Annotated in this window: 98 protein-coding genes (2 of these 98 cut by a window edge); 48 read left to right on the forward strand and 50 right to left on the reverse strand. The window is 71.7% G+C overall.

Features of this window, described 5'->3' with window-relative positions:
• The 8 genes from AN215_RS03985 to AN215_RS04020 all read right to left on the reverse strand — a co-directional run.
• On the reverse strand, positions 1–485 hold the 5' portion of the coding sequence (locus tag AN215_RS03985; protein WP_070010188.1) for an acyl-CoA dehydrogenase family protein. The gene continues 730 nt to the left of window position 1, outside the view; 485 of the gene's 1,215 nt are visible here — the first part of the coding sequence; its start codon is at positions 483–485; its stop codon lies beyond the left edge, outside the window.
• 1 nt (position 486) lies between these two features.
• On the reverse strand, positions 487–1,023 hold the full coding sequence (locus AN215_RS03990) for a MaoC family dehydratase (protein ID WP_070010364.1): 537 nt from the start codon (positions 1,021–1,023) through the stop codon (positions 487–489).
• A 5-nt stretch (positions 1,024–1,028) separates the two neighbouring features.
• Positions 1,029–2,015 (reverse strand): HpcH/HpaI aldolase/citrate lyase family protein, encoded by a 987-nt coding sequence (locus tag AN215_RS03995; RefSeq protein WP_070010187.1) that lies wholly within the window; start codon positions 2,013–2,015, stop codon positions 1,029–1,031.
• Entirely contained in the window at positions 2,012–4,033 is a 2,022-nt protein-coding gene (locus AN215_RS04000) for a protein meaA (RefSeq protein WP_070010186.1), read from the reverse strand. Before AN215_RS04000 ends, AN215_RS03995 begins: the two co-directional genes overlap by 4 nt.
• On the reverse strand, positions 4,026–5,393 hold the full coding sequence (gene ccrA / locus AN215_RS04005) for a crotonyl-CoA carboxylase/reductase (protein ID WP_070010185.1): 1,368 nt from the start codon (positions 5,391–5,393) through the stop codon (positions 4,026–4,028). Before ccrA ends, AN215_RS04000 begins: the two co-directional genes overlap by 8 nt.
• Positions 5,394–6,054: 661 nt before the next feature.
• Entirely contained in the window at positions 6,055–7,602 is a 1,548-nt protein-coding gene (locus AN215_RS04010) for a class I adenylate-forming enzyme family protein (protein WP_070010184.1), read from the reverse strand.
• 179 nt (positions 7,603–7,781) lie between these two features.
• On the reverse strand, positions 7,782–8,576 hold the full coding sequence (locus AN215_RS04015; protein ID WP_216093814.1) for a TetR family transcriptional regulator: 795 nt from the start codon (positions 8,574–8,576) through the stop codon (positions 7,782–7,784).
• Positions 8,577–8,673: 97 nt separating this feature from the next.
• Positions 8,674–10,458 (reverse strand): 3-hydroxyacyl-CoA dehydrogenase family protein, encoded by a 1,785-nt coding sequence (locus AN215_RS04020; RefSeq protein ID WP_070010182.1) that lies wholly within the window; start codon positions 10,456–10,458, stop codon positions 8,674–8,676.
• A gap of 383 nt (positions 10,459–10,841) precedes the next feature.
• Between AN215_RS04020 and AN215_RS04025 the strand changes: the two genes are divergently transcribed.
• Positions 10,842–11,474 carry a HEAT repeat domain-containing protein gene (locus tag AN215_RS04025; RefSeq protein ID WP_070010181.1) on the forward strand — a complete coding sequence of 211 codons (633 nt, stop codon included), beginning with the start codon at positions 10,842–10,844 and terminating at the stop codon, positions 11,472–11,474.
• On the opposite strand, the gene AN215_RS04030 is transcribed toward AN215_RS04025, so the two are convergent.
• Positions 11,452–12,048: a GNAT family N-acetyltransferase gene (locus tag AN215_RS04030; protein ID WP_245694215.1), complete on the reverse strand. Its 597-nt coding sequence runs from the start codon at positions 12,046–12,048 to the stop codon at positions 11,452–11,454. The two genes, AN215_RS04025 and AN215_RS04030, sit on opposite strands and share 23 nt — an antisense overlap.
• Positions 12,049–12,210: 162 nt before the next feature.
• Here AN215_RS04030 and AN215_RS04035 point away from each other — a divergent pair, with 162 nt between their 5' ends.
• A complete protein-coding gene (locus AN215_RS04035; RefSeq protein ID WP_070010179.1) occupies positions 12,211–12,720 on the forward strand; it encodes a pyridoxamine 5'-phosphate oxidase family protein in 510 nt (169 codons plus the stop codon).
• An 81-nt stretch (positions 12,721–12,801) separates the two neighbouring features.
• Here AN215_RS04035 and AN215_RS04040 read toward each other — a convergent pair whose 3' ends face one another.
• Positions 12,802–13,860 (reverse strand): Rv2578c family radical SAM protein, encoded by a 1,059-nt coding sequence (locus tag AN215_RS04040; protein ID WP_070010178.1) that lies wholly within the window; start codon positions 13,858–13,860, stop codon positions 12,802–12,804.
• Between the two features lie 156 nt (positions 13,861–14,016).
• Here AN215_RS04040 and AN215_RS04045 point away from each other — a divergent pair, with 156 nt between their 5' ends.
• From AN215_RS04045 to AN215_RS04075, 7 genes are all read left to right on the forward strand, one after another.
• Positions 14,017–14,457: an SRPBCC family protein gene (locus AN215_RS04045; protein WP_070010177.1), complete on the forward strand. Its 441-nt coding sequence runs from the start codon at positions 14,017–14,019 to the stop codon at positions 14,455–14,457.
• A gap of 269 nt (positions 14,458–14,726) precedes the next feature.
• Positions 14,727–17,285, forward strand: a complete 2,559-nt coding sequence (locus tag AN215_RS04050; protein WP_079122673.1) for an MFS transporter — start codon at positions 14,727–14,729, stop codon at positions 17,283–17,285.
• Positions 17,286–17,509: 224 nt separating this feature from the next.
• Complete coding sequence (locus AN215_RS04055) at positions 17,510–18,343, forward strand: M55 family metallopeptidase (RefSeq protein WP_070010176.1); 834 nt, start codon at positions 17,510–17,512, stop codon at positions 18,341–18,343.
• A complete protein-coding gene (locus AN215_RS04060; RefSeq protein WP_070010175.1) occupies positions 18,336–19,664 on the forward strand; it encodes a M20/M25/M40 family metallo-hydrolase in 1,329 nt (442 codons plus the stop codon). The genes AN215_RS04055 and AN215_RS04060 overlap by 8 nt, the downstream gene beginning before the upstream one ends.
• 55 nt (positions 19,665–19,719) lie before the next feature.
• A complete protein-coding gene (locus tag AN215_RS04065) occupies positions 19,720–21,744 on the forward strand; it encodes a S9 family peptidase (protein ID WP_070010174.1) in 2,025 nt (674 codons plus the stop codon).
• Complete coding sequence (locus AN215_RS04070; RefSeq protein WP_079122674.1) at positions 21,741–22,757, forward strand: S66 peptidase family protein; 1,017 nt, start codon at positions 21,741–21,743, stop codon at positions 22,755–22,757. The genes AN215_RS04065 and AN215_RS04070 overlap by 4 nt, the downstream gene beginning before the upstream one ends.
• Positions 22,754–23,293, forward strand: coding sequence for a DinB family protein (locus AN215_RS04075; RefSeq protein ID WP_245694216.1), 540 nt, complete (start codon positions 22,754–22,756; stop codon positions 23,291–23,293). The genes AN215_RS04070 and AN215_RS04075 overlap by 4 nt, the downstream gene beginning before the upstream one ends.
• 181 nt (positions 23,294–23,474) lie before the next feature.
• Here AN215_RS04075 and AN215_RS04080 read toward each other — a convergent pair whose 3' ends face one another.
• Positions 23,475–24,425, reverse strand: coding sequence for an aminoglycoside phosphotransferase family protein (locus AN215_RS04080; protein ID WP_070010360.1), 951 nt, complete (start codon positions 24,423–24,425; stop codon positions 23,475–23,477).
• A 203-nt stretch (positions 24,426–24,628) separates the two neighbouring features.
• On the opposite strand from AN215_RS04080, the gene AN215_RS04085 reads away from it, so the two are divergent.
• The 6 genes from AN215_RS04085 (at position 24,629) to AN215_RS04110 (ending at position 32,042) form a co-directional block, all read left to right on the forward strand.
• Positions 24,629–26,737, forward strand: coding sequence for a DUF5107 domain-containing protein (locus tag AN215_RS04085; protein ID WP_070010359.1), 2,109 nt, complete (start codon positions 24,629–24,631; stop codon positions 26,735–26,737).
• 234 nt (positions 26,738–26,971) lie between these two features.
• A complete protein-coding gene (locus AN215_RS04090) occupies positions 26,972–27,733 on the forward strand; it encodes a DeoR/GlpR family DNA-binding transcription regulator (RefSeq protein WP_070010172.1) in 762 nt (253 codons plus the stop codon).
• A 97-nt stretch (positions 27,734–27,830) separates the two neighbouring features.
• Positions 27,831–29,192 carry an ABC transporter substrate-binding protein gene (locus AN215_RS04095; protein WP_070010171.1) on the forward strand — a complete coding sequence of 454 codons (1,362 nt, stop codon included), beginning with the start codon at positions 27,831–27,833 and terminating at the stop codon, positions 29,190–29,192.
• Positions 29,189–30,157 (forward strand): carbohydrate ABC transporter permease, encoded by a 969-nt coding sequence (locus AN215_RS04100; protein ID WP_070010170.1) that lies wholly within the window; start codon positions 29,189–29,191, stop codon positions 30,155–30,157. Before AN215_RS04095 ends, AN215_RS04100 begins: the two co-directional genes overlap by 4 nt.
• Positions 30,154–31,056, forward strand: a complete 903-nt coding sequence (locus AN215_RS04105) for a carbohydrate ABC transporter permease (RefSeq protein ID WP_070010169.1) — start codon at positions 30,154–30,156, stop codon at positions 31,054–31,056. Before AN215_RS04100 ends, AN215_RS04105 begins: the two co-directional genes overlap by 4 nt.
• Positions 31,053–32,042, forward strand: coding sequence for a zinc-dependent alcohol dehydrogenase family protein (locus tag AN215_RS04110; protein ID WP_070010168.1), 990 nt, complete (start codon positions 31,053–31,055; stop codon positions 32,040–32,042). The genes AN215_RS04105 and AN215_RS04110 overlap by 4 nt, the downstream gene beginning before the upstream one ends.
• Before the next feature lie 344 nt (positions 32,043–32,386).
• Here AN215_RS04110 and AN215_RS04115 read toward each other — a convergent pair whose 3' ends face one another.
• From AN215_RS04115 to AN215_RS04135, 5 genes are all read right to left on the reverse strand, one after another.
• Positions 32,387–32,743, reverse strand: coding sequence for a VOC family protein (locus AN215_RS04115; RefSeq protein WP_070010167.1), 357 nt, complete (start codon positions 32,741–32,743; stop codon positions 32,387–32,389).
• Between the two features lie 33 nt (positions 32,744–32,776).
• Positions 32,777–33,646 carry a methyltransferase domain-containing protein gene (locus AN215_RS04120; protein WP_079122677.1) on the reverse strand — a complete coding sequence of 290 codons (870 nt, stop codon included), beginning with the start codon at positions 33,644–33,646 and terminating at the stop codon, positions 32,777–32,779.
• A gap of 118 nt (positions 33,647–33,764) precedes the next feature.
• On the reverse strand, positions 33,765–35,279 hold the full coding sequence (locus tag AN215_RS04125) for a bifunctional phosphatase PAP2/diacylglycerol kinase family protein (protein WP_070010358.1): 1,515 nt from the start codon (positions 35,277–35,279) through the stop codon (positions 33,765–33,767).
• A 512-nt stretch (positions 35,280–35,791) separates the two neighbouring features.
• Positions 35,792–36,190 carry a DUF2795 domain-containing protein gene (locus tag AN215_RS04130; RefSeq protein ID WP_070010357.1) on the reverse strand — a complete coding sequence of 133 codons (399 nt, stop codon included), beginning with the start codon at positions 36,188–36,190 and terminating at the stop codon, positions 35,792–35,794.
• Between the two features lie 4 nt (positions 36,191–36,194).
• Positions 36,195–37,403, reverse strand: a complete 1,209-nt coding sequence (locus AN215_RS04135) for a baeRF2 domain-containing protein (protein WP_070010165.1) — start codon at positions 37,401–37,403, stop codon at positions 36,195–36,197.
• Positions 37,404–37,558: 155 nt separating this feature from the next.
• Here AN215_RS04135 and AN215_RS04140 point away from each other — a divergent pair, with 155 nt between their 5' ends.
• Positions 37,559–37,780: a DUF6158 family protein gene (locus AN215_RS04140; RefSeq protein WP_070010164.1), complete on the forward strand. Its 222-nt coding sequence runs from the start codon at positions 37,559–37,561 to the stop codon at positions 37,778–37,780.
• 117 nt (positions 37,781–37,897) lie between these two features.
• Here the strand turns inward: AN215_RS04140 and AN215_RS04145 are convergent, their stop codons facing one another.
• Positions 37,898–39,775 (reverse strand): thiamine pyrophosphate-requiring protein, encoded by a 1,878-nt coding sequence (locus AN215_RS04145; protein WP_070010163.1) that lies wholly within the window; start codon positions 39,773–39,775, stop codon positions 37,898–37,900.
• A 281-nt stretch (positions 39,776–40,056) separates the two neighbouring features.
• Here AN215_RS04145 and AN215_RS04150 point away from each other — a divergent pair, with 281 nt between their 5' ends.
• The 4 genes from AN215_RS04150 (at position 40,057) to AN215_RS04165 (ending at position 44,332) form a co-directional block, all read left to right on the forward strand.
• The gene (locus tag AN215_RS04150) at positions 40,057–40,890 is read left to right on the forward strand and encodes a SigB/SigF/SigG family RNA polymerase sigma factor (protein WP_070010356.1); all 834 of its coding nucleotides are present in this window, start codon (positions 40,057–40,059) and stop codon (positions 40,888–40,890) included.
• Between the two features lie 265 nt (positions 40,891–41,155).
• On the forward strand, positions 41,156–41,746 hold the full coding sequence (locus AN215_RS04155; protein WP_070010162.1) for a GAF domain-containing protein: 591 nt from the start codon (positions 41,156–41,158) through the stop codon (positions 41,744–41,746).
• A 190-nt stretch (positions 41,747–41,936) separates the two neighbouring features.
• Complete coding sequence (locus tag AN215_RS04160; RefSeq protein ID WP_070010161.1) at positions 41,937–43,064, forward strand: aminotransferase class I/II-fold pyridoxal phosphate-dependent enzyme; 1,128 nt, start codon at positions 41,937–41,939, stop codon at positions 43,062–43,064.
• Positions 43,061–44,332, forward strand: coding sequence for an MBL fold metallo-hydrolase (locus AN215_RS04165; protein ID WP_070010160.1), 1,272 nt, complete (start codon positions 43,061–43,063; stop codon positions 44,330–44,332). The genes AN215_RS04160 and AN215_RS04165 overlap by 4 nt, the downstream gene beginning before the upstream one ends.
• A 50-nt stretch (positions 44,333–44,382) precedes the next feature.
• Here the strand turns inward: AN215_RS04165 and AN215_RS04170 are convergent, their stop codons facing one another.
• Together AN215_RS04170 and AN215_RS04175 are read right to left on the reverse strand one after the other, a co-directional pair.
• The gene (locus AN215_RS04170) at positions 44,383–45,027 is read right to left on the reverse strand and encodes a DedA family protein (protein ID WP_070010355.1); all 645 of its coding nucleotides are present in this window, start codon (positions 45,025–45,027) and stop codon (positions 44,383–44,385) included.
• A 32-nt stretch (positions 45,028–45,059) separates the two neighbouring features.
• Positions 45,060–45,833 carry an MBL fold metallo-hydrolase gene (locus AN215_RS04175; RefSeq protein WP_070010159.1) on the reverse strand — a complete coding sequence of 258 codons (774 nt, stop codon included), beginning with the start codon at positions 45,831–45,833 and terminating at the stop codon, positions 45,060–45,062.
• Between the two features lie 364 nt (positions 45,834–46,197).
• Here AN215_RS04175 and AN215_RS04180 point away from each other — a divergent pair, with 364 nt between their 5' ends.
• The gene (locus AN215_RS04180) at positions 46,198–48,408 is read left to right on the forward strand and encodes a phage holin family protein (RefSeq protein WP_070010158.1); all 2,211 of its coding nucleotides are present in this window, start codon (positions 46,198–46,200) and stop codon (positions 48,406–48,408) included.
• Between the two features lie 17 nt (positions 48,409–48,425).
• Here AN215_RS04180 and AN215_RS04185 read toward each other — a convergent pair whose 3' ends face one another.
• The 8 genes from AN215_RS04185 to AN215_RS04220 form a co-directional block, all read right to left on the reverse strand.
• Entirely contained in the window at positions 48,426–49,532 is a 1,107-nt protein-coding gene (locus tag AN215_RS04185; RefSeq protein WP_079122679.1) for a fatty acid desaturase family protein, read from the reverse strand.
• Between the two features lie 158 nt (positions 49,533–49,690).
• Positions 49,691–49,960, reverse strand: a complete 270-nt coding sequence (locus AN215_RS04190; protein WP_070010156.1) for a YrhK family protein — start codon at positions 49,958–49,960, stop codon at positions 49,691–49,693.
• Between the two features lie 139 nt (positions 49,961–50,099).
• On the reverse strand, positions 50,100–51,146 hold the full coding sequence (locus AN215_RS04195) for a PHP domain-containing protein (protein ID WP_070010155.1): 1,047 nt from the start codon (positions 51,144–51,146) through the stop codon (positions 50,100–50,102).
• A 211-nt stretch (positions 51,147–51,357) separates the two neighbouring features.
• Complete coding sequence (locus tag AN215_RS04200; RefSeq protein WP_070010354.1) at positions 51,358–52,377, reverse strand: glycoside hydrolase family 130 protein; 1,020 nt, start codon at positions 52,375–52,377, stop codon at positions 51,358–51,360.
• A gap of 76 nt (positions 52,378–52,453) precedes the next feature.
• Complete coding sequence (locus tag AN215_RS04205; protein ID WP_070010353.1) at positions 52,454–53,260, reverse strand: carbohydrate ABC transporter permease; 807 nt, start codon at positions 53,258–53,260, stop codon at positions 52,454–52,456.
• 42 nt (positions 53,261–53,302) lie between these two features.
• Positions 53,303–54,280, reverse strand: coding sequence for a carbohydrate ABC transporter permease (locus AN215_RS04210; RefSeq protein ID WP_070010154.1), 978 nt, complete (start codon positions 54,278–54,280; stop codon positions 53,303–53,305).
• A 17-nt stretch (positions 54,281–54,297) separates the two neighbouring features.
• Positions 54,298–55,584: an extracellular solute-binding protein gene (locus tag AN215_RS04215; protein ID WP_070010153.1), complete on the reverse strand. Its 1,287-nt coding sequence runs from the start codon at positions 55,582–55,584 to the stop codon at positions 54,298–54,300.
• Positions 55,581–56,729, reverse strand: a complete 1,149-nt coding sequence (locus AN215_RS04220) for a LacI family DNA-binding transcriptional regulator (RefSeq protein ID WP_070010152.1) — start codon at positions 56,727–56,729, stop codon at positions 55,581–55,583. Before AN215_RS04220 ends, AN215_RS04215 begins: the two co-directional genes overlap by 4 nt.
• 230 nt (positions 56,730–56,959) lie before the next feature.
• On the opposite strand from AN215_RS04220, the gene AN215_RS04225 reads away from it, so the two are divergent.
• Positions 56,960–57,265 (forward strand): 4a-hydroxytetrahydrobiopterin dehydratase, encoded by a 306-nt coding sequence (locus tag AN215_RS04225; protein ID WP_070010151.1) that lies wholly within the window; start codon positions 56,960–56,962, stop codon positions 57,263–57,265.
• 55 nt (positions 57,266–57,320) lie between these two features.
• Here AN215_RS04225 and AN215_RS04230 read toward each other — a convergent pair whose 3' ends face one another.
• From AN215_RS04230 to AN215_RS04245, 4 genes are all read right to left on the reverse strand, one after another.
• On the reverse strand, positions 57,321–57,968 hold the full coding sequence (locus AN215_RS04230) for a dihydrofolate reductase family protein (protein WP_070010150.1): 648 nt from the start codon (positions 57,966–57,968) through the stop codon (positions 57,321–57,323).
• Between the two features lie 275 nt (positions 57,969–58,243).
• A complete protein-coding gene (locus tag AN215_RS04235) occupies positions 58,244–59,446 on the reverse strand; it encodes a S1 family peptidase (RefSeq protein WP_070010149.1) in 1,203 nt (400 codons plus the stop codon).
• 321 nt (positions 59,447–59,767) lie between these two features.
• Complete coding sequence (locus AN215_RS04240; protein ID WP_070010148.1) at positions 59,768–60,412, reverse strand: fasciclin domain-containing protein; 645 nt, start codon at positions 60,410–60,412, stop codon at positions 59,768–59,770.
• A 104-nt stretch (positions 60,413–60,516) separates the two neighbouring features.
• The gene (locus tag AN215_RS04245) at positions 60,517–62,100 is read right to left on the reverse strand and encodes a molybdopterin-dependent oxidoreductase (RefSeq protein WP_070031109.1); all 1,584 of its coding nucleotides are present in this window, start codon (positions 62,098–62,100) and stop codon (positions 60,517–60,519) included.
• Positions 62,101–62,389: 289 nt separating this feature from the next.
• Here AN215_RS04245 and AN215_RS30025 point away from each other — a divergent pair, with 289 nt between their 5' ends.
• The 5 genes from AN215_RS30025 (at position 62,390) to AN215_RS04270 (ending at position 67,926) form a co-directional block, all read left to right on the forward strand.
• Positions 62,390–63,745: an NAD(P)/FAD-dependent oxidoreductase gene (locus AN215_RS30025; RefSeq protein ID WP_079122682.1), complete on the forward strand. Its 1,356-nt coding sequence runs from the start codon at positions 62,390–62,392 to the stop codon at positions 63,743–63,745.
• 71 nt (positions 63,746–63,816) lie between these two features.
• Positions 63,817–64,515 (forward strand): DUF1365 domain-containing protein, encoded by a 699-nt coding sequence (locus tag AN215_RS30030; RefSeq protein WP_245694218.1) that lies wholly within the window; start codon positions 63,817–63,819, stop codon positions 64,513–64,515.
• Between the two features lie 8 nt (positions 64,516–64,523).
• A complete protein-coding gene (locus tag AN215_RS04260; RefSeq protein WP_070010351.1) occupies positions 64,524–65,801 on the forward strand; it encodes an SAM-dependent methyltransferase in 1,278 nt (425 codons plus the stop codon).
• Between the two features lie 44 nt (positions 65,802–65,845).
• Entirely contained in the window at positions 65,846–67,096 is a 1,251-nt protein-coding gene (locus tag AN215_RS04265; RefSeq protein ID WP_079122779.1) for an SAM-dependent methyltransferase, read from the forward strand.
• The gene (locus AN215_RS04270) at positions 67,093–67,926 is read left to right on the forward strand and encodes a DUF1295 domain-containing protein (RefSeq protein ID WP_070010145.1); all 834 of its coding nucleotides are present in this window, start codon (positions 67,093–67,095) and stop codon (positions 67,924–67,926) included. The genes AN215_RS04265 and AN215_RS04270 overlap by 4 nt, the downstream gene beginning before the upstream one ends.
• Positions 67,927–68,045: 119 nt before the next feature.
• On the opposite strand, the gene AN215_RS04275 is transcribed toward AN215_RS04270, so the two are convergent.
• The 4 genes from AN215_RS04275 to AN215_RS04290 all read right to left on the reverse strand — a co-directional run bounded on the left by AN215_RS04275 (position 68,046) and on the right by AN215_RS04290 (position 72,510).
• Positions 68,046–68,840 carry an anti-sigma factor gene (locus AN215_RS04275; RefSeq protein ID WP_070031110.1) on the reverse strand — a complete coding sequence of 265 codons (795 nt, stop codon included), beginning with the start codon at positions 68,838–68,840 and terminating at the stop codon, positions 68,046–68,048.
• On the reverse strand, positions 68,837–69,424 hold the full coding sequence (locus AN215_RS04280; protein WP_070031111.1) for a sigma-70 family RNA polymerase sigma factor: 588 nt from the start codon (positions 69,422–69,424) through the stop codon (positions 68,837–68,839). The genes AN215_RS04275 and AN215_RS04280 overlap by 4 nt, the downstream gene beginning before the upstream one ends.
• 310 nt (positions 69,425–69,734) lie before the next feature.
• The gene (locus AN215_RS04285) at positions 69,735–70,571 is read right to left on the reverse strand and encodes an aldo/keto reductase (RefSeq protein WP_070010143.1); all 837 of its coding nucleotides are present in this window, start codon (positions 70,569–70,571) and stop codon (positions 69,735–69,737) included.
• 112 nt (positions 70,572–70,683) lie between these two features.
• Positions 70,684–72,510, reverse strand: coding sequence for an AMP-dependent synthetase/ligase (locus tag AN215_RS04290; RefSeq protein WP_070010142.1), 1,827 nt, complete (start codon positions 72,508–72,510; stop codon positions 70,684–70,686).
• A 302-nt stretch (positions 72,511–72,812) separates the two neighbouring features.
• Between AN215_RS04290 and AN215_RS04295 the strand changes: the two genes are divergently transcribed.
• Entirely contained in the window at positions 72,813–73,856 is a 1,044-nt protein-coding gene (locus AN215_RS04295; RefSeq protein ID WP_079122684.1) for a bile acid:sodium symporter family protein, read from the forward strand.
• Here the strand turns inward: AN215_RS04295 and AN215_RS04300 are convergent.
• The 9 genes from AN215_RS04300 to AN215_RS04335 form a co-directional block, all read right to left on the reverse strand.
• Positions 73,844–75,709 carry an exo-alpha-sialidase gene (locus AN215_RS04300; RefSeq protein WP_070010141.1) on the reverse strand — a complete coding sequence of 622 codons (1,866 nt, stop codon included), beginning with the start codon at positions 75,707–75,709 and terminating at the stop codon, positions 73,844–73,846. The two genes, AN215_RS04295 and AN215_RS04300, sit on opposite strands and share 13 nt — an antisense overlap.
• 290 nt (positions 75,710–75,999) lie before the next feature.
• Positions 76,000–76,872 carry a formate dehydrogenase accessory sulfurtransferase FdhD gene (gene fdhD / locus AN215_RS04305; RefSeq protein WP_070010140.1) on the reverse strand — a complete coding sequence of 291 codons (873 nt, stop codon included), beginning with the start codon at positions 76,870–76,872 and terminating at the stop codon, positions 76,000–76,002.
• A gap of 87 nt (positions 76,873–76,959) precedes the next feature.
• Positions 76,960–77,832, reverse strand: a complete 873-nt coding sequence (locus AN215_RS04310; RefSeq protein WP_070010139.1) for a 2Fe-2S iron-sulfur cluster-binding protein — start codon at positions 77,830–77,832, stop codon at positions 76,960–76,962.
• A complete protein-coding gene (locus AN215_RS04315; RefSeq protein WP_070010138.1) occupies positions 77,829–79,802 on the reverse strand; it encodes an NAD(P)H-dependent oxidoreductase subunit E in 1,974 nt (657 codons plus the stop codon). Before AN215_RS04315 ends, AN215_RS04310 begins: the two co-directional genes overlap by 4 nt.
• An 8-nt stretch (positions 79,803–79,810) precedes the next feature.
• A complete protein-coding gene (locus AN215_RS04320) occupies positions 79,811–81,760 on the reverse strand; it encodes a molybdopterin oxidoreductase family protein (protein WP_070010137.1) in 1,950 nt (649 codons plus the stop codon).
• The gene (locus AN215_RS04325; protein ID WP_070010136.1) at positions 81,757–82,734 is read right to left on the reverse strand and encodes a 2-dehydropantoate 2-reductase; all 978 of its coding nucleotides are present in this window, start codon (positions 82,732–82,734) and stop codon (positions 81,757–81,759) included. The genes AN215_RS04320 and AN215_RS04325 overlap by 4 nt, the downstream gene beginning before the upstream one ends.
• 158 nt (positions 82,735–82,892) lie before the next feature.
• Entirely contained in the window at positions 82,893–83,060 is a 168-nt protein-coding gene (locus AN215_RS29715; RefSeq protein WP_171904116.1) for an MFS transporter small subunit, read from the reverse strand.
• On the reverse strand, positions 83,057–84,469 hold the full coding sequence (locus AN215_RS04330; RefSeq protein ID WP_070010135.1) for an L-lactate MFS transporter: 1,413 nt from the start codon (positions 84,467–84,469) through the stop codon (positions 83,057–83,059). The genes AN215_RS29715 and AN215_RS04330 overlap by 4 nt, the downstream gene beginning before the upstream one ends.
• A gap of 162 nt (positions 84,470–84,631) precedes the next feature.
• A complete protein-coding gene (locus tag AN215_RS04335; RefSeq protein WP_070010134.1) occupies positions 84,632–85,330 on the reverse strand; it encodes a class I SAM-dependent methyltransferase in 699 nt (232 codons plus the stop codon).
• A gap of 245 nt (positions 85,331–85,575) precedes the next feature.
• On the opposite strand from AN215_RS04335, the gene AN215_RS04340 reads away from it, so the two are divergent.
• The 7 genes from AN215_RS04340 (at position 85,576) to AN215_RS04370 (ending at position 94,381) form a co-directional block, all read left to right on the forward strand.
• Complete coding sequence (locus AN215_RS04340) at positions 85,576–86,253, forward strand: GntR family transcriptional regulator (protein ID WP_070010133.1); 678 nt, start codon at positions 85,576–85,578, stop codon at positions 86,251–86,253.
• A gap of 666 nt (positions 86,254–86,919) precedes the next feature.
• Positions 86,920–88,101 carry an ROK family transcriptional regulator gene (locus tag AN215_RS04345; protein ID WP_070010132.1) on the forward strand — a complete coding sequence of 394 codons (1,182 nt, stop codon included), beginning with the start codon at positions 86,920–86,922 and terminating at the stop codon, positions 88,099–88,101.
• 199 nt (positions 88,102–88,300) lie between these two features.
• Positions 88,301–89,854, forward strand: coding sequence for a sugar ABC transporter ATP-binding protein (locus tag AN215_RS04350; RefSeq protein ID WP_070010131.1), 1,554 nt, complete (start codon positions 88,301–88,303; stop codon positions 89,852–89,854).
• 65 nt (positions 89,855–89,919) lie between these two features.
• Complete coding sequence (locus tag AN215_RS04355; RefSeq protein WP_245694290.1) at positions 89,920–90,861, forward strand: ABC transporter permease; 942 nt, start codon at positions 89,920–89,922, stop codon at positions 90,859–90,861.
• A complete protein-coding gene (locus AN215_RS04360; protein WP_070010130.1) occupies positions 90,858–91,940 on the forward strand; it encodes a substrate-binding domain-containing protein in 1,083 nt (360 codons plus the stop codon). Before AN215_RS04355 ends, AN215_RS04360 begins: the two co-directional genes overlap by 4 nt.
• A gap of 199 nt (positions 91,941–92,139) precedes the next feature.
• Positions 92,140–93,348 carry a Gfo/Idh/MocA family protein gene (locus tag AN215_RS04365; protein ID WP_070010129.1) on the forward strand — a complete coding sequence of 403 codons (1,209 nt, stop codon included), beginning with the start codon at positions 92,140–92,142 and terminating at the stop codon, positions 93,346–93,348.
• A gap of 34 nt (positions 93,349–93,382) precedes the next feature.
• The gene (locus AN215_RS04370; RefSeq protein WP_070010128.1) at positions 93,383–94,381 is read left to right on the forward strand and encodes a sugar phosphate isomerase/epimerase family protein; all 999 of its coding nucleotides are present in this window, start codon (positions 93,383–93,385) and stop codon (positions 94,379–94,381) included.
• Positions 94,382–94,506: 125 nt separating this feature from the next.
• Here the strand turns inward: AN215_RS04370 and AN215_RS04375 are convergent, their stop codons facing one another.
• On the reverse strand, positions 94,507–95,055 hold the full coding sequence (locus AN215_RS04375) for a flavoprotein (protein WP_070010348.1): 549 nt from the start codon (positions 95,053–95,055) through the stop codon (positions 94,507–94,509).
• 408 nt (positions 95,056–95,463) lie between these two features.
• On the opposite strand from AN215_RS04375, the gene AN215_RS04380 reads away from it, so the two are divergent.
• Positions 95,464–96,234 (forward strand): D-Ala-D-Ala carboxypeptidase family metallohydrolase, encoded by a 771-nt coding sequence (locus AN215_RS04380; RefSeq protein WP_070010127.1) that lies wholly within the window; start codon positions 95,464–95,466, stop codon positions 96,232–96,234.
• A gap of 196 nt (positions 96,235–96,430) precedes the next feature.
• On the opposite strand, the gene AN215_RS04385 is transcribed toward AN215_RS04380, so the two are convergent.
• Together AN215_RS04385 and AN215_RS04390 are read right to left on the reverse strand one after the other, a co-directional pair.
• Positions 96,431–96,790, reverse strand: a complete 360-nt coding sequence (locus AN215_RS04385; protein WP_070010126.1) for a hypothetical protein — start codon at positions 96,788–96,790, stop codon at positions 96,431–96,433.
• A complete protein-coding gene (locus AN215_RS04390) occupies positions 96,790–97,362 on the reverse strand; it encodes a DUF6232 family protein (RefSeq protein ID WP_245694219.1) in 573 nt (190 codons plus the stop codon). The genes AN215_RS04385 and AN215_RS04390 overlap by 1 nt, the downstream gene beginning before the upstream one ends.
• 691 nt (positions 97,363–98,053) lie before the next feature.
• Between AN215_RS04390 and AN215_RS29480 the strand changes: the two genes are divergently transcribed.
• From AN215_RS29480 to AN215_RS04400, 3 genes are all read left to right on the forward strand, one after another.
• On the forward strand, positions 98,054–98,302 hold the full coding sequence (locus AN215_RS29480) for a hypothetical protein (protein WP_070036214.1): 249 nt from the start codon (positions 98,054–98,056) through the stop codon (positions 98,300–98,302).
• Positions 98,303–98,677: 375 nt separating this feature from the next.
• Positions 98,678–101,119 carry a PQQ-dependent sugar dehydrogenase gene (locus AN215_RS04395; protein WP_070010347.1) on the forward strand — a complete coding sequence of 814 codons (2,442 nt, stop codon included), beginning with the start codon at positions 98,678–98,680 and terminating at the stop codon, positions 101,117–101,119.
• A gap of 23 nt (positions 101,120–101,142) precedes the next feature.
• Positions 101,143–102,531, forward strand: coding sequence for a ThuA domain-containing protein (locus AN215_RS04400; RefSeq protein ID WP_070010124.1), 1,389 nt, complete (start codon positions 101,143–101,145; stop codon positions 102,529–102,531).
• 80 nt (positions 102,532–102,611) lie between these two features.
• Here the strand turns inward: AN215_RS04400 and AN215_RS29720 are convergent, their stop codons facing one another.
• Positions 102,612–102,764, reverse strand: coding sequence for a hypothetical protein (locus AN215_RS29720; RefSeq protein WP_171904126.1), 153 nt, complete (start codon positions 102,762–102,764; stop codon positions 102,612–102,614).
• A 238-nt stretch (positions 102,765–103,002) separates the two neighbouring features.
• Here AN215_RS29720 and AN215_RS04405 point away from each other — a divergent pair, with 238 nt between their 5' ends.
• The 8 genes from AN215_RS04405 to AN215_RS04440 all read left to right on the forward strand — a co-directional run bounded on the left by AN215_RS04405 (position 103,003) and on the right by AN215_RS04440 (position 112,617).
• The gene (locus tag AN215_RS04405; RefSeq protein WP_070010123.1) at positions 103,003–104,217 is read left to right on the forward strand and encodes an inositol-3-phosphate synthase; all 1,215 of its coding nucleotides are present in this window, start codon (positions 103,003–103,005) and stop codon (positions 104,215–104,217) included.
• A gap of 806 nt (positions 104,218–105,023) precedes the next feature.
• Positions 105,024–106,010, forward strand: coding sequence for an SCO3242 family prenyltransferase (locus AN215_RS04410; RefSeq protein WP_070031125.1), 987 nt, complete (start codon positions 105,024–105,026; stop codon positions 106,008–106,010).
• The gene (locus AN215_RS04415) at positions 106,007–106,933 is read left to right on the forward strand and encodes a sugar phosphate isomerase/epimerase family protein (RefSeq protein ID WP_070031112.1); all 927 of its coding nucleotides are present in this window, start codon (positions 106,007–106,009) and stop codon (positions 106,931–106,933) included. Before AN215_RS04410 ends, AN215_RS04415 begins: the two co-directional genes overlap by 4 nt.
• The gene (locus AN215_RS04420) at positions 106,927–107,775 is read left to right on the forward strand and encodes an EboA domain-containing protein (protein WP_070010121.1); all 849 of its coding nucleotides are present in this window, start codon (positions 106,927–106,929) and stop codon (positions 107,773–107,775) included. Before AN215_RS04415 ends, AN215_RS04420 begins: the two co-directional genes overlap by 7 nt.
• A complete protein-coding gene (locus tag AN215_RS04425; RefSeq protein WP_070010120.1) occupies positions 107,775–108,632 on the forward strand; it encodes a TatD family hydrolase in 858 nt (285 codons plus the stop codon). Before AN215_RS04420 ends, AN215_RS04425 begins: the two co-directional genes overlap by 1 nt.
• Before the next feature lie 15 nt (positions 108,633–108,647).
• Complete coding sequence (gene eboE / locus AN215_RS04430) at positions 108,648–109,826, forward strand: metabolite traffic protein EboE (protein ID WP_070010119.1); 1,179 nt, start codon at positions 108,648–108,650, stop codon at positions 109,824–109,826.
• Positions 109,827–110,227: 401 nt separating this feature from the next.
• Positions 110,228–111,598: an alkaline phosphatase family protein gene (locus AN215_RS04435; protein ID WP_070010346.1), complete on the forward strand. Its 1,371-nt coding sequence runs from the start codon at positions 110,228–110,230 to the stop codon at positions 111,596–111,598.
• Complete coding sequence (locus AN215_RS04440) at positions 111,595–112,617, forward strand: sugar phosphate isomerase/epimerase family protein (protein WP_070031113.1); 1,023 nt, start codon at positions 111,595–111,597, stop codon at positions 112,615–112,617. Before AN215_RS04435 ends, AN215_RS04440 begins: the two co-directional genes overlap by 4 nt.
• A 79-nt stretch (positions 112,618–112,696) precedes the next feature.
• Here AN215_RS04440 and AN215_RS04445 read toward each other — a convergent pair whose 3' ends face one another.
• Entirely contained in the window at positions 112,697–113,536 is an 840-nt protein-coding gene (locus AN215_RS04445) for an aldo/keto reductase (RefSeq protein ID WP_070010117.1), read from the reverse strand.
• Positions 113,537–113,682: 146 nt separating this feature from the next.
• Between AN215_RS04445 and AN215_RS04450 the strand changes: the two genes are divergently transcribed.
• On the forward strand, positions 113,683–114,216 hold the full coding sequence (locus AN215_RS04450; protein WP_079122687.1) for a GNAT family N-acetyltransferase: 534 nt from the start codon (positions 113,683–113,685) through the stop codon (positions 114,214–114,216).
• Between the two features lie 132 nt (positions 114,217–114,348).
• Here AN215_RS04450 and AN215_RS04455 read toward each other — a convergent pair whose 3' ends face one another.
• Positions 114,349–115,343, reverse strand: the 3' portion of a protein-coding gene (locus tag AN215_RS04455) for an OFA family MFS transporter (protein WP_070010115.1). It continues 388 nt past the right edge of the window; the window shows 995 of its 1,383 coding nt (coding positions 389–1,383); its start codon lies off the right edge, out of view — the gene reads right to left on this strand; the stop codon is at positions 114,349–114,351.

The following is a 115,343-nucleotide window of genomic DNA, read 5'->3' on the forward strand; positions in this document are numbered from 1 at the left end:
ATCTTCTGGCCGTTCAGCACGAAGCCGCCGCCGTCCCCGCCCTCGCGTACGCCCTTGGACGAGATGGCCGAGACGTCCGAGCCGAGGCCCGGCTCCGACATGGAGAACGCGCCCCGCACCTCGCCCGTGGCCATCCGCGGCAGGAAGTGGTCCTTCTGCTCCTGCGTGCCGTGCTGCTTGAGCATGTACGCCACGATGAAGTGGGTGTTGATGATGCCCGAGACGCTCATCCAGCCCCGGGCGATCTCCTCGACGCACAGCGCGTAGGTGAGCAGGGACTCACCGAGACCGCCGTACTCCTCGGGGATCATCAGCCCGAACAGCCCCAGTTCCTTGAGGCCTTCGACTATCTCCGTCGGGTATTCGTCGCGGTGCTCCAGCTCCGTGGCGACCGGGAGGATCTCCTTGTCGACGAAGCTGCGGACGGTGGAGAGGATCTCCTGCTGGATCTCGGTGAGACCTTCGGTCTGTGCGAGCCGTCCCATCTCACTTTCCTCCCTTGGCCACGCCTTGCGAGGGGGCCTCACGCAGTTCGGGGCGGCCGGGCTGCTCTCCGCCGCGCTCCTTGACGTACGCCTCCGTGGGGACCATGACCTTGCGGCGGAAGACGCACACGAGCGTGCCGTCCTGCTTGTACCCCTTGGTCTCGACGTGCACGATCCCGCGGTCGCTCTTCGACTTCGAGGGGATCTTGTCGAGGACGGTCGTCTCGCCGTAGAGGGTGTCGCCGTGGAAGGTCGGCGCGACGTGCTTGAGCGACTCGATCTCCAGGTTGGCGATGGCCTTCCCCGAGACGTCCGGCACGGACATGCCCAGCAGCAGCGAGTAGATGTAGTTGCCGACGACGACGTTCTTGCCGAAGTCGGTCGTCCGCTCCGCGTAGTTGGTGTCCATGTGGAGCGGGTGGTGGTTCATCGTGAGCAGACAGAACAGGTGGTCGTCGTACTCGGTGACGGTCTTGCCGGGCCAGTGCCTGTAGACGTCCCCGACGGTGAACTCTTCGTAGGTGCGGCCGAATTGCATGTCGCTCACGCCTCCGGTGCTTCGAAGGACTTCGTACGCTTCATGCCGGCGGCCCGGCCCTTGCCCGAGATGACCAGGGCCATCTTGCGGCTGGCCTCGTCGATCATCTCGTCGCCGAGCATCGCCGAGCCCTTCTTGCCGCCCTGCTCGGACGTGAAGTACTCGTACGCGTCCAGGATCATCTCCGCGTGGTCGTAGTCCTCCTGCGAGGGCGAGAAGATCTCGTTGGAGGCCTCGACCTGGCCCGGGTGCAGCACCCACTTGCCGTCGTAGCCGAGAGCGGCGGCACGGCCGGCGACCTCGCGGAAGCCGTCGACGTTCTTGATCATCAGGTAGGGGCCGTCGATGGCCTGGAGGTCGTGCGTGCGGGCGGCCATCAGGATGCGCATGAGGATGTAGTGGTAGGCGTCCGCCGGGTAGCCGGGCGGCTGTTCGCCCACGACGAGGGACTTCATGTTGATGGACGCCATGAAGTCCGCCGGCCCGAAGACGATGGTCTCCATCCGCGGCGAGGCGGCGGCGATCTCGTCGACGTTCACCAGGCCCTTGGCGTTCTCGATCTGTGCCTCGATGCCGATGCGGCCCACCTCGAAGCCCATCGTCGTCTCGATCTGCGTCAGCAGCATGTCCAGGGCGTGGACCTGCTGGGCGTCCTGCACCTTCGGCAGCATGATGCAGTCGAGGTTCTGCCCGGCGCCCTCGACGACGGTGATCACGTCCCGGTAGGTCCAGTGCGTGGTCCAGTCGTTGACGCGCACGACCCGTGTCTTGCCGCTCCAGTCGCCTTCGTTGAGGAACTTCACGATGGTGTGCCGGGCGTCGGGCTTGGCGAGCGGCGCACACGCGTCCTCCAGGTCGAGGAAGACCTGGTCCGCGGGGAGGCCCTGGGCCTTCTCCAGGAAGCGCGGGTTGCTTCCGGGCACCGCCATGCAGGAGCGCCGAGGGCGCAGACGGCGGGATGCCTGGCCGGTGTCCGGCGACGGGGCTGTCATGCGGGGACCTCCAGGGGGTCGAGCTTGTTCGCTGTGCGGATTTCGTTGACGATACGGCCGATGATCTCCGTGATGCCGAAGTCCTTCGGCGTGAAGACCGCCGCGACTCCGGCCTCGCGCAGCGCGGCGGCGTCGGCCGAGGGGATGATGCCCCCGACGACGACCGGGAGATCGTCCGCGCCCGAGCGCCGCAGCCGCTCCAGCACGTCCGGCACCAGCTCCGCGTGCGAGCCGGAGAGGATGGACAGGCCGACGCAGTGCACGTCCTCGGCGACGGCGGCCGAGGAGATCTGTTCGGGCGTGAGCCGGATGCCCTGGTAGATCACCTCGAAGCCCGCGTCACGCGCCCGTACGGCGATCTGTTCCGCTCCGTTGCTGTGCCCGTCCAGGCCGGGCTTGCCCACCAGCAGGCGGAGCTTGCCGACGCCGAGATCACTGGCGGTCAGCTCCACCCGGCGGCGTACGTCGGCGAGCGTGGAGCCCTCCTCGGCGCGAACCGCCACGGGCGCGCTGCTGACGCCGGTGGGCGCGCGGAACTCGCCGAACACCTCACGCAGGGCGCCGGCCCACTCCCCGGTGGTGACGCCCGCACGGGCGCACTCCAGCGTCGCCTCCATGAGGTTCGCGTCGGTGGCGGCGGCGTCCTTGAGCCGCCGGAGCGCGTCGAGGGCGGACGCGTCCGGCGCCTCGTCGCGCGTGGCACGCCAGCGCCCGACGGCCTCGGCGACCTGTGCCTCGGTCGACGGGTCGACGGTGTGGATCGCCGTGTCCAGGTCGGCGGTGAGCGGGTTCGGCTCGGTCGACTCGTAGCAGTTGACGCCGACGATCTTCTCCTCGCCCGACTCGATGCGGCCGCGCCGCTCGGCGTGCGAGGAGACCAACTCCGACTTCAGATAGCCCGATTCGACGGCCGCCATGGCGCCGCCCAGCTTCTCGATGTGCTCCATCTCGGCGAAGGACGCCTCGACGAGTTCGCTCACCTTCGCCTCGACGACGTGTGAGCCGGCGAAGAGGTCGTCGTACTCCAGCAGGTCGCTCTCCAGGGCGAGGACTTGCTGGATGCGCAGCGACCACTGCTGGTCCCAGGGGCGCGGCAGGCCCAACGCCTCGTTCCAGGCGGGCAGTTGGACGGCGCGGGCACGGGCGTCCTTGGAGAGGGTGACGGCCAGCATCTCCAGCACGATCCGCTGGATGTTGTTCTCCGGCTGAGCCTCGGTCAGGCCCAGGGAGTTGACCTGCACGCCGTACCGGAAGCGGCGCTGCTTGGGGTTCTCGATGCCGTAGCGCTCATGAGTGACGCGGTCCCAGATGCGGGTGAAGGCCCGCATCTTGCACATCTCCTCGACGAAGCGGACGCCCGCGTTGACGAAGAAGGAGATCCGCGCCACCACGTCGCCCATCCGCTCCTGCGGCACCTGCCCCGAGTCGCGTACGGCGTCCAGCACCGCGGTCGCCGTGCTCATCGCGTACGCGATCTCCTGCACCGGCGTGGCACCGGCCTCCTGGAGGTGGTAGCTGCAGATGTTGATCGGGTTCCACTTAGGGATGTGGCTGACCGTGTAGGCGATCATGTCCGTCGTCAGACGGAGCGACGGCACCGGCGGGAAGACGTGCGTACCCCGCGAGAGGTACTCCTTCACGATGTCGTTCTGCGTCGTCCCCTGGAGCTTGGAGATGTCGGCGCCGTGCTCCTCGGCGACGACCTGGTACAGCGCCAGCAGCCACATGGCGGTGGCGTTGATCGTCATCGAGGTGTTCATCTGCTCCAGCGGGATGCCCTCGAACAGCCGCCGCATGTCGGACACATGGGAGACCGGCACGCCGACCCGGCCGACCTCGCCACGTGCGAGGACGTGGTCGGGGTCGTAACCGGTCTGCGTCGGCAGGTCGAAGGCGACCGAGAGCCCGGTCTGGCCCTTGGCCAGGTTGCGCCGGTAGAGCTCGTTGGACGCTTCGGCGGTGGAGTGACCCGCGTACGTGCGCATCAGCCACGGCCGGTCCTTTTCCCGCTCAGGCATGCTTGGCCCGCGCGCCGTCGGCGTCCGCGTCCCTGAACAGGTTGATCGAGCCGAGATGCCTGGCGCGCTTCTCCTCGTCGCGGACGCCCAGGCCCTCCTCGGGAGCGAGCGCGAGCACGCCCACCTTGCCCTGATGGAGGTTGCGCTGCACGTCGTGGGCCGCCTGGCCCGTCTCCTCCAGGTTGTACGTACGGGAGAGAGTCGGGTGGATCTTGCCCTTGGCGATGAGCCGGTTGGCCTCCCACGCCTCGCGGTAGTTGGCGAAGTGCGAGCCGACGATGCTCTTCAGCGACATCCACAGGTAGCGGTTGTCGTAGGTGTGCTGATAGCCCGAGGTCGAGGCGCAGGTGACGATGGTGCCGCCCTTGCGCGTGACGTACACGCTGGCGCCGAAGGTCTCGCGCCCCGGGTGCTCGAAGACGATGTCGACGTCCTCGCCGCCGGTCAGTTCGCGGATGCGCTTGCCGAAGCGCTTCCACTCCCTGGGGTCCTGGTTGTGCTCGTCCTTCCAGAACTTGTAGCCCTCGGCGTTGCGGTCGATGATCGCCTCGGCGCCCATGCGGCGGCAGATGTCCGCCTTCTGGTCGCTGGAGACCACACAGATCGGGTTGGCGCCGCCGGCGAGCGCGAACTGCGTCGCGTACGAGCCGAGTCCGCCGCTCGCGCCCCAGATGAGGACGTTGTCGCCCTGCTTCATCCCGGCGCCGTTGCGGGAGACGAGCTGCCGGTAGGCGGTGGAGTTGACCAGGCCGGGGGCGGCGGCCTCCTCCCAGCTGAGGTGGTCCGGCTTCGGCATCAGCTGGTTCGACTTGACCAGTGCGATCTCCGCGAGACCGCCGAAGTTGGTCTCGAAGCCCCAGATGCGCTGCTCCGGGTCGAGCATCGTGTCGTTGTGGCCGTCGGCCGCCTCCAGCTCGACGGAGAGGCAGTGCGCGACCACTTCGTCGCCCGGCTTCCAGGAGTTCACGCCGGCGCCCGTACGCAGCACGACACCGGCCAGGTCGGAGCCGATGACGTGGTACGGCAGGTCGTGGCGCTTGGCCAGCGGGGAGAGGCGTCCGTAGCGCTCCAGGAACGCGAACGTGGACACGGGCTCGAAGAGTGAGGTCCACACCGAGTTGTAGTTGACGGAGGAGGCCATCACGGCCACCAGCGCCTCACCGGGCCCCAGTTCGGGCACCGGCACCTCGTCGAGGTGCAGGGACTTGCGGGGGTCCTTCTCCCGGGACGGGAGGCCGTCGAACATCTCGGCCTCGTCCTTGTGGACTGTCACCGCGCGGTAGGACTCCGGGAGAGAGAGGTTCGCGAAGTCTTCGGCGGTCGCGTCGGACGCGAGGATCGCGTCGAGGATCTTGTTCACGGTAATGCCTCCGGCGAAGCGCTGTGGAAGGAGACGCTCTGAGGGTCGTCGGGTATGAGGCAGAGCCGTCGGTTCGGCGGGTGATGCTGCTGGGGCGCTGGTGAGCGCGGTCGCCTGGTGACGCAGGCGTCCGGGCACGGACGGGTGTGGTGCCGCTGGGACAGCGCCCGGACACCGACCAAGGTATGACACCCAGTGCCAGGACACAAGACACTGCGTGCCAAGGATTTCTCAAATGTTTCGAGGGTGCGCACGCATGAGCGCGGTCCGCTACGCGCTGTGCTGTCACCGGCGCCCCGGGCTCCGCCCACCCCCGGGGGGCTCCGCCCGGCTGTCCCTGGGTTCCGCCGGTGCTCGCCTGCGGGCTCCGGCCCGCATTGGTGCCGGGCTCCGGCTCGCATCGGCCCCGGGCTCCGCGTGCAATGGCGCCGGGCGCCGCCCGTGCTCGTCTGCCGGGTTCGCCGGGCGCGTCGGTCTCGGGCTGTCCCGGGGCCCGGCCGGGCACCGCCTCCGCCCCGCCCGGCCCGGGGCCGGCGCCGGCCCCGGGCCGGGCGCGTGGCCGCTCCGTGCGCCGTCGGCACGCGCGCCTGCGCGAACTCGTATGCCGGACGGGAGCGTTGGCGGTTGCGCCCCTGGCGCTCTCGTCCCGCCGGATGCCGTGCTACGGCCTGCCCGCCGCCGTCTCCTGCAGGTCGTGGTGCGAGGTCTTGCCGCTCGCCGTGAGCGGCAACGAGTCGAGGAAGTGGATGCGGCTGGGCAGCTTGTACGCGGCGATCCGCTCCCGCAGGAACGCCGTCAGGCCGTCCGCCGTGAGCTCGCTCCCCTGTCGCAGCACGACGAAGGCCACCGGCACCTGGCCCTCCTCGGAGTCGGCGGCGGCGACGACCGCCGAGTGGGCGACGTCCGGGTGTTCGTCGATGGCCGACTCGACCTCTCCGGGGGTGATCTTGGACGTGCGCCGCACGATCAGGTCCTTGATGCGGTCGCGGAACCACCAGACCCCGTCGTCGTCCTGCGAGCCCATGTCCCCGGTGCGCAGCCATCCGTCCGTGAGGGAGCGCCGGGTGAGCTCTTCGTCGTCCCAGTAACCGCTCATCACCATCGGGCCCCGCACGAGCAGTTCGCCGGTCTCCTCGTCCGTGCGCAGCTGTGCACCGCCGACGGGCGTGCCGATGCGGCCGCCCCGGCCGGTCCCGGGGTCGCGCTCGACGGTGAGCCAGATCGCCTCGGTCAGGCCGTAGCCCACGCCGATCGGCAGCCCCGTGAGGGCTGTGAAGTCGCGCTGGAGCGCGCCGGGTACGGCCTCGCCGCCCGTGTAGACGCCGCGCAGCGAGGAGAACCATTCGCGCTCCGCCCGCGGCTCCCGCGCGAGCTGGGCCAGGACGTCGACGTGGGTGCAGATCAGGGTGGGGCGGTCGGCGAGCAGGCCCGAGACGTAGTCGTCCAGGTCGAAGCCGTCGTGAAGGACGGCCTTTCCGCCGGCCAGGAGGGTGCTCAGTGTCTCGATGAACCCGCTGACGTGGACCAGTGGATCGCACACCTGCACGACGTCGTCGGCCCCGATGCCGCCCATGGCCTCGGAGGTGCTGGTGAGCATGGCCAGGGCGGAGCGGTGGCTGTGCACGACGGCCTTCGGTTCGCCGCCCGAGCCGGAGGTGAAGAAGAGCGCGGCGGGCATGTCCGGCCCGGGCGGCGGCGGTGCGCCACCGGGGCGGGAGGCGAGCAGCGGGGCGAACGGCTCGTAGCGGCCGCCTGCCCCGCCGGACCCGCCTGTCCCGCCGGACCCGCCTGTCCCGCCGGATCCCCTGTGCGCGCCGCGCCCCGTGACCAGGACGCGGACGCCTGCCAGGACCGTCGGGTCCACGCCGTCGAGCCGGTCCGTCCGGCTCTCGTCGACGATCAGCCAGCGGGGGCGTGAGTGCCTCAGTGCCCGCTCGACCTCGGGCGGCGCGTAGCGCGTGTTCAGAGGTGCGGCGACGGCGCCCGAACGGAAGCAGGCCAGGTACGTCAGGACCGCCTCGGGGCAGGTCGGCAGCATGAACGCCACCCGCTCGCCCGCCAGTTGGTCCATCTCCGCGGCCAGAGCGCCGGTCGCGGCGGCGACGTCCCCGTACGTCCAGTGCCGTCCGTCGTGTACCAGTGCCGTCGGCTCGGGCGGGTGGGGTTCGAGCATGCGGCTGAGCCGCGGCGTGGTGGCATCGTGGGGCATGACGACCTCCTCGGGCCTCTTCCGGGCCGGTCACGCCTTCCGGCTTCCCCGCTCACGCCTGATATGCGGGGAAATCGCCGAATTGCGCCGAGTAAGGAGGTTTCCACTGTGCGTCGTGGCCGTACATGTGGGGCTGCCTTGCCGGGGAGACGGGGCTCTCCGTCGAGCACCGCCGGGGCTCAGTCGTCCCTGAGCGCCTGCTCGATCGTGCGCATGATCTCGCCGATGGGTGTGTCCGTGCGGGCGACGGTGACCAGCACCTCGTCCTCCCTGGTGGTCCCGGCGCCTCCGTTGCCGCCCGCGGCGACCCCGGCAGGTTCCGGCGCCGCGAGCCGGTTCGCCCCGAAGCCCGTACCGAAGGTCCTGCGTACGATTGCGAACGCGTGGTCCAACTGCGCCTCCACGTCGCCGACTCCGCCGCTGCGCAGCCAGCGCCGCAGCACATGGTTGTGCGCCGTGACGACGGCGGAGGCGGCCACCTCCGCCAGCAGCGGGTCGTCGTCGCCGTCGCGGTGAGCCGCCTCGTCGAAGTGGCCCAGCAGATAGCGCGTGAAGAGCCGCTCGTACCGTGCGACGGAGGCGATCTCGCGCTCGCGCAGCGCCGGCACGTCACGGGTCAGCTTGTAGCGCTCGACGCTGCCCTTCGGGGACGCCGCGTACATCCGCATGACTTCCTTGATGCCCCGGCACACGGTGTCGAGAGGGTTCTCGTGGGACGGCGCGGCCTCCAGCACCGCCTGTGCCCGCACCAGCGTGTCGTCGTGGTCGGGGAAGATCGCCTCTTCCTTGGCGCGGAAGTGCCGGAAGAAGGTGCGGCGGGCCACACCGGCCGTCGCCGCGATCTCGTCGACCGTCGTGGCCTCGTAACCCTTCGTCGCGAAGAGCTCCATGGCCGCCGCCGCCAACTCGCGGCGCATCCTGAGGCGCTGGGAGGATGCGGCTGGCGAACGGGACGGCTTCGCGGAGTCTGACATGCGGGGAACGTTACATGCCGTGACGGGCTCGGGGGGCGGGCCGCCGCCCGACGGCTCAAGCAGCCCGCCCCACCGGTTGTCCCGCTTCACAGAAGCGTCACCGCGCTGCGTACTCGCGGAAGCCCCGTCCCGTCTTGCGGCCCAGGCATCCGGCCGCGACCAGGTGTTCCAGCAGCGGCGCCGGTGCCAGACCCGGATCGCGGAACTCCCGGTGCAGCACCTGCTCGATGGCGAGCGAGACGTCCAGTCCGACCACGTCCAGCAGTTCGAACGGCCCCATCGGGTAGCCGCCGCCGAGCCGCATCGCGGCGTCGATGTCGTCGAGCGAGGCGTAGTGCTGCTCGACCATCTTCACGGCGTTGTTGAGGTACGGGAACAGCAGCGCGTTCACGATGAAGCCCGCACGGTCGCCGCAGTCCACGGGGTGCTTGCGGATCGCCCCGCACACCTCGCGCACCGTCGCGTGTGCCTCGTCGCCGGTCAGGACCGTACGCACGACCTCGACGAGCTTCATCGCCGGCGCCGGGTTGAAGAAGTGCATTCCGATCACGTCCTGCGGACGCGACGTGGCCCGGGCACAGGCCACCACCGGGAGGGAACTGGTGGTCGTGGCCAGCACGGCTCCGGGCTTGCACACCTTGTCGAGGGTCCCGAAGAGCTCCCGTTTGACCGCGAGGTCCTCCGCGACGGCCTCGACGGCCAGGTCGACGCCGGACAGCGCGTCCAGCGAACCGGCCGGCGTGACGCGGGCGAGTGCCGCGTCGCGGTCCTGCTCGCTCATCCGGCCCTTCTTCACGGCCCGTTCGAAGGACTTGGCGATACGGGCCTTGGCGGCCTCCGCCTTCTCCTCACTGCGTGCCGCGAGGACCGTGTCGTATCCGGCCTTGGCGAAGACCTCGGCGATGCCGCTGGCCATCGTGCCCGAACCGGCGACCCCGACGGCGGACACCGGTCGGCCCGGCGTACGGGCGCTGCCGCCGTCCGGGGTCCCGGAGTCGGCGACGGTGACGGAGGAACCCGGCGCCTCGTAGGAGTAGAAGCCGCGGCCGGCCTTCTGGCCCGTCAGTCCCGCGTCGCTCAGCTGCCGGAGGATGGGCGCGGGGGCGTGCAGACGGTCGTGGGAGTCGGCGTACATGGCGTCGAGCACGGTGCGTGCCGTGTCGATCCCGATGAGGTCCAGCAGCGCCAGCGGGCCCATCGGGAGGCCGCATCCCAGGCGCATGGCGCTGTCGATGTCCTCGCGGCTGGCGTAGCGCGACTCGTACATCGCCGCGGCCTGGTTGAGGTAGCCGAACAGCAGCCCGTCGGCGACGAACCCGGGCCGGTCGCCGACCGCGACGGGCTCCTTGCCCAGCTCCCGTGCCAGTTCGGTCACGGCGTTGACGGCCTCCGGTGACGTGAGCACCGAGGAGACGACCTCGACGAGCTTCATCGCCGGCGCGGGGTGGAAGAAGTGCAGGCCCAGCACGCGTTCGGGGCGGTCGGAATCGGCCGCGAGGCGGGTGACGGAGAGCGCGTTGGTGCCCGTGGCCAGGATCGTGCCGGGCTTCACGACGGTGTCGAGCGCGGCGAACACCTGACACTTGGTGTCGTAGTCCTCCGGCACCACCTCGATGACGAGGTCCGCCTCGGCGGCGGCCTCCAGGTCGCTGAAGGTGCGGAAGCGGGCGAGTGCGCCGCGCCGCTCGTCCTCCGTCATCCGCTCGCGCTCCACGGCGCGCGCGGTGGAGGCCTCGAAGGCGGCGGTGGCGTGGCGTGCCGCGGCGTCGCTGATGTCGACGCCGATGACTTCGCGGCCCGCGCGGGCGAGCACGTCGGCGATGCCGGTGCCCATCGTGCCGAGGCCGATGACGGCGATGGTGTGCAGAGGCGGACGGTCCATCACGGGACTCCTCTGTGTGACGACTGACGATGAGGGTGTGCCGTGCCGCGCGCAGGGCTGGGAGCCGGGCGCGGCGACGGGCGGGAAATGAGGAATCGGAAAGGCGAGGAAGCAGGGAGGAAGCCGGGAGGAGAGACGGAAGGCCGACCCTGTCCCGGGGCCGTTCCGTACTGGGCGGTGCAGCCCGGGCGGAGCCGCGGCGATACGTGCGCCACGGGCCCGGACCCCCGCCGAACCGACTTCACTCTCAGGCGGCTGCGTCACCAGGCCGCCTGAGCGGGGGTGCCGCTCTGACGAGCAGCTTAACTCGTGGGTAACCAATGCGCCAGGGGTATGGCACTTCCAGGGCTGTGGGACGGAGCACGTGGGGGAGGGAGCGGGAAGTGGGCGACGCATTCCGATCGTTGACGGATCGCGTACGGGCCGAGGCGGACCCGGCCGAGTACGAGCGGCTGGTCGCACTCGCCAGGGAGGACACTCCCGCGGCGCGGGACGAGCTGGCGTCCGTGCTGGCGGAGAGCCAACGCCCTTTGTGGGCGAGGGAAGTGGCGGCGTTCGCCCTCGGCAGCGCGGGGGACAGGCGCAGCTTCGAGACGTTGATCTTCATGCTGAACTACCGCGATCCCGTGCGCTGCGCCACTGCCGCCCACGCTCTGGCACGCCTGCGCGACCCCCGTACGGCGCGTGCCGCCGCGGCCCTCGCGACGAACGAACTGCGCACCGGCTACGCGCTCCACGCGGTGCGGCTGCTCACGGCCTTACGGGCGCCGGAGTCCGTCCCCACCCTGATCTCCGTGCTGCAGCGGCTGCTGATGGGGCCGGTGCACTACTGGCCCATCGCGGAGGCGTGCGTGCAGGGCCTGGGCGCGCTGGGCGACCGACGTGCGGTCGCGGTGCTGGGCGCGGCCGCCGAGCACCACCGGCTGTCGCCGTTCGCGAAGGCGGCGCTCGCGCGGATCCCGGCGCAGCAGGGGAGAGCCCGCAGAAGACCGGTCAGACCGAACCGCTGTCCGTGAGCGGCGGTGCCGGTGGCGGCTGGCGCGGGGCGAGCGGCCGCGCGTAGTGCACGAGCGGGATGAGCGTCCCGTTGCCGTCGACGTCGAAGGTGTCCTGCGTGCCGTCAGTGGTGAAGCCGGCGAGTTCGTAGAAGCGGCGGGCGCGGGCGTTGCCCTCGATCGTCCACAACACGACGCGTGTGAAACCCAGTTGGGCGGCGCGTTCCAGGCAGGCCGTCGTCAGGGCCCGGCCGATGCCCGTGCCGAGCAGGCCCGGGCGCACGTAGATCGCGTAGAGCTCCGCGACGTCGGCCGTGCGCGGCCCGGCGTTCGTGTGCGCCCCGCCCGGCCGGTCCGGACCGAGTGCCGCCCAGCCCGTGACGGTGCCGTCGCCGTCTTCCGTGACGAGGTTGACGACCACGTCGTCGGGGGATCGGGCGGCGAACATCTCACGCCGGCGGGCGGCGTCCTCCGCCACGGACATCGCATCGAGGAACGTGCGTGGCAGCAGATCCGCGTACGCCGACTGCCAGGCCCGCACCCGCAGTTCGGCGACGGCGTCGATGTCCGCCTCGGTCATCTCCCTTACCCGCATGAACGGATGCTGGCAGAGCGGAGCTCGCATCACGAGGGGTTTTCCCGGGGGCCTCGCGGGGGCGGACGCGTGCGGTCGTCCGTCGGGGGCCGCGCACATCCGCGGCGCGCGGGGGGCGCAATCCGGACGGTAGATGTCGGGAATCGGCGCCAGCATGGACGTATGACAGAGAGCTGGGCGGCCTTCCGTGCCGCCGAACCCGAGTTCGCCGACCTCGTACGGGCCCGGTTCGGGGCCTTTCAGCACCACGTGCTCGCCACGCTGCGACCCGACGGCTCGCCCCGCCTGACCGGCCTGGAGGGTGACTTCCGCGGCGACGAGCTGTGGCTCGGCATGATGATCGGCTCCCGCAAGGCCCTCGACCTCCGCCGCGACCCCCGTTTCTCCATGTATGCGAACCCCGGCACGGGTACCGGCATGAGCGGCGGCGACGTCCGCGTCTCGGGGCGCGCGGTCGAGGTGACCGCTCCGGAGGAGTTCGCGCGCTACGCGTCGGGCGCGGCGGAGGGCGAGGTGCCCGAGCGCTTCCACCTGTTCCGGGCCGAACTCTCGGAGGTCGTACGGATCACCATCGAGGACCCGTACATCGTCTTCCAGGTCTGGCACCCGGGCCGCCCCCTGCGCACGATCCGCCGCCTGGACGAGGACAGCACGGTCCACGAGGACGAGTGAACGGCCGCTCCCAGGAGTTACCGGCCGCGGGCGGCGTGAACCACAGCCGTCGTGAACCGCTGCCGCCGCCCTCACCTCCCGCTAGAGCAGCGTGAGCTGCGTGCAGTGCGGGGCGTCGGGCTCCTCCTCCTGCGCCGTGCCGGTCCCGGGCGCTCTGTCCGGGTGCACCTCGATGCGGCGGTGGGTGCCCGGTGAGGCCGGGCCGATGCCGTACTCGTCGGCCAGTTCGTGGACCTGCCGGGTGATGCGGCGCTGATACCACTTCGGGGCGTACGCGCCGTCCGCGTACAGCCCTTCGTAGTGGCGCACCAGGCCGGGGTGGTGCTTCGCGAGCCACTGCATGTACCACTCGCGTGCGCCCGGCCGCAGGTGCAGGGCGAGCGGGGTGACGGAGGTGGCTCCGGCGGCGGCTATCGCCCGCACCGTGGTGCGCAGTTGGGCCGGCGAGTCGCTCAGGAACGGGATGACGGGTGCCATGAGCACGCCGCAGGGGATGCCCTGGCTGCTCAGGGTGCGTACGACGTCGAGGCGGCGTTCCGGCGCGGGGGTGCCCGGCTCGACGGTGCGCCACAGCTCCTCGTCGGTGAATCCCACGGACACCGAGATCCCGACGTCCGTGACGGCTGCCGCCGAACGCAGCAGGTCGAGGTCGCGCAGGATGAGCGTCCCCTTGGTGAGGATCGAGAAAGGGTTGGTGTAGTCGCGCAGCGCCGTGAGGATGCCGGGCATCAAGCGGTACCGGCCTTCCGCGCGCTGGTAGCAGTCGACGTTGGTGCCCATCGCGATGTGCTGGCCGCGCCAGCGGCTCGACCCGAGCTCGCGGCGGAGCAGTTCGGGGGCGTTCACCTTGACGACTATCTGGGAGTCGAAGCCCGCTCCCGTGTCGAGGTCGAGATAGCGGTGCGTACCGCGCGCGAAGCAGTAGACGCAGGCGTGCGAACAACCCCGGTACGGGTTGACCGTCCATTCGAACGGCATGCGGGAGGCGCCCGGCACGCGGTTCACGATCGATCGCGCGCGCACCTCGTGGAAGGTGATGCCCGAGAACTCGGGGGTGTTGAACGTGCGCGTGACCACATCGGTGCCGAAGAGGGCGGGATTCACCGCCGACCCGTCGCCGCTCAGATTCTCCCAGCGCATGGACCCTCCTCGTGCCTCGTGCTGTTCGTACGCAGAGAATAGAACATCTGTTCCCACGCGCTGTGTCAAGCTGATTTGGGCCCGGGTCCGCGGGGTGATTGGGTTGCCTGGCCCCCGCGGGGGCGCAACGGAAGTGCCGAGGAGCAGGAGGAGCAAATGGCTCAGGTCGAGGCGAGCACTCATCGCGAGATCGCCGCGGAGCCCGAGGCGGTGCGCAGGGCGCTCGCCGACTACAGCGAGACCCGGCCGAAGCTGCTGCCCGGCCACTACAGCGAGTACGAGGTGCGCGAGGGCGGCAAGGGTGCCGGCACCGTCGTGCACTGGAAGATCCAGGCCACCAGCAAGCGGGTCCGTGACTGCCTGATCGACGTCTCGGAGTCGGCCGGCGGAGACCTGATCGAGAGCGACCGCAACTCCTCGATGGTCACGACCTGGAACGTCGCGCCTGCCGGCGAAGGCGCCCGGGTCACCGTGAAGACGACCTGGAAGGGCGCGGGCGGCATCGGCGGCTTCTTCGAGCGGACCTTCGCACCCAAGGGGCTGGCCCGTATCTACGACGAGGTGCTGGCCAAACTCGCCGCCGAGACGGAGAAGTAGGAGCCGTAAGCGGTAAGACACGGATGGGCGGCCCCAGGGCTGCTCACCGGAACGAGTGGTTTTCGCGACGGGGCGGGTCGCGGGCAGCGGCGCCCGTCCCGCCGTCACCCGTCGTCAAAGCCGCAGTTGAGGGCCCGACAGGCGCCCTGGGCAACCGACTTGGCGCTGCGCCGGGCTACCGGTGCCGCCTGGTGTCTGACTTGCTCGCCCTTGTCGCGTAATGCGAGAAATGCTCCCCGACGACGGGTGGACGCGATCAGGGGAGTGCGATGAGCGGGACGGCTCTGGGGCGCTCGCACCCTTCCCCTGCGCCTGGGGGTGCCTCCCCCGGGGCCTTCGGCCCGCGCGAAACCCCTGTGCCCGCGTTCGTCGAAGTGAGCCTGGAGATCCCGGGCACTGGCACTGGCACTGGCACTGGCACTGGCATCGGCGCCGGAGCGCCGGACGAGCCGGGGACCGGGTCCGAGTTCTCCGCGGCCGTGCCGCCGCCGCACCCGGACGGAGCCGCAGGGCTCAGCCCGCGCCGCGTACGGCTGGTCTTCCTCGGACTGATGCTCGCGCTGCTTCTGGCCGCGCTCGAACAGACCATCGTCGCCACGGCGTTGCCCGAGATCGTCGGCGAACTGCACGGCCTGGACCGTATGTCGTGGGCCGTGACCTCCTATCTCCTCGCCGCCACCATCGGCCTGCCCGTCTACGGAAAGCTCGGCGACCTCTTCGGCCGCAAAGGGATCTTCCTCTTCGCCATCGCGGTCTTCGTCGCCGGATCGGCGCTCGCGGGCTGGTCGCGCACGATGACCGAACTGATCGCCTACCGGGCGCTGCAGGGCGTCGGCGCCGGCGGAGTCATGATCGGGGTGCAGGCGATCATCGCGGATGTCGTGCCGCCCCGCGAACGCGGCCGCTACATGGGGATGATCGGCGCCGCGTTCGGCCTGGCGTCCGTGGCCGGGCCGCTGCTCGGCGGCTGGTTCACCGACGAACTCTCCTGGCGCTGGTGCTTCTACATCAACGTGCCCTTCGGCCTCGTCACGCTGCTCGTCACCGCGCTGGTGCTGAAGCTGCCCCGCCCGCAGGGCCGTCCGAAGCTGGACGTGCCCGGGACCGTCCTGCTCGGCGCCTTCTCCACCTGCCTGGTGCTGCTGACGAGCTGGGGCGGAACCGAGTACGAGTGGGACGACACGGTGATCCTCGGGCTGGCCGCCGGCGGCGCACTGAGCATCGTGCTCTTCCTCGCCGTCGAACGCCTGGTGAGCGAACCCGTCCTTCCGCTGCGCCTCTTCCGCGACTCCGTCTTCAACGTCACCGGCGTCGTCGGAGTGGCCCTCGGCATCGCGTTGTTCGGCGCCGCGAGCTATCTTCCCGGCTTCCTGCAGATGGTCGACGGCGTGACCGCCACGGAGTCCGGTCTGCTGATGCTGCCCATGATGGGCGGCGTCGTGCTCTCCTCAACCCTCTCGGGGCAGCTCATCTCCCGTACGGGCCGCTACCGGATCTTCCCCGTGCTGGGCTGCGCCCTCTCCGCCGTGGGCATGTGGCTGCTCTCGCGGCTGGAGGCCGGCACGTCCCGTACGGACTACAGCATCTGGATGGGCGTCTTCGGCCTCGGGATCGGGCTCGTGCTGCCGGTGCTGATCCTCGCCGTGCAGAACTCCGTACCGGTCCGCGACCTCGGTGCGGCGACCAGTGCCAACAACTACTTCCGTCAGATCGGCGGCAGCGTCGGCGCCGCCGTCTTCGGCACGGTCTTCATCCAGCGGCTCACCGATTCCCTCGCGGACAGGCTCCCGCAGGACGTGCCGCGGGGGCTGCCCGACCCGTCGTCGCTGACCCCGCAGGCGGTGCACGCGCTGCCCGGCCCGCTGCGTGAGATCTACGTACAGGCCTACGCCGACGCCATGCCGCGCATCTTCCTCTACCTGGTCCCGGTGCTCGTACTCGGGCTGCTCTTCAGCTTCTTCCTCAAGGAGAAACCGCTCGTGACCGAGAACGCCCCCGTGCCCGAGGCACGCACTCCCGCGCCCGCACACCCCCTCGCGCCCGAAGCCGCGGCAAGTGCCCCGCACGTGACGGGAGTTCCCGTGTGCGGGACCGTGCGCCACAGCGACGGCAGCAGTGTGCCGCGCGCCGCCCTCACGCTCATCGACACGTACGGAAAGCAGGTCGGGCGCGGCGCGACGGCGGAGGACGGCCGGTACGCCCTGAGCACTCCCGCCACCGGCTCGTACGTCCTGATCGCGGCGGCGAGCGGTCACCGTCCGCAGGCCGTCAGCGTCACCGTGGCGGAACGCCCCGTGGAGCTGGACGTGGTGCTGGGCGGCGCCGGACGGCTCACGGGCTGCGTGCTCACCCCGGACGCGCAGCCCGTACGGGAGGCGTCGGTGACCCTCACCGACGCGCGCGGGGAGGTCGTGGCCGCCACCCGCAGCGGCGCGGAGGGCAACTACGTACTGGACGAGCTGGTGGACGGCGAGTACACGCTCGCGGCGAGCGCACCGGCGTACCGTCCCGCGGCGCTGCCGGTCTCCGTGCAGGCCGCACGCGAGACCAGGCAGGACATCGAACTCGCGGGCGGTGCGATGCTGCGCGGCACCGTACGGGCAGCCGGCGGACGGCCCGTGGAGGACGCCCGCGTGACGCTGCTGGACGCCGCGGGCAACGTCGTCGACACGGCGACGACCCGCGCCGACGGTGTCTTCCGCTTCGTCGACCTGGCCGCCGGCGAGTACACCGTCATCGCGGCCGGGTATCCGCCGGTCGCCACCGTGCTCCAGATCGCGGGCGGCGGGCGCGCGGAGCGCGATCTGCAACTGGGGCACGAGAACTGACGGTTCGCCGACGGCCGACGGCCGACGGCCGACAGCAGACGGCGACGGGGCGGCCCCGGCCCGTCCCGGGTTGACGCGAGCGTGTCGCGCCGAGGCCCGTCCGGCGCCCGCAGAGCCGTGAAATGCCTGGTCGGCGGGGGATGCCGGGGAACTCCAGTGGTAGAGACCACAGGAGTTATCCACAAGGGTGTCACCGGGTATGCGTACCGCGTAACGTTCCGGACATGAAGATCCTCATCAGCGCCGACATGGAAGGCGCCACCGGCGTGACATGGCCCGGCGACGTGCTGCCTGGCACCGCCCAATGGGAGCGCTGCCGTCCGATGTTCACCTCGGACGTCAACGCCGCGGTCACCGGATTCTTCGAGGGCGGCGCCGATGAGGTGCTCATCAACGAGGCGCACTGGTCGATGCGCAATCTCCTGCTCGAACAGCTCGACGACCGGGCGCAGATGCTCACCGGCCGGCACAAGTCGCTCAGCATGGTCGAGGGCGTGCAGCACGGCGATGTGGACGGCATCGCCTTCGTCGGCTATCACACGGGCGCCGGCACCGAAGGCGTCCTCGCGCACACCTATCTGGCCAACTCCATCACGGGCGTGTGGGCTGACGGGGTCCGCGCCAGCGAGGGCCTGCTCAACGCCCTCGTCGTCGAGGAGTACGGGGTGCCGGTCGTGCTGGTCACGGGCGACGACCGCACGCTTGAGGACGCGAAGGGCTATGCCCCGGACGCGTTCGGCGTCGCCGTGAAGGACTACGTCTCGCGTTACGCGGCGGTCTGCCGCACACCGGGCCGCACGGCGGCGGACATCAAGGAGGCAGCCCGCAAGGCCACCGCTCTGGCCGTGCGTGCGGACCCGTCACAGCCTCAGGAACACACGGTGGAGCTGGAGTTCGACGCGGAGCACCTGGCAGGCGCCGCGACCGTCGTGCCGGGCGTGGAGCGCACCGGGGAGCGCCGCGTCGCCTACACCTCCCCGGGCATGTACGAGGGAATCCGCACGTTCAAGGCGGTCACGACCATCGTGTCGGCCGCCGTGGAGGAGCAGTATGGCTGAGCACATCGACCGGACGGCGCTGGACGAGGCGGTGACCTTCACCTCGGAGCTCATCCGCATCGACACCACGAACCGCGGTGGAGGCGAGGGTTCCGAGCGCGCCGCGGCCGAGTATGTCGCCGAACGTCTCTCTTCCGTGGGCATCGAGCCGCAGATGCTGGAGAAGGCACCGGGGCGTACGAACGTGGTGGCCAGGATTCCCGGCAGCGATCCGGGTGCCGACGCGCTGCTCGTGCACGGCCATCTCGACGTGGTGCCCGCCGAGCCCGCCGACTGGAGCGTCCACCCCTTCTCGGGCGAGATCCGCGACGGAGTGGTCTGGGGCCGCGGCGCCATCGACATGAAGAACGCCGACGCCATGGTGCTGGCCGTCGTACGCGCCTGGTCGAGAGCAGGCGTGCGGCCGCGCCGCGACATCGTGCTGGCCTTCACCGCCGACGAGGAGGACAGCGCCGAATACGGCTCGGACTACCTGGCGGAGCAGCACCCCGGACTCTTCGAAGGCTGCACCGAAGGCATCAGCGAGTCCGGGGCCTTCACCTTCCACGCGGGGAACGGGCTCCGGCTGTATCCGGTCGCCGCGGGGGAGCGCGGCACGGCCTGGCTCAAGCTCACCGCACGCGGCCGGGCGGGGCACGGCTCGAAGGTCAACCGGTCGAACGCGGTGAGCAGGCTCGCCGCCGCCGTCGCCCGCATCGGAGAGCACGAATGGCCGCTGCGGCTGACGCCGACCGTGCGTGCCGCCCTGAAGGAACTGGCGGCGGTGCACGGTCTGCCCGAGCCGGACCTGGAGGCCCCGGGGTTCGACGCCGACAAGCTGCTCGTCGAACTGGGGCAGGCCGCCTCCCTGGTGGAGCCCACCGTGCGCAACAGCGCCAACCCGACCATGCTCGACGCCGGTTACAAGGTGAACGTCGTCCCCGGCAGCGCCACCGCCTTCGTCGACGGGCGGATGCTTCCCGGCGGCGAGGAGGAGTTCCACCGCACTCTGGACGAGCTCACCGGGCCGCACGTGGACTGGGAGTTCCACCACCGTGAGGTCCCCCTGCAGGCGCCCGTGGACTCGGCGTCGTACGGCGTGCTGCGTGAGGCGCTGGAGCACTTCGACCCGGACGCCCATGTGGTGCCGTTCTGCATGTCCGGCGGCACCGACGCCAAGCAGTTCTCCCGGCTGGGCATCACGGGATACGGCTTCACTCCGCTGATCCTCCCCGAGGGCTTCGACTACTGGGCGCTCTTCCACGGGGTGGACGAGCGGGTTCCGGTGGACGCCCTGCACTTCGGCACCCGCGTCCTCGACCGCGCCCTGCTCGTTCTCTGACCGCGTCGGCACGGCTCCTCACCCGCACCCCCGCCCCCACGGAGGTTCACAGCACATGGCGAAGACCATCGCGCCTTACGGCAGTTGGCCGTCCCCCATCGACGCCGCCCTCGTCGCGTCGCACAACGGGCGTCCGGAGTATCTCGGCGCCGTCGGCGAGGAGATGTGGTGGACCGAGCCCCGCCCAGCGGAGGGCGGCCGCCGCGCCCTCATGCGGCTGACGGCCGACGGCGGCGAGGCGCAGTCCGTGCTGTCCCCGCCGTGGAACGTACGCAACCGTGTCATCGAGTACGGCGGGCTGCCGTGGGCCGGCACTCCCCGCACCGGGGGCGGACCGCTGATCGTCTTCACCCACTTCGCGGACCAGCGGCTGTACGCGTACGAGCCGGACAGCCCCGTGCAGGCACCGAGGCCGCTCACACCCGTGGCGGACGTGATCGCGGGCGGGCTGCGCTGGTGCGATCCCGTCGTGGTGCCGGAGGGCCCCGCCGGGCCCGAAGTGTGGTGCGTCCTGGAGGAGTTCACCGGCGAGGGGCCCACCGACCTGCGGCGCGTCATCGCGGCCGTGCCGCTCGACGGCTCGGCGGCCGGCGACCGCGGTCTCGTACGCGAACTGACCGATGACGCAAGCCGGTTCGTGACCGGGCCGCGGATCTCCCCCGACGGCGGCCGCGCCGCCTGGCTCGCCTGGGACCACCCGGCGATGCCCTGGGACGGCACCCTGGTGAAGACGGCCCGGATCACCGCGGACGGCTCGTTCGAAGGCGTACGGACCGTCGCGGGCGGGCCGGAGGAGTCCGTGGCGCAGGTCGAATGGGGGCCCGACGGAGCCCTGTTGCTCTGCTCGGACGGTTCGGGCTGGTGGAACCTGCAGCGGCTCGATCTCGACGCGCCCGTCTCCGGGCCTTCCGGCAGAGGCGCCCTGTGCCCGCGCGAGGAGGAGTTCGCCGCGGGGCTCTGGCGGATCGGGCAGAAGTGGTTCGAGCCGCTGGAGGGCGGCCTGATCGCGACGCTGCACGGGCGCGGCTCCATGCGGCTGGGCGTCCTCGACCCGGAGAGCGGCGAACTCGCCGACGCCACCGGCCCGTGGACGGAGTGGGCGGCCCTTGCGACGGCGGGCAGCCGGGTCGTCGGCGTGGCCGCCGGGCCGCACAGCTCCTACGAGGTCGTGGAACTGGACACGCGCACCGGCCACAGCAGGGTCGTCGCAGCGCACCACAAGGACGCCGTCGACCCGGCGTACTATCCGCAGCCGCGTGAACGCACCTTCACCGGTCCCGACGGCCGTGACATCCACGCCCAGGTCTACCCTCCGCACCACCCCGGACACGAGGCGCCCGCAGGCGAGTTGCCGCCCTACGTGGTCTGGGCTCACGGCGGTCCGACGGGCCGGGCACCGCTCGTACTGGACCTGGAGATCGCCTACTTCACCTCACGCGGCATCGGCGTCGTCGAGGTGAACTACGGCGGTTCGACGGGCTACGGGCGCGCCTACCGCAACCGGCTGCGCGAGCAGTGGGGCATCGTCGACGTCGAGGACTGCGCGGCCGTCGCACGCAGTCTGGCCGCCGAGGGCGAGGCCGACCCGGCGCGGCTCGCCGTGCGCGGCGGCAGCGCCGGCGGCTGGACGAGCGCCGCCTCCCTCACCTCACCCGCCACCGAAGGCCTGTACGCGTGCGGGACGATCAGCTATCCCATCCTCGACCTGGCGGGATGGGCCACCGGAGAGACCCACGACTTCGAGTCGCAGTATCTGGAGTCCCTGGTCGGCCCGTTGGAGCACTTCCCGGACCGCTACCGCGACCGTTCCCCGCTCCACCACGCGGACCGGGTCACCGTGCCCTTCCTCCTGCTTCAGGGTCTGGACGACGTGATCTGCCCGCCCGTGCAGTGCGAACGGTTCGTGGAGCACGTGGACGGCAGCCGCGTCCCGTACGCGTATCTCACCTTCGAGGGCGAGGGCCACGGCTTCCGCCGCGCGGAGACGATCATCCGCACCGTCGAGGCCGAACTCTCCCTGTACGTACAGACCTTTGACATCGCACGCGACGACGTACCAGTGCTGGAGCTGAACCGATGAGCAGCGACGCCCCGGCGCCCGCCACCGAAGCATCCGCCGCCGTCTCTGCGCCCGGGCCCGCCCCCGTGCCCGCGACCGGGCCCGCGGCGGCGCTCACCAGGCCGCGCCGTCTGCGGCCCGGCGACCGTGTCGGCGTCGTCGCCCCCAGCGGGCCTGTCCCGCGGGAGCGGCTGGAGGCGGGAGTGGCGGTGCTGCGCGAGTGGGGCCTGGAGCCCGTCGTCGGAGCGCATGTGCTGGAGCCGCACCCGACCCTCGGGCACCTGTCGAGCGCGGACGAGCACCGGGCCCGCGACTTGGAGGACGCCTGGTGCGACCCGTCCGTCGCGGGAGTCGTCCCGGCGCGGGGCGGCTACGGCATGCAGCGCGTCCTCGACCTGCTCGACTGGGACAGGATGCGCGCGGCGGGCCCGAAGGTGTTCGTCGGGTACAGCGACCTCACCGTCCTGCACGAGGCCTTCGCGCAGCGCGTCGGCCTCGCCACGCTGCACGGCCCGATGGCGGCCACGGCCTCGTTCCTCGACGACGAGGCGACGCGCGATCACCTGCGCCGGTCGCTCTTCACACCCGAGAGCGTCCTGCGGATCGGTCCCGGCGACGGGGCGCGCACCCTCGTCCCGGGGCGCGCCCACGGTGTCACCCTCGGCGGGAACCTCAGCCTCCTCGCGGCCGAGCGCGGTACTCCCGGCGCCAGGCCCTGTGCCGCGGGCGGCATCCTGCTGCTGGAGGACATAGACCAGCCGCCCTACAGCATCGACCGGCTGCTCACGCAACTGCTGCGCTCGGGCTGGTTCGACGGCGTCGCCGGTATCGCCCTGGGTTCCTGGACGGCGTGCGGCGAGCCCGAAGAGGTCGGCGTGGTGCTGCGCGAGAGGCTCGAACCGCTGGGCGTGCCGGTCGTCGAGGACCTCTGCTTCGGGCACGGCCCCTCGACGCCCACCCTCCCGCTCGGCGTCCCCGCCGTGCTGGACGCCGACGCCCGTACCCTCACCTACGACGAACCGGGACTGCTGTGACCGCCATCGAAGCCTCCATCCCGCCGCTGCCGCCGGGCGAGCCGGACCCGTCCGTCTCCGACCCGCACGCGCTGCTGCGCGGCTATCTCGACTACTACCGCGACACCCTCCTGCGGAAGACCGACGGCCTTTCGGAGGAGGACCTCCGGGGCAGCCGCGTGCCTTCGGGCTGGTCGCCTCTCGAGCTGGTGCGGCACCTGACCTACGTCGAACGCCGCTGGCTGTCCTGGGGGTTCGAGGCGGAGCGTGTTCCGGACCCGTGGGGCGACAGGGGCGGCGACGACAGGTGGCGTGTCCCCGACGGCATGTCCAGCGCCGACGTCATCGACGCCTTCCGCGCACAGTGCGACCGCTCCCGCGAGATCGTCCGCGACGCGCGGCTGGACGCACACGCACGCCTCGGCGGCCGCTTCCCCACGGAGGACGAGGCTCCTTCGCTGGCGTGGATCCTCTTCCATCTCCTGCAGGAGTACGCGCGGCACGTGGGCCAGCTCGATGTGGCGCGTGAGCTGGCGGACGGCGCGACGGGGGAGTGACACGGCACGGCCGGAGGTCGAACGGACCTGCGTCCGGGCCCTGTCCGGGCCTCTCTTCGGGCCTTGCCTTGTCCGGACGCGTGTTTCGGGACCCGTGTCCGCACCCATATGAGGACCCCTGTCCGCACCCTCGGGTCCGGGCGGTTCCTGGGCGGTTCCCGGGCGGTTCCCGGCGGACCCGTCAGAGCTCCGCGAGGTCCGCCACCGTCCGTACCTGCCCCGACAGCCGCACGCTGCCGGACAGGTCGCCGCTCCCGTCGACCCACCACAGCAGGAATTCCACGAGGCGGGCCACGGCCCAGGCGCGTACGCGCGTCACATCCTCACCGAGAGCGTCGGCCACGAGGGCGGTGCGCCGGGTGAGCACCCGGTGCGGATCGGGATGTGCGAACGGGTCGTCGACCTGCTGGATCAGCGGCCAGGGGTCGAAGGCCGGATCCCCGTGCATCGGCTTGGTGTCGATCGCCAGCCACGGCTCGCGCTCGGCGGCCAGCAGGTTGCCCGGGTTGAAGTCGCCGTGGAGGACGGTCTCCCGCCGGGCGGTGAGCGGGAGTTCTCGCAGCAGCTCCGCCCCGAGCACGAATAGACCCGTGTCCACGCCTGCGGGCCACTCGTGACCCGCCACGCGTTCCTCGGCCTGCTGCGCCCAGTCTGCCGACACCGCTGACAGCCGCTCCACCGACGGCACTTCGCCTTCGCTGCCCGCGTCCCACAGCTGCCGCAGCACGCGCGCACCCGTCAGAAGCCGTTCCTCGGCCGGGATCGCGCCGGCCTGGCGCAGCTCGGTGCCCGGCTCGCACCGCTCCAGCAGCAGCGCGTAACGCTCCGCGTCGTGCTCATGGACGAGCACCGAACCGCGGCCCGCCCACAGCCTCATCACCTCGCCCTCCGGCCGTGCCTCCCGGTGCGGCCATGTCACCTTCAGCACCGCGCGCGTGCCGTCCGCCCGCAGCGCCGGAGCGACCCACGAGCAGCTCCCACCGTGGTACGGGGCGCCGAGCCGCAGTTCCCAGCGGTCGCGGAACTCCTCGACCAGCGTGGGCAGTCGCTCCAGCCACTCGCGTCCGCTCGCGGTGCGCCGCATGTCGTTCAGCACGGGGAGTGAGGGCGGGAAGAGCGAAGGGTCGGTCACCGTACGTTCGTACCACGGCCGTCCGTCCCCGGGCCGCCTCATTTCCCGCCGCCGGCCGCTCCCCGTCCATGGCCGGGCGGCCGGAGCCGGAACGGGGCTCCGCGCCTGGTCGTGCGGCCTGTTCAAGGCGCAGTACAGCGTGTTCCATGGTCATCAGGGGTCCCGGCAAGGCGGCGGCGCCCACGGAGAGGATCGAGGCGACCGTGCCTGCGACGCTGCGACGCACCACCGTCAACCTGCCCGCCGCTCCCGTCGGCCCTGAGAACCCGCTGCCCGCGCTGGCGCCGCTGGACGAGATGCACACCGTCGACGAGCGCCAACGGGCCGAGCTGCCGCCCGACATGGCGCGTCAGGTCGGCTACGCCCCGCTGCGGTCCGTGCTTCCGGTCCCCGTACTCGACGGGTACACGCGCGAGCGCACCCCCGCCGGCCTCGACGCCCTCGTTCTGGAGAACGACCGGCTGCGGGCGACCGTGCTGCCGGGCTTCGGCGGCCGAGTCCACTCCCTCCACCACAAGCCCACCGGGCGCGAACTGCTCTACACCAACCCCGTGCTGCAGCCCGCCGACTTCGCCCTCAACGGCGCGTGGTTCTCCGGGGGAATCGAGTGGAACATCGGCGCGACCGGCCACACCACGCTGTCCGTCGCCCCCGTCCACGCCGCCCGGGTGCCCGCTCCCGACGGCGGGGACATGCTGCGGCTGTGGGAGTGGGAACGGCTGCGCGACACCCCGTTCCAGGTGGACCTGTGGCTTCCGGAAGGGTCAGACTTCCTCCACGTGGGCGTCCGCATCCGCAATCCGCACGACCGCACGGTGCCCGTGTACTGGTGGTCGAACATCGCCGTGCCGGAGCAGGAAGGCACCCGCGTACTCGTACCGGCGGACGAGACATGGTATTTCGCCTACGAGCGCCGCCTGCGCCGCATCCCCGTGCCCGAGTGGGACGGGGTGGACCGCTCGTACGCGCTGCGCGGCGAGTTCCCCGCCGACTACTTCTACGAGGTGCCCCGCGAGGAGAGGAAGTGGATCGCCTCTCTCGACGAGCGGGGCACGGGCCTCGTCCAGACCTCCACGGACCTGCTGCGCGGCCGGAAGCTGTTCGTATGGGGCCACGGGCCCGGCGGGCGGCGCTGGCAGCAGTGGCTGACCGAGCCCGGAACCGGCGGCTACGCCGAGATCCAGGCAGGGCTGGCACGCACGCAGCTGGAGCACGTCCCGCTGGAGGCGGGCGGGGAGTTCGCGTGGCTGGAGGCGTACGGACCGCTCTCGGCGAACCCGTCCACCGTTCACGGCGGCGACTGGGGCGCCGCCCGCCGGCACGCCGCGGCACGGCTGGAGGAGGCCCTGCCACGTGCCGGGGTGGCCGCGGCGTTCGAGACCTGGAGACCCCACGCGGACACCGAGCCGGACACCGAGCCGGACGGCGGACCCGGGGCCGCGACGGAAGGCGCTCCTCGCACCCGGCTGCTGGCCACCGGCTCCGGCTGGGGCGCTCTCGAAGTGGCCCGAGGCGGCCACGAGTTGCCCGGTACGCCCTTTCCGCGGGAGACCCTCGGAGAGCAGCAGCGACCCTGGATGGAACTGCTCACGCAGGGCCGCTTCCTCGACGACGCCGCCGGGTCCCGCGCCGGCTCGGGCGCCTCCGGCACCTCCGGCTCGTCCCGCACCGCCGGTACCCCCGCCGGCGGCACCCCGACCGCGTCCCGTGCCGCCCTGACCTCGTCCCCGCCCGGCCCGACCCTCGTCTCCGACGCCTGGCGCGACCAGCTGGAGTGCGCGCCCTCGGGGCCGCGCACCGACTACCACCTGGGCGTCGCCCAGTGGCACGCCGGCGACCGCGCGCAGGCCGTACGCAGCTGGGAGCGCTCCGCCGCGGCGGTGCCCACACCCTGGTCGCTGCGGTGTCTGGCCTTCGCCGACGCGCACGACGCCGCCACCGGCCTGCACCCCGAACGTGCCGCGGACCGCTACCTGGCCGCCCTCGACCTGGCGTCGGCCGCCGGGGGACCGGCGGCGGCCGCGCTCGTACGGGAGGCCGTTCCCGTGCTGCTCGCCGCCGGCCGCCCCGCGGCCGCTGCCGGGGCCCTGGACGGACTGCCCTCGGCGTACGCGAGGCGCGGCCGCTTCCAGCTCCTGCGTGCACAGGTGCTGCTGGCACAGGGCGAAAAGGCTGCGGCACGGGCGCTCTTCGACGCCGGGTTCGACGTGGACGATCTGCGGGAGGGCGACGAAGTGCTCGGGGAGACCTGGGCGGCGATCAGCAGGGAGCCGCTGCCCGCTCGGTACGACTTCCGGATGCGCCCGGCCTGACAAGCCGGGCCCGGAACGGGCACCGGCCGACCCGGAAACAGACACCGGCGCCCGCCCCCGGAGCCGTTCCGTCCCAGGGAACAGTGCCCCGGTGCCCGCACGTGAACGGGCAGATACGGTCACGATCCAGCCCGTATTTGGCCTGGTCCTCGCCTTCCACGAGCTGTACAACTCTCCACACGAGCCCGAACGGGCAGATCCGTGTCCGTACGGAGAGGGAAGGGAGCGCCGCCCATGAGCGCGGAGGAACGTCAGCGGGAGATCGTCGGGGCCGCCCGGCGAAGCGGGTCCGTGGACGTCGCCGAGCTCGCCGCCGAACTGGGGGTGGCGAAGGAGACGGTCCGCCGTGATCTGCGCGTACTCGAGTCGCACGGGCTGCTGCGCCGCACCCACGGCGGCGCGTATCCCGTGGAGAGCGCCGGCTTCGAGACGACGCTCGCGTTCCGCACGACCATGCACGTTCCGGAGAAGCGCCGCATCGCCGCCGCCGCGGTCGAACACCTCGGTGAGGCGGAGACGGTCTTCATCGACGAGGGCTTCACGCCGCAGCTCATCGCCGAGGCCCTGCCCCGTGACCGTCCGCTGACCGTCGTGACGGCCTCCCTGGCCGCGGCGGGTGCGCTGGCCACGGCCGAGGAGATCACCGTGCTGCTGCTCGGCGGACGCGTGCGGGGCGGCACGCTTGCCACCGTCGATCACTGGACGACGAAGATGCTCGCCGGGTTCGTCATCGATCTGGCCTTCGTCGGGGCCAACGGCATCTCCCGTGAACACGGCCTCACCACCCCCGATCCGGCTGTCAGCGAGGTCAAGGCGCAGGCGCTGCGCGCCTCCCGGCGGCGGATCTTCGCGGGCATGCACACGAAGTTCGGTGCGGTGAGCTTCTGCCGGTTCGCGGAGGTCGGTGACTTCCAGACGATCGTCACCTCCACGGGCCTGCCCGCCTCCGAGGCCCACCGGTACTCGCTTCGCGGACCGCAGGTGATCCGGGCTTGACGGCCCGCACGCACCCTGCCCTTCCCGGTTCCTCCGACAACCGACCACACCGCGCATCCCACGCCCGTTTCGCCCCCTTATGACCAGGAGACCGCTCATGCGCACCCGCAGCCGCCGCAGGACACGCGCAGTGATAGGAGTCGCCACGGCCAACGTGCTGCTGGCCGCCTGTGCCGGCGCCGGCAGCCTCGCCACCGGCGGCGACACCATCAATGTGCTGATGGTGAACAACCCGCAGATGGTCGAGCTGCAGAAGCTGACCGCCAAGCACTTCACGAAGAAGACCGGCATCAAGGTCAACTTCACGACGCTGCCGGAGAACGACGTCCGCGACAAGATCGGACAGGACTTCGCCAATCAGGCCGGCCAGTACGACGTCGCCACGATCAGCAACTACGAGGCGCCGATCTACGCCAGGAACGAGTGGCTCAAGCCGCTCGACGGCTACCTGAAGAAGGACAAGGACTTCGACCAGAAGGACATCCTTCCGCCCATCCGGGAGTCCCTGAAGGGCGAGGACGGCAAGACCTACGCTGAGCCCTTCTACGGCGAGTCCTCCTTCCTGATGTACCGCAAGGACGTCTTCGAGAAGAAGGGCCTGAAGATGCCCGCCAAGCCGACCTGGCCGCAGGTCGCGAAGCTCGCCGCCGAGGCCGACGGCGCGGAGAAGGGCATGAGCGGCATCTGCCTGCGCGGACTGCCCGGCTGGGGCGAGGTGATCGCACCGCTCACGACCGTCGTCAACACCTTCGGCGGCACCTGGTTCGACAAGAACTACAAGGCGAAGCTGACCGACCCGGCCTTCGTGAAGGCCACCAAGTTCTACGTCGGCCTGGTGCGCAAGCACGGCCAGTCCGGCGCCACCCAGTCCGGCTTCGCCGAGTGCCTGAACAACATGACGCAGGGCAAGTCCGCCATGTGGTACGACGCGACGTCCGGCGCCGGGTCCCTCGAAGCGGAGAAGTCCCCCGTCAAGGGCAAGATCGGCTACGCGCCCGCGCCGACCGTGAAGACCAAGTCCTCCGGCTGGCTCTACAGCTGGGCCTGGGGCCTGCAGAAGTCCTCACGCAACCAGGACAAGGCCTGGAAGTTCATCTCCTGGGCCTCCAGCAAGGAGTACGAGCACCTGGTCGGCAAGGAGTTCGGCTGGGCCAACGTCCCTGCGGGCAAGCGCACTTCGACGTACGGCATCCCGGAGTACAAGAAGACGGCCGGCGCCTTCGGTGAGACGACCCGCAAGGCGATCACCGAAGCCGACCCGCGGGACCCGGGTGTGCAGCAACGGCCCACCATCGGCATCCAGTTCGTGGACATCCCGGAGTTCTCCGACCTGGGCACCAAGGTCTCCCAGGAGATCAGCGCGGCCATCGCCGGACGCCAGTCCGTCGAGACGGCCCTGAAGAAGTCGCAGCAGCTGGCCGTGGAGATCTCCGAGGAGTACGAGGGGCGAGGACAGTGACCGACACGACGACCACCACGACCACACCACCCGGTGCCCCCACCGGCCGCACCGGAACGCCCGCATCGCCGGCGAAACCCCCCGCCCGGCTCCGCGCCTGGGTCACGCGCGCACCGCTGCTGCCGGCGCTGATCTTCCTGATCATCGTCACCCAGCTGCCGATGGTGGCCACGCTGGTGATCTCGGTCTTCGACTGGAACGCGCTGTACCCGGAGGCCCGTTCCTTCGCCGGACTCGCCAACTACGCCGAGGTGCTCAGCGATCCCGAGCTGCGCAAGTCCGTGTTCACGACGATCATCCTCACGGCCACCGTCGTGCTCGTCAGCCTCGTGCTGGGCATGCTCCTCGCGTTGCTGCTCGACCGCCGCTTCAAGGGCCGAGCCGCCGTCCGGACGATGCTGATCGCGCCGTTCCTGCTGGTGCCGGTGGCCGCGGCGCTGCTGTGGAAGCACGTGCTCTACAACCCCGAGTACGGGCTCTTCAACGGTCTGCTGCACGCCGTCTTCGGCGACGACGCCGCCCAGCCCGACTGGGTCGCCGAGATGCCGCTCGGCGCGGTCGAGGCGTCACTGGTGTGGCAGTGGACGCCGTTCATGATGCTCATCCTGCTGGCCGGCCTGCAGAGCCGCCCCATGGAGGCCGTCGAGGCCGCGTGGATCGACGGGGCGAGCGCATGGCAGGTCTTCCGCTACATCACGCTGCCCCACCTGCGCCGCTATCTCGAACTGGGCGCCCTGCTCGGCACCGTCTACATCGTGCAGAACTTCGACGCCGTCTTCACCATCACCTCCGGCGGGCTCGGCACCGCCAACCTGCCGTACACGATCTACCAGACCTTCTACCAGGGCCACGAGTACGGAGTGGCCTCGGCGGCCGGCGTGCTGGTCGTGATCGGTTCCATCATCATCGCCACCTTCGCACTGCGGGTGGTCTCGTCCCTCTTCCGCGAGGAGGCCCGGTCATGAGCGCCGCCACGTCCGCATCGCCCGCCGCGAAGACGAACGCCGCCCCGAGCACAGCCCCGAACACCGCCCCCAAGAGCGTGCGCCGCAGGAACGCGGGACTGGGCCTGATCGCCTGGCTCGTCGGCATCCTCTTCGTACTGCCCGTGCTGTGGATGGTTCTGACCTCGCTGCACTCCGAGGCCGACGCCGCCACCAACCCGCCGTCGCTGGCGGCGCCGCTCACCCTCGACGGCTACCGCGAGTTCTTCGGCGCCGGGGGAGGACCGAGCCCCTGGTTCTCACTGGCCAACTCCGTGACGGCGTCGGTGGTCTCCACCGTGTTCGTGCTGCTGCTGGCGCTGCCCGCCGCGTACGCGCTGTCCATCCGGCCCGTGAAGAAGTGGACCGACGTCCTGTTCTTCTTCCTCTCCACGAAGATGCTCCCGGTCGTCGCGGGCCTGCTGCCGATCTACCTGTTCGCGAAGAACTCCGGCATGCTGGACAACATCTGGCTGCTGGTCATCCTCTACACCTCCATGAACCTGCCGATCGCGGTGTGGATGATGCAGTCCTTCCTCGCCGAGATCCCCACCGCGCTGATCGAGGCCGCTCAGATCGACGGGGCGCGCCTGCCGGTGATCCTCACCCGCGTCGTCGCCCCGATCGCGATGCCCGGCATCGCCGCGACCTCGCTGATCTGCTTCATATTCAGCTGGAACGAGATGCTCTTCGCCCGGGTCCTGACGGGAGTGATCGCACAGACCGCGCCTGTCTTCCTGACCGGATTCATCACCAGCCAGGGCCTGTTCCTGGCGAAGGTGTGCGCCGCGTCGCTCGTGATCTCCCTGCCGGTGCTCGCGGCAGGGTTCGCCGCCCAGGACAAGCTGGTCCAGGGCCTGTCTCTAGGAGCCGTGAAATGAAGGCAGCTCTCGTCGAGTCCGTGGGCAAGGTCGGACTCACCACCGTCCCCGATCCGACGCCCGGTCCGCGCCAGGTCGTCGTGCAGGTGGCGGCGTGCGGGCTGTGCGGCACCGATCTGCACATCCGGCAGGGCGAGTTCGCCCCGTCGTTGCCGCTCGTTCCCGGCCACGAGTTCGCCGGTGAGGTCGTCGGCACCGGCAGCGAGGTGAGCGAACTGGCCGTCGGCGACCGCGTGGCCGTCGACCCTTCCCTGTACTGCTACGAGTGCCGCTACTGCCGCACCGGGCACAACAACCTGTGCGAACGCTGGGCGGCCATCGGCGTCACCACCGCCGGCGGCGCCGCCGAGTACGCCGTCGCGCCCGTGGCCAACTGCGTCAAGCTGCCCGACCACGTACGCACCCAGGACGCCGCCCTCATCGAGCCGCTGTCCTGTGCCGTACGCGGCTACGACGTCCTCAGCAGCCAACTCGGCGCCCACGTACTGATCTACGGCTCCGGCACCATGGGCCTGATGATGCTGGAGCTCGCCAAGCGGACGGGCGCCGCCAGCGTCGACGTGCTCGACCTCAACGAGGAGCGGCTGGCCACCGCGAGGCGGCTGGGCTGCTCCGCCGCGGCCGCGGACGCCGACGAACTGGACCGCCCCCAGGGCTGGGACCTCGTCGTCGACGCCACGGGCAACGCCGCGGCGATCCAGGACGGTCTCGGCCGCGTCGCCAAGGCCGGAACATTCCTCCAGTTCGGGGTCTCCGACTACGCGACGACCGCCACCATCGAGCCGTACAAGATCTACAATCAGGAGATCACCATCACCGGCTCCATGGCCGTCCTGCACAGCTACGAGCGGGCCGCCGAACTGTTCGCGGGCGGCGTGCTGGACCCGGAGATCTTCATCTCCGACCGGCTGCCGCTCGACGAGTACCCGGACGCGCTGGACCGCTTCGCGGCGGGCAAGGGGCGGAAGATCGTCGTGGTGCCGTGACCTTGCCGGTCCGGCGCCGCGCCGAAGTCGGCCTCCTCCGGGCCTCGTGGCCCGGGAGTGCGCCCCTCGCTGGGCGGGGCCCCGACGGAGCGGCGCCCCGGTCGCGGCGCGTTGCTCCGCTTCGACGGGAGCGTTGGCCCCTCGCTGACCGGGTCTCGCCGGGCCCGGCCCTGGGTGTCGAGGCCGGCAGGCCGGGGCGCGGCTCCGGTTGCGACAGGCTTTCGCCGACGCGACGATGCGGGTGACACCCGGACAGCCACGGCGAGTTCGGCCATGACGGCGAGGTCCCGGCGGCGCCGGGACGGCCCGGGCGGCCGCGGCGTCCGGTCAGGTGCCGACGGCGGTCAGCCGTCCGCCCCCTGCCGGTCGACGTACTCGAAGACACTGCCGTCAGGGTGGCGGGCGATGACGCTGCGCCCGATCGGGGTCTCCTTCGGACCGGCGACGATCTGGGCACCCACCGCCTCCAGGTCGGCGACGGCTTCGGCAACGTCCTTCACGGCGAGCGTCGCCGCGATCTTCCGCAGGATCTCCAGATGCTCCGACGGGCCGCTCATCAGGAAGAAGGGCCCCACGGCCGCGACCTGCACCGGCCCTTGCGTGAAACGCACCGCCTCGGTGCTCGCCAGGCGCTCGTACGCCGGAACTGCGGCGTCCAGATCGTCGACGCAGACGCGCAGTGAAGTCCCCAGAATGTCCATGCCCCGCACCCTAGTTGGGCGGCTCGGCGCACGTCAGGCCCGGCACAGGATCTCCCCGTGCGGCACCGCGAACCAGGCGTCCTCCCGCGCGCCCCACTCCAGCCAGGCGTCCGCCGCCGCCCGCAACTGCTCGCGGGTGGCGTGCCCGCCGTCCACGGCGGACGCGGCGAAAGACGAGGCGAGCGTGCGCTCCGCCCACGACTCGCTCCACCACGCCCGGTCCTCCGCGCTGGCAAAGCACCACGTCGTCGACGACGCGGTGACGTCCCGCAGACCCGCCTCACGCGCCCAGGCGTGCAGCCGCCGTCCCGCGTCCGGCTCACCGCCGTTGGCGCGCGCCACCCGCCGGTACAGCTCCAGCCATCCGGTGAGCCCGTCGACCGCGGGATACCAGAACATCGCGGCATAGTCGGCGTCGCGGGCGGCGACGACGCCACCCGGCGCGCACACACGGCGCATCTCCCGCAGTGCCCGCACCGGATCGCCGACGTGCTGCAGCACCTGATGGGCGTGTACGGCGTCGAACGCGCCGTCCGGGTACTCCAGGGCGTGCACGTCGCCGGTCCCGAACGTCACATTGTCCAGGCCCCGGCCGGCCGCAGTCTCCCGTGCCTGCGCCAGTACGCCCGTTGCCGGGTCGAGAGCGGTGACGTGTCCGTCCGGTACGAGCGCGGCCAGGTCGGCCGTGATGGTGCCGGGCCCGCATCCGATGTCCAGCACCCGCGCGGCGGGCTTCAGTTCGTCCAGCAGATACCCGGCCGAGTTGGCCGCCGTACGCCAGGTGTGCGAACGCAGCACCGCCTCGTGGTGCCCGTGCGTGTACGTCGCGGTCTCCGCGTGACGCGTCCCGTCCGTCGCGGCGCGCGCCGCCCGCCCGGGTTCTCCAGCTCGCCCATCGGCCATGTCCGCAGGGTATGGCGTCCCCGGGGGAGGGGGAGACCGGTGACCGCCATGCGGACGGGCGCCACTCGTCGCCACCCGGACAGGGCGGATCAGACGCGCTCACCCGTGCCGGGTGACCTCACACGTCCAGCGGGCGGTACACGACCAGCGCCTCGTGCTGCTTGTCGAGCAGCAACCGCCGCGGGGCGGGCGCCACTTCGCCGTCGTACGACAGATGCGTGTCCGGTGGGATGTCGGTGATCATCAGGCGGCGCAGCCGGGTCGTGCTGTGCAGCGGCGAGCGGTCCACGGCGCTGGTGAGGGCAGCTATGAACAGTCGCGTACGGGACCAGCGGCCCGCTTTGACGATGCGGACGTCGAGCATGCCGTCGGCGAGGTCGTGCCGCCGTACCGGCGCCATGCCCACCTTGTAGGCGCAGTTGCCGGCGAAGAGCAGCCACAGGTCGCGTTCCTTGCCGCCCAGCCCGGCCTCCACCGGTCCGCTCGTACGCAGGACCTGCAGCGCCGCCAGAACCCCGGCGGGCCAGGGGCCGACGCGGTGGGCCCAGCGTTCGCGGATGCGGACCAGTTCCGGGTAGGCGCCGAGGCTGAAGGTGTTGAGGAAGTACCCCGTCTCCTGCGGTACTTCGGCATCCGGACGCCCGGCGGCCCGTGCCTCCGGCCCCGGCTGCGGTGTGAAGCGCCCCACGTCCACGGCGACGGCGTCACCGGACTGCACGGCGCGGCACGTGTCGGCGAACTCCTCGATGCCCAGGTCGAAGGCGAAGTGGTTGTGCGTGCCGCCCGGCAGGACGGCCAGCGGGACACCGGCCCGTACGGCGCTGGACGCGGCGGCGTTCACGGTGCCGTCACCGCCGCAGACACCGAGGGCGCCGCCCAGCTCGGCGGCCCGCTGGGCGGCCTCCTCCAGCGCGCCGGGCAGACCGCCGGACTTCGGGTCGCAGGGGATGATCTCCGCCTTGGGCAGCATGTTCCGCACGACGGCCAGCGCGGCCGGTTCCTCGGGCTCCGCGAGCCCGGTCAGCTCGGCCGCCGCGCCGGAGTCGTCCATGCGGGACCCGGACGTGGAGTTGGCGACCAGCACCAGCCCCGACCCCTCCGGCATGGCGGGCGCGTGCGCCAACGGGCGGCCCGGGGAGGGCAGTTGGGAACGGGTGGGCGCGATGCCCCGGACGGCGAAGGCCGAGCCGACGCCGAGCGCCGCACCGACGAGGACGTCGCTGGGGTAGTGGACGCCGGTGAAGACACGGGAGAAGGCGACCGCCGCCGCGAGCGGCGCGACCGCGGCCCCCCAGCGGGGCGACTCCAGGGCCACGCCTGTGACGAAGGCGGCTGCGGACGCGGCATGACCCGACGGGAAGGACGTGGTCACCGGCTGGCGGTGCAGCTGCCTGATGAGCGGCACACCGTCCAGCAGCGGCCGGTCCCGCCGCACCGAGCGCTTGCCCAGGGTGTTGACCGTCGCCGAGGCGACAGCCAGAGACGCGAGGCCGCGTGCCGCGCTTCTGCGGGCGCGCGGGGTGTTCGACAGCGCTATGGCGCCCGCCACGGCGAACCACAGCCGGCCGTGGTTCGCGCTCCGGCTCAGGCGGGGCAGCACCCGCTCCGGGCCCGGCCAGTCGCGGGTGGCCACCAGCTCGAAGATGCGGCGGTCCGCCGAGGACCAGGCACGGGACGCAGGCCATTGGCGCCAGGACGCCTTGGCGCCCGCCGGTTCCGAGCCTCCCAGCCGCCGGAAGTGCGGCGCCCGGAACACCGCCGGGAGCTCTGCCGGGATGTGAGCCCGCAACCGGGCCGGCAACGGGGCCGTCCGTCCCGGGCGGGCGCCCCTCACCGGCTTGGCCGGACCGGACGGTGCCTGGAGGCGCTGACGGCGGAGGGTGCGGAGACTCTGCCCCACGCGGGTGGTGAACGTTGCCATGGAGCTTTGCCTTCTCTGACCGGGTTGTCGGTAAACCTTCGCCGTCCGTGACCACGGCCGTAACTGTGCCCGTGGCCCCCGCGCGTGCCCCTGCCCCGATGTGAGGCTCGGCACCCGCCCGCAAGAAGGCAGCCCGCAAGGAGGCCGGCCCGTCACCCGCAAGAAGCGGCTGCCACCCGGTCATCCCGGACGGCAGCCGCTCCGCTCGGACGCGGAACACCGCGTCACGCCTGGGGCTTCCGCCCCAGCGCGGCCATCACCTCCTGCACGTTCCCGTACGTGTCACCGCCCTTGGGCAGCTCCCGTACGGTCTCCACCAGGGAGTCCGGCGCGTACCGGTCCAGCAGCACGCGCTTGAGCCCTTCACGGTCCGATGGGAACGCGCCGCGGCCGAGGTGCCGGGCGAGGTCGGAGCGCAGAGCCTCGTCCTCCGCCTCCTCCCGGCCGGCCGCGCCCAGCACCGGAACCGGCCGCTCGGTGACCTCCGGGTCGTCGTCGGCGCCCGGCTCGGGGTCGTCCCACTCCTCGGCCCGCGTGGGGTGCCCGGACCGGATGCGGCCCTGCATCTCCCGCTTGGCCTCGTCGTCCCGGTGGACGTTCAATCGGTCGCTGCCGCGTTGCATGTTGTCAGCCACCGGCTCCACCTCCTTCCGGTGCTCCTCCGTGCGGCCAGCGCAGCAGGGCGCCGAGTCCGCCGTCGGGCAGGTCCGGTGGTACTCCTTCGGGGGCGGCGGAGTCCCGTACGCACAGCACGTCGGCGCCCGTCGCCGCCACGGAACGCATCAGCGCGTCGTCCGCGCGCGCCGATGACGGCTCCGTCGCGCCCAGGTACTGGGTTTCGCTGCGGCGCACCGCGACCTGGCCCGGTTCGCCGCCCACCCAGACCTCGCGGCGCAGATCCGCGCCCGAGGGCCGTACGAGCAGCACCCCGATGCGGTGCTCGCGCGCCGCCTCGACCAGTGCCGGTACGCCCTCGGCGGCGTCGATGCCGCCGTCCTCGCCCGGGGCGCGTCCTGCCTGGAAGCGCTCCAGCGCCTTGGCGACACGCTGCCGTGCGTAGTCCGAGCGCGCGTGCGCGACCTCTTCCGCCAGCAGCCGGCGGCCGCCCGCGGTGTTGGTGGCCGGCCCCTCGGCGGCGGCGTCGGCCCGTACGCCGTGCTCGGCCTGGACGGTGCGTTCGCGCAAGTCGGGCGGTAGACGGTCGTGGACGGCGTTCCGCTCCCGGGCGTCCCCGGCCAGTACGAGCACTTCCGCGCCGCACTTCTCCCAGCGGACACGCAGGTCCTCGGCGATCTCCGCCGCGTTCTGCTCCCAGGTGTTCTCGACCGCCGTCTGGAAGTGCCGCTCCGACCAGTCGCCCGTCGGTGTGCGGTGCACGGGCCAGTCACTGCCGGTGACGCGGCCCGCGGTCTCCGTGCCGAGGGGGCCCTTCAGCTCGAATTCGGCGCCCTTGCGGTCGATGTAGGCCACGAGACAGAGAGGGTCGCTGTCGGCGAGTTCGAGGAGCGGCCCCATACGGGGAAGCGCCTGCCAGGCGACGAGAGGGCCCCCGCCGGGCGGCGGAAGCGTCAGTTCCGTCTCCAGTACGACCTCACCGTGCGTGGCGAAGACCGCGTGACCCGGCGGTTCCTGCCCCCGGGGCAGCGATACGAGCCTGTCGTACACGGCACGGCACGTGGCGTCGTCGGCCCCTTCGTCCTTGAGCTGTTCGCTCGCCGACTTGGCGCCCAGCTTCTGACGGGCGGCGGCGTCCTCGGAGGCCGTCGTGGTGTCGAAGTAGACCGACGCCCAAGGGCCCTGGCGCTCGAAGAGCGGACCGAGGAATCCGAGTTCCATTGATTCCCTCCTTGGATTGCCGAGGCCGGGTACCCGTACGGTCGCGGGACACACGAGGAATCCCGGCGCCGCGCCGGAGTCCTGGCAGGCCGGCGGCAGAGCGGCACGCGCACGGCGCTCACACGGAGCACGCAACGACACCGAGAGGGAGCCCCATGGGAATCGACCCCCGCAAGCTGTCAGACGCGGACCTCCTGAAGGAACTGGAGACCATTCACCGCACCCGGCACGACACGCTGCTGCACGCTCCAGAGGACGCGCTCTCCGCGCACAGCGTCCGGATGACGGAGCTGGAGGCCGAGTACCTGCGGCGGCACCCGGAGCGCCCGGTCACGCCGGGCCGCACACGGGAGGGCGCCCGCGCCCGGAACGCATGAAGAGGTGACGGGCGGGTGTGCGGGGGCCCTGGTCGGCGGCCCGCACACCCGTCCGACGCCCGGTTCCGCGCCACGGGACGCGGGCCTGACGTCTGTGCGGCGTACGGGCGGAGCCGGTCAGCCGTCGGTGTTCCGCTTGGTGCCGTCGCCCTCGTCTCCCTCGTGGCTCCTGTCGCGCTCGTTCCGCTCGTCCGCCGCCGGATGGGGCCTGCCGCCCGGCAGGAACTCCTGCAGCTTCGCCTTGAAGCCCTGCTTGACCACCGACCTGCGGGCGCTGTCGCCCTTGACGATCGACGCCGCCGTCGCCTCGATCTGGTCCCAGTCGGCGTGCGGCGGGATCGGCGGCACGGACGGGTCGGTCATGAACTCGACGACGGCGGGGCCGCCCGATTCCAGGGCCTGGCGCCAGGCGTCCTCCACCTCCTCCGGCCTCTCGGCCCTGATGCCGGTCATGCCGAGCGAGCGGGCGAAGGCGGCGTAGGAGACGTCCGGCAGGGACTGCGACGGCACGAACTGCGGTGACCCGCTCATGGCGCGCATCTCCCACGTCACCTGGTTGAGATCGCCGTTGTTCCACACACCGATCACGAACCGCGGATCCTCCCAGGACATCCGGTACTTGGCGATCGTGATCAGCTCGGCGAGCCCGTTCATCTGCATCGCACCGTCGCCGACCAGCGCGACGACGGGCCGGTCCGGATGGGCGAACTTCGCGCCGATCGCGTACGGAACGGCGCATCCCATCGTCGCCAGCGTCCCCGACAGCGAGCCGCGCATGCTGCCGCGCATGGTCAGGTGCCGTGCGTACCAGTTGGTCGCGGAACCGGAGTCGGCGGTGACGACGGCGTCGTCGGGGAGCAGCGGATCGAGGCAGTGCGCGACGTACTCCGGGTTGACCGGGTCCGCGCTCACCTGGGCGCGGCGCCGCATCACTTCCTTCCAGCGGTCGACGGAGGCCATCAACTCCTCCTGCCACTCGGTCCCTTCGTCCTTCTGCCGGAGCTTGGGCAGCAGCCTCCGCAGAGTGGCGCCGGCGTCGCCGATGAGGTTCACCTCGTACGGGTAGCGCATCCCGGCCATGTGCGGGTCCAGGTCGATCTGGACGGCGCGGGCCTTGCCGAAGGGCGGCAGGAATTGGCTGTAGGGCAGGCTCGACCCGATGGTGAGGAAGGTGTCGCAGTCCCGCATCATCTCGTAGCTGGGACGGCTGCCGAGCAGTCCGATGGGACCCGTGACGTACGGCAGGGTGTCGGGGAGCACGTCCATGCCGAGGAGGGCCTTCGCCACCCCGGCCTGCAGAACGCCGGCGACCTGCTGCACCTCGGCCTGAGCGCCGCGTGCGCCCTGTCCGGCCAGAATCGCCACCTTCTTGCCGGAGTTGAGCACCTCGGCGGCATGGTCGAGCGCCCCTTCTGCGGGCTCGGTGTGCCAGCCGCTGCTGCCGAGGCTGGACGGCACCATCTTGAACTCGTGACCGGGCGGCCGGTAGTCGAGCTCCTGCACGTCCGAGTGGACGATGACGGCCGTGGGAGCGCGGCGCGCGTAGGCCGTGCGGATGGCGCGGTCCAGCACGTTGGGCAGCTGCTCGGGGACGGTGACCGTCTCCAGGAACTCCGAGGCGACGTCCTTGAAGAGGGAGTGCAGATCGAGTTCCTGCTGGTAGGAGCCGCCCATGGCGGAGCGTGCGGTCTGGCCGACGATCGCCACGACGGGTACGTGGTCGAGCTTGGCGTCGTAGAGCCCGTTGAGCAGGTGGACCGCGCCCGGACCCGACGTGGCGGTGCACACACCAAGCGTGCCGCGGAACTTGGCGTAGCCGACGGCGGCGAACGCGGCCATCTCCTCGTGCCTCGCCTGGACGAACCGCGGCTCGTTGCGGGCGCGCTCCCAGGCGGCGAGGAGACCGTTGATGCCGTCCCCGGGGTAGCCGAAGACGTGCTCGACCTCCCACTCGCGCAGCCTGCGCAGGATGTAGTCGGAAACCTTCTCTGACATGGAGGTGCGCTCCTCTTCTGCGGGGCGGGGGCCCGAGGCGGGTTACCGGACCGCAGGGCCGGAAACCCCGGCGGTGGCACAAGCCACAACGCAGAACGGGACGTTGAACGTTTGCCGCCGGAAGGCAGGGGCATGCGAGTCACCAGTGCTTCGGCAAGAAGGCACATCCGCGGGAGCGGGACCTGTGAGTCCGCTCGGGACCGTAAGGGTCCGACCGCATGTGCCTCTCCCGCGGTGTCCGCTCGGACGCAGAACACCGATGGGAAGAGGTCGAAAGCACCATGACTCCCGTACAGACCCGCACCAAGCGTGCGCGTCACCCGCACGACGACGCCCCGGACACGGCTGCCGACTTCCGTCGCATCGTCTCGCTCCCCGAAGGTCCGGAAAAGGAAGCACTGCAGCAGCAGGTCGTCGAGGCGTGGATGCCGATGGCCGAACGTCTCGCGCAGCGGTTCCGCAACCGCGGTGAGGCGCTGGAGGATCTGCAGCAGGTCGCCTCGCTGGGCCTGGTCAAGGCCGTGGGCCGCTACGATCCCGACCGCGGCAGCGCGTTCGAGAGCTTCGCGGTGCCCACCATCGTCGGCGAGATCAAGCGCCACTTCCGCGACCACATGTGGGGTCTGCACGTGCCGCGCCGCGTGCAGGAACTGCGCAACCGCGTCCGCATCAGCCGCCGCGAACTGAGCCTGACCATGGGCGACCGCAGCCCGTCGGTGGCGCAGATCGCCGAGCACGCCCGGATGTCGCAGGAGGACGTGCTGGTCGGGATGGAGGCGCTGGAGAGCTACAGCACCCTCTCCCTCGACGCGGAGCTTCCCGGCGCGGACGACGGCTACTCCCTCGCGGACACCCTCGGCCGCAGCGAGCCCGGCTTCGACCACGTCGTCTACCGCGAGTCGGTCAAGCCGCGGCTGCAGCGGCTCCCGGAGCGCGAGCGCCGCATCCTCTACCTGCGCTTCTTCTGCGACATGACGCAGACGAACATCGCCGACCAGCTCGGCATCTCCCAGATGCACGTCTCCCGGCTCATCAGCCGCACGTGCGACAAGCTGCAGCAAGAGGTCGACGCAGACATCGAACGCGAGGACGAACCGGAGCTCGCCGCTGCGTGAGGGTCCGCATGCCCTCAGGCCCGCAGGCCCGCAGGCGTGACCGGTGAAGGGTGAAGGGCGGCCGGGAGCCGGGAGCGTGGTGCCGGCGCCGGCCGCCCTTCACCGCCCCCGGGAGCCTGCCGCGTCCCTACGACGCGGCAGGCTCCCGGGGCGCTGGGCGCTGGGCGCTGGGCGCTGGGCGCGCTGCGTGATGTTCACGAAGCCCGCCGAACCTGCGCACGCGTCCGCCAGTTTTCCGTGCTTGTTCCCGGGCAGCCGAACGCCTGTGGAAACGCCGCCTCCGCTGGACGCCCCCGACGGGACTCGCACCGCTCCTCCGGCCCTGACGCCGCTGGAGGACGCGGACGAGCGCGGCGGGGAGACATCCCCCGCCCGTGGCTTCACCGAACTCGCGCAGCGCTCCGTCGCCTGCATCCCGGGCAGCTGCGCGGCCGCCGTCACGCTCACCGACACGGCGGGCGGCCCGCTCGCCGACTCCCCGGAGGGTACGGCTGCCGCCGTCACCCATCCCGACGTGGCCGAACTCGTCGCCGCCCAGTGGGAGTCCGAGGAAGGCCCCGTCCCCTCGGCGCTGGAGAGCGGCGAGCCGGTGCTGACGGGCGACGTGCGGCACGAGACACGCTGGCCGCGCTTCCGGGCCATGGCGCTGCAGCGGGGTCTGCGCGCGTCCGCGACGCTGCCCTACCGTCACGAGGGCGCGGTGCTGACCCTGTCCGTCTACGCCTTCCGTCCGCAGAGCCTGGCGGGTGTGGTCGAGGAGAAGGGCGGGGAGCTGGCCGAGCTCGCGGAGGCGATCGTGCGCAACCGCGGGCGGGGCGTCGAGGAGCACCTGGGGAAGCTGCGGCGTCCGCGCTGAGCCGGCACGTGTCGGCATACGGCACCGCCGGAGCATCTGCGAAGGTGGACGCATTGTGCGTTTGTCCTATTCAGAGCGCCGACGGGTGGCGGCTTTCATTCGTCCCCCGTCAGCTGACACAGGACAGATGACGGACGGCGGATTCTGTCACCCGGCAGCGGATGGCGGCCCGACGGCGGAGGCGTGAGCGATGGAGGGCAGCGACAGACACGGGCCCGGCGACAGCTACCGGCAGAGCCGCACCGCCACCGCCGTCGCCGCCTGCGGCTACTGGCAGCGCCGCGGCATGGAGACCCGTCCGGAGCAGGTCGTCGCCGCGCCCGGAGCCGCGCTCACCCTCTTCGCCGTGCTGGCCGCGGCGGGCTCCGGCACCGTTCTGACGCCGAGACCCGCCGACCGTTGGTACGCGTGGCCGGCCCGCTTGCTGGGCCGCCCGCTGCACACCGTTCCCGTGCCGGCCGAGTGCGGGGGAGTGCCCGACCCGGTCGCCCTGCGCGAGACCGTGCGCCGCGTCCGCGCCGAGGGGGACGAACCGCGCGTGCTGGTGCTCTCCGTCGCCGACGACTGCACCGGTACGGCCGTGCCCCCCGAGCTGCTGCACGAGGTGACGGAGGCGGCGGGGGACGAGGGGCTGCTGATCGTCAGCGACGAGACCTGGCGCGACACGGCACACACGCCGCACGGCACGGTCGTCGTCAGTCCCGCCGAGATGGTCCACGGAGGCCGGGACTCCGACGCGGTCGTCGTACTCGTGGAGCTCGGGGAGACGCTGCTGCCGCAGGGCCGCGTCGCCGGGATCGCCCGCTTCCCGGACAGCGGACGCGGACGCGGACTCGCCGAGTCCGTACGAGAGGTGCTGACGGTGCTGCGCACCGGGCTGACCGGCCCGGACGACGCCGCCGTCGCCGACGCCCTCACCGAACCGGAGCCGCTGCGGACCCGCCGCACCGGCACCGCACGCGCGTACGGTCCGTTCCTCACGGAGCTGCACCATGCCGTCACCGACGCCGGGGCGCTGTGCCGCCCGCCGCGCGTCGGGCGCCACGTCTACGCCGACTTCGAACCCGTACGGCCGCGTCTCGACGCCCGCGGCATCCGCGACTCGGCGGGACTGGAGGCACAACTGGTGCGGATGTTCGGCCCGTACGTGTGCGGCGGGCACCGTCTCGGGGACGACCCGAAGGCACTGCGGGTGCGGCTGTCCGCCGGGATCGTCACCGGCTCCGAGCCGCCCGCGGCTCCGGCATCGCCCGCAGCGAGCCGGGTACTGGAATCGGTGAAATCTGCCCTTGCCGAACTGACGGCTCTCCGGGAGTGACTGTGGAACCGGACCGGACGCTGCCCGAGCAGGACATGGAGACGCAGGCGGAGACGATCCCGCCCGGGCCGCCGGCCGTGCCCGGCCGCACGGACCCCGGGCGCACGGACCCCGAACGCAGGGACCGCGAAGCCTCAGACGGCGAACGTACCGACGTAGGGCATCCGGGCGGCGGGACCTCTCGGGAGCCCGGCGCCGGGGAGCGGTCACCTGAACCCCCGCTGCTGCGTCCCGTCGGCGCCAGACGGTTCTGGCCGCGCAGCTTCGCCGCCCGGCTGACCGCGCCGCTCCCCGACGTACGCGCGCTCGTGCGGGCCGCGCGCGAGGGTGCGATGCGGCCCGAACCGCAGGCGCTGAAGGGCATCGCGCGGCTGCCGTACGAGCCCGGTCCGGTGCCCGCGGCCCGTCCCGGCACGGTCTCGGTGACATGGGCCGGGCACGCCAGCTGGGTCGTCCGCGTCGGCGGTCTGACGGTGCTCACCGACCCGGTGTGGTCACGCCGCATCCTCGGAACGCCCGCCCGCGTCACGCCCCCCGGTGTGGCCTGGGCGGACCTGCCGCCGGTCGACGCGGTCGTCATCTCGCACAACCACTACGACCACCTGGACGCCCCGACTCTCCGCAGGCTTCCGCGCCGCACGCACCTGTTCGTCCCCGCCGGGCTGGGCCGCTGGTGCCGCAGACGGGGCTTCACGAGCGTGACGGAGCTGGACTGGTGGGAGGCGGCGGAGCTGCCCGCGAGGGACGCGAGCGGCCGGGTCCGGTTCGAGTTCGTGCCCGCCCACCACTGGTCCCGGAGGACGCTGACGGACACCTGCCGTTCCCTGTGGGGCGGGTGGGTGCTGACGGGACCGGAACGCGGCCACGGGGACGAGGGACAGCCGAACGGGCGGCGCGACACGGAGCGGAACGGGCATCAGCCCCGGCGGCAGCGCGTCTACTTCGCGGGCGACACCGGCTACGGCCACTGGTTCGCGGAGATCGGCCGCCGCTGTCCCGGCATCGACCTGGCGCTGCTGCCGGTCGGCGCCTACGAGCCGCGCTGGATGCTCAAGCCGGTGCACACCTCCCCGGAGGAGGCGGTGCGGGCCTGCGCGGACGTCGGGGCGCGTGTCATGGCGCCCATGCACTATGCGACGTTCCTGCTCTCGGCCGAGCCGCCGCTGGCACCTCTGGAACGCGTACGTGCCGCGTGGGCCTCGGCGGGACGGGCGCGCGGAGACCTGTGGGACCTTCCGGTCGGCGCCTCACGCGTACTGGGCGAGTGAACGGAGGCGGGGGGGGAGCCGGCCGGAGGCGGCGGAGCCTGCCGGGCCGGTCAGCTCGCGCGGAAGCGCCGCCACACCGTGGGCGCGACGCTGATGATCACGGTGAGCCCCACCGCCGCCGCGACGCCTTCCCACGGTTCGGGGAAGACGGAGCCGCTGAGCAGTCCGACGAGCTGGTAGGCGACGGTCCAGGCGAGGCAGGCGGGCAGATTGCCCCGTACGAACTCGCGCAACGGCATCCGCGCGAGCAGGCAGGCGAGCATCACGGGTATGCGTCCCGCCGGTATGAGCCGCGAGACGATCAGTACGGCCACCTCGTGTTCGCGGAGCTTGTCCTGGGCCTGACGGAGCCGTTCCGGCGGCGCGTGCTCCCGCAGCCGCTCCAGCCAGCGCGATCCGCTCCGCGAGTCGACTCCGCGCCTTCCGAGCCAGTACAGCGTGACGTCCCCCAGGAACGCCGCCGCCGCTCCCACGACGAAGACCGCCCCCAGGCCCAGCCCCGGCAGGCTCTGGTGCAGGGCCACCACCGCGGCCCCGCTGACGAGGGCGCCGGTCGGCACCACGGGGACCAGCGAGCCCAGCACCACCAGCAGGAAAAGCGACGGGTAGGTGACGGCCTGCTGCGTGGACTCCGGCGGTATCACCGCGCCCGCGCCGGTGCCCGCCACACTCGTCACGTCCGCCACACCCGTCATGCCCGGCACCGCACCGAGCTGCTGAAGGAACATCAGGCCGCCTCCAGTGTCACGCTCTCGCCGTGCGTGAGCCGGTGCACGGTGACGCCCGGAGCCAGCGCCCCGGCCTTCCGCAGGAACTCGTCGCCGGGCGCGTGGAATTCGTGCGGCCGGACCGCGTCCATGCCGATCGGCCAGAACGTGCCGTAGTGCACGGGCACCGCCGTGCGCGGGCGCAGCCGCACCAGGGCCTGCGCCGCGCGCTCGGCGTCCAGATGCTCCTCGCCGAGCCACGGGCCCCAGCCGCCGACCGGCAGCAGCGCCACATCGACCGTGCCGACCGCCTCCGCCATGCCGTCGAAGAGGCCGGTGTCACCGGCGAAGTACGTACGGGCGGCGCCCTCCACCACGTAACCGAGCGCCTCCGCGCGGTGCGGCCCGTACGGCATCCGCCGTCCGTCGTGGGCCGCGGGCACCGCACGCACCGTCACGCCCCGCTCGGTGACGCACTCCCCGGCGACGACCTCGTGGAAGCGCAGCACCGACGCCAGCCGCCGCAGCCGCGGCACCGCCCGCAGCGCTCCGCGCGGCACCACGACGCGGGTGCCGGGCGCCAGCATGGCCAGCGAGCCGAGGTGCAGATGGTCGGCGTGCAGATGGGAGACGAGCACGACGTCGGCGAGCGCGGCCGAGGGAGGCGGCAGCAGTCCGCGGCGCCTGCGCAGGTGCGCCATGCGCCGCACCAGCAGCGGGTCGGTCAGAACCGTCACCCCGGAGTCCCGCACCGTGGCTGTGGCATGCCCCCACCATGTGACCTCCACCGGCACGTGTGCTCCTCCCTGCCTGGTGCTGACGGCCCCTGCGGACCCGGAAAACCGCCGGCCGCCGGAACCCCGGCGGGAATCCCGGCCGGAATCCCCGCCGGAATCCCGGCCGGAACCGGCCGCCGGAGACCGGATGCCCCGTTCCGCCGCGGGTACTGGCTGCCCGTACCGGCCGCGTGTACTCGCCGTGGCGGGCACCGCGTCCACCGCCCCCGCGCTTCGAGCGTATGCGCCCAGCGCACGGGGACGGGCCGGGCGCTGTGTCACGAGACGGGCGCAACATGGAGAATTGGAGAATATCCCGCGCATCGGGTGGGTTCTCGTGTCAGCAGGTGTGCGAGCGGCGCCGGGAGAGTTGGGAGTCAGGATGCGGCTGCGGGTCTTCCCCCCTGGCCTGCCGGGGGGTGTGCCGAGGCACTGGCGCTCCTTCGGCGCCACGGTGCTGCGGGTGCTGGCGGTGTGGGCGGTGAGCACCCTCACGCTGCTGGTTCTCGCGGGCATCCTTCCCGACTTCCGGCTCCAGTCGCCGGAAGCCGGGAACAGTGCCACCTACATCGCGACGACCGCGGCCATAGGAGCCGGTGTCTTCGGCCTGCTCGGTGCGGTGGTGTGGCCCGTGCTCGTACGGGCTCTGCTGCTGGTGCCCGCGCTGGTGCTGGGCACACTCGTCTTCTTCCTCAACGGCTCGCTGCTGTGGCTCGCGCTCTCCCTGGTGCCGTACGGCAGCGGCTCGGCCGACCCCGGCACGGCCGTCGTGGTCGCCGCGGCCATGTCCGCCGCGTCCTCCGCCGCCGGTACGGCCCTGGCGGTACGGGACGACGGCGCCTACCGCCGCCGCCTCGCCCGTCTCGCCGACCGCCGGCGCCGCCGCGAGGGGCTGGGCCCGGCGCCGCGCACACCGGGCACGGTCTTCCTGCAGCTCGACGGCGTCGGCCACGGGCTGCTGCGCGAGGCCGTCACGGGCGGTGCCGGCGGCGAGCCGGCGCTGATGCCGACCGTCGCCGCGATGTACGGCGCCACGCACCGGCTGACCCCCTGGCGCACCGACTGGCCGTCCCAGACGGGCGCCAGCCAGCTCGGCATCCTCCACGGCAGCAACAAGGACGTGCCCGCCTTCCGCTGGTACGAGAAGGGGTCGGGGGAGGTGCTGATCAGCAACCGTCCTTCCGGAGCCGCCGAACTCCAGCGCCGGGCCGTCGAGGAGACCGGAGACCGCGGGCTGCTCGCCCTGGACGGCGCCAGCCGCGGCAACCTCTTCACCGGCGGCGCCGGCCAGGTCGCCCTCGTGGTGGCGGTCGCGGCGCGGCGCGGCCGTGAGAACCGCTCCCGTGCCGGCTACGTCGCCTACTTCTCCGACCCCGCCAACGCCACCCGCACGGCGGTCTCGTTCGTCGCCGAGGTGGTGCGGGAGCTCATCCAGTCGACGCGCTCGCGGCTGCGCGGCGAGCGGCCCCGGGTGCCGCGCGGCGGGCTCTATCCGCTGATCCGTGCCTTCGCCACCGTCGTGCAGCGCGACGTGGTGGTCGCCGCCGTGCTCGGCGACGTCTTCAGCGGACGCAGTGCCGTCTTCGCCGACCTCGTGGCCTACGACGAGGTGGCCCACCACTCCGGGCCCCGGGGCTCGGACGCGAAGAAGGTGCTGCGCCGGCTCGACCGGTCGGTGGCGCTGATCGCGAAGGCGGCCCGGCGCGCGCCGCGTCCGTACCGCATCGTGCTGCTCTCCGACCACGGGCAGAGCGCGGGGCAGACCTTCCGTGCCGCCTACGGGCTGACGCTGGAGGACCTCGTACGGGCCGGCTGCGGGCTGCCCGTCTCGCGCCGTGTGGGGCGCACGCCCAGCGGCGCGGAGGCGCGGGCCGCGGCGCGCGCCGCGCTGCACAGGCCGGAGAGCGGGCCGCAGAACGAGGAGCGGACACCGTCGAGGAGCGCGGGGCCGGTCGTGCTGGCCTCCGGCAATCTCGGGCTCGTCTCCTTCCCGGACGTGCCGGGCCGGATGTCCAGGGAGCAGGTCGACAAGCGGCATCCCACGCTGCTGCGCACGCTCGCCGACCATCCCGGAATCGGCTTCCTGCTGCTGCACAGCGAACAGCACGGCCCCGTCGTGCTGGGCGGGGGCGGCGCCGAACACCGCCTGGACACCGGTGAGATCACCGGCGGGCCCGACCCGCTGGCGCCGTTCGGACCGGGCGCCGCGGATGCGGTGCGGCGCACCGCCGGGTTCCGGAACGTGCCGGACATCATGATCAATTCAGTGATCGACCCGGAGAGCGGCGCCGTACACGCCTTCGAGCAGCAGATCGGCTCGCACGGCGGACTCGGCGGGGAGCAGAACGACGCGTTCCTGCTCTCGCCGCGCGAACTGTCGGCCCCGTCAGGCGAGGAGGAACTGGTCGGGGCCGAGCGTGTCCATCTCGTACTGCGCCGCTGGCTGAACGAGGCGGCGGGCGCCGCCGTACCGGCGTCGCGCGCACGGGACGAGAACGCGCCGGCGGCACCGGACGGGGAAGCCCCGGCGGCACCGGACCGGGAGTTCCCGGCGGCACCGGACCGGGAGTCCCCGGCGGCCCGGCCCGCCTGAACGGCCGGTTCGCGTGGTCAGCCGCGGATGGGAGCGCCGACCTCGCGGAGGTGTCTCAGGGCCTCGCGCCACGAGGTGACCAGGCCCGTCTCGTGGTATCCGATGCCCAGTTCGGCGCAGTAGTCGCGGACGATGACGCGGGCCCGGCGCAGATGGGGCGAGGGCATGCTCGGGAAGAGATGGTGCTCGATCTGGTGGTTGAGGCCGCCCAGCATGAAGTCGGTCAGCCGGCCGCCCCGTACGTTGCGGGAGGTGAGGACCTGCCGGCGCAGGAAGTCCGGCCGGTCGTCGCCGGTGAGCGTCGGCATGCCCTTGTGGTTCGGGGCGAAGATCGAGCCGAGGTAGACGCCGAAGACCGCCTGGTGGAGGAAGAGGAACGCGAACGCCATTCCGGGCGGCAGGACGAGGAAGAGCGCCGCGAGGTAAGCCCCCAGGTGCGTGAAGAGCAGCAGCCCCTCCAGCCCCCTTCGCTTCATGTGCGGTTCGCGCAGGGCGCGGACACTGGAGACGTGGAGGTTGAGGCCCTCCAGCGTGAGCAGCGGGAAGAACAGCGCCGCCTGGTGGCGTCCGACGAAGCGCGGCAGCCCCTTCGCGGCCCGCGCCTGGTCCTGGGACCAGACGAGGATGTCCGGCCGCACGTCCGGGTCGAGCTCCTCGTGGTTGGGGTTGGCGTGGTGCCGGGTGTGCTTGTTCATCCACCAGCCGTACGACATTCCTATGCCGAGGTTGCCGACGATGCGGCCGCCGGCCTCGCTCGGTCCGCGTCTGCTGAAGACCTGACGGTGCGCGAGGTCGTGGGCGGCCAGGGCGAGCTGACCGAAGACCAGCCCGAGGAAGCCGGCCACGGCGAGCTGCCACCAGCTCTCGCCGAGCGCGAAGAACGCGGTCCAGCCGGCCGCGAATGCCAGGCCCACCAGCGTCAGCCGCAGGGCGTAGTAGCCGGGGCGGCGCCGCATCAGGCCGGCCTCGTCGATCCGCGCGTACAGCCGGGCGAAGTCGCTGCCCTGCCGGCCGGCGCGTGGTGCGGCCGGGTGCACGGCTGCCGGTTCCGGTGCCGGTTCCGCTGTTGCCGTTGCTGCTGTCGGTCTCGCTGTCGTTGTCGTCCGAGTCGCCGGTGTCGTCATGCACTGAAGCCTCCCGGCGCGGGGGAGGGTGCCGACAGCCGCGCAGCACGCCTCTCACCAGGGGTGTCCGCCGCAGCGCCGGGGTGTCGCCAGGTGCACCCCGGTACGGGGGAGGGCCCGCCCGCGCACGTCGCGGGGCGGCACCCCCAGGAGCGGGGTCAGAAGTCCTGCGAGGTCTCCTCCGCGGCGTACTTCCCTCCGTGCATCCGCTGCAGATGCACCTGACGGGTCAGCCGGATCACCGGCCTGATCAGCAGCTCCACGCTGCCGAAGACGAAGCACCAGGTGCCCGCCGTCTGCCATTCCGCGGAGAAGAACATGACGCTGCCGACGAGGAACCACACCGCGACGAGCAGGTCGTTGGCGATGCTCGCGACGGCGTAGCGCTGACGGATCACCACTTCCGCGTCGCCGACTCGGATGGTCACCGGTGGTTTGCCGCTCCCTTGCGGAGGCCGGTCCTGCTGTGGCTGACCGTGCTGTGGCCGGTCCTGCTGAGGCTGTCCCCGCTGTGGCTCTCCCTGGTCGGGCTCGGGCACCGTCGTCCTCCTGTGCGCGTGGGTGCGGTCACGCGTCGCGCGAACCGTGTGCCCAGCTCAGCAGTTCAGGGGCCGTCCAAGTCGTGATGACGCGCTCCGCGGGCACACCGCACTCCGCCGCGCGGACGCACCCGTTGATCTGCCAGGCCAGCTGGCCCGGCGCGTGCGCGTCGGTGTCGATGGAGAAGTACACCCCGGCGTCCACTGCCTGCCGCAGCAGGCGGCGCGGCGGATCGAGCCGTTCGGGGCGGCAGTTGATCTCCACGGCGGTTCCCGACTCCGCGCAGGCCGCGAAGACCGCCTCCGCGTCGAACTGGGACTCGGGGCGGCTGGAGCGCAGTCTGCCCGTGCAGTGCCCCAGCACGTCGACCAGCGGATTGCGGACGGCGGCGACCATGCGCCGCGTCATCTCGGCCGCGGGCATCCGCAGTTTGGAGTGCACGGACGCCACGACCACGTCGAGGCGGGCCAGCAGCTCCTCGTCCTGGTCCAGCGACCCGTCGAGGAGGATGTCGCACTCGATTCCCGTGAGCAGCCGGAACGGTGCGACCTGCGCGCCGACCTCCGCCACCACGTCCAGCTGCTCCCGCAGCCGGTCGGCGCTCAGGCCGCGGGCCACCGTGAGACGGGGTGAATGGTCGGTCAGCACCGCCCATTCGTGGCCGAGTTCGGCGGCCGTACGTGCCATCGTCCCGATGGGGCTGCCGCCGTCCGACCAGTCGGAGTGCATGTGGCAGTCGCCGCGCAGCGCCGCGCGCAGCCGCCGGGCCTCCTCGCTGACGGGGGCGTCGTCCACGGTGGTCGCCTCAGGCTCGGACTCCGCGTCCGCCTCCACCTTCGCGAGGTAGGCCGGGACCTCGCCGCGCAGGGCCTCCCGTACGACCTGCGCGGTCTTCGGACCCACCCCTTTGAGTGACTCCAGTCCGCCGCCCGCCGCCGCGCGCCGTTCCACCTCCTGCGGGTCCAGAGCCGCGAGCACCTCCGAGGCCGTACGGAACGCCCGCACCCGGTAGGTGGGAGCCTGCGCGCGTTCCAGCAGGAAAGCGATCCGGTCCAGTGCCGTGAGCGGGTCCACGGGTGCCCCTCCTCGCAGTGCCTTGTCTCTGCTCGCCTTGCTCGCCGTGCCGTCATCTTCCACGGTGGCGCAAGGCGGCGGTGAGCGCGCGTCCCGGGCGTGACCGGATGCCCGGGCGTGACCGGACACCCGGATGTGCCCCGGTAGCTGGCGTCCCCCCCCCCCCGTTCCCGGCCTGCCCGGGGTCTGCGGTTCCCCGGCGCCCCTGGGCTCAGTCAGTCCTCTCCAGCCGGGCGACACCGATGTGTGCGTCGGCCATGCCGTAGAAGACGTACCGGACTCCGTCGATCTCCTCGACCGCGGTGGGGAAGACGACGTTGGGGACCGTCCCGGAGCGTTCCTCTTCCGTTTCCGGGGCCATCAGCGGTTCCGCCGAGCGCGCCAGCACCCTGGCCGGGTCGGCCGGGTCGAGGATCATCGCGCCGGCCGCGTAACTGACGTGCTGCTGCTGGTCCGTGAACGCTTTGTCCATGCGTCCCGAGACCCCGTGGTGGATCAGCAGCCACCCCTCCTCGACCTGGACGGGGGCCGGGCCCGCGCCGATCTTCAGGCTCTCCCAGGGGTGTTCGGACAGCGCCACGAGACGGTGGTCGCGAGGCCTGGTCAGCGCGGTGATGTCCGCCTCTGCCTCGGCGACCGGCACGTAGCTGATCCAGATGCCGGGCCGTTCGTCGGTGACGCCGGCCGGGAGGTGGACGCCCTCGCCCGGGCGGAACCAGCCCAGGTCCCACATCGGCCGGTGCAGCATCGCGTACGCGGGCGCACCGTCGGGGCCGGGCACCGGCACGGGGAAGTGCACGACGTCCTTGTTGGGGAAGAGGTTGAGGTCGGTGTCGAGGTCCGGCTGGTAGGCGAACTGCACGGGGCCGATCCGGCGCCAGGTCCGCAGGTCGGCGGAGACGGCGAGGGCCGCCCTGGGGCCGAGCGGGCCGTAGGCGACGTAACTCATCACGTACTGCCCGAGGCTCGGTATCCATGTCACCCGCGGGTCCTCCACGCCCGCGTTGTTCTTGCCGCGCTCCCAGCCGGCGTCCGGTGCGAGGACGACTCCGCGCCTGGTGACGCCCGTGGGCACACCTTCGGTGAGGGTCACCTCGGCGAGGCCGACGCGGGAGACGTTGCCCCCGGCGACGAGGCGGGGCAGCAGGTGCAGGGCGCCGTCCTCGGTGCGTCCGGACGCGGGGTTGAGCACACCCTCGGCCTCCAGCGGGTCGTGCGGGGACGGCGACATCACGACGCCCTCGCGCACGAGGCGGTACGGGATGCGGGTGGAGGGGGTGTGTGCGGAGCGGTCGTGCACGGTGGGATCAGCCCTTTGTTCCGGAGTCGATGTTCGTCTGGGTGAAGTGGCGCTGGAAGAGGAGGAAGAGCACCACGGCGGGGACGGCCAGCACGCACGCCCCTGCCATCACGGCACCCATCGGGTTCTCGACGGTGCCGCGCAGATTGCTCATGAAGCCCGCCAGCGCGACGGCGAGCGGCTGCATTCCGGCTTCCTTGGTCACCAGGAACGGCCAGAGGAACTCGTTCCACGGGCCGATGAAGGCGATCAGGGTGCCCGTCAGCAGGGCGGGACGGACCATCGGCAGCGCGACGCGCCACAGGATGCGCAGTTCGCCCGCTCCGTCGATGCGGGCGGCCTCGAAGAGCTCGGCGGGAAGCTGCAGGAAGAACTGACGGAAGAGGAAGACCGCCGTGGAGTTGATCGCGAACGGCAGGATCATCCCCAAGTAGCTGTCGCCCAGCCCGTAGTCCCGCACCACCAGCACATACAGCGGCAGCATCAGCAGCTGGAACGGCACGGTCTGCACGAGGAGAAGGGCCGCGAAGACCGTGCCGCGCCCGCGGAACTGCATCCGGGCCAGGCCGTATCCGGCGAGCACGCCCATCACGAGGGTGCACAGCAGCACGCCGATGGTGAAGACGCCGGAGTTGAAGAGCGAACGGCCCAGCGAGATGGCCCCGTTGACGGCCACGTAGTTCTGCGTTCCGCTGCTGCCGGGGAGCGGAATCACCGATCCGAGGTCGCCGGTCGTCTGCTTCTGCAGAGACGCGGTGAACATGTACGCGAAGGGGAAGAGGAAGACGACGGCGCCCAGTACGAGCACCACCATCCGCAGCCACCAGCCTCCGGAGACGCGGCCTGTGTTCACGGATCAGACCTCCTTCCGCTCGGTGAACCTGCGGGCGATGAGGGAGAGCGACACCACGACCAGGACCAGTACGACGCCCAGCGCCGCCGCGAAGTCCGGGTGCGCCTGCTCGATGCCCTTCTGGTAAAGGATCAGCACCGGCGAGGCGGAGGCGTGGTCCGGGCCGCCGCCGCCGGTGAGCAGATAGGGCTCCGTGAAGAGGTTGGACCCCTTGATGACGGCCAGCACCGTGACGAGGGTCGTGGCGTGGCGCACGCCCGGCACGGTCACCGTCAGGAAGGTCCGCACCCGCCCGGCGCCGTCGACGCCCGCCGCCTCGTACAGCTCGCGGGGAACGCCCTGCAGCGCGGCGAGGTAGAGCATCACGAAGAAACCCAGATTCGTCCACGTGACGAAGACGGCCACCACAGGCATCGCGAGCGCGGAGTTGACCAGCCACGAGGGGTCCGGTGCGAGACCGCCGAGGGTGTGGTTGAGGAGCCCGTCGGTGCCGAAGAGATAGCCCCACACCGCCACAAGCGCGACGCTCGCCGTGATGTACGGCAGGTAGTAGGCGGCCCGGAAGAAGGAGCGCAGCGGCAGACGGGAGTTGAGCGCCGAGGCGAGGACGAGGGACAGCACGACGGTCAGCGGGATGTTGATGACGAGGAACACGGCGATGTTGAAGAACGAGCGCAGCACCACCGGATCGGTGAACACATCCCGGTAGTTGCTCAGCCCGACCCACGGCGCGTCCACGTCCGTGCCCGGGGCGGTGAAGTAGAAGCGGTGGAAGGACATCCAGACCGTGTAGCCGAGCGGCACGGCGAAGACGACGACCAGGAAGAGCGCGTACGGCGTGACGAACAGGGCGCCGAGCGGCTGCCTGTTGCCGCGCGGGCCGCGGCCGCGCGGCCCGTCGCCGGGCCGGCCCCGCGGACCGTACGGCCCGTGGCGTTGCGGATCGCGGCCGCCGGCACGCGACATGAGGGGGACACTCATCGGAACCTCGGCAATCGTCAGTATTCGTCGAGGAGTTCGGAGATCTCGCGGGAGGCGTCGCGCAGCGCGGGCTCCGGACGTTCGCGGCCGAAGACGACGGACGCCGTCCAGCGGTCCCGGAGCGCCTGCCACACGTCGACGGAACCGGCGACGCTCGGCACCTCCACGATGCGGTCCGCCTGGTCGCCGAACTCCCGGTAGGCGGGGTTCTTCTCGAACCACTGCTCGTACGTGCCCAGCAGGTCCGGACGCATCGGCATCTGGCCCGTCGCGTCCAGGAAGGCGCGGTCCTGCTTCTTCGACGTCGCGAACTTCAGCACGTCCCAGGCCGTGGCCCGGTTTCTGCAGGCGCTGAACATCGAGACCGACTTCTCGTCGGAGAAGGTGTGCGTCTCGGACGCCGGCAGGCCCTTCGAGGTCGGTACCGGCACCACACCCCAGTCGATGGTGTCCTTGTACGCCGCGACGGCCCACGGTCCCGCGATCGTCATCGCGGCTTTGCCCGCCGCCATGGAATCCCCCGGGAACAGCTCCTGCTGCGCCAGCTTCTCGCGGTAGACCGTGCGCCAGAAGTTCACGACGCGGCGGCCCGCCGGGGTGTCGAACTGCGGCTTCCCGTCCTTCACCAGCTGCTTGCCGCCCGATTCCGCGATGAAGGACGGGTAGAAGTCGAACCACGACTGGAAGAACTCGGAGCTCGGCGCCGGCCAGATCGCCGACTTCGCCGCGCCGCTGCGGACGATCTTGCGCGAACTGTCCAGGAATTCCTCGTGCGTCGAGAGCTTCGGCTTCTCCGGGTCCAGGCCGGCCTTCTCGAAGATCTTCTTGTTGTAGAGGATCATCACGGGGTTGCTCTTCCAGGGCAGCTGGTAGAACTTCCCGTCCTCGGAGCGGTATTGAGCGGCACGTTCGCCCGTACGCCCGTCGACGTACTTCTCCCCGCCGGGGAAGTCGTCGAGCGGGACGAGGCCGGCCTGCTTCTGGAACTGCGGGACGGACGCCGGTGAGGTGTTGAAGACCAGGCATGCGCTGTTGCCCGCGACGATGGACGCGCTCAGCGCCTCCTCGGAGGTCTTGCCCGCGGGTATCTGCTGCGCCGTGATCCGCTGCCGGGGGTGCTTCGCGTTCCACTCGGCGACCATCTTCTCGCCCCAGGCGACCTCCTGGGCGTTGTTGGACAGCCATACGGTGATGGGGCCGCGCGCCGAGGCCGCGGCGGTGCTGTCGGGCGCGGTGCGGGCGCATCCGGTGCTCACGCCCGTCAGGGCGAGTGCCAGCAGGACCGCTCCGGTCTTCCTCCTCAAGGTTCTCTCCGTACTGTCGGTTCCGGTGCAGGTTCCGCCGCCTGCTCGTGCTCCGGCTGACGCTGCGGCCGAACGGCCGTGCTGCCGGGGCCGGACGGGGCGGCACGGGCCGGGTCCGGCGCGGGGCCCATCGAGGCACGCGGCAGCAGCCTGGCGGGGGCGAGTTCGACGTCGTCGGCGCGCCCTCGCGCGATGACCTCGTCGAGCGCGCGGGCCGCCGCGGCGCCCCAGCCGAGGGCGTCGGCGCGTGCGGAGGCCAGCGGCGGATGCGTGTAGGCGGCGAGCGGGGTGTCGTCGTAGCCGACGACGGAGAGGTCCTCCGGCACGGACAGGCCCAGCCGGTGTGCGACGGCCAAACCGGCCGTCGCCGACAGGTCGTTCGCGAAGACGATCGCCGTGGGTCGCTCCCCGACGCCCAGCGCCATCAGCTGACGCGTCGCGGCGGCACCGCCGTCGGCGGTGAAGCCGCCCGGAAGCACCGGCCCCGGCGTCAGCCCGGCAGCACGTACGGCCTGTTCCCAGGACTCCTGACGGCGCCGCGAGTGGTGGAACTCCCGCGGCCCCGCCACGTGCGCGATGCGGCGGTGGCCCAGCTCCGCCAGGCGCGCGACGGCGGTGGCGAAGGCCGGCTTGTCGTCCAGGCTCACCGCGCACAGACCGTCCGCGCAGCCCGGGTCGCCGACCACGACGGCCGGCAGCCCGAGTCCGGTGGTGAGCTCCGGACGCGGATCGTCCACGCGCATGTCGGTGAGCAGCACGCCGTCGACGCGGCGGTCGGCCGCGAGGCGGTGGTATGCGGCCGCCTCGTCGGCGGGGTTCGTCACATGCAGCACGAGGGAGTCGCCGCGCGGCGAGAGCACCGATTCCACGCCCGCGATGAAGGCGGGGAAGAAGGGGTCGGCCCCGATCGCGTCGGTCTCCCGCGACAGCACCAGGCCGAGCGCGCCCGCCCGGCCCCGGGAGAGCGCCTGCGCGGGACGGCTCGGGCGCCAGCCGAGTTCGGCCGCGGCCGCCAGGATGCGGGACTTGGTCGCCTCGGCCAGGCCGGGACGGCCGTTGAGCGCGAAGGAGACGGCGCTGGGGGAGACCCCGGCGAGCCTCGCCACGTCCGCGATCGTGGGACGTCTCTCCCGTGCTGCAGCCATGCCGCCAAGTCCGTCCGTCCGGTGGAGTGTTGAGGCTCGCGCGCTATGAGCTGGTATCAGTTGTTTAAACCGCTTTAACAGCGGCGCGATGCGTGAACTCAACCGGAACGGCACCGGAGGTGTCAACGGGTGTGCGGCGAGAAACTCCTGCGTGGCAGGCGAACGCAGATGAAGGCACCGCCGGCTCCTAGGCTGGCGGGTACGCCACCGACAGGAAGCGAGAGAAAGTCATGGCCCCTGAAGCGCTGACCCGGCAGCAGACCGACGAGGCACTGGCCGCCCTTCCCGGCTGGAGCACGGACGGCGACAGCATCGCCCGTACGTACTCCTTCGCCAAGCACCTGCCGGCCGCTGCGATGGTGATCCATGTGGCCGCGATCCAGGAGGAGCTGAACCACCACTCCGACATGGCGCTCGGCTACAACAAGCTGTCCGTCACGGTGAACACCCACAGCGTCGGAGGTCAGGTCACCGGGAAGGACATCGAACTCGCCCGCCGCATCGAGGAGATCGCCCCGGGCCACGGCGCGAGCTAGCCGGTCAGCGAGCCGCCCGGCCGCTGCGTGATTCGCCCGGGCGGCCGGTCCGGCCTCACTTCCGCCAGAACAGGTGGTGCGTCACGCCGCTCGGGCTGGGCACGACGTCCTGGTGGAACCGGTCGAGCAGTTCATCGGGGGACTCCCACAGCCGGGATCCGGAGCTGAGCTTCGTCGGCACGACCGCCACATGCAGGGTGTCGACGAGGCCGGCTTCGAGGAATCGCCGGATGACAGTCGCCCCACCGCCGAGCCGGACGTCCCGGCCCTGCGCCGCCTCCTTCGCCCGGGCGAGTACCTCGGCCGGGTCGCCGTCGACGAAGTGGAACGTGGTGTCGGAGAGCGTGAACGACGGGCGCTTGTGGTGCGTCATGACGAACACCGGCGTGTGGAACGGGGGTTCGTCACCCCACCACCCCTTCCACTCGTGGTCCTGCCAGGGCCCGCGCTGCGGCCCGAACTTGTTGCGGCCCATGATCTCGGCGCCGATGTTGCGGGCATAGTCCCGCGTGATGTAGTCGTCCAGGCCTCGGCTGCCACCGGGTTCGGAGCGTTTGACGGGCGGGTGGTCGGTGGCAATGGCCCAGGCGAACAGTTTCCCAGGATCGGCATGGCCGAACGGCTTCTCGAGGCTCTGGCCCTCGCCGGAGCCGAACCCGTCGCTCGAGACGGTGAAGTTCTGGACCCGCAGCAACTGGCTCATGTCGCTCTTTCCTGTCTTTCCTGCTTCGCGCTCTCTGATCGCTTACGGATGGTGGACCGGCCCGGCCGGGGAAACTCATCGCCGCATCGTGCAGTTCTCACAGCGCTCCCGCGGCCGCGCCGGGCGACGACTCCCCGGCGGTCGTCCCCCGGCGCAGCCGCGTACGGATCACCAGGCGAGCGTCCAGCGGGAGCGTGGGTCCTCCAGCCCCTGCTGTCGCCCCCGAGGGCGGCCGCGGCCTCCCGGCCGAATCAGCGACCCGCCGGTCACGGCAACTAGTCGGTGCTCAGCGTCAGCCCGTACTCGGAGAGGGGTTCCGCCACGGGCTGGTAGTAGGTCGCACCGCCCGTCGAGCAGTCGCCCGAGCCTCCCGACGTCGTGCCCTGCGCCTGGTCGCCGGAGATGAACGGGCCGCCGGAGTCGCCGGGTTCGGCGCACACGTCCGTCCGGGTCAGGCCCCGCACGGTGCCCTGCTTGTAGGTGACCGTGGCCTCGTGCTGCTCGATGGTGCCGCACCGCCAGCCGCTGGTCGATCCGGAACGGCAGACCGAGGAACCGGCCGGGACCTGCTTCGACCCGGCGACCGACAGGTTCGCGGAGCCGGGGCCTTTCACATACGGCCTCGCCCGCCAGTTCTCGTTCGCCTCGACCCATGCGTAGTCGTCGCCGGGGAAGGAGCGGGCGCGGACGGTGCCCTGCGCGGCGCGGTTGTGGCCCGTCGTCCTGGTGCCTGCGCTTCCGCAGTGTCCCGCCGTGACGAAGCCCTCGGCGTCGCCCTTGGTGACCGCGAAGCCGACGGAGCAGCGCGTGGAGCCGCCGGAGTAGTACGCGTCGCCGCCGCGCAGATCCTCGGCGTACGTTCGCGGCTTCTCGGCGGACTGCGTCACCCGCACCAGTGAGGTGGAGGCACCGCTGCGGTTGAGGAAGTCCTTGGCGGCCCCGGGTTCACCCGCCCGTACGATCACGCTGTTGCTGCGCACGTCCACCGCCCATACCGCGGTGCCCCGCGGTGCGCGCTTCGTCGCCGAGTTGTCCAGGGCACGCTTGGCGGCTTCGAGGACGGCGAGGCTGTTGTCGACGACCTTCGCCTCGGCGCCCGCAGCCTTGATCGCCGCCGTGTCGCCCCGGTCGGTGGTCGCCACCACCAGCTTCGACGTCGATCCCGTGACCCACGCACCCGCGTAGCGCGTCCCGAGCTTCTTGCGGAGCTTCTTCTCGACGGCGACGGCGCGCTGCTCGTTGGCGATCCGCTTCTTCGCGTCCGCGGTGGTGATGCCGAGGTCCCTGCTGACGCTCTCCAGCATTCCCGGTGCGACCTCCGGGGCGGGCGTCGCCGCGTCCGCGGAGCCGGTGCCGGAGCCCGAACCGGGCCGGGAGCCGGGCGGGGAGGGTTCGCCCGCGGTCGCGGGCATCACGCCGAGGCCGAGGGCGCCGACGGCCACGGCCGTGACGGCGAGGACAGGGAGCTTACGGGGCATCGGTGCTCTCCTCGTATCGCTGGTGCACAGGCGTTCTCCGGCCCAGGGCCTCTCCCTGATCCAGACCGATCCGAACGACAGACCCTCGCCCCAGCGTCCGGCCGCCGCCCGGGGGGCACCACCTGTGAGGGGGCCGGATGGAGGTACGCCGGCGCACGTGCGGACACGTGGGCGTACGGACCCCGGTCCCCACGAACTGGGGCCCGCACGAACAGGAGTCCGAACGCACCCGGGTCCGTGCGGCTCGGCCGGTGAGCGCCGTGCCGCACGGACCCGCCGTGCTCTTGCCGTACTGCAGCCGTCGTGCTCCGTGCCGGCCGGTTACTTCGGGGGCATCAGCACGGAGTCGACGATGTGCACCGTGGCGTTGGCCGTCTTCACGTTGCCGCAGCCCACGGCCGCCTCGTCGTTGACCTTGAAGGCGTCGCCGGAGCCCGAGGTGGTGAGCTTCTCCTTCGCCAGCGTCGGGTAGGAGCCGTCGGCCAGCTTCTCCTTGGACAGCGGCTCACCCACCACGTGGTACGTGAGGACCTTGGTGAGCATCTCCTTGTCGCTCATGACCTTCTCCATGTCGGCCTTCGGGACCTTCTCGAAAGCCTCGTTGGTCGGCGCGAAGACGGTGATGTCCTTGGAACTGTTGAGGGTGTCGACGAGACCGGCCTTCTTCACCGCGCCGACCAGCGTGGACAGTTCGGGATTGTTGCTCGCGGCGGTGGCCACCGGGTCCTGGGCCATGCCCTTGAAGCTGCCCTTGCCGGTCTTGGGAACGGCCTTGCAGGCCGGTCCGAACTCGCCGCTCGCCTGCGGCTTCTCCTGCTTCGAGCTGTCCTTGGGCGCCTCGGACTTCTTGCCGTCCGAGGCCTTGTCGCTGCCGCCGCCCTCGCTGGAGCAGGCGCTGATGCCCAGCGGCAGCAGAGCGACGGCGGTGACGGCGACGGCGCCGCGGCGGATTCGTGTGGTGTTCATGTCTGTCTCCTCAAGACGGGGCTTCGTGCCGGAGCCTGTCGGCCGGCGTTGCTGGATCGGGAACGGGTGAGATGCCAGGTCGTGTCAGGTCACGTCGCGTCACGTCAGGTCACATCGACCACCACCGAGTGCCGTCCGGTCGCGCCGTCGGGTACGGTCCCGGCGCGCTCGGCGGTCTGTGTCTCGCCGTCCTTGTCGGTGGCCCGCACCTGGAGGCGGTGGCTGCCGGAGGCGGCAGGCCACTCCCACACCCACTGCCGCCACGTGTCGCGGTTGTCCTCCTCGGCCAGCCGCGCCATGCGCCAGGGCCCGTCGTCGACCCGTACCTCGACCCGCTCGACGCCCCTGTGCTGTGCCCAGGCGACGCCGGCGACCCGCACGGTGCCCGGCTTCAGGGAGGCCAGGGGCCTGGGGGTGTCGATGCGGGACTGCGTCTTGACCGGTGCGTCGCGTGCCCAGTCACGCTTGACCCAGTAGACGTCGTAGTCGTCGAACGTGGTCAGCTCCAGGTCCCGCAGCCACTTGCAGGCCGAGACGTAGCCGTAGAGACCCGGGACGACCATGCGGACGGGGAAGCCGTGGGTGAAGGGCAGGGGTTCGCCGTTCATGCCGACGGCGAGCATGGCGTCCCTGCCGTCCATGACGGTCTCCACGGGGCTGCCGAGCGTCATTCCGTCCACGGAGCGCGCCACCAGCTGGTCCGCGGGGCCGCCCCTGGACGGCGGACGCACCCCGGCTTCGCGCAGCAGGCCGGCCAGCGGCACGCCGAGCCAGACCGCGTTGCCCGCGTACGAGCCGCCGACCTGGTTCGAGACGCAGGTGAGGGTGATGCGCCGCTCGATCAGCTTCCGCTCCAGCAGCGCGCCGAAGTCCAGCGTCAACGGACGGGACACACCCCGCCCGTGGATGCGCAGCCTCCAGGTGCCGACGTCGACGCGGGGGACGGTGAGCGCCGTGTCGACGCGGTAGAAGTCCTTGTTCGGCGTGGTGAACGGCTCCACGCCGTCGATTCCGAGGTCCGCGCCGCGGGGGACCGGCGCGGCACGTGAGGCCGGTGCGGGCAGTTCGACCGTGGCGCGGGATGCCGCCGCCTCGGCCCTGCGCGAGGAGTTGAGGCCGCGGCCCGCGAGTGCGGCGCCCGCCGATCCGGCGGCCACCGCACCGGCTGCCAGGGTGAAGCCGCGCCGGTCGAAGGAGGCGGGGGCGGCCGACCGCGTAGCCGCCCCCCGGGATGCGTCTCCTCCGTCCGGCGCGGTGATCTCGCCCGCGGGCGAGGGCCCGCGGCGTGCGAGCCTCCCCGCGAGGACATACAGAACGGCGGCGCCGGCGAGGGCTCCCACGGCGGACGGCACCGCGTCCAGCGGTCCGGCGTCCGGCCGTTCCGCGGCCGAGAGCGCACCGGCCAGCCCGAAGACGAGCACGCCGGCCGCGCCCGTACGCCGCCGTCGCAGCGTGAGCAGGCCCAGGGCCAGGGCGAAGAGCACCAGCAGCGCCAGGATGCCCAGTTGGAGGACGAGTTTGTCCTGGCTGCCGAACGTCCTGATCGCGAAGTCCTTGACCCCCGCGGGCGTCCGGTCGACGACCGCGCCGCCGACCGCGGTCACCGGGCTCGCCTCCGGACGGACCGTCACCGAGACCAGTTCCGCGACCGCCAGCGCCGAGAAGCCCGCCAACAGGCCGCTCAGCATGCCCAGAAGGGCCGGCGTGCCCGGGCGGGGACGCGGGGCGCTGCCGTGTCCGTGTCCGGATGTCCCGGGCCCGGGCCCGGATGCATCGGGGCCGGTGGTCCTGGCGCTCGGTTCTGGTTGTCGGGTCACACCTCGCATTCGAGGTCCGGGGTCCGGCGGATTGGTCCGTCAGGGTCGAAAATCGCCGGTCAGCGGGTACGGAAGAAATCCCGCTCCACGACCAAGCCGCCGCCCGGCCGGCTCCGAATGACACCCGACAGGATGCGTCCGAGCACGGCGAAGGAGCGGCATGGCAGTCGGAACCGGCGGCAGCGGCGGCGGCTCAAGTGGCGGTGGCAGCGGCGGGACCGGCACACGGCGGCGCCGGGTGGCCGTGGTCGGCAGCGGAGTCGCGGGGCTCACCGCCGCGCACGTGCTGCGGCGTACGGACGCCGTCACCCTCTACGAGGCGGACGACCGGCTCGGAGGGCACGCCCACACCCACGACGTCCCGTCGGCGGACGGCCGTCTGCAGCGCATCGACTCCGGGTTCATCGTGCACAACGAGCGCACGTATCCGCTGCTGCTGCGGCTCTTCCGCGAACTCGGCGTCCGCACGCAGGAATCCGAGATGAGCATGTCCGTACGGTGCGAGGGCTGCGGTCTGGAGTACGCGGGAGCCCGCGGAGCGCGCGGCGTGTTCGCCCAGCCGGGGAACCTCGCACGGCCACGCTTCCTGCGCATGGTGGCGGAGATCCCCCGCTTCCACCGGCAGGCACGGGAGCTGCTGGCGGCCGGCCCTCAGGCGGAGGGGGAGGGGGAGGGCGGCGCCCAACACGCCCTCACACTGGGGGAGTTCATGACCCGGGGCGGCTATTCCGCCTACTTCGTCACGCACTTCATGACGCCGCTCGTCTCCGCCGTGTGGTCTTGCGACCAGGCGACCGCGCTTCGCTACCCCGCCCGCTACCTGTTCGGCTTCCTGCAGCATCACGGCATGCTGAGCGTCAAGGGCTCGCCCACCTGGCGTACCGTCACGGGCGGCTCACGCGCATACGTCGAGCGGGTCGCCAAGCAGCTGGAGGCGGTTCACACCTCGACACCCGTGCGTACGGTGCGGCGTTACGGCGACCGCGCCGAGATCGTGACAGAGGACGGGACGGTGCACGAGCACGACGCCGTCGTGATGGCGACACACGCGGACACCGCGCTGCGGCTGCTCGCCGGGCCCACCGCGGCGGAACGGGAAGTCCTCGGCGCCTTCCGCTACTCCCGCAACCCGACGCTGATGCACACGGACGCCTCGCTGCTGCCGCGTGCGCGGGCCGCCCGCGCGTCCTGGAACTACCTGATGCCCTCCTGCGGCACCGACTCCGCCTCGGTGCGCATCAGTTACGACATGAACAGACTGCAACGCCTCGACACCCCGGAGGACCACATCGTCACCCTCGGCGGACACGACCGGGTGGACCCGGACTCGGTGCTGGCCAGGATGGTCTACGAACACCCCGTCTACACACCGGAGTCGGTGGCGGCCCAGCAGCGGCTGCCCGAACTCCCCTCCGCCGTCACCGCGTTCGCGGGCGCCTACCACGGCTGGGGGTTCCACGAGGACGGCTGCCGCTCCGGCGTCGACGCCGCCGCGGCCCTGGGGGTGCGCTGGTGACGGGCCCCGTCCAGGCCGGCGTGCCGGATCCGGCCGCGGAGCCGCCGGCGCCGGCTCTGTACAACTGCCTCGTGACGCACGTGCGCACCAGCCCGCTGCGCCACACCGTGCGGCACCGCACCTACATGTGGCTGATCGACGTGGACCGGCCGCCGCGGCTGCCCCTCGCGCTGCGTCCTCTCGCGCGCTTCCGCAGCCGCGACCACTTCGGCGGTACGGCGCCCACGATCCGCGCCGGACTGGAGCGCTTCCTGGCGGCGCGCGACGTGGAAGCGCCCACCGGCAAGGTGCTGATGCTCGCCAACGCCCGTGTGCTCGGGCACGTCTTCAATCCGCTGAGCCTCTACTGGTGCCACCGTGCCGACGGCACGCTCTCGTGCGTCGTGGCCGAGGTGCACAACACCTACGGCGAACGGCACTGCTATCTGCTGCACACCGACGACGCCGGAGAAGCCGCCACCGCCAAGGAGTTCTACGTCTCGCCGTTCTTCCCCGTCGACGGCGCATACCGCATGCGGCTGCCCCGGCCCGGCTCGGAGCTCCACCTCGCCGTCCATCTGGAGCGGGCCGGCGGGCGCCCGTTCACCGCGACCGTGCGTGGACGGCGCCGTCCTGGAAACACAGCGGGGCTGCTGCGTGCCGCACTCCGGCACCCATGGCCCACGGCCGCCGTGAGCACAGCCATCAGGCTGCACGGCGTCCGGCTCTTCCTGCGCGGCCTGCCCGTACGTCCCCGTCCCCGCCACCGGATCCAGGAGGGTCTGGAGTGAGTCTGCACATGCCATCCGAGTCCCGGCCCGACACCGCGGTGGATCCGCGGCGCTGGCCCGACGTCGCCCGCGTACCGCAGCCGTCACGGGTGCGCACAGCGGTCGCCGCCCACCTCGTGCGCCGGGCCCTGGAACGCCTGCCCCTGGAAGTCCGTACGTCCGGCGGTGAAACCCTCGGCCTCGGCGGCCCGCTGATCCGACTCCACGACCCCGGCGCCTTCTTCCGCAGGGTCGGGCAGGCGGGTCTGATCGGCTTCGGCGAGTCGTACATGGCGGGGGAGTGGGACGCGCCGGATCTGGCCGGTGTGCTCACCGTCCTGGCCGGCAACGTCACCGCACTCGTCCCGGGGCCCCTGCAGCGGCTGCGCGCCCTGTGGGCGGCACGACAGCCCGCGAGCGGACACAACACCGAAGACCACTCGCGGCGGAACATCCACCACCACTACGACCTGTCCAACGACCTGTTCGCCGCCTTCCTCGACGACACCCTGACCTACTCCTCGGCGCTCTTCCGCGACTTCCCCGCCGCCTGGCCGGACCTCGCGGACGCCCAGCGCCGCAAGACCGACCGGCTGCTGGACCTGGCCCGGGTCGGCCCCGGCACACGGCTGCTGGAGATCGGCACCGGCTGGGGCGACCTGGCGCTGCGCGCCGCCGCCCGCGGCGCCCACGTGGTGACCGCCACCCTCTCCCAGGAGCAGCTGGACCTGGCGCGGCAGCGCGTACGGGCCGCCGGACACGAGGAGCGGGTGACGCTGCTGCTGCGCGACTACCGGCAGCTGACGGGCTCGTACGACGCCGTCGTCAGCGTCGAGATGATCGAAGCGGTGGGCGCGGATTTCTGGTCCGAGTACTTCGGCCGCATCGACCGGCTGCTGGCCCCCGGCGGGCGGGCGGCCCTCCAGGCCATCACCATGCCGCACGAGCGGATGCTGGCAACCAGGAACACCTACACGTGGATTCAGAAGTACATATTCCCCGGCGGGCTGCTGCCGTCCCCCGAGGCCGTCGAGCACGCCACCCGGGACGCCACGACCCTGCGGGTGACGCGGCAGGACGGTTTCGGGCCGCACTACGCGGAGACCCTGCGGCTGTGGCGCGAACGCTTCGCCGAACGCGCCCCCGCGGTACGGGCGCTCGGCTTCGACGCGACCTTCCAGCGCATGTGGACGTTCTATCTCGCCTACTCGGAGGCGGGCTTCCGCTCCGGCTACCTCGATGTGAAGCAGCTGCTGCTCACCCGCACCGCCGACGGCGCGACGGCCCACCAGGAGGAGACACGGTGAATGCGAACGGAGCGGCACACAGGCTGTCGCCACTTCTCGAGCGGATGCTCGGCGGCCCTCCCCCTGCCTTCGGCGGGAGGTACCCCCTGCCCGTACGGCTGCGGGCCTGGGACGGCAGCGAAGCCGGCCCCGGCGACGCACCCGTGGTGGTGCTCCGCACCCGCCGCGCGCTGCGCCGGCTGATGTGGCAGCCCGGCGAACTCGGCCTCGCCGAGGCCTACATCACCAAGGACATCGACGTCGACGGCGACCTCGCAGACGGGCTGCGCACGGTCTGGCGCGCGGTACGGGACCGGCGTCTGCGTCCGCCCCGGCTGAGTCCGTCCGAACGGCTCCGGGCGCTCGTGACGCTGGTCGGCCTGGGCGCGGCGGGACCACCGCCGCCCGCACCCGCGCTGCGCGCGAGGCAGACCGGGCGGCTGCACAGCAAGGCCCGCGACCGCGCCGCCGTCAGCCACCACTACGACTTCTCCAACGACTTCTACGCCCTGTTCCTGGACGAGTCGATGGCGTACTCGTGCGGCTACTGGCGCCGCCCCGACGACCCCGCCTACTCCCTCGCCGATGCCCAGCACGACAAGCTCGAACTGATCTGCCGCAAGCTGGACCTGCGTCCCGGCGCCCGGCTGCTGGACGTCGGCTGCGGCTGGGGATCGCTCACACTGCACGCCGCGCGGCACCACAAGGCGCACGTCACCGCCGTCACCCTGGCGCGGGAACAGGCAGCGGCCGTCACCCGCCGGGTCCGCGAGGAGGGCCTGGAGGAACTCGTCGACGTCCAGCTGAAGGACTACCGCGACATCGAACCCGGCACCTACGACGCCGTGTCCGCCATCGAGATGGGCGAACACGTCGGGGACGCCGAATATCCGGCCTTCGCCTCCTCGCTGCGCTCGATGCTGCGCCCGCGCGGACGGCTGCTGGTCCAGCAGATGTCCCGCGGGCGCGCGGCCCCCGGCGGCGGCGCCTTCATCGAGACCTACATCGCCCCGGACATGCACATGCGTCCCCTCGGGGAGACCGTCTCGCTGCTGGAGGAGGCCGGGCTGGAGGTCCGCGCGGTGGAGTCCCTGCGCGAGGACTACATACGTACGATCGCCGCCTGGCACCGCACCCTGGAGGAACGGCGTACCGAGGTGGCGGCACTGGTCGGTGAGGAAGCCGCCCGCGTGTGGCGGCTCTACATGGTGGGCGGCATGCTCGCGTTCGAGGAGCGGCGGATGGGCGTGGACCAGATCCTGGCGGTACGGCCCGACGAGGACGGCCGCAGCGGACTGACCGGCGGCGGCCTGTGAGCGGGTTCCCCTGGGGCGCCTTCGGGGTGAACCTCGCCGTGAGCGCCGCCGTGGCACTCGCCGTCATGCTGGTCACCTTCGCCGTCGCTCTCGCCAAGGGAGTGCACCGCGTCGTCGACGTCGCGTGGGGGCTGGGATTCACCGCCGTCGCCGCGGTCACCCTCGCGCTGTCGGCGGGGCACGGCGACGACGTGCGCCGGCTGACCGTGACCGGGCTGACGGCCGTGTGGGGGCTGCGCCTGGCGGGGCACATCGCGCTGCGCGGACGCGGCCACGGGGAGGACCCGCGCTACGCGCGCATGCTCGCGCGCGCCCCCGGCGACCCGCGGCTGTACGCGTTGCGCACGGTCTATCTGCTGCAGGGCGCGCTCGTGTGGCTGGTCTCGCTGCCCGTACAGGCCGCCCAGTATCTGCCGGGACCCATGACCGGGCCGCAGTGGGCGCTGACGGCGCTCGCGGTGGCCGTGTGGCTGACGGGTTTCCTCTTCGAGACGGCCGGCGACGCACAGCTGGAGCGCTTCAAGGCCGACCCGGAGGCACGCGACCGCACCGGCGCCCGGATCATGGACCGCGGCCTGTGGCGGTACACGCGGCACCCCAACTACTTCGGGGACTTCATGGTGTGGTGGGGCCTGTACCTGCTGGCCTGCGGCGATGTGGCGGTGGCGGCGGCGGTGCTCGTCTCGCCGGTGGCGATGAGCCTCCTGCTGACCAGGGGCAGCGGAGTGCGCCTGCTGGAGCGGCAGTTGGCCGGCCGTCCCGGGTACGCCGCCTACGCCGCCCGTACGAACGCCTTCTTCCCCGGGCCCCCGCGCGGCGGCGGGAACTGACCCACGGCGGCGGCCGGAGCGCCGGACCAGGCGCCCCCCGTGCCCGAAGTTGCCGGAGCCGAGGCCCCGTTACGCGAACCCCCGGCGGCACCCGGAAGCGGGCGCCGCCGGGGGTCTCCTCACTGCGCCCGGGGCAGCTTCATCAGGGCCAGCGGCTCCGTCGTCGGCTGCGGGGAACCACCGGCCGGTTCCACCGTGATGCCCATGGCCGACGCCCGGCCCACCGCACCGTCCATCAGCACCGATTCGTTCTCGCCCCCGGACTCCAGCAGCCCCGCCGGCCGCATCTTCTCCCCGTCCGCGAACCACAGTTGGTACACCTTGCCGCTCGGCGGTGCGCTCATCCCCGAGGCGAGGAAGACCGCACGGTCGCGCTCGCGGGAGACGACGACTGTGCCCCTGGCCCCGCCGGGCAGCTCGCCGCCGCTCGTGGTCCTCGCGTCCGGTGCCGCCAGCACGCCGGCCACGTCCTCCTGCCGCTGGCGCGTCTGCTCCGCCTGCTCGCGGGCGTCCTGAGCCGACTCGTACTGCCACACCGCCACTCCGCCGAACGCGGCCGCCGCGGCCAGGCAGGCGGCGAGCGCGACGCGCGGCAGCGCCCGCAGCCTCCGCCCGGCGCCGCTTCCGCCCGCGCGGCCGGCACCGCCCTGGCCGGTCCCGGGCCCGCCGGTCACCTTCGGGGGCTCCTGCCGGACGGTGGTGATCCGCCCCAGCACACGCTCGCGCATCTCCGGCGGCGGCGCCGCGGTCACGGCGAGACCCAGCCTCGCGGCCGTCGCCCGCAGCTCGTCCACCTCCCGCGCACACGCGGGGCACTCGGCGAGATGCCGTTCGAACGCGACGTGTTCCGCCTCGGGCAGCGCGTGCACGGCGTACGCACCCGTCAGGGTGTGCAGGTCACCGTCCCCCGTCACGCCGTCACCCCCAGGCAGTCCCGCAGCCTGATGAGTCCGTCCCGCAGCCGGGTCTTGACCGTGCCGAGCGGCTGGGTCAGCAGCTCGGCGACCTCTCTGTACGTCAGACCCCGGTAGTAGGCCAGCGTCACCGACTCGCGCTGGAGCTCGGTGAGGGTGCGCATGCAGCGGCGCACCTGCTCCCGCTCCAGCCGGGACTCCACGGCCTCGGTGACCTCGTCGTAGGCGGGCGTACGGTCCAGCAGCGCGGCACGCTCCTCACGGTCGGCGGCGGCCTGCGCCGAACGCACCCGGTCCACCGCCCGGCGGTGGGCGAACGTCATCACCCACGCCATGGCGCTGCCCTTGTCCGGCCGGAAGTGGGCGGCGGTCCGCCACACCTCCACCAGGACCTCCTGCGTGACCTCTTCCGACTGCGCCGGGTCGCGCAGCACATTGCGGACCAGTCCCAGAACCGGCCCGGCGATGCGGTCGTAGACGGCGGCGAAGGCGTCATGGTCGCCACGCGCCACCTCTTTGAGCAGCTCGGCGAGATCCGGTCCCGCTCCGCCGCCCGTACCGGCGAGGTGTGCGGCCTCCTTCATGACACCGCACCTTTCGCCGAAGCCCTGGTGCGTACGGCGGACGCGCGGGCCCGCGGCACCGGCCGTCGGTGCCGCGGGCGGCCGCGGACTGCGGCAAAGCCCATGGTTCCTCCCGGGAGATCTCTTCAGGGATGCTTCGTGGCCGGAGGCCGCGCGGATTGGTACGCGCGGGACCTTGTTGCCGGCCCGTGAGCGTTCCGGACCCGGCGCGTGACCCCGGTCCGTCCGCCGCCCGCCGAAGGCGGACGCCGCCGCCCGGTGTGCGGGCGGCGGCGTCCGGCGAGCATCCCCGGCCCGGGCAGGCGGCCGCTCAGCCGGTCCAGTTCATCTCGTCGGGGTCGTCACCGAGCCGGGAGTCGGTGTTGAGCCCGGCGATGTCCTCCATGTCCCCGGCGTCGAGTTCGAAGTCGAAGACGTCGATGTTCTCCCTGATGCGGGACGGCGTCACCGACTTGGGGATCACCACGTTCCCCGTCTGCAGATGCCAGCGCAGCACGACCTGGGCCGGCGACTTGCCGTACTTGCCGGCGATCGCGTTCAGCTTCGGCTCCCGCAGCAGCTCCTTGCCCTGCCCGAGCGGGGACCACGCCTCCGTCGCGATGCCGTGCTCGGCGTGGAAGGCGCGGGGCCCGCTCTGCTGCAGATGCGGGTGCAGCTCGATCTGGTTGACGGCCGGCACGGTGCCGGACTCCTTCAGCAGCCGCTGCAGATGCGACGGGTGGAAGTTGGAGACCCCGATCGCCTTGGCACGGCCCTCCTGGTGGATCTTCTCGAACGCCTTCCAGGACTCGGCGTACTTGTCCTGCCGCGGTACCGGCCAGTGGATGAGGTACAGGTCGACGTAGTCCAGGCCGAGCCTGTCCAGGGAGGCGTCGAAGGCGCGCAGCGTCGAGTCGTGGCCCTGGTCGGCGTTCCAGAGCTTGGTGGTCACGAAGACCTCGTCACGGGGCACGCCCGACGAGGCCAGGCCATGGCCCGTGCCCTGCTCGTTGCCGTAGATGGCGGCCGTGTCGATGCTGCGGTAGCCGGCTTCGAGCGCGGTACGCACGGCGCTCGCGGCCTCGTCGTCGGGCACCTGCCAGACGCCGAAGCCCAGCTGGGGCATGACGCTGCCGTTGTTGAGGGTGATTGCGGGAACGCTGCTCACGAACGATCGGTCCTCACATGTCGACGAAGGATTCCGCTTCCACCCTGTCAACGATCACCTGGAACAGGGCATTCCAACGCGGGCACCGTGCCGATGCGACGCCGGCGCCCGTTCACTGGTGGTACAGCGCCTCGATCTCGACCGCGTAGGCCGTCTCGATCGCCTTCCGCTTCAGCTTCAGGGACGGGGTCACGTACCCCGCCTCCTCGGTGAACTGCGCGGCCAGTATCCGGAACGTACGTATCGACTCCGCCTGCGAGACCTGCGTGTTGGCGGCGACGACGGCGCGCCTGACCTCCGTCTCCAGGTCCGGGTCGCGTACGAGGTCCGTGGGCTTGAGCTCCGGCTTCTCGCGCATCTGCAGCCAGTGGGTGACCGCGTCCGGGTCGAGCGTGACCAGGGCCGAGACATACGGACGGTCGTTGCCGACGACGATGCACTGCGCGACCAGCGGGTGCGCGCGCACACGTTCCTCCAGGATGCCGGGGGAGACGCTCTTGCCGCCGGAGGTGACCAGGATCTCCTTCTTCCGGCCCGTGATGGTGAGGTAGCCGTCCTCGTCGAGCGCGCCGAGGTCGCCGGTCGCCAGCCAGCCGTCGTGCAGGGCCTCGTCGGTGCCCTTGGGGTTGTTGAGGTAGCCCTGGAAGATCTGGGGACCGCGGAGCCAGATCTCGCCGTCGTCGCCGATGTGCACCGTGGTCCCGGGCAGCGGGTGGCCGACGGTGCCGAACCGGGTCCGCTCCGGCGGGTTGAGCGTGGCTCCGGCACTGGTCTCCGTCAGGCCGTACCCCTCGTAGATGCGCATGCCCACGCCGTCGAAGAAGAGCCCGAGCCGGCGTTCCATGGCGCTGCCGCCCGACATGGCGCCGCGGCAGATGCCGCCCATCGCCTCGCGCAGCTTGCTGTAGACGAGCGTGTCGAAGACCTGGTGCTTCAGACGCAGCGACGCGCTGGGGCCGGGCCCGGTGCGGAACGCCTTGTGCTCCATGGCCTCCGCGTAGCGCACGGCGACGTCCACGGCCTTCTCGAACGGGCCGAGCTTGCCCTCCAGTTCGGCCTTGCGGCGCGAGGACTGGAAGATCTTCTCGAAGAGATACGGCACGGCCAGCATGAACGTCGGCTTGAAGGACTGCAGGTCCGGCAGCAGGGCCTCGGCGGCCATGACCGGCTGGTGACCGAGCCTGACCTTGGCGCGTATGCAGACCAGTTGCACCATGCGTCCGAAGACGTGGGCGAGCGGGAGGAAGAGCAGCAGGGACGGCGGCTCGCTCGGCTTGGAGCTGAAGACCGGATGGTACTTGCCCTGGATGGCCTCGGCGTCGGCGAGGAAGTTGGCGTGCGTGAGCACACAGCCCTTGGGGCGGCCCGTCGTGCCGGAGGTGTAGATGATGGTGGCGGTGGAGTCCGGGGTGACGGCGAGCCGGTGCCGGTGGACGACGTCGTCCTCCAGGTGGGCGCCGGCGGCCATGAGTTCCTTCTCCGCCTGCGCGTCGAGCTGCCACAGCTTCTTCAGCTGCGGCAGGCGGTCGATGACGGAACCGACCGTCATCGCGTGGTCCTCGTGCTCGACGATGGCGGCCGAGACCTCCGAGTCGTGCATCATCCAGCAGACCTGCTCGGCCGAGGAGGTCGGGTAGATGGGCACGACGTGGGCGCCGATGGACCACAGAGCGAAGTCGAGCAGCGTCCACTCGTAGCGCGTACGGGACATGACCGCGACCCGGTCACCGAAGCGGACGCCCTCCGCCAGCAGGCCCTTCGCCATGGCCATCACCTGGTCACGGAACTCCGCGGCGGTCACATCCTGCCACTCGCCCGCGGCGTCCTTGCGGGACAGGGCGACCCGGTCCGGGTCCTCGGTGGCATGATCGAAAACGGTGTCAGCCAGCCCGCCAACCTGGGGCGTGGGCGCCAGAGCCGGGACGGTGAACTCGCGCAATGGGAATGCTCCTCGACGTGCAGTGCACAGCTGTGTGAGGCACAGCGCGCGGTGACCGTATCCGATGAAAGAGCCGGCGGGGAGAGGTCCCGAACCCGGTCAACCGGTCATTTCGGGATGCATCGGAAGGCGGTCGTCAGGTTGTTGCAGATCGTACGAGCTTTCTGCACGGAACCTCCCCGAGTAAAGCAGCAGGAGGGCCCCGGGGAGAATGGGGTGGAGGACATTCGTACGACGCCCCACGCGGCACCCGGCCCGCAGCCGCCGCCACGACGGGGCAACAGCACCGCCCCGAGGGAGACATGCGCCGACTGGCACAACTGGCCGACCCCTACATCGCACTGCTCCTCGGCACCGTCCTCCTCGCCGTGTTCCTGCCGGCGAGCGGCGGCGTGGCCGAAGGCCTCGGATGGGCCACCAAGGCGGCCGTCGGGCTGATCTTCTTCCTCTACGGCGCCCGGCTCTCAACCCGCGAGGCCCTCGACGGGATGCGCCACTGGCGGCTTCAACTGCTCATTCTGCTCTGCACGTTCGCGGTCTTCCCACTGCTCGGCCTGGCGACACGCCTGCTCGTCCCGTACGTGCTGACACCCGGACTGCAGGCAGGGCTGCTCTTCCTCTGCCTGGTCCCCTCCACCATCCAGTCCTCCATCGCCTTCACCTCCGTCGCACGCGGCAACGTGCCCGCGGCCATCTGCGCGGGCACCTACTCCAGCCTCGTCGGCATGGCGGCCACTCCGCTGCTCGCGGCCTGGCTCGTCGGCGGTCACGCCTCACTCGGCGCGGACGGCCTCGTCGGCATCGTCTGCCAGCTCCTGGCCCCCTTCGTGGCCGGGCAGCTGCTGCGGCGGTGGATCGGGGGATTCCTCACACGGCACCGCCGCGTCCTCGGCTTCGTCGACAGGGGATCGGTGCTCCTCGTCGTCTACGCGGCCTTCAGCCAGGGCATGACCCAGGGCATCTGGGGCCGGGTCACACCGCTGCGGCTGACCGCCCTCCTGGGCGTCGAGGTCGTGCTGCTCGCACTGATGCTGAGCCTCACCTGGTACGGGGCGCACCGGCTGGGCTTCTCACGCGCCGACCGCGTCGTGTCCGTGTTCGCCGGCTCCAACAAGTCCCTCGCGGCCGGACTGCCCATGGCGAGCGTCCTGTTCGGGGCGCACGCGAGCCTTGCCGTGCTGCCGCTGATGCTCTTCCACCAGATGCAGCTCATCGTCTGCGCGTTCCTGTCGCGGCGCTGGGCGGAGGGCACTTCGGAGGTACGGGCGCGGAAGGCACCGCCCGTGCCGCCGAAGGGAGGCCCCCGGCGGCACGGGGAGCGGACCGGAGCCGGTCAACGCCCCTGAGGGGTACGGACGCTGTCGAGCGGAAGGTTCAGCACCGAACGGTTCCCGGTCCGTACCTGCACCTCGTCGAGCGCACCGGTGAAGTGCGCCCGGCTGTCCACCTTCTGACCGAGATGCACGCCGAACGGGGAGCCGACGCTCACCGAGCCCGGCACATCGGGCGCGGACACGCTCTCCCCGTCGACAGTCAGCCGCAACTGACCGCCCCCGCGGCGCAGTTCCGCACGATGCCAGCGCCCGTCGTTGTACGCGCCGGCCGTGGCCACCTCGGCGGTGGCGGCCGGTGCCGGGAGCTGCCGCGCGGTGACCGCTGCCGTGATCCGGCCGGCCGCCGGGTCGGCCACCAGACGCACCTGCGGCTGCGCCGTGCCGACTCCGCCCATCCACAGCAGGGGCTGCTCGCCTGAATCCGCATCCGCCGTGTAGCGGAACCACAGGCGGGCCGAGAAGTCCCGTTCGCCCAGCGGCAGCCGGCGGTGGAAGGGCAGCCGCACCGCGTCGTCGCGGCCGTCGAACTCCAGCGCGCGGCCGTGACGCCCGCTCACCTGCACGGGCCCGCCGAGCACGGAAGCGTCCCCGGCGCCCGGTGCTCCGTCCGGGGTGACCGGGTCCGGGCCCCTGCGGGGGCCGAGCCAGCCCTCGGTGAAGCGCGCGAACCGGATCTCGTCGCGGGCGTCGGCCGCACCGCCTTCGTACAGCAGCCCGACCTCGTCGGCGGAGGCCTGCACCAGGTCCGAGTATCCGGACCAGTCCGCCGTCACGGTCCGGCCGCGGTCCACGCTCTCCCAGGTCGCGCCCTCGTCGTAGGAGGAGCGGACGGACATGGTGCGGCGCCGGTCCGGGTCGGCGGGTGCGGACAGCAGGAGCCGGCCGCTGCCGCCCAGGCGCAGCACGGAGCCCTGCACCTGAGGCGTATAGAGACCGGGCAGCGCACGGAAGGGTGCCTCGAAGGACGCGCCGCCGTCCGAGCTGACCGCCGTCGTCCGGTGCCCGAGATCGGTGCCCTCGGTCTCGCGGGCGCTCGCGAGGACAGCTCCGTCGCGGCGCTCGTGGAGGGTCAGTTCCTGCGGCTTCTGCCGGAACGTCCCGCCGGCCGCGTACGGGTGGCTGTCGGTGGCGCCCCGGCGCCAGTTGTCGCCGCCGTCGTCGCTGTAGACCAGTGCCGCATGGTTCCCGGTGTTCCTCCCGTCCTGCCACGTCTCGGCGTTGACACCGAGCACGAGCCGTCCCGCGTGCCTGCCGTGGCGCAGCTGGAGACCGTGCCCCGGGCCGGTCGCGTACCAGGAGTTCCAGTCGTCCGGGCGGAGCTGTGCGGTCAGGTCCCGGGGCGGTGACCAGCTGTTCCCGTCGTCGTCGCTGTACTGGAGGTGCGGGGTGCGGTCACAGGGCGACTCGCAGCTCTTGCCGTCGGTACGCCCCGCGTTGAAGGTCTGAGCGAGCAGGATCCGCCCGGTGCGGTGGTCCACGACAGGCACGGGATTGCCGTGGGTGTCGCCGTCGCCGCGGCTGACCACGCGCAGCGGACCCCATGTACGCCCGCCGTCGACCGAGCGCTTGACGACGACGTCTATGTCTCCGGCGTCGCCGCAGTCGCGTACCCGCCCCTCCGCGAAGGCGAGAAGCGTGCCTTTCGCCGTCCGCACGACCGCCGGGATGCGGAAGCAGCTGTAGCCCGTCTCGTGTGCGGCCTTGAAGAGCACCTGCTGGGTGAAGCCGGTGTCCCCCGCGGCCCGGTCCCGACCCGGCTGCGCGCCCGCCCGTTCCGGCACCGCGAGCAGCGACGCGCACAGGGCGAGGAGGAGTCCGGCCCGGAGGGCGGCTCGGTCACGTAAGGCTGAGCGGGTCGACCTCATGAGCGCCCCTTTCCGCGGCCTGTCCGGGGTGCGCCGCGGACAGCCGGCCATGGGAAGTCAGATGTCGGATGTCGGACGTCCCACTAGGCATGCCCGGTCGGGGCGGAAAATACCTCTCGCTCAGGAACCCGAAATCCGGGACCGATCCAGGACCGGAGACCGAGAATCAGGAATCCGCCGCCGCGACGGAGTACTCGGAGACTTGTAGGCCACGGGGAAGGAAGGGCCCGGCCGGCGCAGGGGGCGCCTCCCGCCGACCGAGCCCCTATCCCGTGCAGCAGGCGAGACCGTCAGGCCCGGCCGGCCGTTGTGCGCAGGGCGAGCCGGTGCTCACCTGCGTACACGTTCATGGAGGAGCCGCGGAGGAAGCCGACGAGGGTCAGCCCCGTCTCCGCGGCCAGGTCCACCGCCAGTGACGACGGCGCGGAGACGGCCGCGAGCACCGGGATGCCCGCCATCACCGCCTTCTGCGCCAGTTCGAACGACGCGCGTCCGGAGACCATCAGCACCGAGTCCCGCAGCGGCAGGCCGCCTTGCTGCAGCGCCCGTCCGACGAGCTTGTCGACGGCGTTGTGGCGGCCCACGTCCTCCCGTACGTCCAGCAGCTCGCCCTCGGCGGTGAAGAGGGCGGCGGCGTGGAGTCCGCCGGTGCGTTCGAAGACGCGCTGAGACGCGCGCAGCGTGTCGGGGAGGGAGGAGAGCACGGAGGGTTCGAGGCGCACCCGGGGCCCGGCGGGATCGTCCGGCTCCTCGGGGTTCTCGATGCTCCAGCGGGCGGTCGTACGCACCGCGTCGAGGCTCGCCTTGCCGCACAGGCCGCACGAGGAGGTGGTGTAGACGTTCCGCTCCAGGGCGATGTCCGGGACGGGGACGCCGGGCGCGAGGCGGACGTCGACGATGTTGTAGGTGTTGGAACCACCGTCCGTGGCGCCCGCGCAGTAGACGATGTTCGCCAGCTCCTCGGCCGCGCCGAGCACGCCCTCGCTGACGAGGAAGCCCGCGGCCAGCGCGAAGTCGTCACCGGGGGTGCGCATGGTGATGGCGAGCGGCTTGCCGTTCAGCCGGATCTCCAGCGGCTCCTCGGCGACGAGGGTGTCCGGGCGGGTGCTGACCGCACCGTCCCGGATGCGCAGCACGCGCCGTCGCTCAGTGACCCGTCCCATTCGGTCCGTCCTGTCGGTGAGTGGTGTGGGCGGCGGCGCCGGCCGGGCCCGGGGTGCCCGGCGCCGGCCGGAGTCCGCCGCCGTCGGTCATGCGCCGGCCGTGTTCCCGCCACCGACGTGCTGATAGCCGAAACGGCCCTTGATGCACAGATTGCCGTGCGTCACCGGATTGTCGAGCGGTGAGCTGACCTTGACGATCTCATTGTCCTGCACATGGAGCGTGAGGTTGCAGCCCACACCGCAGTACGCGCACACCGTCGTCGTCTCGGTCTGCCGGTCCTCGTCCCAGGTGCCGGCCTCCCGCATGTCGAACTCCGACTTGAAGGAGAGCGCGCCGGTGGGGCACACCTCGATGCAGTTGCCGCAGTAGACACAGGCCGAGTCCGTCAGCGGGGCGTCGTGCTCGGTGGAGATACGGGCGTCGAAGCCCCTGCCCGCCACGGAGATGGCGAAGGAGTTCTGCCACTGCTCACCGCAGGCGTCGACGCACTTGTAGCAGAGGATGCACTTGTCGTAGTCCCGCACGTACAGATCGTTGTCGATCTTCGGCTGCTCGTTCATCGTGGCCGCGTCCGCGCCGAAGCGGTCCGGCTTCGCGCCGTACTCCTTGATCCACTCGGCGGCGCGCGGCGTCGTGGACAAGTCCGTGGCCGAGGCGAGCAGTTCGAGGACGATCTTGCGGCTGTGCCGGGCGCGTTCGGTGTCCGTGCTCACCGTCATCCCCGGCTCGGCCTTGCGCGAGCAGGCGGGCGCGAGCGTGCGGGCGCCCTCCACCTCGACGACACAGGCACGGCAGGCGTTCTTCGGTTCGAGCGTCTCGCCCTGGCAGAGCGTGGGGATGTCCTTGCCCGCCGCGCGGCAGGCGTCGAGGATCGTGGCCCCTTCGGCGACGCGGGCAGGCTCGCCGTCGAGGGTGAACTCCACGAGGCGGCGCGGGGGATCCAGCGGTACTGCGGTCATGCGTACGCTCCAAGTCGGTCGATGGCGGACTCCACGGCGTTCCACGCGGTCTGTCCCAGACCGCAGATCGAGGCGTCGCGCATCGCCTCTCCCACCTCGCGGAGCAGCGCGATGTCCTCGGCGGTCCCTGCGGTTGCGTTCGAACCGTTCGTCGAAGGCGCCCCGACGCGCGCGGCGAGCCGGTGCAGCGCCTCCTCCTGCCGTACGGTGCCGATCCGGCACGGCACGCACTGACCGCAGGACTCGTCCCGGAAGAACTCCGCGATGCGCAGCAGGATGCGCGGCAGCGGCACCGAGGAGTCCAGCGCGAGCACCACGCCGGACCCGAGCGTCGTCCCGGCCTCTCTCGTGCCCTCGAAGGTCAGCGGGATGTCCAGCTCGTCGCCTCGTACGAAGCCGCCCGCGGCACCGCCGAGCAGCACCGCCCGCAGATCGCCGGTCACGCCCGCCAGGTTCAGCAGATCCCCGAGCGTGGCGCCGAAGGGCAGTTCGTAGATGCCTGGACGTTCGACGCTGCCGGCGACGCAGAAGAGCTTGGGACCTGTGGACTTGCCGGTGCCGATCGCGGCGTACGCCTCCGCGCCCATCTCCAGGACGGGCAGCACGTTCACCAGCGTCTCGACGTTGTTGGCTGCGGTCGGCTTGCCGAACAGCCCCTTCTCCACCGGGAACGGCGGCTTGGAGCGGGGCTCGCCCCGGTTGCCCTCGAGGGAGTTGAAGAGGGCGGTCTCCTCGCCGCAGATGTACGCGCCGGCGCCGCGCCGGATCTCGATGTCGAAGGCGTAGCCCTGGCCGAGCACGTCGTCGCCGAGCAGCCCCCGGGCCCGTGCCTGGGCGATGGCGTCCGTCAACCGCCGCAGCGCGCGCGGGTATTCGCCACGCAGATAGAGAAAGCCCTTGTGCGCGCCGGTGGCGTACCCGGCGATCGTCATGGACTCGATCAGGGCGAACGGGTCGCCCTCCATCAGGACGCGGTCCTTGAAGGTGCCCGGCTCGCTCTCGTCGGCGTTGCACACGACGTAGTGCGGATGGTCGGGCTGCGACGCCGTGGCCTGCCACTTGCGACCCGTGGGGAATGCGGCGCCGCCGCGCCCCACCAGCCCCGAGTCGGTGACCTCGCGCAGCACCCCGGCGGGGCCGAGGGCGAACGCGCGGCGCAGCGCCCGGTAGCCGCCGTTGGCGCGGTAGGAGTCGAGCGACCCGGGGTCGGCGACCCCGATGCGGGAGAGCAGTTTGAGCTGCGGGTCGCCTGCCTGCGGCACGGCCAGAGCGGCGTCCGGTTCCTCGGCGGCGTCCTCGGGGGCGCGCGCCGCCGCCTCGACGGCCTCGGCGGTGGCGGGCGCGACGACGGCTGCGGCGTACGCCGCCCCACCGGGGGCGGATGCACTGGGCGCCGGTGAACTCCCGTTGGCCGACACTCCGTTGGAGGAAGCCCCTGCTCCCGGTCCCGCCGCCGAGGGGCAGCCCTGGCCGGCACGTATCGCCAGCGCGGCGGGTGCCCGTTCGCACAGCCCCAGACAGGGGCTGGGCTGCCAGACCGCGCCGTCGCGCGCCTCGCCCGCCGGTCCGAGCCGGCGTTCGACGTCGGCCTGGAAGTCGTCCGCTCCCGGCGCCGCCGCGCATGCGATGTCCGTACAGACATGCACGACGGTCGCCGGACGCGGACGCATGGAGAACATCGAGTAGAACGTCGCCACCCCGTACGCCTCGGCCGGCGGCACCGTCAGCCTGCGGCACAGGTAGGTGAGCGCTCCCTCGCTGATCCATCCCACCCGGTCGTTGACCGCGTGGAGGCCCGGCAACAGCAGGTCGCGCCGCTCCCGTGCGTCCCGGCCGCCGACTGCCCAGCGCAGGTCGCCCGTACTGCGGTCGTCCGCTCCTTCCCAGGCGCTGGGGGGCGGCCCGAGAAGGTCGTCGACGGCTGCCTTCTCCTCGTCCGTCGGCTTGCTGTCACCGAAGCGCAGATCCATCGCAGGTCTCAGCTCCTCACGGCTGCCGCGACAGGCAGCTTCTCGATCCGTATCGCGGATGCCTTGAATTCGGCCGTACCTGCGATGGGGCAGTTGGACTCGATGGTCAGCTGGTTGGTGTCCACCTCGTCCGGGAAATGCATGGTCATGAACGCCAGGCCCGGACGCAGGCCCGGGTCGATCCACACGGGCGCCACGACCGAGCCGCGCCGCGAGGTCACCCGCACCTCCTCGTCGGGGCTGACGCCGTACAGCTCGGCGTCCTCGGGGCACAGCTCCACGTACTCGCCGCGACGCAGCGGCGAGGCGTAACTCCCGCTCTGCACACCGGTGTTGTACGAGTCCAGGCGCCGGCCCGTCGTCAGCCGCAGCGGGTACTCCTCATCGGTGAGGTCGACCGGCGGGTCGTGCTTCACGATGCCGAACGGCGCCGGCATTCCGCGCTTGTCCGGGTCCGTCTCCCACAGCCGCCCGTGCATGTACGTCGGCTCCAGCTTCTCGGTGCTGGGGCAGGGCCACTGGATGCCCTGGTGCTCCGTGAGGCGGTCGTACGTCATGCCGTAGTGGTTGGGGGAGACGGAACGCAGCTCGTCCCAGACGGCCTCGGAGTCCGCGAACTTCCACTCGTGGCCGAGCCGTGCCGCGATGTCGCAGATGATGTCGATGTCCTCGCGGGCCTCACCGGGCGGGTTCACCGCCTTGCGTACGCGCTGGACGCGCCGTTCGCTGTTGGTCGTGGTGCCGTCCGTCTCGCACCAGGCGGCGGTGGCGGGCAGCACGACGTCGGCCAGTTCGGCCGTCTTCGTCAGGAAGATGTCCTGAACCACGAGGTGTTCGAGCATCTGCATGCGCTCGACGGCCTGGCCCGTGTCGGCCTCCGACTGCGCCGGGTTCTCCCCGATGCAGTAGACGGTGCGCAGTTCGCGGCTCTCCATGGCCTCGAACATCGCGGTGAGGTTGCGTCCGTGGCGCGGCTCCAGCGTGACTCCCCATGCGGCCTCGAACTTCTCCCGGGTCTCGGGGTCGAGGACGTTCTGGAATCCGGGCAGCCGGTCGGGGATGGCGCCCATGTCGCCGCCGCCCTGCACGTTGTTCTGGCCGCGCAGCGGCTGCAGCCCGGCGCCGTAGCGGCCGACGTGCCCCGTGAGCAGCGAGAGGTTGATCAGCGCCCTCACGTTGTCGGTGCCGTTGTGGTGCTCGGTGATGCCCAGCGTCCAGCACAGCTGGGCGCGTTCGGCGGTGGCGTAGGCATGCGCGAGGTCGCGTATCGCCTCCGCCGGTACGCCGGTGACCTTCTCGGCGGCGCTCAGCGTCCACGGCTCGACCTCGGCCTTGTAATCCTCGAAGCCGCTCGTGGCCCGCTCGATGAAGGCGTGGTTCGCCAGGCCCGCGTGGATGATCTCGCGGCCGATCGCGTGGGCGAGGGGGATGTCCGTGCCGACGTTCAGCCCGAGCCAGCTCTCCGCCCACTCCGCGGTGGACGTACGGCGCGGGTCGACCGCGTACATCCGCGCGCCGTTGCGGATGCCGCGCAGCACGTGCTGGAAGAAGATCGGGTGCGCGAAGCGGGCGTTGGAGCCCCACATTACGATCAGGTCGGTCGCCTCGACCTCCTCGTAGGAGGAGGTGCCGCCGCCGGAGCCGAAGGCCGCGGAGAGACCGGCCACGCTGGGCGCGTGACAGGTGCGGTTGCACGAGTCGACGTTGTGCGTGCCCATGATGACGCGGGTGAACTTCTGCGCCACGTAGTTCATTTCGTTCGTCGCGCGGGCGCAGGAGAACATGCCGAAGGCGTCCGGGCCGTGCTCCGCCTTGATCCTGCGGAACCCCTCGGTCGCCTTCTCCAGCGCCTCCTCCCAGGTCGCCCTGCGCAGCGGGCCGCCCTTCTCGTCCCGCACCAGGGGATGTGTCAGGCGGGGGTACTCCTTCGACTGTTTCCCGCGGTCGCGTTGCCTCATGCTGCGCTCCTAACGGTCTGTGCCAGCAGGTCGGTGACGGCGTGTATGGCGCAGAGCTTCGGCACGCGGGTGCCGGTCAGCGCGGCGAGTTCGACCACGGCGGCCAGGAGCACGTCCAGCTCCATGGGCTTGCCGCTCTCCAGGTCCTGGAGGGTGGAGGTCTTGTGCTCGCCGACGCGTTCGGCTCCGGCCAGTCGCTTCTCGACAGAGATCTCCGGGCGGCAGCCGACGGCCTCGGCCACCGCGAGCGTCTCGCGCATCATCGTCGCAACCAGCGCCCGGGTGTCCTGGTGGCGGCAGATCTGCGCCATGGTCGCGCGCGACAGCGCGCTGAGCGGGTTGAAGGCGATGTTGCCGAGCAGCTTGATCCAGATGTCGTTGCGGATGTCGGCCTCGACGGGGCACTTCAGGCCCCCGGCCTTCATCGCCTCGCTGAACTCCTCGCAGCGGGTGGAGTCGGTGGTGTCCGGCTCCCCGATGGAGAACCGGGTGCCTTCCAGGTGCCGTACGACGCCGGGCCCCTGGAGTTCCGTGGCGGCGTAGACGACGCAGCCGACGGCACGCTGCGGCGGCAGCACCGCGCTGACGGCGCCGTCGGGGTCGACGCTCTCGACGCGCCGGCCCTTGTACGGCCCTTCCAGACCGTGGAAGTACCACCACGGAATGCCGTTCTGCGCGGCCACGACGGCGGTCTTCTCGCCGAGCAGGGGGTGGACCAGGGGCCCGCACGCGGCGTAGGAGTTGGCCTTGAGGCCCAGGAAGACGTAGTCGACCGGCCCGATGGCGGACGGGTCGTCGGTGGCGTGCACCTGTGCGGTGAAGTCACCGCGCGGGCTGAGGACCTGGACGCCGTTCGCCTTCATGGCGGCCAGGTGGGGTCCACGGGCTATGAGGTGTACGTCGGCGCCCGCGCGGTGCAGCGCTGCTCCGACATAGGCGCCGATCGCTCCGGCGCCGACCACTGCGACTTTCATATCCGCTCTCCGTTCGGTTGAGGGGACCGAGCGTGGGCCAAGATGGTCGACAGAATATTGTATACACTTGCCTTTGTGAACGGACAAGACACGTGCGGCAGTTGTGCTGCCGTGACTTCGCCCGAATTATCCCCTCGCAGGGGCCGCGGGGGAACCCGTCAGCCCCCGGTGAAGAGCTTGGTCACCTTGAGGACCAGTTCGTAGATCCCGTAGGCCATGGGCACGCCGACCCACAGCCAGGCGAGCGCGAACAGGGCGGTCGGGGGCCCGCCCGGGGCGGCCGCCTGCGCCGCGGCCCCGGGTGTGCTGTTCTCGCCGGTCGTCATCGCCCCGTCGCCTCCTTGTGCTCTGCGCCGCCCTCGTGGCCGGCTGTGCCCTCCGCCTGGCCGGCAGCGGACGCCGGCTCGGGCAGGTGGTGTTTCGGATTCACGGGCCTGATCAGCTCGTTGGCGACGAAGCCGACGGCCAGCAGCCCGATCATGATGGACAGCGCGAGCCCGTAGAGCCCGGCGCCCGAACGGCCCGCCGCCTCCTGCGAGTCCGCGATCCAGTTGACGATCAGCGGCCCGAGCACGCCCGCGGTGGACCAGGCGGTCAGCAGCCGCCCGTGGATGGCGCCCACCTCGTACGTCCCGAACAGGTCCTTCAGATACGCCGGTACGGTCGCGAAGCCGCCGCCGTAGAAGGAGATGATGACCATCGCGCAGACGATGAACAGCGGCTTGGAGGAGTCGCCGAGCAGCACGATGCCCAGATACATCAGCCCGCCGACGCCCAGATAGCAGCGGTACATGTTCTTGCGGCCGATGACGTCGGACGTGGAGGACCACAGGAAGCGTCCGCCCATGTTCGCGAGCGAGAGCAGCGCGACGAAGCCGGCCGCGGCGGCCGCCGAGACGGGTGTCGAGGTGTCCGCGAAGAAGTCGCCGATCATCGGCGCGGCCTTCTCCAGGATGCCGATGCCGGCCGTGACGTTCATGCACAGCACGACCCACAGGAGCCAGAACTGCGGGGTGCGCACGGCGCTGCGCGCCGAGACGTTGGCCGTGGTCACCAGCGGCTTCCGCGACTGCTGCTCCTGCGGCCTCTTGCCGCCGGGCGGCTGCCAGCCCTCCGCCGGTACGCGGACCAGCAGGACGCCCAGACTCATGAAGACCGCGTAGACCAGCCCGTGCACCAGGAAGGCCGTGGCGACGCCGCCGCTGTCGGACCCGAAGCTCTCCAGCATCTGAGCCGACCACGGCGAGGCGATCAGCGCGCCGCCCCCGAACCCCATGATCGCGATGCCGGTCGCCATGCCGGGACGGTCGGGGAACCACTTGATCAGCGTGGACACGGGGGAGATGTAGCCGATGCCGAGGCCTATCCCGCCTACGAAGCCGTAGCCGAAGACCACCAGCCAGTACTGCTCGACGGCGGCGCCCAGCGAGGCGAGCAGGAAGCCGGAGCAGAAGCAGAGGAGCGAGACGGTCATCGCCCAGCGCGGCCCGTTGCGCTCCACGAGGGTGCCGCCGAACGCCGCCGAGAGACCCAGCATCACCATGCCCAGCTGGAAGGGCAGCGCGCTCGCCGTGCCGGAGAGGTTCAGGGACGACTCGAGCGCGGGTTTGAAGACGCTCCACGCGTACGCCTGGCCGATCGAGAGGTGCACCGACAAGGCGGCGGGAGGGATCAGCCAGCGGCTCCAGCCAGGAGGTGCGACGGTGCGGGAACGGTCGAGAAGCCCAGGTGCCATGACCAGGGAGCGTAGGAAGTTGAAGGGCGGATGACCAGAGGCACGGACAGATTTCGTCGACTGTATGTGGCCGGGCCGCCTTGCCAGGGCGGATCGGAGCCGGCGATCAGGTGCATGACGGGACCGGTCCGTCGTCGGCCGGCCCGTTCGCCGACGTGCCCTTCAGTGCTTCACGCAGGTGTACGAGGCATAGACGGAGCCGCGGAAGGAGGAGTCGGTGATCTCGAAACCCGTCGCGGTGAGCATCGGCTCGAACAGCCAGCGGAACGTGCTGTGTTCGGTGCGGATGTGCTCCGCCAGCTCCTCGCGGGTGTAGGCGGTGGCGGAATCCCCGGGCGCGTCCGCCAGCCAGCGTTCGAGGAAGGTCTCCGTCTCCCCGGGGGCGAAGTCGAAGATCAGGTCGTGCAGCCGGAGGACGCCGCCGGGCCGCAGCATCCCGGCGATGCGGCGGAGCGCCAGCACCTTCCAGAAGTCGGGCAGCTGATGCAGGGCGTGACGGGTGAAGACCGCGTCGGCCGGTGCTCCGGAGTGCTCGTAGCTGAGGAAGCCGCCCCGTACGCATTCGAGCGCGGCCGACCCGTCGGCCGCGGCGCGTTCGCGCAGCCTGACCAGCATGGCCGGGGAGATCTCGACGGCGACCACGCGGCCGAAGTGCCGGGACGCCGGTACGGCGAACTGGCCGGTGCCCGCCCCCAGATCCACGACGACCGAGTCCGCGGAGAGTCCGCAGGAGTGGAGGAGTGCCAGGTCACCGCCCGGGTCGGGGTGTCCCTGCTTGAGGTCGAAGCCGCTGACGAAGCGGGTGTCGAGATGCTCGTGGCCTGCGTGGGCGAGTTCGTCCGGTGTCCAGTCGCGGTCCATGGGACGGGAGACTGGCACGGCGGAGGGGTCCGAAGCGCGCCCTTTTCGGGCCCCTGGCGGCCGGTGCAGGGGCCGCTGGGGCCCGGGAAGGTGCGTGTGACGCGTCACAAAGGATGGAAGATGCCCCATCAGCTCGCCGCACACGCACTGCACTCCGTAGACTGTATCCAATAGCCAGTCGCGGTTTTCCTTGATCGCGGTCCGGGGTCCGCCGAGAGTCGAGAGTCGAGAGTCGGGAGTCGCAGATGCTGTCCGCCGGTCTGCCTGAAGGCACCATGCCCAAGCTGGAGCGGCCGGGGCCCCTCCGGGAGCGGGTCTACGAGGCGCTGCTCGAGCTCATCACCACGCGGGCGCTCAGGCCCGGGCAGCATCTCGTCGAGAGCGAGCTCGCCCAGCATCTCGGAGTCTCCCGGCAGCCCGTACGGGAGGCGCTGCAGCGGCTGAACACGGACGGCTGGGTCGATCTTCGCCCCGCCCAGGGCGCGTTCGTGCACGAGCCGACGGAGGACGAGGCCGACCAGCTGCTGACCGTGCGTACGCTGCTGGAGGCCGAGGCCGCCCGGCTCGCAGCGGTGAACGCCGACGCGGCCGGCGTCGCGGAGCTGGAGGACCTCTGCGGCCGGGGTGAGGCGGCCGTCGGGGGCGAGGAGGTGGAGAAGGTCGTGGAGGCGAACGCGGCCTTCCATGCCCGCGTGATGGCGCTGGCGGGCAACGCGGTCCTCGCCGAGCTGGCCCGCCAGGTCGACCGCAGGGTGCGCTGGTACTACACGCCGGTCGCCCGCCAGCGGGGCGCGCAGTCCTGGATCGAGCACCGCGAGCTGATCGCGGCCATCGCCGGAAAAGACGAACAGCGGGCCGTCGAGGTCATGCGGGAGCACACGGAGCACACGCGCCGCTCCTACCACGAGCGCGAGCGCGGCTGACGCGCTGTCGCTTCCGCTTTCACCCGTGCCCGTGCCCGTGCCCCCCGGGGGGCGTGCCCGTGCCCGTGGCCCCCGGGGGGCCGTGCCCGGATCCTGTGGCCGTGATGCCGTGCGTACGGGGGCGCCGGCTCCTGCCGCGTAGACGTGCCAACGCCCTGGGTGCCGCCGGGTGTCCGTGCCGCGCGCCTGGGCGCAGGTGCTTCTCCGCCGCAGGGGCGGGCGGTGACGCGCAGAGGACGGCGAGAGAGGTTCCGCCGTCCCGGGTGCCGCCTCTGTGGCCAGGCCCCGCGGCGCATGCACGCGGGGCCTCTCTGTTGTGCGCCGCGCCCGGGCGCCCTCAGGGGTGTGGCTTGCGCTGCGTCCGTGACGGCGCGCGGACCCGCGTCACGTACCGGCCTGCAGTCGTGCCGGTCCGTGCCGCCTGGCGGAGGGCTTTGTCCATTGCATGGAAAAAGTCGAAGGGGTTTCTGCAGAACTTCTTCCCCATTGCGCAGAGCGCTGGTACGTTCCCAGTCAATCCCCGGGGAGCGACCCACGCTCCGCGGGAGAGGTCGACGAGAAGTCCGGCCGGAGACAGGGGAGTTGCCCGACCTGTCTGCCGGCCGGGTGGCTTCCCGAGAGCCGGCTTGACGGTGTCCAGGGGAGGGGAGGGTGGCGGTGAGGCGCATGACTGCTCGGCCCGCGAACGCGCACCAGGCGCGACTGCTCCGCCTGCTGCGTGACGGCGGCCCGAACTCCCGCGCCGAACTCGGCGACCACGTCGACCTCTCCCGCTCCAAGCTCGCCGTGGAGATCGACCGTCTGCTGGAGACGGGGCTCGTCGTCGCCGACGGGCTCGCCGCCTCCCGTGGCGGCCGCCGCTCGCACAACGTGCGGCTCACGCCCGAACTCCGCTTCCTCGGCGTCGACATCGGGGCGACGTCGGTCGATGTGGCCGTCACCAACCCCGAGTTGGAGATCCTGGGACACCTCAACCAGCCGATGGACGTGCGCGAGGGTCCCGTCGCCGTCTTCGACCAGGTGCTCGCCATGGTCGCCAAGCTCCGCGACTCCGGCGTGGCCGAAGGCTTCGACGGCGCCGGAATCGGCGTACCGGGTCCGGTCCGCTTCCCCGAAGGCGTACCGGTGGCGCCGCCGATCATGCCCGGCTGGGACGGTTTCCCCGTACGGGAGGCTCTCAGCCAGGAGCTCGGCTGCCCGGTCATGGTCGACAACGACGTGAATCTCATGGCCATGGGCGAGATGCAGGCCGGAGTAGCCCGCACGGTGCGGGACTTCTTCTGCGTGAAGATCGGCACCGGCATCGGGTGCGGCGTCGTGGCGGGCGGTGAGGTGCACCGCGGCACGACGGGCAGCGCGGGCGACATCGGGCACATCCAGGTCGAGTCGGAGGGCCGCCAGTGCCCCTGCGGCAACCGCGGCTGCCTGGAGGCCTACTTCGGAGGAGCCGCACTCGCACGTGACGCCGAGTCCGCGGCGCGCGAGGGCCTCTCGGCCGAACTCTCCGCCCGGCTGGAGGCCGCCGGACGGCTGACCGCCGAGGACGTCGCGGGCGCGGCCGCCGCCGGGGACGGTACGTCCCTCGACCTCATCCGTGACGGCGGGGCCCGCGTCGGCCAGGTCATCGCCGGACTCGTCAGCTTCTTCAACCCCGGGCTCGTCGTGATCGGCGGCGGTGTGACCGGGCTCGGCCACACCCTGCTCGCGAGCATCCGCACACAGGTCTACCGCCAGTCGCTTCCGCTGGCGACCGGCAACCTCCCCATCGTCCTGGGCGAGTTGGGCCCCGCCGCCGGCGTGACCGGAGCCGCCCGCCTCATCAGCGACCACCTCTTCTCCCCGGCCTGACCCGGCTCCCGGGGGCCGGGCTCGTGCCCGGGCTCCACGGCCTCAAGGCCCCGTAGTACAGCGCGTGCACCGCCCCGCACCACGGCACTCCGCACCACGGCACCCCCGCACCACGGCACCCCCGCACCACGGCACCTGCAGCAAGGCTGTACCAAGCACGGTCCCGCCTGTCCGTACGCAGTACGCACGGAGGCCCCGCATGGCTCCAGAGGTTCCGCAGGCTCCACTGCTGACGATGTCCCGCATCACCAAGACCTTCCCCGGCGTACGCGCGCTGGACGGCGTCGACATGGACGTGAACGCCGGCGAAGTGCACTGCCTGCTGGGGCAGAACGGCGCCGGCAAGTCCACCCTGATCAAGGTCCTCGCCGGAGCGCACCAGCCCGACGAGGGCGACATCCGCTGGCAGGGCGAGCCCGTACGGCTGACCACGCCGATGGCGGCCATGCGTCTCGGCATCGCCACCATCTACCAGGAACTCGACCTGGTGGAGCACGTGTCGGTCACCGAGAACATCTTCCTCGGCAACGAGATCTCCGCCCGCGGCTTCATCCGCTCACGCGACGCGCGCAGCCGTGCCGCCGCGCTCCTGCGCCGCCTCGGGCATCCGGAGATCGACCCCGACATCACCGTCGGAGCACTCCCGGCCGCGGGGCAGCAGATCGTCTCGATGGCCCGCGCGCTCTCCCACGACGTGCGCCTCATCGTCATGGACGAACCGTCCGCCGCCCTCGACCCGGACGAGGTGGCCAACCTCTTCCGCATCGTCGCCGGCCTGACGGAGGACGGCGTCGCCGTCGTCTACATCTCCCACCGGCTGGAGGAGATCCGCCGCGTCGGCGACCGCGTCTCCGTGCTCAAGGACGGCCGCGTCGCCGCCCGCGGACTCCCCGCACGCACCACCGAGACCCGGGAGTTCGTCGCGCTCATGACCGGGCGCGAGGTGCAGTACGCCTTCCCCGAACGCCCCGTCACCACCGAGCCGCTCACGGACCGCGTCCTGCGTGCGGCACCACGGCCTCCCGTGCTGTGCGCCGAAGGGCTCGCGCGCGAGGGCGAGTTCGCGCCCCTCGACCTCGAACTGCACCCCGGTCAGATCACCGGCCTGGCCGGGCTCGTCGGCTCCGGACGCTCCGAGATCCTGGAGACCCTCGCCGGGGCTCGCCGCCCCACCGCGGGACGTGTCCTCGTCGACGGCAAGCCGCTGCGCCCCGGCGACGTCACCGCGGCCGTGCGGGCGGGCATCGGTCTGGCTCCCGAAGAGCGCAAGTCCCAGGCGTTGTTGATGCTGGAGTCCGTCACCAGGAACGTATCCGTCTCCGCGCTGCCCCGCTTCTCCACCGGCGGCTGGCTGGACCGTACGCGCGAGCGGGCCGAGACCCGCGCGCGCACCCGCGGCCTCGCCCTGCACCCCGACGACCCGGACCGGCCCGTGCGCACCCTCTCCGGAGGCAACCAGCAGAAGGTCGTCCTCGCGCGGTGGCTGCTGCGCGAGTGCCGGGTGCTGCTGCTGGACGAGCCCACCCGCGGCGTCGACGTGGGCGCCCGGGCCGAGCTCTACACCGTCATCCGCCGGCTCGCGGACTCCGGCGTCGCCGTCCTCCTCGTCTCCAGCGAAGTCCCCGAAGTCCTGGGGCTCGCGGACCGGGTGCTGGTGCTGCGGGAGGGCCGCGTCGTACACACCGCCCCCGCCCGGGAGCTCGACGAGCACCGGGTGCTCGACCTCGTCATGGAAGGGAGCCCGTCGTGTTGAGCCCAACCGGTGCCGAGGCGGTCAAGGAGCCGGCGAAGGAGCCTGCTTCGCCGCCCCGGCGCGGCATCAGCGCACCCCGTGGCGGTCTGCGTCACCTCTCGCTGGCGGGGGTGCTGGTCGCGCTGGTGATCGTCGGCGCGTTCACCAAGCCGGAGCAGTTCCTGACCGGCGACAATCTCCAGCTGATCCTCACCCAGTCCTCGGTCATCGGGGTCGTCACCGTCGGCGTCACCTTCGTGATCATCGGCGGCGGGATCGACCTGTCGGTCGGAGCGATCGTCGCGCTCGCCTCGGTCTGGGCGACGACGGTGGCCACGCAGGAGTTCGGGCTCGGCGGCGTGCTGCTGTGCGCGCTCTCGGTCGGGTTGGGCTGCGGGCTCGTCAACGGCGTGCTCATCGCGTACGGGCCGATGGTGCCCTTCATCGCGACCCTCGCCATGCTCGCCTCGGCGCGCGGACTGGCGCTGCTGATCAGCGACGGCAAGACACAGGTGGTGACGGTGCAGTCCGTCCTCGACCTCGGCGTCTCCGACAGCTACGTGCTCGGAGTGCCGCCGCTGGTGCTGGTCTTCGCGGCGGTGGCGGTGCTGGGCTGGCTCGTCCTGGGACGTACGACCTTCGGGCGGCGCACCGTCGCGGTCGGCGGCAACGCCGAGGCCTCGCGGCTCGCGGGCATCGCGGTGAGGCGGCAGCGGCTGCTGCTGTACCTCCTGTCCGGCCTGTGCTGCGGCATCGCCGCGTTCATGCTGATCGTTCTCACCGGCTCAGGTCAGAACACCAACGGCAACCTCTACGAACTCGACGCCATCGCCGCGGCGATCATCGGCGGCACCCTGCTCAGCGGTGGCCGGGGCACCATCACCGGCTCCGTGCTCGGAGTCCTCGTCTTCACCACGATCACCAACCTGTTCGCGCTCAACAACCTCCAGACAGACGTTCAGCAGATCGCCAAGGGAGCGATCATCGTCGCCGCAGTCCTGGTCCAGAAGGGTCGGAAGACGCAATGACCGAAACGCATGAGAACCCGAACTCCCCAACTGCCTCCCCGTCCTCCCGCACCTCCCGGAGGAACGTCCTCTTCGGTACGGCGGCCGCCGGTGCCGCCCTCTTCGCAGCGGGCTGCACCAGCAACAAGAGCAACGACGACAAGGAGGAGGCCGGGCAGGCGAACGTCGCCGACGACAAGCCCGGCAAGCAGGTCACGATCGGCTTCGCCGGGCCGCAGGCCGACCACGGCTGGCTGAACGCCATCAACGAGCAGGCTCAGGAGCGGGCGAAGAAGTACAAGGACGTCACGCTGGAGGCGACCGAGGGCTCCAACGACAACGCCCAGCAGGTCGGCCAGATCGAGACGCTGATCAACAAGAAGGTCGACGTCCTCGTGATCCTCCCCGCCGACGGCAAGGCGCTCACGCAGGTGGGTCTGAAGGCGATGCGCGCGGGCATCCCCGTCGTCAACCTCGACCGCGTGTTCGCCTCGCAGCAGGCGTACCGCTGCTGGATCGGCGGCGACAACTACGGCATGGGTCTCAACGCCGGCCGCTACATCGGCGAGAAACTCAAGGACAAGAAGAACGCCAAGGTCGTCGAACTCGCCGGCATCGACAACCTGGAGCTGACCCGGGAACGTACGGACGGCTTCGACGCCGCCCTGAAGAACTACCCGAACATCGAGAAGGTGGCCCGCCAGGCAGCGGAGTTCACGGTGGAGTCCGGGCAGTCGAAGATGGCGCAACTGCTGCGCGCGGAGCCCAAGTTCGACGCGCTGTGGAACCACGACGACGACCAGGGCGTGGGCGCCGAGCGGGCCATCAAGCAGGCGGGCCGGGACGACTTCCTGATGGTTGGCGGTGCCGGCTCCCGGCGCGTCATGGACACCATCAAGGCCGACAACGGCGTCATCAAGGCCACCGTCCTGTACCCGCCGACGATGGCGGCCTCCGCCATCGACCTCGCCCGCGCACTCGGGCAGGGCAAGGGTGTCGGCGGCCTCGCCGAGTTCGAGATCCCCGCCTCTCTCACGCTCTACTCGGCCGTCGTCACCAAGGAGAACGTCGACGAGTATCTGCCGACCGGTTTCAAGTAGCCGGCCGCCGGGCCCGTCCGTCACCCCGTGCCGGGCCCGGCGCCGTCGGTGGGCGCGTCACGCCCCGCCCGCCGACGCGCACCACGCCGCAGGTCACCGCCGTGCATCACCACGGACGCACCACGCCCGGCACCACGCCGGGCCGTGCTGCCCGGCCGTGCCGCACCCCCCACTCGTACCCCCGACAGGGAGGAGCCCCATGTCCGACGACACAGCGCCCGCCCCCGCGCCCATACGCCCGGAGCAGGGCGGATCGGCGCCACCGCTCGGCGTGGGCATGGTCGGTTACGCCTTCATGGGAGCGGCCCACTCCCAGGGCTGGCGCACGGTCGGCCGGGTCTTCGACCTGCCGCTCGCTCCCGCGATGACGGCGGTGTGCGGCCGTGACCCGGAAGGCGTACGGGCGGCCGCGGGGAGGCTGGGCTGGACGGCGACGGAGACCGACTGGCGGGCACTGATCGCCCGCAGCGACATCCAGCTCGTCGACATCTGCACCCCGGGCGAGAGCCATGCCGAGATCGCCGTCGCGGCGCTGGAGGCGGGCAAGCACGTGCTGTGCGAGAAGCCGCTCGCCAACTCGGTCGCCGAGGCGGAGCAGATGGTGACGGCAGCGCAACAGGCAAGGGCCCGGGGCCAGTTGACCATGGTCGGCTTCAACTACCGCCGTACGCCCGCACTAGCCTTCGCCCGGCGCATGGTCGTCGACGGGCGGCTGGGCGAACTGCGGCACGTCAGGGTGAGCTATCTGCAGGACTGGCTCGTCGATCCCTCCTTCCCGCTGGCGTGGCGGCTCCGCCGGGAGGCCGCCGGCTCCGGAGCGCTCGGCGACCTCGGCGCACACGCCATCGACATCGCGCAGCACCTTGCGGGATCGGTCCTGGCGGGCGTCTCGGCGCAGACGGAGACGTTCGTGACGGAGCGGCCGCTGCCCGGCGAGGCGCCCGGCGGTGCGCTCGGGCCGGTCACCGTCGACGACGCCGCCGTCTTCAACGGGCGCCTGGCATCGGGTGCGTTGGCCTCCTTCGAGGTCAGCCGTGTCGCGGCGGGCCGCAAGAACGCGCTGCGGGTCGAGCTCAACGGCACTCGTGGATCACTGGAGTTCGACCTGGAACGCCTCAACGAGCTGCACTTCCACGACCACACCGACGCCGCGCGGGAGTCCGGCTTCCGCCGCATCCTCGTCACCGAGGCCGACCACCCCTACCTGGAGGCGTGGTGGCCGCCGGGGCACGGCCTGGGTTACGAGCACACCTTCGTGCACCAGGCGCGCGACCTGCTGTACGCGATCGCCACCGGCACCGACCCCGAACCGTCCTTCGCCGACGGCCTGCAGGTCCAGCGCGTGCTGGCCGCGGTCGAGGAGAGCGCGGCGAAGCACAGCGTGTACGTCAACGTCATCGCCGACTGAGGCGGCCGCCCGGACAGATCAGGAGGCAGTGCAGATGCCCCGACAGTTCACCCTCTTCACCGGTCAGTGGGCTGACCTCCCGCTGGAGGAAGTCTGCGGCCTCGCCCGCGACTTCGGCTATGACGGACTCGAACTCGCCTGCTGGGGCGACCATTTCGAAGTGGACCGTGCCCTGGCGGAGCCGGACTACGTGGACGGGCGGCGGGCCCTGCTGGAGAAGTACGGGCTGGAGTGCTGGGCGGTCTCCAACCACCTCGTGGGGCAGGCCGTCTGCGACAGCCCGATCGACGAGAGGCACCAGGGCATCCTGCCCGCCCGCATCTGGGGCGACGGCGACCCCGAGGGCGTACGGCAGCGCGCCGCGGCCGAGATGAAGGACACCGCGCGCGCCGCGGCGGCGCTGGGCGTGCGCACCGTCGTCGGATTCACCGGCTCGTCGATCTGGCATCTGGTGGCGATGTTCCCGCCCGTGCCGCCGCACATGGTGGAGCGCGGCTACGAGGACTTCGCGGAGCGGTGGCACCCGGTCCTCGACGTCTTCGACGCGGAGGGCGTGCGCTTCGCCCACGAGGTGCACCCCAGCGAGATCGCGTACGACTACTGGACGACGCACCGGGCGCTCGAGGCCATCGGCCACCGCCCGGCGTTCGGGCTCAACTTCGACCCCAGCCACTTCGTCTGGCAGGACCTGGACCCGACAGGGTTCCTCTACGACTACCGGGAGCGCATTTACCACGTCGACTGCAAGGAGGCCCGCAAGAGGCTGGACGGCCGCAACGGGCGGCTGGGCTCGCACCTGCCGTGGGGCGACCCCCGCCGCGGCTGGGACTTCGTCTCCGCGGGGCACGGCGACGTTGCCTGGGAGGACGTGTTCCGGATGCTGCACTCCATCGGCTACGACGGGCCCGTCTCGGTGGAGTGGGAGGACGCCGGCATGGACCGCCTGGCGGGGGCGCCGGAGGCGCTGCGGCGGCTCAAGGCGTACGACTACGACCCGCCCACCTCGTCCTTCGACGCGGCGTTCTCCAGCTGAGCCGCGCCCGGCTCCAGCTGAGCCGCGCCCGGCTCCAGCTGAGCCGCACCCGGCTCCGTTGAGCCGCCGCGCCCCGGGCAACCCGCCTGCCCGGGGCGCGGTGCGGGCCGGGGAGCGGGAACGGCCTACGTCCGCGCGGCTTCGGCTGCGGTGTCGAGCGCCAGGTGCCACGGGTAGGTCGCGGTATCGCCCTGCCCGGGTGGTTTCGGCTGGAAGCCGCCGTCCCCGTACAGCACGCGCACTCCCGCGCCGCGCAGTGTCTCGATGCTCCTGCCGAACTGCGGGTGCGTGGCGTAGGCGCTGTTGACGCACGGCATCACCACCAGCGGCCACCGCTTCCCGATCGCCTCGGCGACGTAGCCGCCGACGAAGTGCGGAGTGAGCCCCAACGCGGCGACGTTGACCGTGTTGAGCGTCGCGGGTGCCAGGACCGCCACATCCGCTCGCGGCCACACCTCGACGTCCGCGGGCTTCCGCACGGCGCTGCGCACCGGATTGCCGGTCTGCTCCTCCAGCGCGGGCAGCCGGTCCTCCAGCCACTCGGCTGCGGTCGTGGTCAGTCCGACGCAGACGCTCCAGCCGTCAGCCTGCGCGCGGCGGACGACGTCCGCGATGTCGAGCACGGGCGGCGCGGCCGACCCGAGCAGGTAGAGGACGGAGGGAGAGGTCGTCATGCTCTGATCCCACCACAGCACGTCGCTGCGAACTCTTCGCTGCCGTCCGTGTGTTGCGGACGTTGCGGCCGCCCCCGCGAACCTGTCGCCGTCGGCTTCCCCGGCGAAGCCGTCCGTGACGTCCGTCATCTGACGGCCGCCCGAGGGCGCCTGCCGTTTCCCCGCGCACTCCGGACGGGCGCGTGGTCACGGACTGTCAGATCCGCTGTCCACCGGGGGTGTCCGTACGCAGGCTCCGCGCGCGGGCGTCTCCGGCTATGAAGGCGGCAGCCGCCGAACTGCCATGTTCGGGCCGCTATTTCATGACTTCTCATCAGTGTTTACATGTTCTTGACAAGAGCCGTGAACGGCGCCACTCTCATGCCCCTCCAGCCCGGCGAAACCCATCAAGGAAGGCAACGCCCTCTCATGAGTTCACGTCCTGTCAGAGTGCTGGTCTCCGTCCTGGCCGGTGCGGGGCTGGCGCTCGCCGCCCCCGCGGCCGTACCCGCACTCGCAAGCCCCGCTCCGGCCGCCTCCGCGGACGCCGCCCCAGCCGACGCCTGCTACACGTGGAGCGGAACGCTCAGCGAAGGCGCGTCCGGTGAGGCCGTGCGGCAGCTCCAGATCCGGGTCGCCGGATACCCCGGGGCCGGCAACCAGTTGGCCATCGACGGTCAGTTCGGGCCCGGCACGAAGGCCGCGGTGCAGCGCTTCCAGTCCGCCTACGGTCTGTCCGCCGACGGCGTCGCGGGTGCGCAGACCTTCGGCAAGATCTACGAGTTGCAGGACGACGACTGCACCCCGGTCAACTTCAGCTACGACGAGCTGAACAACTGCAACTCCGACTGGTCCGGCGGCAAGGTCGGAGCTGCGACGGCCCGCGCCAACGCCCTCGTCACCATGTGGAAGCTGCAGGCCATGCGGCACGCCATGGGTGACAAGCCGATCGACGTCAACGGCGGTTTCCGCAGCGTCGCCTGCAACGACTCGGTGGGCGGCGCGGCCAACAGCCGCCACCTGTACGGCCACGCGGCCGACCTCGGCGCTGGTTCGCAGGGCTTCTGCGCCCTGGCCCTGGCGGCCCGCAACCACGGGTTCACCGAGATCCTCGGCCCGGGCTACCCGGGGCACGACGATCACACCCACGTCGCGGGCGGCGACGGCCGCTTCTGGTCGGCTCCCGACTGCGGTATGTGAACGGCGAGTTCGCGCGCACCGACGCCCGTCCGGCACTTCGGCCCCGGACGGGCGTCGCCCGCGCGCGGCGTGTGAGGAAGGCTCCGGTATCCGGTCGATATCTCCGGGTGCGACGGCGCAGCACGGCGGACCTGCTCCCAGCCGAGTCAGCCGAGCATGGGAACAGACCCACGGCGGGGTCGGCGTCTGCGGGCGCTCACTTCGCGCCCATGAGTTCGAGGACCTTGTCGACGGCTTCGACGATCGGAACGCCGAGTGCGCCGACGGTTGCGGCGATGCCGGCCACGGCGAGCAGCGCCCGATGCCTCTCCTGCGGTCGGACCTCCGCGTCGGCCCGCAGCGCGGGCAGCGAGTCGTCGAGAGCCCCGGCGCTCTCCGGTCGCAGCCCGGCGCGCAGTTCCGGGACCAGGACGAGGAGTTCGCGCAGGGCCTCCTGTACCGCTGGAGGTGCCGGTGCCGCTGTCACACGCTTGTCGATGCCGGTGTTCCCGGCGCCGCCGTGCATGGTGACGTGGTCGCCGCCGCCCAAGTAGTAGTGCCTGTCTCCGGCGCTCATCAGCTCGCCATCCCTACGTTGCCGCTGCCGCCGTACATGTTGACGTTGTCTCCGAAGTAGTAGTGAGCCGGGCTGATCGTGATGGTGTCCACCCGGACCGCGAACTCCGCTGCCGGGTTCTCGATGGAGTCGGCGATCTGGTGGGCCAGCCGTCGCAGTTGATCCGGGGCGGGGCCGGCCACCACGGCCGTGGACGGGCCGGATGTCTCCACCGCCAGGACGAAACGCGATGGAGCACCGAGTACCTGCACCATCTCCACGAAGAAGTAGACAAGCGCTGCGAACGCGACCAACCCCACGAATGTGGTGAACCCCGACGAACCGCCGCTGTCCTCGCTTGCGAAACTGCTGGACAAGTCGATCGCGGCGGCAAGCAGACCGAGGAGGGTCGCCAGTGCGCCGGTGAGCAGCAGCCTCTTCATGAACTGCACGACGGCTTCCTTGCGCCGGGGGTGGATGGTGAGCGTGTAGACCCGGGCGATGTTGTGGAGCGGGTAGTAGGCGTCGCCCACCCAGAGCAGTCTCTTGCTGACTCGCAGGTCGACCCCGATGAGCGGCCTTTCCGGGCCCACCGGTGGCACGTCGGGGTGCGGATCGGCGGTGGGCCGCGGGGCACCCGGTGGCCGCGGCGGAGCGGAAGGGCGTGGCGGGCTCTCGCCCTGGGGCAAGCCTTCTCTCTTGGGTAAGCCGTCGGAAGGCGTATGCCCCTCCTGCCCTGCCGAGTCTGCTGACGTCATGCGAGCCCCTTGGGTCATGTTCGGCCGGATGAGGGGTCCATTCACCTCACTCCGGCTCGCTGACGCAAGCTGCGTTTGCAGGCATGAACAGGGTCGGCACAAATGGAAGCTGATGCTCCATCAGCTCGTCGGGTATTCGTGCCTCCCGGCCGCGCTGTTCCCGGTCCGCCCCCGGCTCACCCGGCCCCGCGCGCCCGCTCCTGATTCGCTTGTGTGAGCCAGGTGGCGGCATCATCGTGACGGGGACGACCCCGGCCCCTGCCGAGCGGGCAGTGTCTTTCCGGCTTGTCGCGTAACGGCCCTGCGGCACGGTCGTACCGCTGGCCGTTCCTCGGCTCTGCGCGCCAGCCGCCTGCCCCATGCCTGCCCGGGTGCTTCGACGTACCGGTAGGTGAGCGCGCTCAGCGGCAGCAACACGGCCAGGAAGCCCAACTCGAGGAGGAACTCGTCGTGTTCGGGTCGAGAGGTCGTCGCGTCGACGGCTGACAGCAGTACGGGATGCAGAAGGTATACCGAGTAGCTGACCGTGCCCAGGCCCCTCATCCAGGGCGGCAGCCGCCTGTGGCGCAGAGCAAATCCGGCCCCGGCCCTCGGTCTGCGCGTGGCCGACGACCTCCGCGAGGTCGAGCACGGGCGGTGCGGCGGATCCGAGGAGGTGGAGCACGCGGGAGGTCATGGGGGCATCCCGTCACGCCGCGCCGGGGCGGAGACGGGAGTCATAGCGGCCTCGATGCGCCTGGAGGATGTGAAGTCCCCGGGCTTCCCGATCCGCTGACGGTGTGGCAGGCGTGGAGCACTCACACTTTGTCCACATCGTGGATGAAGCCAACTTACCCTTTGTTAAAGGGGTTTCCGTATCGGACGAAGATGGCTACCGTCCTTGTGGTGTACCGGACATGAGTAGCTTTCCCCCTCGTTGTTCTCCTGTACGAACCGTTACACCCACACTCCGGCTTCCCGGCCCGGGAAGCCCCGTTCCGGCGCGACGGCGCGCGCCTGTGCCAGCTCAAGCGGTCAACGACACCTACGTCACCAACCGTTCTCCCTCTCAGGAGGAAGTCGCGTGCACAGGATCACCCGTTCCTCATCCCTGCCCTCCGGACCCGTCAGACACCCACGACTGCGCCTGTCGCCGCACCGGCTGCGGCGGATGCGCGCCGCCCTCCGTTCCCGTATCGCCGTTCTCACCTCCTGCGTGCTGGTCGCCGGCGCTCTGACGCTGGGCGCCTCCCCGGCCGCACAGGCCGCGCAGCCGGCGGACGACGCCCCCGCCGCGGCGGACTTCCAGCAGGTCACCCTCGCCAAGGGGGAGCCGGAGACCGGTGAGCCCATGACGCTCGCCGTGCTGCCGGACAGTTCCGTGCTGCACACCTCGCGCGACGGCACCGTGCGGCTGACCGACCAGGGCGGCGCCACGAAGGTCGCCGGCGAGATCCCCGTCTACAGCCACGACGAGGAAGGGCTCCAAGGCGTCGGCGTGGACCCGGGCTTCGCCGACAACCGGTTCGTCTATCTCTACTACGCACCGCCCATGAACACCCCCGAGGGCGACGCGCCGGAGACGGGCAACCCGGACGACTTCAAGCCGTTCGAGGGTGTCAACCGGCTCTCCCGGTTCGTGCTTTCCGAGGACGGCACCCTCGACATGGACAGCGAGAAGAAGGTCCTCGAAGTCCCCGCCAGCCGCGGACTGTGCTGCCACGTCGGCGGCGACATCGCCTTCGACGCCGACGGGAACCTGCTGCTGTCCACCGGGGACGACACCAACCCGTTCCAGTCGGACGGCTACACACCCATCGACGAACGCGCCGACCGCAACCCGGCGTTCGACGCGCAGCGCAGCTCCGGCAACACCAACGACCTGCGCGGCAAGATCCTCCGCGTCAAGGTCGAGGACGACGGCACCTACGACATCCCCGAGGGCAACCTCTTCGAGCCGGGCACCGAGAAGACCCGTCCGGAGATCTACGCGATGGGCTTCCGCAACCCGTTCCGCATGACCGTCGACAAGCCCACGGGCATCGTCTACGTCGGCGACTACGGCCCCGACGCCGGCACCGCCGACCCGGCTCGCGGCCCTGCGGGCCAGGTGGAGTTCGCGCGCGTCACCGAGGCCGGCAACTACGGATGGCCGTACTGCACCGGCGACAACGACGCCTACACCGACTACGCCTTCGGCAGCGGGGAGTCCGGCGGGAAGTTCGACTGCGCCGCCCCGAAGAACGAGTCGCCGAACAACACCGGCCTGACCGACCTGCCGCCCGCACAGGCCGCCTGGATCCCCTACGACGGCGCGTCCGTACCCGAGTTCGGGGACGGCTCCGAATCGCCGATGGGCGGTCCCGTCTACCGCTACGACGAAGACCTCGACTCGGATGTGAAGTTCCCGCAGGAGTACGACGGGGACTTCTTCGCCGGCGAGTTCGGCCGTCAGTGGATCAAGCGCGTCGAGCAGGACTCCGGCGGCGGCGTCACCTCCATCAACTCCTTCCCCTGGAGCGGCACCCAGGTGATGGACATGGAGTTCGGCCCCGACGGTGCGCTCTACGTGCTCGACTACGGCACCGGCTACTTCAACGGCGACGAGAACTCGGCGGTCTACCGCATCGAGAACGCCACGGACGGCCACAGCCCCATCGCCGAGGCCAAGTCGGACAGGACCAGCGGGCAGGCGCCCCTGGAGGTCGCGTTCTCCTCCGAGGGCAGCAGCGACGCAGACGGCGAAGAGCTCAGCTACAGCTGGGACTTCGGCGACGGCGCCACCTCCGCCGAGGCGAACCCGACGCACACCTACACGGAGAACGGCACGTACTCCGCCACCGTCACCGCCACCGACCCCGGTGGCCGCACCGGCAGCGCCAGCGTGATCGTCACCGTCGGCAACACGGCACCGAAGGTGGAGCTCCAAGTACCGGCCGACGGAACGCCGTTCAGCTTCGGGGACGAGGTGCCCTTCGAGGTGAAGGTGACCGACCCCGAGGACGGTGAGATCGACTGCTCGAAGGTGGAGGTCAGCTACATCCTCGGGCACGACAGCCACGGTCACCCGATCACCTCGGCCAAGGGCTGCTCCGGCACGCTGGAGACTCCCGCCGACGGCGAACACGACCCGAACGCGGACATCTTCGGGGTCTTCGACGCCGAGTACACCGACAACGGAGGCGGCGGACAGGACCCGCTGACCAGCCACGACCAGAGCATCCTCCAGCCCGAGCACCGGCAGGCCGAGCACTTCACGACCTCGGCCGAAGGCGTGACCGTCGCCGACGCCGAGGGAGCGGAGGGCGGCCGTGCCGTCACAGGCGCGGACGACGGCCAGTGGATCGCCTTCGACCCCTACGTCACCGAGGACGTCACCGAGCTGTCCGCACGCATCAAGGGCGGCGGCGCTGGCGGCGCGATCGAGGTACGGGCGGGAGCACCCGACGGCACGCTGCTCGGCACCGCCGAGGCCGGCACAGGGGACGGCTGGCGGGACGTGAGCACCGCGGTCGAGAACGCGCCGGAGGGGACGGGGAAGCTCTTCCTGGTCTTCAAGGGCGGCGGCAGCGACCTGTTCGACGTGGACAGCTTCAAGGTCACCACTGGCTGAGAGGAGGCGAGAACGTGCGGAGCATGAGACGAACACGCAGGTCACGCACTGTTCGGCTGGCACTGGCCGCGTCTTCGGCGCTGCTGCTGAGCGCGGCGGCGGTGCCGGCTGACCCGGCACCGCCCGACGCACCGGACGAGGGCGAGTCCGTGCTGGTCTTCTCCAAGACCGCGGGTTTCCGGCACGACTCCATCCCCGACGGCATCGAGGCCCTGCAACAGCTCGGAGCCGAGGGCGGATTCACGGTGGAAGCCACGGAGGACGCCGGCGTCTTCACACCGGAACGTCTCGCCGCGTACGACGCCGTGGTCTTCCTCTCCACGACCGGCGACGTGCTCGACGAGACTCAGCAGGCCGCCTTCGAGGGCTACATCGAGGACGGAGGCGGCTACGTCGGCATCCACGCCGCTGCCGACACGGAGTACGAATGGCCGTGGTACGGCGGGCTCGTGGGTGCCTGGTTCGACTCGCACCCGCTGATCCAGCCCGCGACGGTCGAAGTCGAGGACCGTGCGCACCCGTCCACAGCCCATCTGGGCACGGCCTGGGAGCGCACCGACGAGTGGTACAACTACCGCACCAACCCGCGAGAGGACGTCCACGTCCTGGCGGCCCTCGACGAAGGCTCGTACGCGGGCGGCAACATGGGCGACGACCATCCCATCGCCTGGTGCCACGAGTACGAGGGCGGCAGGTCCTTCTACACCGGCAGCGGACACACCAAGGAGTCCTACGCCGACGACGCCTTCCGGACCCATCTGCTCGGCGGCGTGCGGTGGGCGACCGGAGCCGCGCAGGCCGACTGCCGTCCGGAGAACGGCTACACGTCCCTCTACGGCGAGGGCACCGGGCTGGAGCAGTGGAAACAGGCCGGGCCCGGCCACTTCGAGGAGAGCGACGACGGCACGCTCAACACCGTCGGCGGCATGGGCCTGTTGTGGCACCAGGCCGAACAACAAGGCAGCTATTCGCTGAAGTTCGACTGGAGGATGACCGGGGACGACAACTCCGGTGTCTTCGTGGGCTTCCCGGCCTCCGACGACCCGTGGTCCGCCGTCGAGGCCGGCTACGAGATCCAGATCGACGCGAGCGACGTGCCGGAGAAGACGACCGGTTCCGTCTACGGATTCCAGTCGGCCGACCTGGAGGCCCGCGACGCGGCGCTCAACCCGCCGGGGGAGTGGAACACCTACGAGATCCGCGTCGAGGGTGAACGGCTCCAGGTCTGGCTCAACGGCACCCGTGTCAACGACTTCACCAACTCCGATCCCGCGCGCAGTCTCACCGACGGCCACATCGGCCTGCAGAACCACGGCGACGGCGACGACGTGGCATTCCGCGACATCAGGCTGCGCGAACTGGCCCCTGCCGCCGGCGGCGGCAGGGCGGCACCGGAGGGAGGCGGGCACTGAGCCGGGCCGCACCGTCGCACGGGCACCGGCCACCGGGCCGCGGTCCGTGCCGGCGGCGGCCGTGAAAGCGGCGAACCGCTTCAACTGCCGTCCGGCACAAGCCGGATGACGAGCCGCAGCCAGCGGCCCGTCCGCACGGCGTCCACCGGCCCGAGGGGGGCCGGGGACTCCGTACGGGCGGCGGGCGAGGAGAACGCCGACTCCTCCCCGCCGCCCCGGGCGTCAACCGGCACGTGCGTGCGTGCGTACGTACGCACGCGGATGCGGAGGTAAGGAGGTGCTCAGGTACGGAGATGCGGGGGCACGCAGCCCCGTGGCCGCACCGGCCGCACCGGCACAGCACCGCGCAGCCCGAATCCGCCGCACCGCCGCGGGACTCGTGTTCCGCTCCGCGCGACGCCGTTCAGCAGCACACACCCCCTCGCCGCGCCACCGTCCCACCCGTACACCCCCTCACAGCGGAGGCAGGCAGTGACCCAAGACCACCCGAACCAGCCGACCGCAGGCCCGGACGCCGCCCGCACCGGCGTCTGGCTCATCGGAGCACGCGGTTCCGTCGCCACCACCGCGATCGCCGGCTGCGCGGCGCTCGCCTCCGGAATGCAGCCGCCCACCGGCATGGTCACCGAGACCGCCGCCTTCGCCGGATGCGGCCTGCCGCCGCTCACCCGGCTGGTGTTCGGCGGTCACGACACGGCGTCCTGTCCGCTGCCCAAACGCGCCGAGCAGCTCGTCGCCGGCGGTGTGCTTCCGCACGGCCTGCCCGCGGCCGTGCACGCCGAACTCGCCGCGGCCGACGCGTACATACGGCCTGGGGGGCCGCTCCCCGGAGGTCCGCCCCTGCTCCTCAGGGCTGAGGACGAGGGCCGTCCGACCGCCCCCCTCGGCGCCGCGAGCGACGGCCCGCGCGGCGAGGAGGAGCTGATCGACTCCTTCGCCGCCGACCTGACCGCCTTCACTCGCGACAACGCCCTCGCCCGTACGGTCGTCGTCAACGTCGCCTCCACGGAAGGCGCCCCCGGCGACGGGGACACACTTCCGCCCAGCTCCCTCTACGCGGCCGCCGCCCTGCGGGCCGGCTGCCCGTACGTGAACTTCACCCCGTCCACGGGGCTGCACCACCCCGTCCTGGACGACGCCGTCCGCAGCTCCCGGCTGCCGCATGCTGGCCGTGACGGCAAGACGGGCCAGACGCTGCTGCGTTCAGTGCTCGCGCCGATGTTCGCGCAGCGTGCGCTGCCCGTACGAGCATGGTCGGGCACCAATCTGCTCGGCGGGGGCGACGGCGCGGCGCTCGCCGAACCCGGCGCCGCGGCGGCGAAGAACGCAGGCAAAGAACGCGTGCTCGCCGACAACCTCGGCCGACTGCCCGAGGGCCAGCTGCACATCGACGACGTACCGGCGCTCGGGGACTGGAAGACGGCCTGGGACCACGTCGCCTTCGACGGCTTCCTCGGCTCCCGCATGATCCTCCAGACGGTCTGGCAAGGCTGCGACTCGGCACTCGCGGCGCCCCTCGTGCTCGACCTCGCCCGCATCGTCGCCCGCGCCCACGAGGCCGGAACCGCGGGCGCGGTGGAGGGACTTGGCTTCTACTTCAAGGACCCCGACACGGGCCCGGCCGACCTGCCGGGACAGTGGCGTGAACTGATGGATCTCGCCGGCCGTCTGCGGGCGGCTGCATGAGTGGCCGCGAGGTGACGCGCGGAGACGGCGCCGGGGCGGGTCCCGCTGCCGCGGGAGGGGGCCGCGCCGGTGCGGGCGGCCGTTCCGGCGCCGCTTCTGCGGGCGCGGGCGAGGGCGCCTCTTCGGGCACCCTGGGCGCGGGTACGTCCGCCGCTGCCACGGGCGCGGAGTGTTCCGCCACCAACTCAGGGCCGACCGGGGGTGCGGGTCCCGCCGCCAACGCGGGCGGGGATCCTGCCGCTGCGGGCGGCGGCCCGGGCGCGGGCACCGGTTCCTGTGCCGCCCGTACGGCCGCGAGCGCCGACGCCGCCTCTGTGGGGGCGGGCGGCGACAGGGGTAGGTCCGCGGGCTCAAGTCGGGCTGGCGACCCGGGTGTTGGCCCGGCCGCCGCGTGCGGGGGCGGCTCTTCGGGCGCCGCGGGCGTGGGGCCGTCCGCCGCTGCCATGGGCGCGGAGTACTCCGCCACCGGCTCAGGAGCGACGGGGGGTGCGGGCTCCGCTGCCGCGGGTGCGGGCGGCCGTTCCGGCGCCGCTTCTGCGGGCGCGGGCGCAGGCAGGGGCGCCTCCGGGGGCGTAAGTCGAGCTGGGGCCACGGGTGTCGGCGCCGTTGCCGCCGCCGTTGGTGGGGGCGCCGCTTCCGGCGGCGTAGGCGCGGGCGCCGCTTCCGGCGGCGTAGGCGCGGGCGCCGCAGAGGGTGCAGCGGATGGCCTCCCTTCCGCTGCCGCGGGCCGGGGCCCGGGCCCGGGCGCGGGTGCCGGTCCCGGTGCCCCCCGTACGGCCGCGAGCGCCGTCGCCGCGTGGGCCGAACTGCTGCGCGTTTCGGCCCTGTTCACCGTTCCCGGCGACGCCGTGGCCGGGGCCGCGGCGTCCGGGCACCGACCGAACCGGCGCACCGTGCTGGCGGCCGCCTCGTCGCTGTGCCTGTACGAGGCGGGCATGGCCCTCAACGACTACTCGGACCGGCACATCGACGCCGTCGAACGCCCGGACCGGCCGCTGCCGTCCGGACGCATCGCACCCGGCCGCGCGCTGGCCGCCTCCGCCGTACTGACGGGCGCGGGCCTCGGACTGGCCGCCGCGGCGGGCCGCGAGGCGCTGCTGACGGCCACGGCACTCGCCGGCACGGTCTGGGCGTACGACCTGAGGCTCAAACACACCCCGTTCGGGCCCGCGGCGATGGCTGCTGCCCGGGGCCTCGACCTCGTACTCGGCGCCGCGGCGACCGCGCCCGCCCTGCCCAGACCCGGCTCCACCGGGCCCGACTCCACCGCACTCCGGTCCGCCCGGCTCCGCCGCCCGGCGTCGCGTCCTCGCCGGATATCCGGCGAGGTGCTGCGTGCCGCCGGGCTGCTCGGGGTGCACACCTTCGCCGTGACCGCCGTTTCCCGGCGGGAGACCCTCGGCGCGTCGTCCGCCGTGCCCTTCGCCGCGCTGGGCACGGTCGCGGCTGTCGCGGCCGCCGCCGGGGGCGCCCTCGGGAAGAACGGAGGCCGCACCGCCGGGCAGGCACGCACCTGTGATCAGGTACTCGCCGCGAAGCACATACGCGCCGCGAAGCACATACGGGCTGCGCTGGCCGCCGCATACGCGGCCACCGCCGCGCGCCCCCTCGCGCACGCCGTCCTCAACCCCTCGCCGCCACTGCTGCAGCGCGCGGTCGGAGGGGGCATCCGCGCGACGATCCCGCTGCAGGCCGCGCTGAGCGCACGCGCGGGGCGGGCCGGTGCGGCCGCCGCCGTACTGGCCCTGCTGCCGTCGGCGGCCCGGCTCTCACGGAAGGTCAGCCCGACATGACCGGGACCGGCCCGCCCCCGCCGCGGCAGACCCGCCTGCGCTACGCCTACGGAACCAACGGCCTGGCCGACCTGCGGCTCGGCGACGCCCTCGCCCTACTTGCGGACCTCGGCTACGACGGCGTCGGACTCACCCTCGACCACATGCACCTCGATCCGCTCGCATCGGGTCTGCCGCGCCGAACGGCCGCCGTGGGCAAGGCACTTGGGCGGTACGGGCTGACCGTCACCGTCGAGACCGGCGCCCGTTACGTGCTCGACGCCCGCCGCAAGCACCACCCCACCCTCCTGGACCCCGACCCGCAGGCCCGCGCCGTGCGTCTCGAGCTGCTGCTGAAGGCCGTACGCGTCGCCGCCGATCTCGGCGCGCACGCGGTGCACTTCTTCAGCGGAACGATCCCTGACGGTGCCGACCCGCACACCGCCTGGCCGCGCTTCGCGGACAGCGTGGGGGCGTTGCTCTCAGCGGCGCAGGCCGCAGGTGTGCCGCTGGCCGTGGAGCCCGAACCGGGGCATCTGCTGGGCGACCTGGCCGCCTTCCACCGGCTGCGCACCAGCCTGGGAGAGCCGGACGGCCTGGGAGTGACTCTGGACGTCGGGCACTGCGTGTGCCTGGAGCCGGAGCCGCCGCAGGAGTGCGTACGGGCGGCCGCTCCCTGGCTGCGGCATGTGCAGATCGAGGACATGCGGCGCGGCGTTCACGAGCATCTCCCGTTCGGCGAGGGCGAGTTGGACGTACCGCCCGTCCTGGCGGCGCTGCGCGAGGCGGAGTACGAGGGGCTGGTCACCGTCGAGCTGCCCCGCCACTCCCACGCGGGCCCCGGATGCGCCGGCGACGCCATCCGTTTCCTGCGGAAGGCGGAGGCGGCCTCAGGAGGCGGGCCCGCACGGCCGGACGAGCAGACAGGAGTCCCCCCATGGTGAACTCTCCCGTCCCGGAGCCTTCCTCCGGCGTCCCGCGGCCCTCGGCCCGACCCGGCGCCCCCGGTCCCTCGGCCGAGGCTCCCGCCACCGGCCCGTCCCGCGCCGAGGTGCCCGCGACGCCGGCGGACATCGAGGCCCAACTGGCCGGCAGCCTGGACGGGAAGAGCAGCTCCTGGCTGCGCGAGGCCCTGGCCGAGGCGGAACGCGCACCCGGCGAGGCGGCATGGGAGCTGTACTTCGCCTCCGCGGGGCGCCACTGCGGACGTACGGCCGCGGGCGACGTCCGCGTACTGCTGCTGCACGCTGCGGGCGCGGGCACCGCCACCCTCAGCCGCCTCTACCGGCAGGGCACCGCCGCCGAACGCGCCGCCGTGCTGCGGGCATTGCCGTACCTCCCCACGGGCGCCACACCGGAGGCCCTGCCCCTGGTCGAGGACGCGCTGCGCGCCAACGACACGACCCTTGTGGCGGCCGCGGTCGGCCCTTACGCGGGTGTCCATCTGGACCCGCACGGCTGGCGGCACGCGGTGCTGAAGTGCCTGTTCGCCGGCGTGCCCCTGGACGCCGTCGCAGGTCTCTCCCGCCGGGCCCGAGGAGATGCCGAACTCGCCAGGATGCTCGGCGACTTCGCTCATGAACGCACCGCCGCGGGCCGGCACGTACCGGCTGATCTGAACCGCGCCCTCCGTCTGACCGGCCACCACCCCGAAGGCCGCCCGTACGCCGCGGGCACGACCGGTGCGACCGAAGCGACCGGTACGACCGAAGCGACCGGCACGACCGACGCAGCCGAAGCGACCGACTCAGCCGACGCCCCCGTGCACCCGCCCGAGGAGTTCTGATGCGCATCTTCGACCCGCACATCCACATGACCTCGCGGACGACCGACGACTACACCGCCATGTACGAGGCGGGCGTACGCGCCCTCGTCGAACCCTCCTTCTGGCTGGGCCAGCCCCGCACCTCGCCCGGGTCCTTCTACGACTACTTCGACTCCCTCCTGGGCTGGGAGCCCTTCCGCGCCGCCCAGCACGGCATCGCCCACCACTGCACCATCGCGCTCAATCCCAAGGAGGCGGGCGACGCCCGCTGCGTGCCCGTACTGGACGAACTGCCGCGCTACCTCGTCAAGGACGGAGTCGTCGCCGTCGGCGAGATCGGCTACGACTCGATGACGCCCGCCGAGGACACCGCCCTCGCCGCACAGCTCCAACTCGCCGCCGACCACGGCCTTCCCGCCCTCGTGCACACCCCGCACCGCGACAAGGCCGCGGGGTTGAGGCGCACCCTCGACGTGCTCCGCGAGTCCGTTCTGCCGCCGGAGCGTGTCCTGCTCGACCACCTCAACGAGGCGACCGTCGACGAAGCCGCGGCGTCCGGCTGCTGGCTCGGCTTCTCCATCTACCCCGACACCAAGATGGACGAACAGCGCATGGTGCGGCTGCTGCGCCTGCACGGCACACAGCGCGTCCTGGTCAACTCCGCGGCCGACTGGGGCCGCAGCGACCCGCTCAAGACCCGCGCCGTCGGCGACGCCATGCTCGACGCGGGATTCACCGACGACGAGGTCGACCAAGTGCTGTGGCGCAACCCCGTCGCCTTCTACGGGCAGAGCGGCCGCCTGGAGCCGGACCTCTCCGAGGCGTCCGCCGCGCCACCCACGTACGAGGGCAACTCGATCCTGCGCGGCGGGGAATGAGGGGAGGTCCGGGCCATGCGTTTCAGACACCCCGACGGCTCGACCGTCCACCTCGCCTACTGCACGAACGTGCACGCGGCGGAGGACCTCGACGGCGTGACGGACCAGCTGCGCGAGTACGCCGAACCGGTGCGCCGCCGCCTGCACCGTGACCGCCTCGGCATCGGCCTGTGGCTGGCCCGGGGCGCCGTCCGCACGCTGACCGCCGACCCCGCAGCCGTACGGGCGCTGCGGGGCGAACTCGACCGGCGCGGCCTGGAGGTCGTCACCCTGAACGGCTTCCCCTACCAGGGGTTCGGCGACGAACAGGTCAAGTACCGCGTCTACAGTCCCGACTGGACCGAGCCCGAGCGGCTGGAGCACACCACCGACCTGGCGCGGCTCCTCACGTCGCTGCTGCCCGACGACGTCACCGAGGGCTCGGTCTCCACGCTGCCGCTGGCTTGGCGTACCGGCTTCACACCGCAGCGGCGCCGCACCGCACTCGCCGCCCTCGGCACCCTCGCCGGGCGCCTGGACGCGCTCGAGGAGATGACGGGGCGCAGCATCCGCATCGGTCTGGAACCCGAGCCGGGCTGCACCGTGGAGACCACCGCGGACGCTCTGGAGGTGCTCACCGGAGCGGACGCACCGCCCGCACACCGGATCGGGGTGTGCGTGGACACCTGCCATCTGGCCGCCCAGTTCGAGGAGCCCGAGGCGGCTGTCGGCGCTCTCGAGGCGGCCGGGATCTCCGTCGTCAAGAGCCAGCTCTCGGCGGCGCTGCACCTCGAACACCCCGGCGCCGACGGGGCGTTGTCCGCGCTGGCCGAGTTCGACGAGCCGCGCTTCCTGCATCAGACCCGTGCCGTGGCGGCCCAGGGAGTGCTCTCCACCGACGACCTGGGCGAGGCCCTCGAAGCCGGTGTGCTGCCGGCCGCCGCCCCCTGGCGGGCCCATTTCCACGTACCGCTGCACGCTCCGCCCGCGCCGCCGCTGACCTCCACCCTCGGCGTGCTGCGGGCGGCGCTCACGCGGCTGGTGGGCGGCCCTTCGCCGCTGACGCGCCATCTGGAGGTGGAGACCTACACCTGGCAGGCCCTCCCGCACGCCCTGCGGCCCCGCACCCGCTCCCAGCTCGCCGACGGCATCGCCGCCGAACTCGACGTCGCCCGCGAGATGTTGACCGACCTCGGCCTGAAGGAGCTGCCATGAGCGACAGCCGCTCCGCACCGGCGTCCCCGGGCCCGCGCCGGCCTCCCGCCGACGCGGGACCGGACCGCACACCGTCCGTCCCCGCCCGGGCGGGGACTCCTTCCGGTGCGGTGGCCGAACCGTCTGCCGCAGCGCGCGGCAATCCCGAACCGCATCCCGAACCGGGCGGCAACGCCCCGTCGGGAGCTGCCGGTTCGGGGCCGGAGCCCCGAGCGGCCGCCCGAGCGAGCGTCCGGGGGCGGCGGGAGTCCGGCCCGGAGCCCGAGGAGCACCACGAGCCCGCCCGGGACCCGGCCCCTGAGACGCCGGCGGACTCGCCGGGAGCAGCGACGGGCAACGGGACGGACACGGACACGGACCGGGGCGGCCCGGCGGCCGGCAGGCCGAACACCCACCCCCTCCTGGTGATCGACGTCGTCGGGCTCACCCCTCAACTCCTCGCTCACATGCCCGCGTTGCGCGCCGTCGCCGATGCGGGGACGTACACGCCCCTGGGCACCGTGCTGCCCGCGGTCACCTGTGCCGCGCAGTCCACGTTCCTGACGGGCCTCACCCCCGACGGGCACGGCATCGTCGGAAACGGCTGGTATTTCCGGGAGTTGGGCGAGGTCCTGCTGTGGCGCCAGCACAACGCGCTGGTCTCCGGGGAGAAGCTGTGGGACGCCCTGCGCGCCCGCCGTCCCGGATACACCGTCGCCAACATCTGCTGGTGGTACGCGATGGGCGCGGACACCGACTGGACGGTCACACCGCGCCCCGTCTACTACGCCGACGGACGCAAGGAGCCCGACTGCTACACCCGGCCGCCGGACCTGCACGGCGAACTCACCGGCGCCCTGGGCACCTTCCCCCTCTTCCACTTCTGGGGGCCAGGCGCGGACCTCGTCTCCTCCCGCTGGATCATCGACGCGACCCGGCACATCCTGCGCACCCGCCGCCCCGACCTCGCCCTGTGCTACGTCCCCCACCTCGACTACGACCTCCAGCGGTACGGGCCCGACGACCCCCGCTCACACCGTGCCGCCGCCGAACTCGACGCCGCACTCGCACCGTTGCTGGACGACGCACGAGCGGAGGGCCGCACCGTCGTGGCGCTCTCCGAGTACGGCATCACCCGCGCGGACCGCACGGTCGACATCAACCGGGCGCTGCGCCGCGCGGGCCTGCTGGAGGTGCACACCCAGGACGGCATGGAGTACCTGGACCCCACCACGTCACGTGCTTTCGCCGTCGTCGACCACCAGCTCGCCCACGTCTACGTACGGGACCCCGCGGACGTCCCCGCGGCCAGGGACGTGCTCGAAGGGCTGGACGGCATCGCCGAACTCCTCGACGAACAGGGCAAGAAGGCCCACCACCTGGACCATCCGCGCTCCGGCGAACTCGTCGCCGTCGCCGAGCCCGGCGCCTGGTTCACCTACTACTACTGGCTCGACGACACCCGCGCGCCCGACTTCGCCCAGCTCGTCGAGATCCACCGCAAGCCCGGTTACGACCCGGCCGAGCTGTTCATGGACCCGCTCGACCCGTACGTCCGCCTGCGTGCGGCGACCGCGCTCGCGCGGAAGAAGACCGGCATGCGCTACCGCATGGCGGTCGTGCCCCTGGACCCCTCACCGGTGCGCGGCAGCCACGGCCGGCTTCCCGGACGCAGCGACGAGGGCCCGGTGTTCATCTGTTCGCGCCCCGGCGTGACGGAGGGCCACGGCCCCCTGCCCGCCACCGACGTCAAGTCCCTGCTCGTCAACCTCGCTCTGGGAGAGCACACATGAGACGCATGCCCCAAGACCCCGAACTGTCCAGGCGTCTGCGCCGCCGCGGCTTCCTCGGTGTCGCGGCCGGCGCCGCGGCGGCCTCGCTGCTGGGCACCGCCGCCGCCCCCGCCAACGCGGCCGCCCCGGCCGCCGACGGCCGAGGCGGCTGCGACCCCGTCGTGCCCAAGGGACGGCTGGGCATCCAGCTCTACACGCTCCGCGACAAGGTGCAGTCGCTCGGCTTCGCCGCCGTCTTCGAGGAACTGGCCCGGTACAGCTACGAGCAGGTGGAGTTCGCCGGCTACACCCAGGGGACCGGCGAGATATCGCTCGCCGCGCTGCGCAGGCTGCTGCGTGAGCACGGGCTGCGCGGCATCGGCAGCCACGTCGGCTACTGGTCCGACAACCCCGAGGACTACACCTTCGACACCCAGCTGGAGAAGGTGCTCGACGACGCTGCCGCGCTCGGGCTGCCGCACGTGGGCACCGCCGCGAGCCCCGACCGGTACGGGCGCACCGTGGACGGCTGGAAGCGCGCCGCGGAGGACTTCAACACCTACGGTGCCGCGGCGAGGAAGCGCGGCCTGAAGTTCTATCAGCACAACCACCAGATGGAGTTCGGCTTCGCCGAGGACCGCCCCGACGTACGCCTGTACGACGTGCTGCTTGCCGAGACCGACCCCGACCTGGTGTACCTGGAGATGGACATCTACTGGGCGTACGCCGGCCAGTACCGCTTCAGCGTCCGCCCCGACGGCACCCCCGCACCCTTCGAACCCGTCGACTACGTGCTGAAGCAGCCGCAGCGCTACCCGCTCTTCCACGTCAAGGACGGCGAACACGACGAAACCGCCGAGGACGGCTACCGAATGGTGGACGTCGGCGACGGCGACATCGACTACCGGCGCTTCCTGACGAAGGTGGGCAGGACGCCCGGCGGCAGGAGGCACAACTGGCTGGTGGAGCACGACAATCCGGCCGACTCCCTGCGGACGGCCCGCCGCTCGGCCGCCCATCTGCGGTCGCTGCGTCGCTGAGCGCCGCAGCTGCACGACGGCGCCGGGCCGCCCCCTTCGCAAGGGGCGGCCCGGCGCCGTGCGTCCTCAGGCCCTGGCCCTATGCCGACCCGGGCAGCCGGTCGAGGCGATCACGGTGGTCGGAGGTCAGCTGGAGACTCTCCGCGGCGAGGTTCTCCTCCAGGTGGCTCACCCGGGCGGTGCCCGGGATCGGCAGGATGACCGGCGAGTGGCCGAGGAGCCATGCGAGCACAACCTGCGTGGGAGTGGCACCGAGCTCGGACGCCACGGCGGCGACCTCGGACCTCGTCCCCGAATCCCCCCAGGCGACAGGGCGCCACGGCAGGAACGCGATCCCTGCCGCTTCGCAGGCCGCGAGCACAGGCTCATGCTCACGGACCAGCACGTTGTAGCGGTTCTGCACGCTCGCGACGTCGACGATCTGCCGTGCCTGGTCGAGTTCGTCGACGGTGACCTCGGACAGTCCGATCCGGCCGATCTTGCCCTCGGCCCGCAGGTCGCGGAGCGTGCCGACCTGCTCTGCGAGAGGCGTCTCCGGATCGATCCGGTGCAGCTGAAGGAGCTCGATCCGCTCGACGCGCAGTCGGCGCAGCGCCTGCTCGACCTGATCGCGCAGAACGGCCGGCCGCCCGTCGAGCTTCCAGTCGCCTGAAGGGACCGACCGGGCAACGCCCACCTTGGTGGTGATCAGCAGCCCGTCGGGGTAAGGGTGAAGGGCCTCGGCCAGGAGCTCCTCATTGGCTCCCCAGCCATACATGTACGCGGTGTCGATCAGAGTGACGCCCAGCTCGACGGCCCGCCGGGCGACCGCGAGAGAGGTCTCACGGGCCGGACCCGGCTCCGTCGGCAAGCGCATGGCCCCGAACCCGAGCCGCCGTACTTTCAGATCCCCGCTGAAATGAAACGCAGTCGATGTCACGTGCTGGCTTCTCCCCCTGACTCAAGGGGCAACGGTATCAGCGCAGTTGGCCCATGACGTGGCTTTTTTCCACCGGCAACGATCGGGTAGCGATGTTGCCTTGAGCAATGGCTCGGCTGCTCATCGGCTGTGGTTACCGTCTTTGAATGAGCCAGAGAAGTGACATGAGCGTGTCTGCGGCGTTCCCTGTCGAGGTCCGACGGGGAACAAGGGATGACCTTCCCGGGATCGTCGACATTCTGAACCACGTGGCGGCGAACTCGATCGCTTCCTTCGACACCAAGCCGGTCAGCGTGGCCGGACGGAGTGAGTGGTTCGGGCAGTTCTCCTCGACTGGTCCTTATCGGCTGCTCGTCGTCCGGCGCGGTGGGGAGGTCATGGGTTACGCCTGCAGCCGGCGTTATCGAGACCACGAAGCCTTTCAGGAGACCGTCGAGGTAAGCATCGGGCTGCGTTCCGGCTGCCGAGGCCGGGGCGTGGGCACTCTTCTCTATCGCTCGCTGTTCGACTGCCTCGCCGACGAGCCGGTTCATGTCGTGCTCGCAGGGATAGCCGTGCCCAATGAGGCATCGGTCGCTCTGCACCGGAAGTTCGGCTTCACCGAGGTCGGCGTATTCAACGACTATGCCGTCAAGAACGGGCAGTACATCAGCTCGCTGTGGATGCAACGCCGCATGTGAAGCCGGCACGGGGGTGGCTGAAGTTGGTGAGCCGGCCGGCGCAGGGTAGCCGCAACGGCGCCGGGTCGCCCCTTCGCAAAGGGGCGGCCCGGCGACCGTCACAGCAGGTGCTCAACTCACAGCAGCGTCACTTCACTCCCCGCCTGTCGGCTGCGGATTGGGCTTGATCACCGACTTGCGCGGCCGTCCCGGCTGGGTCAGGAACAGCGCGACGACGCCGGCCAGCAGCGATGTGCTGCCGGCGAGCCAGAAGGCACCGCCGAAGCCCCACGCGTTGACCACCATCGAGCCCAGGCCCGCGCCGGCGATGCCGGACAGCAGCTTGGAGCTGTAGACCATGCCGTAGTTGGTGGCGTTGTTGTTCTCACCGAAGTAGTCCGCGGTCATGGCCGCGAACATCGGGAAGATCGCGCCGCCGCCGAAGCCGGAGATCATCGAGCAGAGCAGGAACAGCGGCATCGACCCGGCCTCACCGGACAGCAGGATGCCGAACTGCGAGAGGCCCAGCACGAGGCAGACGAAGAGCAGGCACTGCTTGCGGCCGTACCGGTCGGACAGCCAGCCGATCACGCCCCGGCCGGTGCCGTTGACGATGGCCTTCAGCGACATGGCCGTGGCGACGATGCCGCCCGCGAAGCCCATTTCGTTGCCGAAGGGCACCTGGAAGGCGATGCCGAAGATGTTCACACCGGAGGTGCACAGCAGGCAGAACCACATGATGTACACACGGCCGGTCCCGAGCGCCTCCTTCGCGGAGTACTGCTTGACCGCCGGCGGGTTCTTCGCCAGCGCGCGGCGCGCACGCGGGTCGTCCGGCACCTTCAGCGGATCGACGTGGTCGGGCCACCAGTTCTTCGGCGGGTCCTTGAAGAAGGAGCCCGCGAAGGCGACCACCGCTGCCAGGAAGATTCCGACGCTGACCAGCACCCACTTGAAGTTGCTGGTGTCCATGTAGCCGGTGAAGATGAACACGAACGGCACCGAGCCGTAGGCGAAGCCGCCGTTGACGAAGCCGGTCTTGCCGCCGCGGCGTTCCGGATACCACTTGCCGACCATGTTCACGCAGGTCGCGTACACCGCACCGGCGCCCATGCCGCTGAAGACACTGAAGCCGATGTAGGCCAGGA

The sequence above is a fragment of the Streptomyces abyssalis genome, assembly GCF_001751365.1.
GTDB classification, from domain to species: Bacteria; Actinomycetota; Actinomycetes; order Streptomycetales; family Streptomycetaceae; genus Streptomyces; species Streptomyces abyssalis.

Coding starts and splice junctions, on each gene's coding strand:
- AN215_RS04295 (WP_079122684.1), top strand. CDS start 72,813: ATGCGCCGACTGGCACAACTGGCCGACCCCTACATCGCACTGCTCCTC.
- AN215_RS04365 (WP_070010129.1), top strand. CDS start 92,140: ATGTCCGACGACACAGCGCCCGCCCCCGCGCCCATACGCCCGGAGCAG.
- AN215_RS04010 (WP_070010184.1), bottom strand. CDS start 7,602: ATGCCCCACGATGCCACCACGCCGCGGCTCAGCCGCATGCTCGAACCC.
- AN215_RS04120 (WP_079122677.1), bottom strand. CDS start 33,646: ATGGCCGATGGGCGAGCTGGAGAACCCGGGCGGGCGGCGCGCGCCGCG.
- AN215_RS04135 (WP_070010165.1), bottom strand. CDS start 37,403: ATGGAACTCGGATTCCTCGGTCCGCTCTTCGAGCGCCAGGGCCCTTGG.
- fdhD (WP_070010140.1), bottom strand. CDS start 76,872: ATGGGACGGGTCACTGAGCGACGGCGCGTGCTGCGCATCCGGGACGGT.
- AN215_RS04280 (WP_070031111.1), bottom strand. CDS start 69,424: ATGAAGGAGGCCGCACACCTCGCCGGTACGGGCGGCGGAGCGGGACCG.
- AN215_RS04000 (WP_070010186.1), bottom strand. CDS start 4,033: ATGCCTGAGCGGGAAAAGGACCGGCCGTGGCTGATGCGCACGTACGCG.
- AN215_RS04140 (WP_070010164.1), top strand. CDS start 37,559: ATGGGAATCGACCCCCGCAAGCTGTCAGACGCGGACCTCCTGAAGGAA.
- AN215_RS04450 (WP_079122687.1), top strand. CDS start 113,683: ATGAGCCAGAGAAGTGACATGAGCGTGTCTGCGGCGTTCCCTGTCGAG.
- AN215_RS04095 (WP_070010171.1), top strand. CDS start 27,831: ATGCGCACCCGCAGCCGCCGCAGGACACGCGCAGTGATAGGAGTCGCC.
- AN215_RS04160 (WP_070010161.1), top strand. CDS start 41,937: ATGGAGGGCAGCGACAGACACGGGCCCGGCGACAGCTACCGGCAGAGC.
- eboE (WP_070010119.1), top strand. CDS start 108,648: ATGCGTTTCAGACACCCCGACGGCTCGACCGTCCACCTCGCCTACTGC.
- AN215_RS04265 (WP_079122779.1), top strand. CDS start 65,846: ATGCTCGGCGGCCCTCCCCCTGCCTTCGGCGGGAGGTACCCCCTGCCC.
- AN215_RS04065 (WP_070010174.1), top strand. CDS start 19,720: ATGGCGAAGACCATCGCGCCTTACGGCAGTTGGCCGTCCCCCATCGAC.
- AN215_RS04240 (WP_070010148.1), bottom strand. CDS start 60,412: ATGAACACCACACGAATCCGCCGCGGCGCCGTCGCCGTCACCGCCGTC.
- AN215_RS04385 (WP_070010126.1), bottom strand. CDS start 96,790: ATGAGCGCCGGAGACAGGCACTACTACTTGGGCGGCGGCGACCACGTC.
- AN215_RS04090 (WP_070010172.1), top strand. CDS start 26,972: ATGAGCGCGGAGGAACGTCAGCGGGAGATCGTCGGGGCCGCCCGGCGA.
- AN215_RS04415 (WP_070031112.1), top strand. CDS start 106,007: ATGACCGGGACCGGCCCGCCCCCGCCGCGGCAGACCCGCCTGCGCTAC.
- AN215_RS04235 (WP_070010149.1), bottom strand. CDS start 59,446: ATGCCCCGTAAGCTCCCTGTCCTCGCCGTCACGGCCGTGGCCGTCGGC.
- AN215_RS04060 (WP_070010175.1), top strand. CDS start 18,336: ATGGCTGAGCACATCGACCGGACGGCGCTGGACGAGGCGGTGACCTTC.
- AN215_RS04325 (WP_070010136.1), bottom strand. CDS start 82,734: ATGAAAGTCGCAGTGGTCGGCGCCGGAGCGATCGGCGCCTATGTCGGA.
- AN215_RS04210 (WP_070010154.1), bottom strand. CDS start 54,280: ATGAGTGTCCCCCTCATGTCGCGTGCCGGCGGCCGCGATCCGCAACGC.
- AN215_RS04350 (WP_070010131.1), top strand. CDS start 88,301: ATGGCTCCAGAGGTTCCGCAGGCTCCACTGCTGACGATGTCCCGCATC.
- AN215_RS04395 (WP_070010347.1), top strand. CDS start 98,678: ATGCGCGCCGCCCTCCGTTCCCGTATCGCCGTTCTCACCTCCTGCGTG.
- AN215_RS04375 (WP_070010348.1), bottom strand. CDS start 95,055: ATGACGACCTCTCCCTCCGTCCTCTACCTGCTCGGGTCGGCCGCGCCG.
- AN215_RS04335 (WP_070010134.1), bottom strand. CDS start 85,330: ATGGACCGCGACTGGACACCGGACGAACTCGCCCACGCAGGCCACGAG.
- AN215_RS04020 (WP_070010182.1), bottom strand. CDS start 10,458: ATGGACCGTCCGCCTCTGCACACCATCGCCGTCATCGGCCTCGGCACG.
- AN215_RS04225 (WP_070010151.1), top strand. CDS start 56,960: ATGGCCCCTGAAGCGCTGACCCGGCAGCAGACCGACGAGGCACTGGCC.
- AN215_RS04015 (WP_216093814.1), bottom strand. CDS start 8,576: ATGTCAGACTCCGCGAAGCCGTCCCGTTCGCCAGCCGCATCCTCCCAG.
- AN215_RS04130 (WP_070010357.1), bottom strand. CDS start 36,190: ATGCAACGCGGCAGCGACCGATTGAACGTCCACCGGGACGACGAGGCC.
- AN215_RS04380 (WP_070010127.1), top strand. CDS start 95,464: ATGAGTTCACGTCCTGTCAGAGTGCTGGTCTCCGTCCTGGCCGGTGCG.
- AN215_RS04180 (WP_070010158.1), top strand. CDS start 46,198: ATGCGGCTGCGGGTCTTCCCCCCTGGCCTGCCGGGGGGTGTGCCGAGG.
- AN215_RS04145 (WP_070010163.1), bottom strand. CDS start 39,775: ATGTCAGAGAAGGTTTCCGACTACATCCTGCGCAGGCTGCGCGAGTGG.
- AN215_RS04440 (WP_070031113.1), top strand. CDS start 111,595: ATGAGACGCATGCCCCAAGACCCCGAACTGTCCAGGCGTCTGCGCCGC.
- AN215_RS04200 (WP_070010354.1), bottom strand. CDS start 52,377: ATGTCGCCGTCCCCGCACGACCCGCTGGAGGCCGAGGGTGTGCTCAAC.
- AN215_RS04040 (WP_070010178.1), bottom strand. CDS start 13,860: ATGCGCTGGGAGAATCTGAGCGGCGACGGGTCGGCGGTGAATCCCGCC.
- AN215_RS04310 (WP_070010139.1), bottom strand. CDS start 77,832: ATGACCGCAGTACCGCTGGATCCCCCGCGCCGCCTCGTGGAGTTCACC.
- AN215_RS04315 (WP_070010138.1), bottom strand. CDS start 79,802: ATGGATCTGCGCTTCGGTGACAGCAAGCCGACGGACGAGGAGAAGGCA.
- AN215_RS04330 (WP_070010135.1), bottom strand. CDS start 84,469: ATGGCACCTGGGCTTCTCGACCGTTCCCGCACCGTCGCACCTCCTGGC.
- AN215_RS04205 (WP_070010353.1), bottom strand. CDS start 53,260: ATGGTGGTGCTCGTACTGGGCGCCGTCGTCTTCCTCTTCCCCTTCGCG.
- AN215_RS04320 (WP_070010137.1), bottom strand. CDS start 81,760: ATGAGGCAACGCGACCGCGGGAAACAGTCGAAGGAGTACCCCCGCCTG.
- AN215_RS04055 (WP_070010176.1), top strand. CDS start 17,510: ATGAAGATCCTCATCAGCGCCGACATGGAAGGCGCCACCGGCGTGACA.
- AN215_RS04105 (WP_070010169.1), top strand. CDS start 30,154: ATGAGCGCCGCCACGTCCGCATCGCCCGCCGCGAAGACGAACGCCGCC.
- AN215_RS03990 (WP_070010364.1), bottom strand. CDS start 1,023: ATGCAATTCGGCCGCACCTACGAAGAGTTCACCGTCGGGGACGTCTAC.
- AN215_RS30025 (WP_079122682.1), top strand. CDS start 62,390: ATGGCAGTCGGAACCGGCGGCAGCGGCGGCGGCTCAAGTGGCGGTGGC.
- AN215_RS04045 (WP_070010177.1), top strand. CDS start 14,017: ATGGCTCAGGTCGAGGCGAGCACTCATCGCGAGATCGCCGCGGAGCCC.
- AN215_RS04300 (WP_070010141.1), bottom strand. CDS start 75,709: ATGAGGTCGACCCGCTCAGCCTTACGTGACCGAGCCGCCCTCCGGGCC.
- AN215_RS04170 (WP_070010355.1), bottom strand. CDS start 45,027: ATGACGGGTGTGGCGGACGTGACGAGTGTGGCGGGCACCGGCGCGGGC.
- AN215_RS04360 (WP_070010130.1), top strand. CDS start 90,858: ATGACCGAAACGCATGAGAACCCGAACTCCCCAACTGCCTCCCCGTCC.
- AN215_RS04260 (WP_070010351.1), top strand. CDS start 64,524: ATGCCATCCGAGTCCCGGCCCGACACCGCGGTGGATCCGCGGCGCTGG.
- AN215_RS04420 (WP_070010121.1), top strand. CDS start 106,927: ATGGTGAACTCTCCCGTCCCGGAGCCTTCCTCCGGCGTCCCGCGGCCC.
- AN215_RS04230 (WP_070010150.1), bottom strand. CDS start 57,968: ATGAGCCAGTTGCTGCGGGTCCAGAACTTCACCGTCTCGAGCGACGGG.
- AN215_RS04150 (WP_070010356.1), top strand. CDS start 40,057: ATGACTCCCGTACAGACCCGCACCAAGCGTGCGCGTCACCCGCACGAC.
- AN215_RS04030 (WP_245694215.1), bottom strand. CDS start 12,048: ATGCGGGTAAGGGAGATGACCGAGGCGGACATCGACGCCGTCGCCGAA.
- AN215_RS04050 (WP_079122673.1), top strand. CDS start 14,727: ATGAGCGGGACGGCTCTGGGGCGCTCGCACCCTTCCCCTGCGCCTGGG.
- AN215_RS04185 (WP_079122679.1), bottom strand. CDS start 49,532: ATGACGACACCGGCGACTCGGACGACAACGACAGCGAGACCGACAGCA.
- AN215_RS04110 (WP_070010168.1), top strand. CDS start 31,053: ATGAAGGCAGCTCTCGTCGAGTCCGTGGGCAAGGTCGGACTCACCACC.
- AN215_RS04115 (WP_070010167.1), bottom strand. CDS start 32,743: ATGGACATTCTGGGGACTTCACTGCGCGTCTGCGTCGACGATCTGGAC.
- AN215_RS04400 (WP_070010124.1), top strand. CDS start 101,143: ATGAGACGAACACGCAGGTCACGCACTGTTCGGCTGGCACTGGCCGCG.
- AN215_RS04070 (WP_079122674.1), top strand. CDS start 21,741: ATGAGCAGCGACGCCCCGGCGCCCGCCACCGAAGCATCCGCCGCCGTC.
- AN215_RS04345 (WP_070010132.1), top strand. CDS start 86,920: ATGACTGCTCGGCCCGCGAACGCGCACCAGGCGCGACTGCTCCGCCTG.
- AN215_RS04340 (WP_070010133.1), top strand. CDS start 85,576: ATGCTGTCCGCCGGTCTGCCTGAAGGCACCATGCCCAAGCTGGAGCGG.
- AN215_RS03995 (WP_070010187.1), bottom strand. CDS start 2,015: ATGACAGCCCCGTCGCCGGACACCGGCCAGGCATCCCGCCGTCTGCGC.
- AN215_RS04425 (WP_070010120.1), top strand. CDS start 107,775: ATGCGCATCTTCGACCCGCACATCCACATGACCTCGCGGACGACCGAC.
- AN215_RS29715 (WP_171904116.1), bottom strand. CDS start 83,060: ATGACGACCGGCGAGAACAGCACACCCGGGGCCGCGGCGCAGGCGGCC.
- AN215_RS04035 (WP_070010179.1), top strand. CDS start 12,211: ATGACAGAGAGCTGGGCGGCCTTCCGTGCCGCCGAACCCGAGTTCGCC.
- AN215_RS04220 (WP_070010152.1), bottom strand. CDS start 56,729: ATGGCTGCAGCACGGGAGAGACGTCCCACGATCGCGGACGTGGCGAGG.
- AN215_RS04245 (WP_070031109.1), bottom strand. CDS start 62,100: ATGCTGAGCGGCCTGTTGGCGGGCTTCTCGGCGCTGGCGGTCGCGGAA.
- AN215_RS04370 (WP_070010128.1), top strand. CDS start 93,383: ATGCCCCGACAGTTCACCCTCTTCACCGGTCAGTGGGCTGACCTCCCG.